Annotated in this window: 124 protein-coding genes, 1 other RNA gene, 3 pseudogenes and 2 riboswitches (2 of these 130 cut by a window edge); of the genes and pseudogenes, 21 read left to right on the top strand and 107 right to left on the bottom strand. The window is 45.1% G+C overall.

Annotated features, from left to right (window positions below):
- The 6 genes from ACWJJ4_RS09150 to ACWJJ4_RS09125 all read left to right on the top strand — a co-directional run.
- On the top strand, positions 1-1,913 hold the 3' portion of the coding sequence (locus ACWJJ4_RS09150; RefSeq protein WP_454021588.1) for a peptidase G2 autoproteolytic cleavage domain-containing protein. The gene continues 670 nt to the left of window position 1, outside the view; the window shows 1,913 of its 2,583 coding nt (coding positions 671-2,583); the start codon falls outside the window, past its left edge; it ends in the stop codon at positions 1,911-1,913.
- 175 nt (positions 1,914-2,088) lie between these two features.
- Positions 2,089-3,132, top strand: a complete 1,044-nt coding sequence (locus ACWJJ4_RS09145) for an N-acetylmuramoyl-L-alanine amidase (RefSeq protein ID WP_454021587.1) — start codon at positions 2,089-2,091, stop codon at positions 3,130-3,132.
- A gap of 106 nt (positions 3,133-3,238) precedes the next feature.
- Positions 3,239-3,610 carry a hypothetical protein gene (locus ACWJJ4_RS09140; protein ID WP_031303970.1) on the top strand — a complete coding sequence of 124 codons (372 nt, stop codon included), beginning with the start codon at positions 3,239-3,241 and terminating at the stop codon, positions 3,608-3,610.
- A 12-nt stretch (positions 3,611-3,622) separates the two neighbouring features.
- A complete protein-coding gene (locus tag ACWJJ4_RS09135; protein ID WP_014470077.1) occupies positions 3,623-3,874 on the top strand; it encodes a phage holin in 252 nt (83 codons plus the stop codon).
- Positions 3,875-4,212: 338 nt separating this feature from the next.
- Complete coding sequence (locus tag ACWJJ4_RS09130; RefSeq protein WP_454021586.1) at positions 4,213-4,491, top strand: hypothetical protein; 279 nt, start codon at positions 4,213-4,215, stop codon at positions 4,489-4,491.
- Positions 4,492-4,643: 152 nt separating this feature from the next.
- On the top strand, positions 4,644-5,804 hold the full coding sequence (locus ACWJJ4_RS09125; protein ID WP_076983515.1) for a response regulator aspartate phosphatase: 1,161 nt from the start codon (positions 4,644-4,646) through the stop codon (positions 5,802-5,804).
- 163 nt (positions 5,805-5,967) lie between these two features.
- Here the strand turns inward: ACWJJ4_RS09125 and ACWJJ4_RS09120 are convergent, their stop codons facing one another.
- From ACWJJ4_RS09120 to ACWJJ4_RS09100, 5 genes are all read right to left on the bottom strand, one after another.
- Positions 5,968-7,233, bottom strand: a complete 1,266-nt coding sequence (locus tag ACWJJ4_RS09120) for a Y-family DNA polymerase (protein ID WP_454021585.1) — start codon at positions 7,231-7,233, stop codon at positions 5,968-5,970.
- Positions 7,226-7,558: a YolD-like family protein gene (locus ACWJJ4_RS09115; protein WP_454021584.1), complete on the bottom strand. Its 333-nt coding sequence runs from the start codon at positions 7,556-7,558 to the stop codon at positions 7,226-7,228. Before ACWJJ4_RS09115 ends, ACWJJ4_RS09120 begins: the two co-directional genes overlap by 8 nt.
- Positions 7,559-7,771: 213 nt before the next feature.
- Positions 7,772-8,530, bottom strand: a complete 759-nt coding sequence (yunB, locus tag ACWJJ4_RS09110) for a sporulation protein YunB (protein ID WP_096034892.1) — start codon at positions 8,528-8,530, stop codon at positions 7,772-7,774.
- Positions 8,531-8,657: 127 nt separating this feature from the next.
- A complete protein-coding gene (locus ACWJJ4_RS09105) occupies positions 8,658-8,861 on the bottom strand; it encodes a hypothetical protein (RefSeq protein WP_038458783.1) in 204 nt (67 codons plus the stop codon).
- Positions 8,862-8,879: 18 nt separating this feature from the next.
- Positions 8,880-9,221 (bottom strand): hypothetical protein, encoded by a 342-nt coding sequence (locus ACWJJ4_RS09100; protein ID WP_038458785.1) that lies wholly within the window; start codon positions 9,219-9,221, stop codon positions 8,880-8,882.
- Positions 9,222-9,422: 201 nt separating this feature from the next.
- Between ACWJJ4_RS09100 and ACWJJ4_RS09095 the strand changes: the two genes are divergently transcribed.
- Positions 9,423-9,512: a putative holin-like toxin gene (locus ACWJJ4_RS09095; protein ID WP_076982784.1), complete on the top strand. Its 90-nt coding sequence runs from the start codon at positions 9,423-9,425 to the stop codon at positions 9,510-9,512.
- A 302-nt stretch (positions 9,513-9,814) separates the two neighbouring features.
- On the opposite strand, the gene ACWJJ4_RS09090 is transcribed toward ACWJJ4_RS09095, so the two are convergent.
- On the bottom strand, positions 9,815-10,384 hold the full coding sequence (locus ACWJJ4_RS09090; RefSeq protein ID WP_454021583.1) for an SMI1/KNR4 family protein: 570 nt from the start codon (positions 10,382-10,384) through the stop codon (positions 9,815-9,817).
- A gap of 1 nt (position 10,385) precedes the next feature.
- Positions 10,386-12,140 carry a T7SS effector LXG polymorphic toxin gene (locus ACWJJ4_RS09085; RefSeq protein WP_454021582.1) on the bottom strand — a complete coding sequence of 585 codons (1,755 nt, stop codon included), beginning with the start codon at positions 12,138-12,140 and terminating at the stop codon, positions 10,386-10,388.
- Positions 12,141-12,405: 265 nt separating this feature from the next.
- On the opposite strand from ACWJJ4_RS09085, the gene ACWJJ4_RS09080 reads away from it, so the two are divergent.
- Entirely contained in the window at positions 12,406-13,419 is a 1,014-nt protein-coding gene (locus ACWJJ4_RS09080; RefSeq protein ID WP_454021581.1) for a hypothetical protein, read from the top strand.
- Between the two features lie 43 nt (positions 13,420-13,462).
- Here ACWJJ4_RS09080 and ACWJJ4_RS09075 read toward each other — a convergent pair whose 3' ends face one another.
- Positions 13,463-13,897 carry an SMI1/KNR4 family protein gene (locus tag ACWJJ4_RS09075; RefSeq protein WP_076982859.1) on the bottom strand — a complete coding sequence of 145 codons (435 nt, stop codon included), beginning with the start codon at positions 13,895-13,897 and terminating at the stop codon, positions 13,463-13,465.
- 500 nt (positions 13,898-14,397) lie between these two features.
- On the opposite strand from ACWJJ4_RS09075, the pseudogene ACWJJ4_RS09070 reads away from it, so the two are divergent.
- The 3 genes and pseudogenes from ACWJJ4_RS09070 to ACWJJ4_RS09060 all read left to right on the top strand — a co-directional run.
- Positions 14,398-14,853: pseudogene (locus tag ACWJJ4_RS09070) on the top strand (thermonuclease family protein); the annotation flags it as partial.
- A gap of 24 nt (positions 14,854-14,877) precedes the next feature.
- Positions 14,878-15,141 (top strand): excalibur calcium-binding domain-containing protein, encoded by a 264-nt coding sequence (locus tag ACWJJ4_RS09065; RefSeq protein WP_454021612.1) that lies wholly within the window; start codon positions 14,878-14,880, stop codon positions 15,139-15,141.
- Positions 15,142-15,389: 248 nt separating this feature from the next.
- The gene (locus ACWJJ4_RS09060; protein ID WP_454021580.1) at positions 15,390-16,931 is read left to right on the top strand and encodes a recombinase family protein; all 1,542 of its coding nucleotides are present in this window, start codon (positions 15,390-15,392) and stop codon (positions 16,929-16,931) included.
- A 19-nt stretch (positions 16,932-16,950) separates the two neighbouring features.
- On the opposite strand, the pseudogene ACWJJ4_RS09055 reads toward ACWJJ4_RS09060, so the two are convergent.
- From ACWJJ4_RS09055 to ACWJJ4_RS09035, 5 genes and pseudogenes are all read right to left on the bottom strand, one after another.
- Positions 16,951-17,349: pseudogene (locus tag ACWJJ4_RS09055) on the bottom strand (solute carrier family 23 protein); the annotation flags it as partial.
- The gene (gene xpt, locus ACWJJ4_RS09050) at positions 17,346-17,930 is read right to left on the bottom strand and encodes a xanthine phosphoribosyltransferase (protein WP_454021579.1); all 585 of its coding nucleotides are present in this window, start codon (positions 17,928-17,930) and stop codon (positions 17,346-17,348) included. The pseudogene ACWJJ4_RS09055 and the gene xpt, both read right to left, overlap by 4 nt.
- 100 nt (positions 17,931-18,030) lie before the next feature.
- Positions 18,031-18,130: riboswitch (purine riboswitch) on the bottom strand.
- Positions 18,131-18,263: 133 nt separating this feature from the next.
- Entirely contained in the window at positions 18,264-19,766 is a 1,503-nt protein-coding gene (locus ACWJJ4_RS09045) for a carboxypeptidase M32 (protein ID WP_454021578.1), read from the bottom strand.
- Between the two features lie 111 nt (positions 19,767-19,877).
- Complete coding sequence (locus tag ACWJJ4_RS09040) at positions 19,878-21,797, bottom strand: ATP-dependent DNA helicase (protein ID WP_271265631.1); 1,920 nt, start codon at positions 21,795-21,797, stop codon at positions 19,878-19,880.
- Positions 21,798-21,901: 104 nt separating this feature from the next.
- Positions 21,902-22,093, bottom strand: a complete 192-nt coding sequence (locus ACWJJ4_RS09035; protein WP_003153550.1) for a hypothetical protein — start codon at positions 22,091-22,093, stop codon at positions 21,902-21,904.
- A 166-nt stretch (positions 22,094-22,259) separates the two neighbouring features.
- Here ACWJJ4_RS09035 and ACWJJ4_RS09030 point away from each other — a divergent pair, with 166 nt between their 5' ends.
- Positions 22,260-22,412, top strand: coding sequence for a YpzG family protein (locus ACWJJ4_RS09030; protein ID WP_003153548.1), 153 nt, complete (start codon positions 22,260-22,262; stop codon positions 22,410-22,412).
- 40 nt (positions 22,413-22,452) lie between these two features.
- Here ACWJJ4_RS09030 and ACWJJ4_RS09025 read toward each other — a convergent pair whose 3' ends face one another.
- The 9 genes and pseudogenes from ACWJJ4_RS09025 to ACWJJ4_RS08985 all read right to left on the bottom strand — a co-directional run bounded on the left by ACWJJ4_RS09025 (position 22,453) and on the right by ACWJJ4_RS08985 (position 29,827).
- Positions 22,453-23,619: a THUMP domain-containing class I SAM-dependent RNA methyltransferase gene (locus ACWJJ4_RS09025; protein WP_156734876.1), complete on the bottom strand. Its 1,167-nt coding sequence runs from the start codon at positions 23,617-23,619 to the stop codon at positions 22,453-22,455.
- 96 nt (positions 23,620-23,715) lie between these two features.
- An RNA gene (gene rnpB, locus ACWJJ4_RS09020) (RNase P RNA component class B) lies at positions 23,716-24,097 on the bottom strand.
- A 55-nt stretch (positions 24,098-24,152) separates the two neighbouring features.
- Entirely contained in the window at positions 24,153-24,452 is a 300-nt protein-coding gene (gene gpsB / locus ACWJJ4_RS09015) for a cell division regulator GpsB (protein ID WP_003153541.1), read from the bottom strand.
- Positions 24,453-24,531: 79 nt separating this feature from the next.
- Positions 24,532-25,080 carry a DUF1273 domain-containing protein gene (locus ACWJJ4_RS09010; RefSeq protein WP_060674160.1) on the bottom strand — a complete coding sequence of 183 codons (549 nt, stop codon included), beginning with the start codon at positions 25,078-25,080 and terminating at the stop codon, positions 24,532-24,534.
- 88 nt (positions 25,081-25,168) lie between these two features.
- The gene (gene cotD, locus ACWJJ4_RS09005) at positions 25,169-25,405 is read right to left on the bottom strand and encodes a spore coat protein CotD (RefSeq protein WP_003153539.1); all 237 of its coding nucleotides are present in this window, start codon (positions 25,403-25,405) and stop codon (positions 25,169-25,171) included.
- An 83-nt stretch (positions 25,406-25,488) separates the two neighbouring features.
- Positions 25,489-25,596: pseudogene (locus ACWJJ4_RS09000) on the bottom strand (hypothetical protein); the annotation flags it as partial.
- A 121-nt stretch (positions 25,597-25,717) separates the two neighbouring features.
- Positions 25,718-26,956: a ribonuclease H-like domain-containing protein gene (locus tag ACWJJ4_RS08995; RefSeq protein ID WP_101562215.1), complete on the bottom strand. Its 1,239-nt coding sequence runs from the start codon at positions 26,954-26,956 to the stop codon at positions 25,718-25,720.
- Between the two features lie 19 nt (positions 26,957-26,975).
- Positions 26,976-29,222, bottom strand: coding sequence for a DEAD/DEAH box helicase (locus ACWJJ4_RS08990; RefSeq protein WP_454021577.1), 2,247 nt, complete (start codon positions 29,220-29,222; stop codon positions 26,976-26,978).
- 98 nt (positions 29,223-29,320) lie between these two features.
- Positions 29,321-29,827 (bottom strand): PTS sugar transporter subunit IIA, encoded by a 507-nt coding sequence (locus tag ACWJJ4_RS08985; RefSeq protein ID WP_012117833.1) that lies wholly within the window; start codon positions 29,825-29,827, stop codon positions 29,321-29,323.
- A 138-nt stretch (positions 29,828-29,965) separates the two neighbouring features.
- Between ACWJJ4_RS08985 and ACWJJ4_RS08980 the strand changes: the two genes are divergently transcribed.
- A complete protein-coding gene (locus ACWJJ4_RS08980; RefSeq protein ID WP_070082015.1) occupies positions 29,966-30,379 on the top strand; it encodes an Hsp20/alpha crystallin family protein in 414 nt (137 codons plus the stop codon).
- Positions 30,380-30,408: 29 nt separating this feature from the next.
- Here ACWJJ4_RS08980 and ACWJJ4_RS08975 read toward each other — a convergent pair whose 3' ends face one another.
- Positions 30,409-30,843 (bottom strand): YppG family protein, encoded by a 435-nt coding sequence (locus ACWJJ4_RS08975; RefSeq protein WP_076851378.1) that lies wholly within the window; start codon positions 30,841-30,843, stop codon positions 30,409-30,411.
- 186 nt (positions 30,844-31,029) lie between these two features.
- Here ACWJJ4_RS08975 and ACWJJ4_RS08970 point away from each other — a divergent pair, with 186 nt between their 5' ends.
- A complete protein-coding gene (locus ACWJJ4_RS08970) occupies positions 31,030-31,212 on the top strand; it encodes a YppF family protein (protein ID WP_003153532.1) in 183 nt (60 codons plus the stop codon).
- 38 nt (positions 31,213-31,250) lie between these two features.
- On the opposite strand, the gene ACWJJ4_RS08965 is transcribed toward ACWJJ4_RS08970, so the two are convergent.
- Both ACWJJ4_RS08965 and ACWJJ4_RS08960 read right to left on the bottom strand, forming a co-directional pair.
- Positions 31,251-31,619 (bottom strand): YppE family protein, encoded by a 369-nt coding sequence (locus tag ACWJJ4_RS08965; RefSeq protein ID WP_003153529.1) that lies wholly within the window; start codon positions 31,617-31,619, stop codon positions 31,251-31,253.
- 45 nt (positions 31,620-31,664) lie between these two features.
- Positions 31,665-31,910, bottom strand: coding sequence for a DUF5446 family protein (locus ACWJJ4_RS08960; protein ID WP_039063257.1), 246 nt, complete (start codon positions 31,908-31,910; stop codon positions 31,665-31,667).
- A 205-nt stretch (positions 31,911-32,115) separates the two neighbouring features.
- Here ACWJJ4_RS08960 and sspM point away from each other — a divergent pair, with 205 nt between their 5' ends.
- Positions 32,116-32,220: an acid-soluble spore protein SspM gene (sspM, locus tag ACWJJ4_RS08955; RefSeq protein WP_003153525.1), complete on the top strand. Its 105-nt coding sequence runs from the start codon at positions 32,116-32,118 to the stop codon at positions 32,218-32,220.
- Positions 32,221-32,263: 43 nt separating this feature from the next.
- On the opposite strand, the gene ACWJJ4_RS08950 is transcribed toward sspM, so the two are convergent.
- Complete coding sequence (locus tag ACWJJ4_RS08950) at positions 32,264-33,226, bottom strand: DUF2515 domain-containing protein (protein WP_014418234.1); 963 nt, start codon at positions 33,224-33,226, stop codon at positions 32,264-32,266.
- Positions 33,227-33,267: 41 nt separating this feature from the next.
- Between ACWJJ4_RS08950 and recU the strand changes: the two genes are divergently transcribed.
- On the top strand, positions 33,268-33,876 hold the full coding sequence (recU, locus tag ACWJJ4_RS08945) for a Holliday junction resolvase RecU (protein WP_003153521.1): 609 nt from the start codon (positions 33,268-33,270) through the stop codon (positions 33,874-33,876).
- Between the two features lie 38 nt (positions 33,877-33,914).
- A complete protein-coding gene (locus tag ACWJJ4_RS08940) occupies positions 33,915-36,698 on the top strand; it encodes a PBP1A family penicillin-binding protein (protein WP_454021576.1) in 2,784 nt (927 codons plus the stop codon).
- Between the two features lie 78 nt (positions 36,699-36,776).
- On the opposite strand, the gene ACWJJ4_RS08935 is transcribed toward ACWJJ4_RS08940, so the two are convergent.
- From ACWJJ4_RS08935 to ACWJJ4_RS08850, 18 genes are all read right to left on the bottom strand, one after another.
- Positions 36,777-37,268 carry a YpoC family protein gene (locus ACWJJ4_RS08935; RefSeq protein ID WP_173613004.1) on the bottom strand — a complete coding sequence of 164 codons (492 nt, stop codon included), beginning with the start codon at positions 37,266-37,268 and terminating at the stop codon, positions 36,777-36,779.
- Positions 37,265-37,924: an endonuclease III gene (gene nth, locus ACWJJ4_RS08930; protein ID WP_003153517.1), complete on the bottom strand. Its 660-nt coding sequence runs from the start codon at positions 37,922-37,924 to the stop codon at positions 37,265-37,267. Before nth ends, ACWJJ4_RS08935 begins: the two co-directional genes overlap by 4 nt.
- Before the next feature lie 18 nt (positions 37,925-37,942).
- On the bottom strand, positions 37,943-38,641 hold the full coding sequence (dnaD, locus tag ACWJJ4_RS08925; RefSeq protein WP_070082021.1) for a DNA replication protein DnaD: 699 nt from the start codon (positions 38,639-38,641) through the stop codon (positions 37,943-37,945).
- A gap of 94 nt (positions 38,642-38,735) precedes the next feature.
- On the bottom strand, positions 38,736-40,028 hold the full coding sequence (gene asnS, locus ACWJJ4_RS08920) for an asparagine--tRNA ligase (RefSeq protein ID WP_003153515.1): 1,293 nt from the start codon (positions 40,026-40,028) through the stop codon (positions 38,736-38,738).
- 134 nt (positions 40,029-40,162) lie between these two features.
- On the bottom strand, positions 40,163-41,344 hold the full coding sequence (locus tag ACWJJ4_RS08915; RefSeq protein ID WP_165409633.1) for a pyridoxal phosphate-dependent aminotransferase: 1,182 nt from the start codon (positions 41,342-41,344) through the stop codon (positions 40,163-40,165).
- Positions 41,345-41,366: 22 nt separating this feature from the next.
- On the bottom strand, positions 41,367-41,852 hold the full coding sequence (gene tseB / locus ACWJJ4_RS08910) for a cell wall elongation/penicillin-binding protein regulator TseB (RefSeq protein WP_014305291.1): 486 nt from the start codon (positions 41,850-41,852) through the stop codon (positions 41,367-41,369).
- 9 nt (positions 41,853-41,861) lie between these two features.
- Positions 41,862-42,032, bottom strand: coding sequence for a YpmA family protein (locus ACWJJ4_RS08905; protein ID WP_003153512.1), 171 nt, complete (start codon positions 42,030-42,032; stop codon positions 41,862-41,864).
- Positions 42,033-42,179: 147 nt separating this feature from the next.
- Positions 42,180-44,966 (bottom strand): ATP-dependent DNA helicase DinG, encoded by a 2,787-nt coding sequence (gene dinG / locus ACWJJ4_RS08900; protein ID WP_167860238.1) that lies wholly within the window; start codon positions 44,964-44,966, stop codon positions 42,180-42,182.
- 121 nt (positions 44,967-45,087) lie between these two features.
- The gene (panD, locus tag ACWJJ4_RS08895; protein WP_003153510.1) at positions 45,088-45,471 is read right to left on the bottom strand and encodes an aspartate 1-decarboxylase; all 384 of its coding nucleotides are present in this window, start codon (positions 45,469-45,471) and stop codon (positions 45,088-45,090) included.
- A gap of 1 nt (position 45,472) precedes the next feature.
- Entirely contained in the window at positions 45,473-46,333 is an 861-nt protein-coding gene (gene panC / locus ACWJJ4_RS08890) for a pantoate--beta-alanine ligase (protein WP_077722511.1), read from the bottom strand.
- Between the two features lie 3 nt (positions 46,334-46,336).
- Complete coding sequence (panB, locus tag ACWJJ4_RS08885; RefSeq protein WP_070082024.1) at positions 46,337-47,170, bottom strand: 3-methyl-2-oxobutanoate hydroxymethyltransferase; 834 nt, start codon at positions 47,168-47,170, stop codon at positions 46,337-46,339.
- 244 nt (positions 47,171-47,414) lie between these two features.
- Entirely contained in the window at positions 47,415-48,392 is a 978-nt protein-coding gene (locus ACWJJ4_RS08880; RefSeq protein ID WP_070082025.1) for a biotin--[acetyl-CoA-carboxylase] ligase, read from the bottom strand.
- On the bottom strand, positions 48,377-49,567 hold the full coding sequence (locus ACWJJ4_RS08875; protein WP_094247831.1) for a CCA tRNA nucleotidyltransferase: 1,191 nt from the start codon (positions 49,565-49,567) through the stop codon (positions 48,377-48,379). The genes ACWJJ4_RS08880 and ACWJJ4_RS08875 overlap by 16 nt, the downstream gene beginning before the upstream one ends.
- Before the next feature lie 4 nt (positions 49,568-49,571).
- Positions 49,572-50,705, bottom strand: a complete 1,134-nt coding sequence (gene bshA, locus ACWJJ4_RS08870) for an N-acetyl-alpha-D-glucosaminyl L-malate synthase BshA (RefSeq protein ID WP_020955989.1) — start codon at positions 50,703-50,705, stop codon at positions 49,572-49,574.
- A complete protein-coding gene (bshB1, locus tag ACWJJ4_RS08865) occupies positions 50,702-51,415 on the bottom strand; it encodes a bacillithiol biosynthesis deacetylase BshB1 (RefSeq protein ID WP_146284427.1) in 714 nt (237 codons plus the stop codon). The genes bshA and bshB1 overlap by 4 nt, the downstream gene beginning before the upstream one ends.
- A complete protein-coding gene (gene mgsA, locus ACWJJ4_RS08860) occupies positions 51,408-51,821 on the bottom strand; it encodes a methylglyoxal synthase (protein WP_003153499.1) in 414 nt (137 codons plus the stop codon). Before mgsA ends, bshB1 begins: the two co-directional genes overlap by 8 nt.
- A gap of 22 nt (positions 51,822-51,843) precedes the next feature.
- The gene (dapB, locus tag ACWJJ4_RS08855) at positions 51,844-52,647 is read right to left on the bottom strand and encodes a 4-hydroxy-tetrahydrodipicolinate reductase (protein ID WP_102422764.1); all 804 of its coding nucleotides are present in this window, start codon (positions 52,645-52,647) and stop codon (positions 51,844-51,846) included.
- An 8-nt stretch (positions 52,648-52,655) separates the two neighbouring features.
- Entirely contained in the window at positions 52,656-52,991 is a 336-nt protein-coding gene (locus tag ACWJJ4_RS08850) for a nucleotide pyrophosphohydrolase (RefSeq protein WP_003153495.1), read from the bottom strand.
- 142 nt (positions 52,992-53,133) lie between these two features.
- Between ACWJJ4_RS08850 and ACWJJ4_RS08845 the strand changes: the two genes are divergently transcribed.
- Entirely contained in the window at positions 53,134-54,006 is an 873-nt protein-coding gene (locus ACWJJ4_RS08845) for a YitT family protein (RefSeq protein WP_003153493.1), read from the top strand.
- 23 nt (positions 54,007-54,029) lie between these two features.
- Here the strand turns inward: ACWJJ4_RS08845 and ACWJJ4_RS08840 are convergent, their stop codons facing one another.
- The 35 genes from ACWJJ4_RS08840 to ACWJJ4_RS08670 all read right to left on the bottom strand — a co-directional run bounded on the left by ACWJJ4_RS08840 (position 54,030) and on the right by ACWJJ4_RS08670 (position 85,910).
- Positions 54,030-55,205, bottom strand: coding sequence for an oxalate decarboxylase family bicupin (locus ACWJJ4_RS08840; RefSeq protein WP_077722516.1), 1,176 nt, complete (start codon positions 55,203-55,205; stop codon positions 54,030-54,032).
- 29 nt (positions 55,206-55,234) lie between these two features.
- Entirely contained in the window at positions 55,235-56,017 is a 783-nt protein-coding gene (ypjB, locus tag ACWJJ4_RS08835) for a sporulation protein YpjB (protein WP_017418030.1), read from the bottom strand.
- 67 nt (positions 56,018-56,084) lie between these two features.
- Positions 56,085-56,678, bottom strand: coding sequence for a DUF1405 domain-containing protein (locus ACWJJ4_RS08830; RefSeq protein ID WP_021734183.1), 594 nt, complete (start codon positions 56,676-56,678; stop codon positions 56,085-56,087).
- 107 nt (positions 56,679-56,785) lie between these two features.
- Positions 56,786-57,553, bottom strand: a complete 768-nt coding sequence (locus ACWJJ4_RS08825; protein WP_003153486.1) for a menaquinol-cytochrome c reductase cytochrome b/c subunit — start codon at positions 57,551-57,553, stop codon at positions 56,786-56,788.
- Positions 57,554-57,584: 31 nt separating this feature from the next.
- The gene (qcrB, locus tag ACWJJ4_RS08820) at positions 57,585-58,259 is read right to left on the bottom strand and encodes a menaquinol-cytochrome c reductase cytochrome b subunit (RefSeq protein ID WP_003153485.1); all 675 of its coding nucleotides are present in this window, start codon (positions 58,257-58,259) and stop codon (positions 57,585-57,587) included.
- A 1-nt stretch (position 58,260) separates the two neighbouring features.
- A complete protein-coding gene (locus ACWJJ4_RS08815; RefSeq protein WP_003153484.1) occupies positions 58,261-58,764 on the bottom strand; it encodes a ubiquinol-cytochrome c reductase iron-sulfur subunit in 504 nt (167 codons plus the stop codon).
- Between the two features lie 138 nt (positions 58,765-58,902).
- On the bottom strand, positions 58,903-59,349 hold the full coding sequence (locus ACWJJ4_RS08810) for a YpiF family protein (protein ID WP_003153483.1): 447 nt from the start codon (positions 59,347-59,349) through the stop codon (positions 58,903-58,905).
- Between the two features lie 54 nt (positions 59,350-59,403).
- Entirely contained in the window at positions 59,404-59,943 is a 540-nt protein-coding gene (locus tag ACWJJ4_RS08805; protein ID WP_003153482.1) for a ReoY family proteolytic degradation factor, read from the bottom strand.
- Positions 59,944-60,016: 73 nt separating this feature from the next.
- On the bottom strand, positions 60,017-61,288 hold the full coding sequence (locus ACWJJ4_RS08800) for a tetratricopeptide repeat protein (protein ID WP_070082030.1): 1,272 nt from the start codon (positions 61,286-61,288) through the stop codon (positions 60,017-60,019).
- Between the two features lie 318 nt (positions 61,289-61,606).
- On the bottom strand, positions 61,607-62,893 hold the full coding sequence (gene aroA, locus ACWJJ4_RS08795) for a 3-phosphoshikimate 1-carboxyvinyltransferase (protein ID WP_265210105.1): 1,287 nt from the start codon (positions 62,891-62,893) through the stop codon (positions 61,607-61,609).
- Between the two features lie 11 nt (positions 62,894-62,904).
- Positions 62,905-64,020 (bottom strand): prephenate dehydrogenase, encoded by a 1,116-nt coding sequence (locus ACWJJ4_RS08790; RefSeq protein ID WP_024085534.1) that lies wholly within the window; start codon positions 64,018-64,020, stop codon positions 62,905-62,907.
- A gap of 51 nt (positions 64,021-64,071) precedes the next feature.
- The gene (gene hisC, locus ACWJJ4_RS08785) at positions 64,072-65,154 is read right to left on the bottom strand and encodes a histidinol-phosphate transaminase (RefSeq protein ID WP_071391694.1); all 1,083 of its coding nucleotides are present in this window, start codon (positions 65,152-65,154) and stop codon (positions 64,072-64,074) included.
- An 11-nt stretch (positions 65,155-65,165) separates the two neighbouring features.
- Positions 65,166-65,963, bottom strand: a complete 798-nt coding sequence (gene trpA, locus ACWJJ4_RS08780; protein WP_176283400.1) for a tryptophan synthase subunit alpha — start codon at positions 65,961-65,963, stop codon at positions 65,166-65,168.
- The gene (gene trpB, locus ACWJJ4_RS08775) at positions 65,956-67,158 is read right to left on the bottom strand and encodes a tryptophan synthase subunit beta (RefSeq protein WP_454021575.1); all 1,203 of its coding nucleotides are present in this window, start codon (positions 67,156-67,158) and stop codon (positions 65,956-65,958) included. The genes trpA and trpB overlap by 8 nt, the downstream gene beginning before the upstream one ends.
- Entirely contained in the window at positions 67,139-67,792 is a 654-nt protein-coding gene (locus tag ACWJJ4_RS08770) for a phosphoribosylanthranilate isomerase (RefSeq protein ID WP_146277086.1), read from the bottom strand. Before ACWJJ4_RS08770 ends, trpB begins: the two co-directional genes overlap by 20 nt.
- 4 nt (positions 67,793-67,796) lie before the next feature.
- Positions 67,797-68,549, bottom strand: a complete 753-nt coding sequence (trpC, locus tag ACWJJ4_RS08765; protein WP_003153467.1) for an indole-3-glycerol phosphate synthase TrpC — start codon at positions 68,547-68,549, stop codon at positions 67,797-67,799.
- Entirely contained in the window at positions 68,542-69,558 is a 1,017-nt protein-coding gene (gene trpD, locus ACWJJ4_RS08760; protein ID WP_416405632.1) for an anthranilate phosphoribosyltransferase, read from the bottom strand. Before trpD ends, trpC begins: the two co-directional genes overlap by 8 nt.
- Entirely contained in the window at positions 69,530-71,077 is a 1,548-nt protein-coding gene (trpE, locus tag ACWJJ4_RS08755) for an anthranilate synthase component I (RefSeq protein ID WP_229154218.1), read from the bottom strand. Before trpE ends, trpD begins: the two co-directional genes overlap by 29 nt.
- Positions 71,078-71,300: 223 nt before the next feature.
- Positions 71,301-71,684, bottom strand: coding sequence for a chorismate mutase (gene aroH / locus ACWJJ4_RS08750; protein ID WP_003153463.1), 384 nt, complete (start codon positions 71,682-71,684; stop codon positions 71,301-71,303).
- Positions 71,681-72,769, bottom strand: coding sequence for a 3-dehydroquinate synthase (gene aroB, locus ACWJJ4_RS08745; RefSeq protein WP_229154222.1), 1,089 nt, complete (start codon positions 72,767-72,769; stop codon positions 71,681-71,683). The genes aroH and aroB overlap by 4 nt, the downstream gene beginning before the upstream one ends.
- The gene (aroC, locus tag ACWJJ4_RS08740) at positions 72,769-73,941 is read right to left on the bottom strand and encodes a chorismate synthase (RefSeq protein ID WP_003153459.1); all 1,173 of its coding nucleotides are present in this window, start codon (positions 73,939-73,941) and stop codon (positions 72,769-72,771) included. Before aroC ends, aroB begins: the two co-directional genes overlap by 1 nt.
- 71 nt (positions 73,942-74,012) lie before the next feature.
- Positions 74,013-74,783: a protein-glutamate O-methyltransferase gene (locus ACWJJ4_RS08735; protein WP_077722527.1), complete on the bottom strand. Its 771-nt coding sequence runs from the start codon at positions 74,781-74,783 to the stop codon at positions 74,013-74,015.
- A 189-nt stretch (positions 74,784-74,972) separates the two neighbouring features.
- The gene (gene ndk / locus ACWJJ4_RS08730; RefSeq protein ID WP_003153455.1) at positions 74,973-75,419 is read right to left on the bottom strand and encodes a nucleoside-diphosphate kinase; all 447 of its coding nucleotides are present in this window, start codon (positions 75,417-75,419) and stop codon (positions 74,973-74,975) included.
- Between the two features lie 120 nt (positions 75,420-75,539).
- The gene (gene hepT / locus ACWJJ4_RS08725) at positions 75,540-76,502 is read right to left on the bottom strand and encodes a heptaprenyl diphosphate synthase component II (RefSeq protein WP_003153454.1); all 963 of its coding nucleotides are present in this window, start codon (positions 76,500-76,502) and stop codon (positions 75,540-75,542) included.
- A gap of 28 nt (positions 76,503-76,530) precedes the next feature.
- Entirely contained in the window at positions 76,531-77,232 is a 702-nt protein-coding gene (menG, locus tag ACWJJ4_RS08720; RefSeq protein ID WP_003153453.1) for a demethylmenaquinone methyltransferase, read from the bottom strand.
- 5 nt (positions 77,233-77,237) lie between these two features.
- Complete coding sequence (hepS, locus tag ACWJJ4_RS08715; protein ID WP_007409455.1) at positions 77,238-77,993, bottom strand: heptaprenyl diphosphate synthase component 1; 756 nt, start codon at positions 77,991-77,993, stop codon at positions 77,238-77,240.
- A 156-nt stretch (positions 77,994-78,149) separates the two neighbouring features.
- The gene (gene mtrB / locus ACWJJ4_RS08710; protein ID WP_003153449.1) at positions 78,150-78,377 is read right to left on the bottom strand and encodes a trp RNA-binding attenuation protein MtrB; all 228 of its coding nucleotides are present in this window, start codon (positions 78,375-78,377) and stop codon (positions 78,150-78,152) included.
- 20 nt (positions 78,378-78,397) lie between these two features.
- Positions 78,398-78,970, bottom strand: a complete 573-nt coding sequence (gene folE, locus ACWJJ4_RS08705) for a GTP cyclohydrolase I FolE (RefSeq protein ID WP_003153448.1) — start codon at positions 78,968-78,970, stop codon at positions 78,398-78,400.
- A 186-nt stretch (positions 78,971-79,156) separates the two neighbouring features.
- Positions 79,157-79,435: a non-specific DNA-binding protein Hbs gene (hbs, locus tag ACWJJ4_RS08700; protein ID WP_003153447.1), complete on the bottom strand. Its 279-nt coding sequence runs from the start codon at positions 79,433-79,435 to the stop codon at positions 79,157-79,159.
- Between the two features lie 374 nt (positions 79,436-79,809).
- Positions 79,810-81,288, bottom strand: a complete 1,479-nt coding sequence (spoIVA, locus tag ACWJJ4_RS08695; protein ID WP_003153438.1) for a stage IV sporulation protein A — start codon at positions 81,286-81,288, stop codon at positions 79,810-79,812.
- Positions 81,289-81,473: 185 nt separating this feature from the next.
- Positions 81,474-82,208, bottom strand: coding sequence for a hypothetical protein (locus tag ACWJJ4_RS08690; protein WP_071391684.1), 735 nt, complete (start codon positions 82,206-82,208; stop codon positions 81,474-81,476).
- A 19-nt stretch (positions 82,209-82,227) separates the two neighbouring features.
- Positions 82,228-82,431, bottom strand: coding sequence for a DUF2768 domain-containing protein (locus ACWJJ4_RS08685; RefSeq protein ID WP_003153435.1), 204 nt, complete (start codon positions 82,429-82,431; stop codon positions 82,228-82,230).
- A gap of 318 nt (positions 82,432-82,749) precedes the next feature.
- Positions 82,750-83,787 (bottom strand): NAD(P)H-dependent glycerol-3-phosphate dehydrogenase, encoded by a 1,038-nt coding sequence (locus tag ACWJJ4_RS08680; protein ID WP_003153434.1) that lies wholly within the window; start codon positions 83,785-83,787, stop codon positions 82,750-82,752.
- A gap of 17 nt (positions 83,788-83,804) precedes the next feature.
- Positions 83,805-85,115 carry a ribosome biogenesis GTPase Der gene (gene der, locus ACWJJ4_RS08675; RefSeq protein ID WP_003153433.1) on the bottom strand — a complete coding sequence of 437 codons (1,311 nt, stop codon included), beginning with the start codon at positions 85,113-85,115 and terminating at the stop codon, positions 83,805-83,807.
- Between the two features lie 192 nt (positions 85,116-85,307).
- Entirely contained in the window at positions 85,308-85,910 is a 603-nt protein-coding gene (locus ACWJJ4_RS08670) for a YphA family membrane protein (RefSeq protein ID WP_017418044.1), read from the bottom strand.
- A 76-nt stretch (positions 85,911-85,986) separates the two neighbouring features.
- Here ACWJJ4_RS08670 and ACWJJ4_RS08665 point away from each other — a divergent pair, with 76 nt between their 5' ends.
- Complete coding sequence (locus ACWJJ4_RS08665; RefSeq protein ID WP_003153429.1) at positions 85,987-86,118, top strand: YpzI family protein; 132 nt, start codon at positions 85,987-85,989, stop codon at positions 86,116-86,118.
- Positions 86,119-86,152: 34 nt separating this feature from the next.
- Here the strand turns inward: ACWJJ4_RS08665 and fni are convergent, their stop codons facing one another.
- From fni to ACWJJ4_RS08580, 17 genes are all read right to left on the bottom strand, one after another.
- Positions 86,153-87,202, bottom strand: coding sequence for a type 2 isopentenyl-diphosphate Delta-isomerase (fni, locus tag ACWJJ4_RS08660; protein WP_229154224.1), 1,050 nt, complete (start codon positions 87,200-87,202; stop codon positions 86,153-86,155).
- A gap of 14 nt (positions 87,203-87,216) precedes the next feature.
- Positions 87,217-88,365: a 30S ribosomal protein S1 gene (gene rpsA, locus ACWJJ4_RS08655; RefSeq protein ID WP_003153426.1), complete on the bottom strand. Its 1,149-nt coding sequence runs from the start codon at positions 88,363-88,365 to the stop codon at positions 87,217-87,219.
- 227 nt (positions 88,366-88,592) lie between these two features.
- Positions 88,593-89,267, bottom strand: a complete 675-nt coding sequence (gene cmk / locus ACWJJ4_RS08650) for a (d)CMP kinase (RefSeq protein WP_326375383.1) — start codon at positions 89,265-89,267, stop codon at positions 88,593-88,595.
- Between the two features lie 78 nt (positions 89,268-89,345).
- Positions 89,346-89,522, bottom strand: coding sequence for a YpfB family protein (locus ACWJJ4_RS08645; RefSeq protein ID WP_367069071.1), 177 nt, complete (start codon positions 89,520-89,522; stop codon positions 89,346-89,348).
- A 46-nt stretch (positions 89,523-89,568) separates the two neighbouring features.
- Complete coding sequence (locus ACWJJ4_RS08640; protein WP_077722530.1) at positions 89,569-90,225, bottom strand: flagellar brake protein; 657 nt, start codon at positions 90,223-90,225, stop codon at positions 89,569-89,571.
- Positions 90,226-90,312: 87 nt separating this feature from the next.
- A complete protein-coding gene (gene ypeB, locus ACWJJ4_RS08635) occupies positions 90,313-91,662 on the bottom strand; it encodes a germination protein YpeB (protein WP_014305318.1) in 1,350 nt (449 codons plus the stop codon).
- Positions 91,663-91,686: 24 nt separating this feature from the next.
- Positions 91,687-92,556: a spore cortex-lytic enzyme gene (gene sleB / locus ACWJJ4_RS08630; RefSeq protein ID WP_015388061.1), complete on the bottom strand. Its 870-nt coding sequence runs from the start codon at positions 92,554-92,556 to the stop codon at positions 91,687-91,689.
- Positions 92,557-92,688: 132 nt separating this feature from the next.
- Positions 92,689-93,345, bottom strand: coding sequence for a glutamic-type intramembrane protease PrsW (gene prsW, locus ACWJJ4_RS08625; protein ID WP_070082044.1), 657 nt, complete (start codon positions 93,343-93,345; stop codon positions 92,689-92,691).
- Positions 93,346-93,441: 96 nt separating this feature from the next.
- Complete coding sequence (locus ACWJJ4_RS08620; RefSeq protein ID WP_165409623.1) at positions 93,442-94,425, bottom strand: YpdA family putative bacillithiol disulfide reductase; 984 nt, start codon at positions 94,423-94,425, stop codon at positions 93,442-93,444.
- A 105-nt stretch (positions 94,426-94,530) separates the two neighbouring features.
- Positions 94,531-95,805: an NAD-specific glutamate dehydrogenase gene (gudB, locus tag ACWJJ4_RS08615; RefSeq protein WP_003153413.1), complete on the bottom strand. Its 1,275-nt coding sequence runs from the start codon at positions 95,803-95,805 to the stop codon at positions 94,531-94,533.
- Between the two features lie 160 nt (positions 95,806-95,965).
- Positions 95,966-96,550 carry a genetic competence negative regulator gene (locus ACWJJ4_RS08610; RefSeq protein ID WP_003153412.1) on the bottom strand — a complete coding sequence of 195 codons (585 nt, stop codon included), beginning with the start codon at positions 96,548-96,550 and terminating at the stop codon, positions 95,966-95,968.
- A 151-nt stretch (positions 96,551-96,701) separates the two neighbouring features.
- Positions 96,702-97,490, bottom strand: a complete 789-nt coding sequence (locus ACWJJ4_RS08605) for a metallophosphoesterase (protein ID WP_017418049.1) — start codon at positions 97,488-97,490, stop codon at positions 96,702-96,704.
- An 86-nt stretch (positions 97,491-97,576) separates the two neighbouring features.
- A complete protein-coding gene (locus ACWJJ4_RS08600; RefSeq protein WP_007409443.1) occupies positions 97,577-98,035 on the bottom strand; it encodes a YpbF family protein in 459 nt (152 codons plus the stop codon).
- Positions 98,036-98,103: 68 nt separating this feature from the next.
- Complete coding sequence (locus ACWJJ4_RS08595; protein ID WP_071391679.1) at positions 98,104-98,874, bottom strand: LysM peptidoglycan-binding domain-containing protein; 771 nt, start codon at positions 98,872-98,874, stop codon at positions 98,104-98,106.
- Positions 98,852-99,439 (bottom strand): CPBP family intramembrane glutamic endopeptidase, encoded by a 588-nt coding sequence (locus tag ACWJJ4_RS08590; protein ID WP_071391678.1) that lies wholly within the window; start codon positions 99,437-99,439, stop codon positions 98,852-98,854. The genes ACWJJ4_RS08595 and ACWJJ4_RS08590 overlap by 23 nt, the downstream gene beginning before the upstream one ends.
- Positions 99,440-99,453: 14 nt before the next feature.
- Positions 99,454-100,944: a RecQ family ATP-dependent DNA helicase gene (locus ACWJJ4_RS08585; protein WP_454021574.1), complete on the bottom strand. Its 1,491-nt coding sequence runs from the start codon at positions 100,942-100,944 to the stop codon at positions 99,454-99,456.
- Positions 100,937-101,995: a helix-turn-helix domain-containing protein gene (locus ACWJJ4_RS08580; protein ID WP_454021573.1), complete on the bottom strand. Its 1,059-nt coding sequence runs from the start codon at positions 101,993-101,995 to the stop codon at positions 100,937-100,939. The genes ACWJJ4_RS08585 and ACWJJ4_RS08580 overlap by 8 nt, the downstream gene beginning before the upstream one ends.
- A 268-nt stretch (positions 101,996-102,263) precedes the next feature.
- On the opposite strand from ACWJJ4_RS08580, the gene ACWJJ4_RS08575 reads away from it, so the two are divergent.
- Positions 102,264-102,512, top strand: a complete 249-nt coding sequence (locus tag ACWJJ4_RS08575; protein ID WP_003153403.1) for a ferredoxin — start codon at positions 102,264-102,266, stop codon at positions 102,510-102,512.
- Positions 102,513-102,651: 139 nt separating this feature from the next.
- On the opposite strand, the gene ACWJJ4_RS08570 is transcribed toward ACWJJ4_RS08575, so the two are convergent.
- A complete protein-coding gene (locus ACWJJ4_RS08570; protein WP_003153402.1) occupies positions 102,652-103,224 on the bottom strand; it encodes an ECF transporter S component in 573 nt (190 codons plus the stop codon).
- A gap of 146 nt (positions 103,225-103,370) precedes the next feature.
- A riboswitch (FMN riboswitch) is annotated at positions 103,371-103,505 on the bottom strand.
- Positions 103,506-103,710: 205 nt separating this feature from the next.
- Here ACWJJ4_RS08570 and serA point away from each other — a divergent pair.
- Positions 103,711-105,288, top strand: coding sequence for a phosphoglycerate dehydrogenase (gene serA / locus ACWJJ4_RS08565; RefSeq protein ID WP_077722535.1), 1,578 nt, complete (start codon positions 103,711-103,713; stop codon positions 105,286-105,288).
- A 46-nt stretch (positions 105,289-105,334) separates the two neighbouring features.
- On the opposite strand, the gene ACWJJ4_RS08560 is transcribed toward serA, so the two are convergent.
- The 10 genes from ACWJJ4_RS08560 to ACWJJ4_RS08515 all read right to left on the bottom strand — a co-directional run.
- Positions 105,335-106,396 (bottom strand): sugar dehydratase, encoded by a 1,062-nt coding sequence (locus ACWJJ4_RS08560; protein WP_094247827.1) that lies wholly within the window; start codon positions 106,394-106,396, stop codon positions 105,335-105,337.
- Positions 106,371-106,955, bottom strand: coding sequence for an RNA polymerase sigma factor SigX (gene sigX, locus ACWJJ4_RS08555; protein ID WP_003153399.1), 585 nt, complete (start codon positions 106,953-106,955; stop codon positions 106,371-106,373). The genes ACWJJ4_RS08560 and sigX overlap by 26 nt, the downstream gene beginning before the upstream one ends.
- A gap of 190 nt (positions 106,956-107,145) precedes the next feature.
- Positions 107,146-108,927: an ATP-binding protein gene (locus ACWJJ4_RS08550; RefSeq protein WP_326998192.1), complete on the bottom strand. Its 1,782-nt coding sequence runs from the start codon at positions 108,925-108,927 to the stop codon at positions 107,146-107,148.
- Positions 108,924-109,646: a DNA-binding response regulator ResD gene (gene resD, locus ACWJJ4_RS08545; protein WP_003153397.1), complete on the bottom strand. Its 723-nt coding sequence runs from the start codon at positions 109,644-109,646 to the stop codon at positions 108,924-108,926. Before resD ends, ACWJJ4_RS08550 begins: the two co-directional genes overlap by 4 nt.
- A gap of 81 nt (positions 109,647-109,727) precedes the next feature.
- Positions 109,728-110,903, bottom strand: a complete 1,176-nt coding sequence (gene ccsB / locus ACWJJ4_RS08540) for a c-type cytochrome biogenesis protein CcsB (RefSeq protein ID WP_003153395.1) — start codon at positions 110,901-110,903, stop codon at positions 109,728-109,730.
- Between the two features lie 18 nt (positions 110,904-110,921).
- Positions 110,922-112,550 (bottom strand): cytochrome c biogenesis protein ResB, encoded by a 1,629-nt coding sequence (gene resB / locus ACWJJ4_RS08535; protein ID WP_326375223.1) that lies wholly within the window; start codon positions 112,548-112,550, stop codon positions 110,922-110,924.
- A complete protein-coding gene (gene resA, locus ACWJJ4_RS08530; protein WP_003153391.1) occupies positions 112,547-113,086 on the bottom strand; it encodes a thiol-disulfide oxidoreductase ResA in 540 nt (179 codons plus the stop codon). Before resA ends, resB begins: the two co-directional genes overlap by 4 nt.
- A gap of 84 nt (positions 113,087-113,170) precedes the next feature.
- A complete protein-coding gene (gene rluB / locus ACWJJ4_RS08525; RefSeq protein ID WP_015388055.1) occupies positions 113,171-113,905 on the bottom strand; it encodes a 23S rRNA pseudouridine(2605) synthase RluB in 735 nt (244 codons plus the stop codon).
- Between the two features lie 93 nt (positions 113,906-113,998).
- Entirely contained in the window at positions 113,999-114,535 is a 537-nt protein-coding gene (spmB, locus tag ACWJJ4_RS08520; protein WP_003153387.1) for a spore maturation protein SpmB, read from the bottom strand.
- Between the two features lie 4 nt (positions 114,536-114,539).
- A protein-coding gene (locus tag ACWJJ4_RS08515; RefSeq protein ID WP_102422745.1) for a nucleoside recognition domain-containing protein crosses the window boundary here: on the bottom strand, positions 114,540-114,793 show its 3' end. The gene runs 337 nt beyond the window's last position; the window shows 254 of its 591 coding nt (coding positions 338-591); its start codon lies off the right edge, out of view; its stop codon occupies positions 114,540-114,542.

Below are 114,793 nucleotides of genomic sequence, written 5' to 3'. Positions count from 1 at the left end.
ATCCAGGTGTACACGGGTTTGATGTAAGCTCCCCTGTTTGGAACTCTTCTTCTGATGGAGCAGATCATTATCAGCCAAATGGTAGCAAATATGTTTGGATTGAAAATTGTACTGCAACTAACTATGGTGATGATGGCTTCACAACTCACTATTCAGACTACATCTTCTTCACTAACTGTTATGCTTATGACGCTAATGGATCCGCCCACAGTAAAGGAGCTTCAAATTCAAATGGTTTTGAAATTGATGATGGCTCTAAAAATGTGTGGCTTGTGAACTGTTACAGCCGAAAAAACTGCAGAGGTTTTGAAGTCAAAGCTCACAACAGAGCACCGGCAGCAAGAAACGTAAACCTAATTAACTGCTATTCCGAAAATGATATCCGCGCTTTCGACTTTAGACATATTGGCTTCCACCTAGCCTCCGAAAAAATCTCCACAAGTGCTTTTGACATTAATGTCGTTAACTGCACTGCACAACACCCTATTTTCAGTGACCTTTACCAAGGTTTAAATCCTCGAGCACTTGTCATTTCCGCTTATAGAAATGTCAACGTATCAAACTTCAATGCAATTGGTGATCCGACGTATGATTATAAGAATACTACAGTAATCTCTACTCAATATAAGAGCAGAAATATCAACCTAAGCAACATCACTGTTTCGGGGTTTACAACAGCAAGTAACGATATCTATGTAATCGGTGGAGCTCAAAAATCAGACAATGTAAACATCTCGAATGTAACCATTAATCAATCTGCACTAGTGGGTATTGCTGTTGGAAGTAAAGTTGGCTCAGTCAATATCAGCAACGTTAACATGACGGGAACAAACAAATCAGGTTCAATTGGCGTTTATTGTACTAACTCCCAGGCCAATATTAATGCTACGATGTGTGAACAATACGCTACTCCCAGTAAAATTGCCGGGAAAACCTACGCATTTATCCCGAATAATTTCAAAGGTGGTACACGAATTGCGACGACTTCCGGCTACGCTAAAACAAATACTAGCGTCGTAATGGCATCTTCAGGTGGCGGACAAGCAACTGGTGACGCTTCTGCCGTTATTGCTACAACTGGCGGTTCTAAAGCAGAAGGGCCACGTAATGCAGTTATTGCTTCCTCTGGTGGATCTAAAACAACAGCTGAAGGAAGTCGCTCATTGGTTGTTGCATCAAATAATTCTTCCATTGAAGGATCAGGATCTTCTAGGGTTGTTATTGGATCACAATCTGTAATAAACAGAAAAGGGTATACCACTATATGGGGATACGGAACATCAGATACCCCTTCCATCTCGAACATTAAGATAGAACATGATGCGATGAGAGGAAATATTGCCTTAACCGGTCAGGTTAAAGGCGCTTCAACATTTGCTGATTATGCGGAGTATTTCGAATCTGCAGATGGAAGAGCAATTCCTACCGGATATATGGTCACACTTGATGGGGACAAAATTAAGAAAGCGAATCTCGGTGACAAGGTATTAGGGGTTATATCTGAAACAGCTGGTATTGTGCTCGGAGAGTCTTTATTTAATTGGCAAGGAAGATACCTCAAAAATGAATTCGGGGGTCTTATTTATGAAGATAGGGATGTGACATTTGTGGATTCGGAAGGTATGCAAAGAACAGAAATAAGAAGGCTACCAAAAGAAAATCCCAACTTCAATGCCAATGAAGAATATGTTCCACGATCTGAGCGTCCTGAATGGAATATAGTCGGTATGTTTGGACAAATTTTCGTTCGCATTGATGAAACAGTTCAAGACGGCGACAGAATTGTACCCAAAGCCGGCAAAGGATCAAAATCCTCTGATGCTTCAGGTTATCCGGTAATGAAAATAACAACACCTTATACAAAGGAAAGAGGATATGGTGTCGCTGTTTGCTTAATAACACCCACAGTTTAATTTAGTGCCCTCTTTAAAGGAGGTGGTTATGTTCTAGTTAAAATATAAATTTTATTCAATTTACAGCATTCAAAAACAGAGATAACAAGAGCATACGTGAGATAAAGAGAGATTGGAATTTACCCCCTTCTCTCTTTTTTGTGCTCAAATTTAATTTTTAGGAGAGATGTTCAATATGACAATTGCAGTGAAAAAGAGATTAGTTCCAAGCGAAAAATACGCCCTGAAATGTCCGAACCCAATGACACCGGAGTATATCACTATTCATAACACAGCAAACGACACAGCCGCCGCCAATGAAATCAGTTATATGACGGGAAACAGCGAATCGACAAGCTATCACTTTGCCGTCGATGATAAAGAAGTCATTCAGGGGATTCCGCTGGATCGGAACGCTTGGCACTCTGGCGATGGAAGGAATGGAACTGGTAACCGTAAGTCTATCGCAGTAGAAATCTGCTACAGTAAGTCAGGCGGCGCGCGGTACCGCGCAGCAGAAGCGATGGCTATCAAGTTTGTGGCGCAACTTCTTAAAGAGCGCGGATGGGGCGTTGACAAAATCAGAAAGCATCAGGACTGGAACGGAAAATACTGCCCACATCGTATTCTGTCTGAGGGACGTTGGGATCAAGTGAAAGCAGCCATTGCTTCAGAATTAAAAGCACTCGGCGGAAAAACTTCTTCCTCATCTTCAAAGCCAACAAAAGTAGTTAAAACAAATGGTTCTTATGTTAAGAACACAGTTATAGCTGACAGTCTTAATGTGAGAACCCAACGCAATGCAAACTCCTCTATTGTACTTGCTCTTCCTAAAGGCTCCACTGTCCAATACCAAAAAGGATCAACTCAAAATGGTTGGGGTTACATTAAATACACCAATTCTAAAGGTGCTACATACAGCGGATATGTAAATGTGAAATACATTAAAAGTGATGCTGAGCTTGGAAAATCAACCCCAAAGCCTAAACCCACTTCTAAGTCTGATAACAGTGGAATCAAATCTGCAGGCAAGATTAAAGTTGTCGGGGTAAAAAGCGCTGCTATCGTAATGGACAGACCTGATAAAAACAAAGCAAAGAATCTTGGCACTGTGGGGCTAGGTGATACCGTCAGCATTTCTGGCTCAGTGAAAGGGTCAAACAATGCTAAGGGTTACTGGGAAGTTATCTACAAAGGTAAACGCGGCTACATTTCAGGGCAATTCGGCTCAAAAATCTAAATATATTTAAATATTTTTGAGGATGAGTGTAGCTCAAAGTGTATCAATGATTATTTAGGAGGTGATGTGACATTACCTCCTATTTTTTATGGAGGATGATTGCATTGTGGCTGAAAAAGAAAACTATGAAGTTTTAAAGACCGAGGTCGCTCATATAAAAGAACGTCTTAAAGAACAAGCAGAAGATAGAAAAATCATGTTGGAAACACAAAAAACAACAAGTGAATCGCTCATTAGGCTTACCACTGTTGTTGAGAATCAGGAAAAAAACCTTGTTGAAACAAAAAATTTGTTCACCACTGAGATAGCTGGACTAAGAAATGAATTTCAGCAAGTTAATCAGTCGCAAACAAAATGGCTTCAGAGCTTGTTAGAAGGAACCTTTGGCAAGACATTAAAGATTTTAGTTTTAATTATCCTCATACTGCTTGGCGCAGAGATTGCTGGTGTAGATATCACCAAATTAGCTAATTTATAAGGAGACGATTTAATGACTAAAATTAACTGGAAAGTAAGACTTAAAAAGAAAACATTCCTGGTTGCAATCTTCTCTGCAACTCTTTTGTTTGCACAAGCAATTGCATCTGCTTTTGGATACGATATTTCTGTGTTTAGTGATGATCTCACTGAGAAATTTAATGCTTTGCTTACATTTCTAACTGCAATGGGGGTTGTAGTGGATCCAACCACTACAGGTATCTCAGACAGCGATCAAGCAATGGAATACACAGAACCAAAATAACTTGGGGAGTTCACCTCCCCTTTTTTTCATTTTTAATTAAGAAAGGAAAGATTGTTGGTCATGCAAATAGGATCTGGATATATCGGGAGTCCAATGCTTGAGAAGTCAGAATCTAACCATGAAGTGATCCCTTCCCCGCCAGTAGCTTGGACGATTAAATATTCTTTCTATAAATTCAGCTTTTCGAATGATCAGGAATGTCATGTATCAATCAACGGTGGAATTCCTATCTATTTAAGAGCTGGGCAAGGTTTTCAAATGGACGCTCATGATTCACCTATCACAAGCTTCAAGATTTCTGAGTCAGGAATAACATATAACTTTTTGGGGGCGCATAAATGAGTTTCTTCAATCCAATAGTTAATGTCTCAATTGTCACTGGGAAGTCTGCTTATGATATTGCAGTAGACAATGGTTTTTCAGGAACTGTAGAGGAATGGTTAGCTTCACTAAAAGGTGAAAAAGGCAGTACTGGAGCTACAGGTGCAACCGGGGTTAAAGGTGCTACTGGCGCTGCCGGTAAAGATGGAAAATCAGCATATGAATTAGCCGTTCAACAAGGTTTCACTGGAACATTAGATGAGTGGCTCGCTTCGTTAAAAGCAACAACAAACTGATCACATACCCTTCTCTAACGAGGAGGGTATTTTTTTTCGTTTCGTTCATAATCGAATTATTGATTTGTTTTTAATTTTCACTCAAATCCCCTTTACATTTCTTTCCTCCAGTGCAACTATATAATAAAATGGATTTGAAAGGGGTTTAGGACTTGAAGAACGAAAAGGTCATTCCTTATGATTTAGTAGCAACAAAGATGAATCATTGGTATGTGGCTATTAAAAAGAATTGGGTCGGTAGAGCAGAAGAAATGCGTAAAGAAGTTATGCAGGAAATAAAAATTATGGAAGAAAACCAAGATGTTTTACTATACTACTCCCTACTTGAGTTTAGACATAAGCTAATGTTGGCATATATGTATCCTAACGCTATAAAAGACATTGAGAAAAATTATGGTGAGTTAAAAGCATATGAAGGTCATGAAAACTTAACAGGAATGCTCGAATATTACTATTATTTTTTCATGGGCATGTTCTATTTTAGACAAAAGGAGTTGGCATTCTCCCTTAATCACTATAGACAAGCTGAGAGATATTTGGATTCAATTGAGAGCGAAGATATTGAAGTTGAAAAAGCTGAATTTTATTTTAAATTGTCAGAAGTGTATTACCACATGAAACAGACTTATTTTTCAATGAATTATGCCATGAGGGCTTACGATATATTTAAAAAGCAACCTGCTATTGACGGGAGCCCTACATACGGGGTACAAAAGGTACGCTGTCAATTCGTCATATTTGGTAATTTATTGGACAGTATGAAGTTTGATGAAGCTTTAAAGCAAGCATACAAAGCGTATCAGGAAGCAGTAGAGCTAAACAAAAGTGAAAAGAATCGTGGGCATTTGATGCGTTCAGCACTGTTTAATATTGGATTATGTTATAATCAAATGGAAGAACTTGATAAAGCATTTTTTCACTTTAATAAGTCACTTCAAATCATTGAGCCGGAAAATCATGATTACGCTGCTAAAACATTATTTGTTATCTCCTTCTTAAAGGGAAGGCAAAATGACATTGAAAACGCAAAAAAATTTTATGAACAGGCCAAACAGTTGGCTGAACGGCATAACAATGAAATGGTACTTGAAAAGTTAAAAATGGTTAAAGGACTTTTCTTGGACTATGATTTAGACTTAGTTAGGAAAACATTCGAGTTCTTCAAAGAAAGAAGTATATACCCTGACATGGAAAGCTATGGTGTCTCTGTAGCAGATTTTCTCACTGGTAAACAGGATGCTTGGGGTGCAGTTGAATTTTATCGTTTGGCAAATGAAGCAAGAAGACAAATCAAAAGGGGAGAAGCAATATGAAAACTAAACTATTTATCTGTGCAGTTCTATTATTCGGCGTTGCCGGAACAGTGGGTGCTTCCTATCTCCAACAACAAAATGATACGTTCAAGGTTGCTGAAAGAGCCGAAACGTAAAAAACTAATGACTTTGTAAGGAGAACAGAGGGAACTACTCTCTGTTCTCATGATTTATGTCCACCCGTCAAACCTGCTCTATGCAAAGCTGTGCCTCCAGGTGTATAAGAAACAGCTCGTAAGATCGCTTTCGACCCGTATTTATTTCTTATCCCATCCATGACGAATCCTAGCTTTCTTCTCTTCTCATTGTCCTTTTCAAACAGACTTAATTGTTGATTCACATCATCTTCAATATTGGAAAGAGTAACTGAAATGCTCCTCACTGTTTTGCCTGTATAGAACTTATCCAGCAGCATCAAGCAATATCGATAAATATCCATTGTGATATTTGTAGGTAAATCAATCGTTTTAGCTCTATGAAAGCCACCGCCGAACTCATGTTTACTGTAACCGATTCCTAAGCTGATGGTACGCCCTACTTTATTATGTGTCCGCGCTCTTCGCGCAACCTCTTCACAGATTTCCAATAGAACTGCCTTGATATCCTCTTTCTTCGTATAGTCTCTAAGCAATATCTGGCTCTTCCCATAGCTTATTTGTCCCTGCATTAAAGGGGCCCCAATTTCAGAAAGATCGATTCCATGGGCGTGATAATAAAGTTGATTGCCCATAATGCCGAAACGTTTTTCAAGCAGCTCTAATGGATAATTGGCTAATTGGCCAACAGTCGCAATTCCCATTCGGTTTAAATTCCTTTCCATCCTCCCTCCTATCCCCCACATTTCAGAAAGTGGTCTAATTGGCCATAGCTTTTCTTTCACATCTTCATATCTCCATCTTGCGATTCCTGTCTTTGATTTTTTTGCTTCCAGATCAAGACATAGCTTACTGAGCAACATATTGTCGCCAATTCCGATTGTACAAAACAATCCCATTTCCCTCATTAAGCTTTCTTGAATGTCTTTTGCTAATGCCTCGGCACTTCCCCATTTTCTAAGCACGCCGTTTATAATAAGAAACGATTCGTCGACTGAGTATGTATGAACATCTTGTTCTGGAACGTACCTGTAGAACAATTGTGTGATTTTTGCAGAGGTTTCAATAAACAGCTTCATTCGTGGGTTTACAATATGAATTCTAGGATCATCCGGAATATCAAATAACCGAGAGCCGGTTTTAATTCCATAGTCTCTTTTAAGTGCAGGAGATGCTGCTAAAACAACACTTCCTTGTCTGTCAGTATTGCCAACTACTGCTAAGTAACAGGTTAACGGGTCTAATCCCATCAACACTGAAGAAACGGAAGCATAAAAGGATTTCATATCTATACAGAGGATACTGTTTCGTGGAAACTGTGAGTAATCAATCATTGTAAGCAACTCCTATGATGTCATTCATGGTGATGTATACGGTTTGATCGTGATGGTTTTTTACATGTAATTTGTGTTGTTCGTAATTGAGATATTGAACTGTACCGATTAAATCTTCGGCAACCCCTTCTTTAAAGAGCTTAAACTTCAGTTCTTTATTCAGCGCCATTGCTTCAGAAACCAGGATGTCAATCTCCTCAATTTGCTGTTCATCTAAAGATGGTTTCTCCATTTTCGAAACATCTAACAAGTCCTGTTTTAGTTTCGTTAAATGTTCTGGAAGCATCATGGAGGTCCATTTGATCGTCCCTCGATCTCTAAGCATTTTGAATCACTCCTTTATTGATCTAATATTAACAGAACAAATGTTCTTTATTCAATATAAATAAGAACAATAGTTCGATGTAAATGTTGGAAATGACTATTCAGCAAGTATCCACTAAGCTTTATGGGCTGCTCTAGATACTTGAGTTCAGTTTCAAGAAATCCGCAGGAAAAAGTAAAAACAGCCGCCAGAAGAAAATGCGGCTGTGTGTTTTTATTTATCTTTCTTCTGTTTTTCATTCGGCAGCTGAATGGAAGGCGTCACACCTGATCCGCCGCTTCCGTTATAAAACTGCGGCACCTCTCCTTGAATCGCTTTAATGGAGACCGGAATATTATTTGTCACGACTGATGTTTTACTGGCAAACGGGATAATAACCTTTACTTTAATTTCCACAAAAATACTGATATCAATCAGTGCATTATTAATGCCGTACGGCTTTATTTTTGTTTTTACATCAGTTAACGCATCACCGATCAGGTTAAAGCGCACGGGGATTTTCGGCCCCAGATTTCCGAGAATGCTGTTTCCCGTGACCTGCCCTAAGGGAATATCGATCATAATTTCATCGGCCGTTTTAGCGCCTTTCTCTGTTTCATGCTGCTTATTGTTCGACTCCACTTCCTTCAGATGAGCCTGAAGCTGCTTTGTCACTTTCGCCTTCATGCTGTTGACCATTTGTGTATTAAAATCCATCGTTGTGACTTTCCCGTTTTCATCCGTTTTCATATCGACCATATCTTTTACATTGTCGCTGTGAGACATGTATTCTTCAATGGATTCCGTAATGACCTCTGTTGCCACCCGTTTGGTTTCCATTTCTCCTATGTTCATCAGCACCGGTTTGATTGAGGAGTTGATCATCCAAAGGCTAATGACCGTCGATATGGTGAAAAAAGCAAACGACAGAAGCAACACATACCGAAAAGGCAAAGGCCCTCTCTTGCGAAGAGCGCTCCGGTATCTAGGCAAGAAAAATCCCCCCTTACATATCACAATGTATGCTTGTAAGGGGGGACATAGTAATTTATTTTCACACTTAAAAACTCCGGCACAAAGTATTGCTTTTCTTTCGGATCACGCAAATGACGGGCTATTTTTATAGCCTGCTTATTTTCGTTTTTCTAATCCTTTTTCTTTTCATATCTTCATTAGATATTTTTGTTTGCATCTCCATAACACTTAATTGACTTTTTAATATCTTAATGTCCTGTTTATTGAGCACTGGTGGCACATTTATTTCTGCCCTTTTGCCATTTGTTAATGAAAACTTTAAAACCTGTTTAGCTAAAGTAAATTCCAACGCCAGATTCTCCCTTAGTCATGCTCTGCTTATTTTGGTCTTTCTGATCCTTTTTCTTTTTATGCTTTCTTTTGAAATTCCCTTATAAATTTGATGTGAATTTTCCATTTCATTGCTTAGCTCTTTTGTGTTTTCTTCCATCATAGGAATTCTTGTATTTACAATCTTAGATAGTTCCTGGTTAAATTGTTTCATCAGTTTAGCTTGGTCTTTAAGATTTACGGCAATGTCAGTATATAGTTCTATTTCATTAGGATTTACCCCATCAATGACAGCTTTAGCATAACTCCTAGCAGCTTCATGTGGGTCTGCATATGTAATGCTTGAGCCATTATGAATTAGCAAAATTTCTTTCTTCATGATAAATTTCCTCTCTTGTTGAAAATCTTAATATATCTTATAACACAAATTTCAAAAAGAAAAGTACTACATTATAACTTGTCTATTGGCAATAAGGCTCCGATAATCACAGACATATATTTGGCATTAGTGTATAATGATTCCTGTACATTAAGCATGCTCACTCAAGGGAGTCTTGCTCATCCCCTACGAAAGGGGGTGATGCTTATGTCAACATTTCAGGCATTAATGTTAATGCTTGCATTCGGGTCGTTTATAATCGCCCTGTTGACGTATATAAATAAAAAATAGACCTCCCTTGAGCCTGGAAACCTGAAGGGTTAGGTCTATCATGAACAACTGCTGAGCAAGCCCTTTGATGGGTAGCTTTTTGTACAGAGCCGGGGTGCTACCAACACCCTGGTCTTTTTATTTTATGCATTTCCTTAATAAGAAATGCATTTTTTATACTTTAAAAAGTATAATCCTTATCCTAATTATAACCATATGGAAATGTTATTTGCAATACAATTGCTTTATGGATAAAACCATTATTTTATTTTGATTGCGAATGCTTACTTTTGCATCATCTCATACAATTGCAATACTTTTGCTTAACTGTTTAATAAATCATCATCTAGCTCAATAGATAAAATACCATCGTCTTCATCGTCCTCATCTGTTGTCTCTTCAATAAACAGACTTTGAATGAAGTCAGAGAAAGAATTTGCGACCAAAAATGTGTCTTTTATTCCATTTGTCAGTTCATGATCCCAAAAATAAACTTTCCCTGTTGCCTCTCCTTTCACACCCAGACAAACCTGGTCTCCTCCATCGCCATCAGCAATCGGGATAATCCAGTCTGGTATTTGTTCTTCATAAGTAACTGTCATTGATATAACATCAAAGTCAGCATCGTCTACCCCAAAACCATAAAATAGCCCTAATCTTAAATGATTATTACTAGCCACTGGATTCTCTTCTAAGCTTGGAAATAAAACATTATCTGCTTGTATCGTGCTTCCACCATATCTTATAACGAATTCTTTGTACACCTCATCAAGATTTATGTTTAATTCGTTTTCAAATGCTTTGATTCTTCTTTTGCTTTCTTGTTCATTGCTTGATGCGTAATACTTCAAATCAAACTTGTTCATCTTTTCATTAATTTCTTGAAAGCTCAATCTAATATCCTCCTCTCAAATCGGAAGCTGAACCGATGTGCGGCACATTTTTATGTAATGCAGTTGGAATTAACTGTATCGTTGTATGATCTAAGTGATGTGGGGTAAGTTTGGCCGTGTATTTCAACCAATCTTCTGCCTCCCCTTGGGTTTTAAAACCTTTTAACTTTTTAATACGTTTATACACGAGAGCAAAATCAGAATCCTTGCCAGTTAATTCACCATCCTTAAATCTAATTGTACCTTTAGACCATGGGGTAAATATTGGGCGATTATTTACGAACTCTACTGGCTCTCCTTTAGTAACTGCATTTACTTCAGGTTTATCTGAATACCATTTACCATTACCTGGAGTACCTTCCCAACGTCCTTTAGTTCTAGGCAATCTTGTTCTAGGATTGGTGGACTTTATTAATTGAAGTAAGCGATCCTTTAAGTTTTCACTGTTAACTACATTATAAGGGACTCCTCCAGCCGGAACAATATCGTAAAGGGGATTATAAGGCAATAAATCAGCAATTGAGACATCTTTCACCTTTGAGCTTGCTTTGCTGACTTTAGAGGTGACTTTTCCAGCTACATCTGCTTTTGTAAGAGAACCGGCTCCCTTTGTGCCTATCACAGAGGTAACTACTGTACCTATCGCATATGTCACCCATCTTGATCGGGAATACGCATCTCCATTTACCATATCTTTTTGATACGATTCCTCAATAGCTGTTGAAATGGCATTATACGTGTTAATTGGATGAGCAACTGCCCCTATGATACCTTCAACAACTTCATCAGGCTTGCTGATCAGTTGCCATAAACCTGTTACCGTGTCTTTCCCGACATCATATAAACCAACGCCGGCTCCTTTTAATATATCCCAAGTCACTTCTCCGGCTTCTTCCATCTGTTTTGCTTGTTCGAGCTGAATCACATACTGCTGCTGGGAAGGTTCAAGGTTCTCGTAACCGATTTTCTTCGCAATCTCTAAGTATTCATCCGGATCAGTTACTCCGTCAGCAAGTTTTTTCTTCAGATCCTTGATTTCCCGCTCTTTCGCCTCTTCCTTCTTAATCGTCAAATAAGCATCCGAATGTCTTGCGATATCGCCTTTCTTCTTATGGATGTCGCTTTCTCGGTATGCCTTGGCGTTATAGTGAAGCGGCGTGGCGCTTTTTCCTTTGCCCGTGGCGTTTTGAAGCTGCTGGAAGTCAGCTTGGATGAACTGTTCGTTCGCTTCTGTTTCGGCGTATTCTTTTGTTAGATCGTGATCAAGCTTGCCGAGCTTATTTACGGTATCGTCCCGTTTTTTGTCTGCTGATTCCAGCTTTTGATCGACATCTTCTGTAGAGAAAACATCAAGATGAACAATATCGCTTATCTCGTTAAGAATATCCCTCATTTCATTGCGCTGCTCCTGCATGATAGCTTTTGATTTATTCTTCGCATGGATCAGCTCGTGTTCTAAAAAGGACTCTTCCACAAACGAATCGGCCAATCCGGCATCAGCTACTTTTCCTGAAATACTGTTAAGAAAAGCAATTTTCATGTCGATTAGATCAAGCCAGCTGTCTGTGACGCCGGCGTGATCTTGAAAGAATGCTTTGATGTTATCAGCACCTTTGCCTGAAAACTCACTGTCATCTAAATCAGCCATTCCTTGAAATGCTTTACTGAGATTGATAAATTGTTCTCTAATCTGATCGTATTCTTTTGCTCGCTTTTCCGCTGCTGAGATTAACGAGGATGCTTCAAATACCTTCATATCTGTCTCCTTCCCACTCAATCTTATCTAAATTTTACCACATAAAATTACATGTAAGGAGAGCTTCTTCCTTTTGTCGAAGGTCTCTTTCTTAGGAGATTTGAACTTTAACAAAATCTTAAAATAGGCTTAATTCAGTTGATAAAAAATGGAAAAGGTGATACTATCCTCACGGAAGGAGGTATTAATTGTAAAATATATTATTTATTTACATCTCAGATACTCATAGCAGGTTTAAACAGAAGAAAAAGGAGTGTAAACCATTATGAAGTATGTGTCAAAAAGCATTTGGTTAGTTGTAATAGCTCTCTCTTTATTATTCTCTTGCTATCCCCTCCATCATGTAAAGGCAACGGCAAACAAAGAAATCAATGACAATAATACAACTGGCATTGACCTAAACAAACGTATCTCAACAGTAAACGAAAAACCGCAAAACACCGATTCATCTAAAAGAGAATTAGCCGGATCAGAAAGTAAGCTTCAAAAAATCGCTAAGGAACAAGGAATGGATGTTGAAAGTTCATACCAAACTTATATAGCTTATGACAAAGATGGTAATCAGACATCATCTGGACAAGTCACCTCTGAAAACCAACGGAAAACTGTTGAGAAAAAAGCAAAAAGTATTATCTATTTCAGTCACACTTTTTTAGGTGGAAAAGTTAATAAAGTGATGCACGGAGTTGAAATTTCAAAAATAGTAGGGATTCCTCCTGCGTCAGCAGAAGTACATCAGGGTTTATGCAAGAGTGGCTATTATAACAAACAATTTACTTGCCCCCATACTATTAGAAAGACCTTTGTAGGGACTCAAGTGAAAAAGGGATCGGAAGTTCATCAATTTATTAATGTAAACAAAACAACATTTTGGAAGTATACTGGCGGCGCAATTGCTACTTGGGCAGGGAAAAAACCAACTGTTAGAACGATATCCTGGACTGAAGGATTATACCTAACGAATATGAAGGGAATGTTTTTCCCCTCCAATTACACAGATAAGCAATCAGGATTAAATATATTAGCTCCACCTAATGCATTTATTAAATGGGTGCCTAGCGATAAAAGAGTAAAATGGGGAACTACAGAACGCAAAGCATATAGGAACTGGTATGATAAAAAATACGGCAAAAAAACTTGGGTAAAATTTGAGATTCATCATCAACTACCTAGAGAGTACGGTGGAGGAAATCAGACAAGTAATTTAATTCCTATCGATGTGAATTTTCACAGGAAAGAAGTAAATCCATGGTGGGCTTCTTATACAAAAAAGAAGTAAAATTGTAGATGAATGTAGATGAAGACTCCTATGCGGAGTCTTTTTATTCTGAAACCAGTTTATAATACTCTCGGATATTCGGATTCACTTCCCAATATTTCGTTCCATTAGAAGACACTAACATATCAAACCATATTTCAAAATTCGAATCTAAGTTAATCGCATCTTCAATATCATCAATTGAGTCTAGATATAGCATATAACCTAATCCATTTTTTGATTTGTTTGTGTCTATGACATATCTTCCATCAAAATGATATCCAATTAAAACGTATCCCTCTGGGAAATCTTGAACCTCATTATATTCAATGATTCCCTCTAAGCTAAGTATTTCAATCCCATCAAACATTTCCATCCCATTGTGCTGTAACAAAAACTCTTTATAGTCATTAGGGAAGGTAACACCTAACTTCTGTTCTATATCGCTAATTTCTTGAGGACTAGCAGGATCTTTGAAATGAAAAGTAGCATCTTCCATGACATATCCTCCATGATGAAACATAGGGAATGTTCCGTATTTAGAAACAGCTTCCTTTATTCCATTAAGAGTCATTTGAATTAACTTCCCTTCTTCCATATAACTTTCCCTCCTCTAAGGTTTAGACCACTAAATTTTACCACACAACTTTATTTGAGTGTTTTAAAATGACAAAATCAATTTTACAATCTTTGGTTTTATATTTATAATTAGGAAGGTTTGTCCGATATAGAGACAGAACAAACAAATTTGGGGGAATTACATTGAAGAAATGGTTACTAGGTATTGGCGCATTATCTCTAAGCTTTTCTTTGGCTGCGTGTGGGTCTGATTCTGCTTCTACAGATAAAACAGATTCAGATAAGGCTAAAACAACGCAGCAAGAAGAAAAGGATACAAAAGAGACAAAGACAGACTCTCAATCAAACGACAAAAGCAATAATGACAAAAATGAAAAAGCCGAAAATGCTTCAAAGAAGGATTCGTCGGATAAAAAGACATCTGAAAATAAGAAAAAACTGGTCGATGTAACGCTTAATAGAACGGTTGACGGAGACACGATTAAAGTTAACTATAAAGGTGAAGTTAAAACTGTCCGTTATCTGCTTGTTGATACTCCTGAAACTAAGAAGCCAAACTCTTGTGTGCAACCATATGGTGAGGATGCTTCAGCAAGAAACAAACAGCTGGTTAACAAGGGAAAACTTCAACTGGAGTTTGATAAAGGAGATCGTACAGACAAGTATGGCAGAATGCTGGCTTACGTTTATGTAGATGGCAAATCAGTACAAGAAACACTGCTTAAAGAAGGATTAGCACGAGTAGCTTATGTGTATGAGCCTAACACGAAGTATTTAGGCACGTATAAGAAAGATGAGCAAGCTGCTAAAGATAAGGACTTGAAGATTTGGAGTAAGAATGGTTATGCAACTGATAAGGGATTTAATGGCTGCGTAACGAAACCGAAGAAATCAGTAAGTGTGTCTAAGCCGGCTCAAAAGTCAGTTACACCACATCAATCTGAGACACATAAATCGAACTCAAACAGTTCCCATTCAAGTAGTTCAGCATCAAGTAGCTCTTCTAACTCTACACAAGCCTCCCCTTCTACTGGAGGAACAGAACACTTTGCAAACTGCACAGAGCTGAGAAAGAAATATCCGCATGGAGTACCAAGCACTCACCCTGCTTATACATCTAAGATGGATCGGGATAATGACAACTTTGCATGTGAGAAGAATTAATCAATTTGAAGCCCTCTGAGGCTTCTTTTTTCATTTGGGTATATTCAATCTAAACAAAAAACCACAGAGCGTGTGAGGGACTCTGTGGTCTATAGTGGCTGATTAAACCCCTATGATACATCAATTAGGATACTTTAATTTAGATGAATAAGCAAGTTGATCTAAAATGTTTCGTTAAAATGAGGATTTTATAAAGAAATTCCAATGCACATGATATAATCTAACTACACTTACAATAAGAAGAAAGGATGAAATACTTGGCGTTACACGAAAATTCAAGAATAGCAGTTTATTCAAGAAAATCCAGAGAAGATAGAGATTCAGAAGATACGCTCGCCAAACATAGAAATGAGCTAGAATATCTCATAAAAAGAGAGAACTTTAAAAATGTTCAGTGGTTTGAGGAAGTTGTCTCAGGTGAGACTATTGATGAACGACCAATGTTTTCAATGTTGTTGCCCAGAATCGAAAATGGTGAGTTTGATGCAGTCTGTGCTGTAGCAATGGACAGACTCTCTAGAGGATCACAAATTGATTCCGGACGTATACTTGAAGCATTTAAGCAAAGTGGGACATTGTTTATTACACCAAAAAAAACCTATGATTTATCAATCGAAGGCGACGAAATGCTTTCTGAGTTTGAATCAATTATTGCTCGAAGTGAATATAGAGCAATAAAACGGAGAACGATTAACGGAAAGAAAAATGCCACAAGAGAAGGTAGACTTCATTCAGGGTCAGTTCCATACGGTTATAAGTGGGACAAGAATCTTAAAGCTGCAGTAGTTGTTGAGGAAAAGAAAAAAATCTATAGAATGATGATTAAATGGTTCTTAGAAGAGGAATATTCTTGCACAGTAATTGCTGAGATGTTAAACGAACTGAAAGTCCCTTCCCCATCCGGCCGTTCCATTTGGTACGGAGAAGTTGTTTCAGAAATTCTGTCCAACGATTTTCATAGGGGTTATGTATGGTTTGGTAAATACAAGAAAAGCAAAAGCAACAACAGTGTTGTTCAAAATAAAAATTTAGATGAAGTATTAATCGCAAAAGGTCATCATGAAACCATGAAAACTGATGAAGAGCATGCACTAATCCTAAATCGAATAGAAAAACTTAGAACATATAAAGTGGCTGGAAGACGTCTAAATATGAATACCCACAGGCTTTCTGGTATTGTTAGATGTCCTTATTGTCATAAAGCTCAAGCTATAGAACAACCCAAAGGCAGAAAAAAACACGTTAGAAAGTGTTTACGAAAATCTGCTGAAAGAACAAAAGAATGCGAACAAACAAAAGGAATTCATGAAGAGGTATTGTTCCAGTCAATTATGAGGGAAATAAAAAAATACAATGAAGCTCTCTTCTCCCCTACTGAGCAAGATGTTAACGATGACTCTTATACAACTCAACTTATTGGTTTGAGAGAAAAAGCTGTTAAAAAAGCAAAAGGAAGATTAGAACGCATAAAAGAAATGTACTTAGATGGAGACATCAGTAAAACAGAGTACAAAGAAAAGCTGAAAATTTCACAAGAGACACTTCAAAAAGCTGAAAATGAATTAGCAGAATTAATTGCATCTACTGAGTTTCAAAATGCTCTTAGCGCTGAGACAAAAAAAGAAAAATGGAGTCATCATAAAGTGCAGGAGATGATTGAGTCTACTGACGGGATGTCTAACTCTGAAATAAACTTAATACTAAAGATGCTCATTAGTCATGTAACGTATACGGTCGAGGATTTGGGAGATGGTACAAAGAATTTGAATATCAAGGTCTACTATAACTAGGTTTATGTCGTACTCAATCAATAATTCTTACGACAGATCCGGTTACGACAGGCGGAAAAAAGGATACGAGCTTGCCGAAGAAAAATGACAGCAGAATGACAAGCAGACCCGATGCCAAAATGCTTCCGTAAATGGCTGAAATCCCGTACTCCTTACCGATGGAAATAATCGGCGCTACCGCGGTGAACGTACAGCCGAGCACAACAGGCAAGCCGATGCCGAAACATTTATTCCTCCATACTTGAAGCAGCGTAGCCGCTCCGCACATAAAAATGTCAATTGATATGAGATATGTCAGCTGTTCTGCGTTCAGTCCCAATGCCGCTCCTACAATTAAAGGAACGACGACGGCGCCGGCATACATGGCAAGCACATGCTGGATACCGAGGGAAAGTGTTTTGGCATAGCCGTTTTTCATGAACGGACCTCCTGTACAAATGTCACTTTTCCGTCTTCAAGCGATTGAATTCTCGCCAGTGATTCGACCCGGCATCCTTTTTTCACCAGCTCGTCTCTTCCCGGCTGAAATGACTTTTCAATGACGATTCCGATCCCGCAAACCGCTGCGCCTGCTTGTTTTACGATGGACAAAAGCCCTTCTGCCGCCTGTCCGTTCGCTAAAAAGTCGTCAATGATTAACACGCGTTCTTCTTTCGAGAGATGATTTCCGGAGATTGCAATCTGACTTTCTGTTTTTTTCGTGAAAGAATAGACGGACGCCGTCAGCAGATCATCCGTTAACGTGAGAGACTTCCTTTTTCTCGCAAAGATGACGGGAACGCCGAGTTCAAGACCGGCCATTACCGCAGGGGCAATGCCCGAAGATTCAATTGTGACGATTTTGGTTATCTCGTCTTTTTCAAAACGGCTCGCAAATTCCCGGCCGATCTGCTGCATGAGAACCGGATCAATTTGATGGTTTAAAAAAGAATCCACTTTCAGCACTTGATCAGAAAGAACGATTCCGTCTTCTGCTATTTTTCGTTTTAATGCTTCCACAATGATTACCCCCGCTTATAAAAAATAAAAAAAGCATTGCCCGCTCTCCAAAAAAAGAGCAAGCAATGCCGAATGATCTACACGTAACGGCCGAATAAAAGCCGTCCCATTGCTCACTCATAGTCGGACATTTACGGTGACCGGTAGAAACTTGCGTGCCATATCCACGCGATTATATGAGTGTTCGTATGATATTAATCAAATTATAACAAGATACACTTCTTTTGCATAGTGAAATTTGAATATTTCCGAACTTTTACAAAGAATTAACTTTCTATTATTCGTCTTTTTAGAATTATTAGAAAAACGCCCGGTGTATGCCGGGCGTTTCGTTTATAAATATAAATTTGAATATTTGCCGACGAGATACTCAATGAGATATTGAACGTTCAATTCTTCTCCCGTTGCATCTTTTATGATATCAAGCGGCATTTTGCGTCTTCCGTGCTGATGAACCTTTTCTGTCAGCCATTGTTTGATCGGCTCAAAGTCGCCCCGTTCTATTAATTGATCAAATTCAGGCAGATCCTCAAGCATGGTATGCTTCAGCTGTGCCGCATACATATATCCGAGCGCATAGGAAGGGAAATAGCCGAAATCGCCGCCCGCCCAATGTACGTCCTGCAAAATGCCTTTTGCGTCAGATGGCGGCGTAATGCCTAAATAATCATGATATTTTTGATTCCACAATGCCGGCAGTTCTTCCACTGTCACTTCATTGCTGAAAATCGCTTTTTCAATTTCATAACGGATAATAATATGAAGCGGATATGTCAGCTCATCGGCTTCAATTCGGATAAAGGACGGTTTCGCCTCGTTTACGGCGCGTACAAAATCCTCTCTTTTTACATTTTGAAATTGATCAGGTGAAGCCTCAACCATTTTTTCATAATAGGCGGTCCAGAATTGTTGATTTCTGCCGATAAAGTTTTCATAAAATAACGATTGGGATTCATGAATTCCCATGGATGAACCGTCAGATAAGTTCGTTCCGCTCAGGGCTTCGTCAATATTCTGCTCGTAGATCGCATGCCCGCATTCATGAATCGTTCCGAAAATCGCCGTGCGGAAATCGTTTTCGTCATATCTGGTCGTCACCCGCACATCGCCGCGGTTGATCGTCGTCATAAACGGATGAACCGTTTCGTCCAGGCGGCCGCCGTCAAACTCATACCCAAGTTCTTTTAAGAAATACAAGGAGAGATCTCTTTGTTTTTCTTTCGGAAACGTTTTCGTTATAAAGGAAGTGTCCGGTTTATTTCCGGATGCCGTCACTTTTTTGACAAGCGGAATGATCGCTTCCTTCAATTCAGAAAACAGCTGATCCAGCACCTTTACCGTAACGCCCGGTTCGAAAATATCGAGCAATGCGTTGTATGGATGATCTTCATAGCCCCAATACGAAATAAACCGCTTATTAAAATCAATCAGCTTCTCAAGGTACGGAGCAAACATAGAGAAATCAGAGGCTGCCCTTGCCTCCTCCCAAGCCGTTTCCGCTTTCGATGTCAAAATGACATATTCTCTATACTCATCTTCAGGTATTTTTTTATTATGATCATAATCTTTTTTTGCAAGTTCCGCAGCTTTCACTGTATCTTCAGAGAGCTCTTCTGCATGCGCGAGAAGGATGTCAATCAGCTCTTTCATCCGGTCGGATGTCTGGATTTGAAAAACGTCAGCCGACAGCTGCCCGATGCTTTCCGCCCGGTCATCAGAACCTTTTTTCGGGGCTCCCGTTCTTGAGTCCCAATGCATGAGCGCAATGGCTTCTTCATAGTGGGATACTCTTTTTAACAGATCAAAAAACTCTTTTTCATATGTATGTAAATCCATATCCGTTCCCCTCCCTTTTCACTATCAATTACAGGCTAATGGAACGCCGTCATAAAGTCAACTTCCCGGATTTAAAAAAGCCGCAGGATAAGATTCCTGCAGCTTTTGTTTTTATATGATTTTCGGTGTAACAGGCAAGATCTTTTTGACTTCGGCCAGGACCCGTTCACTTTCTCCGCCCGCATAAATGGATATGGTTCCGCTGTCCTGATTAGAACGGATGAGGCGGCCGATTCCCTGCCGGACTCTCAAAAGCATGTACGGCAGATCAACTTCCTCAAACGGATCTTTTTTCGCTCCGTTTCGCTTTGCGGTAAACACAGGATCATGAGGCGGATACGGCAATGCCCAAATGGTCACATTCCGGAGCGAGTCACCGGGAATGTCAAGACCTTCCCATAAGTGGACGGAACAAAGCACGGATTCTTCATCCCGCTGGAATTTTTCAACCAGACTGCTGATCTCCTCGTCACCTTCGTAGTAAATCGGATACGGCAGCTCCCACGCGGCAGCCTGTTCTTTAAATTCCTTCATGTCTTCAAAGGAAGGGAAAAGAACGAGAGTGCGTCCTTCATTCTCCTTAATGGTTTCAATCGTTTCGGCTGTTTTCTGCTCAGACGTCATGTCACCGTGAAGCGCAACAGACATTTGCTCCTCGTAATCGTACGGAGATTCAACGGTAAATGATAAAGGATCACGGATTCCGAGACTGTCAGCGATATAATCAAATGAACCGCCCTCAGAAAGAGTGGCCGATGAGAAGATATAAGGAATCTTTTTAGAAAAGACCTTTTCTCCCAAAACTTCGGCTACAGTTCTCGGCATAACGACAAACGTTGAGTCTGTATCCCGCGTTTCAAGCCAGCTGATGGCATCCTTTTGATACAGCGACAGCGAATATGCCATTTGTTCGACGTATTCTTCTACGACTGACAGCTCGTACTTATCGATCGTATACATTTCCGATTCAAATACGAGCGCCTCGCCGATTTTATCGAGCAGACGGCACAGTTCGTCAGCCGCACGCTTAACACGCTGGTCGTTTTGGATGTCCAATCGGTGAGAGCCGGCGATTTCCTTCGATTCCTCTGACAGCACATAGAAAAACTCATCGTTTGCGGCAAGGGCATCTTCAATCAGTTCGGCGAATTCCTCTCTGATGTCATTTTGAAGCAGACGCTCTAAAAACAGCTCAAGCGTCGACTGCTTCACACGATACGTTAACGCTTTTTGCGCGGCGAATTCCAGCAGATGTCCTTCATCAAACACGACGGCGCTGTGATCCGGCAAAAGCGGCAGCTGCCCTTCCCTTTTGCGTGATTCTTCCGTCCATACATGCTCCATGTAGAAATCATGGGAGCAAACAATCAGATCCGTTGATTTTCGGTAATGATCTCTTGAAAGTGTTAAACCGCATCTATGTCTCATATCACATGTTAAACAATCTTGGAAGGAATCATAGCTGACGCCTGCCCACTCTTCATTTGTCAAATCAGCGTACTGTTTGCGGTCGCCGTACGGATAAAAGCGCTGCATCGCTTGTGATTCGTGTACGAATGAAGGCAGCGACTCATAAAGATCCAGCCACTTTTCATCATCAGAACGCTGCATCGTTTTCTCAAGCTTTTTCAGACACAGATACTGCTCATGGGATTTGGACAGCCGTGTATCAATCTGCAGATCCAAATGTTCTGTCAGCTTGGAAATGTCGCCTTCTTTTTTGACAAGCTGTTCAATTAACGTTTCATCGGCGCATGCGATAATGGCCGGTTTACCCGTATATCTGGCATAGCTGATGGCAAACAGCAGATACACCAGCGTTTTCCCCGTACCGACTCCTGCCTCAGCGAACATGACCTTTTTCTCTTTAAATGCCCGTTCAAGCTGAAACGCCATAAATACCTGCTCATCCCGAAGGTCAAAGCCTTTCTCGGGAAGGATATCGTAAAACACGTCACCAATCCAATTGTTCAATTCTTCGTAAAAATTCTTTTCTTTTGTTAAAGCAAAAGGCAAACGTGATGTTGTCACCCAACTCCAACCCCTAACTATTCGGCATTCAGACCATCTATAATATCATTTAACCCTTTTCAATACAACAAAAAAACTTGGCCACGCCAAGTTTTTGTCATTACTCATTTCCGGTTAATGATATGTGTACATAGGAACGGATGGTCTGTTGAATGTGTATGTTTTACCGCATTTTCAAGTTCTTCCTGTGCGTGTGTCATGGCGGAAGGACCGAACTCCGCTCCGGCTTCCTCCAGCCGGAAAGCAGTTGCGTCTAACGCCTTTTGTATTTTACTGAAGTGCTCGCTGTTCAGCATAAAATAAGATCACCTCTCAAATAGAAATAATCATCATTCTATGCCGATGCTTCACTTTCTATACATGCCATCCTGAATGATCCGCACCTGACCTGCACAAACTACAACAGATATTCGATCGAATATCCATCTTCACAAAATTATTCTATCCGGGAGTGATGGTTACATGAGTTATAAAGATCGATTAGATCAGCATTCTGAATTGTTTCATCACAATTGGACGCGGCCGAAACGCTCTAAATCGCAGGTGAACGGCCACACCGAAATGTCCCAGACCAACATTATTTTACGGAGCAACGCAAAAGCGCACCGCTGGTAATGGCAGAATAAAACGTAAAGATGCCGGAGAAGACGCTGTTTCAGGCGTCTTCTCTTTGTTGCGGCTTTTTCCGCTGCGGCCGCACTTTAGCCCAGTACTGATAATAATCCGTTTTGATAAAACCGTTAAAGAGCTTCCGTTTTTTTGTTGCTTTTCTTCCGTAGACCTCTTCAAATTGTTCATTTGACGTTAACATGTAGACAGACCATGTATCAAGAGATTCAAATGCCCGGCCCATTTCTTTATACATCTGCTCGACTTCCTTTTTTTCGCCGAGCCGTTCGCCGTACGGAGGGTTTCCGACGATAACGCCGAATTCGAGTTTCGTCGTAAAATCCTGCACTCGCATCTGCTTGCATTCGATCAGGTCCCCAAGTCCCGCTTCTTCTGCGTTTTCTTTGGCGATGTTTACCATCCGGTGATCCACGTCACTGGCAAAGATCTGCAGCGGCTGATCATAGTTCGCCTTTTCTTCCACTTCAAGGCGTGCCTTGTCCCATAGTTCTTTTCCGATCCATTCCCAGTCTTCTGAAGCAAAATCACGGTTAAAACCCGGAGCAATGTTTTGCCCGATTAAAGCGGCTTCGATGGCGATCGTGCCGGAACCGCAGAACGGATCGACAAACGGACGGTCAGGCGTCCAGTTGGTTAACAGAATTAACGCGGCAGCGAGCGTTTCTTTAATCGGAGCTCCGCCCTGATCAACCCTGTATCCCCGTTTGTGAAGGCCTGTTCCTGATGAATCCAGCGTAAGCACCGCTTTATCTTTTAAAAGGGAAATCTCCACCTTATACTCGGGTCCCGTTTCTTCAATCCATTCATTTTGTTTTCCTGATTGCAGTTTCAGCTTTTCCGCTATCGCCTTTTTGACGATCCGCTGGCAGTCGGGCACACTGGCAAGCACTGATTTCACGGACTTTCCGATAACGGGGAACTTTGCGTTTTCCGGAATGTACGCGCGCCAGTCAATCGCTTTTGTTTTTTCAAACAGCTCATCAAACGTTTTTGCCTGAAACTCGGCGACCTGTACTTTGATGCGGTCAGCCGTCCGCAGCCATAAGTTAGCGCGGCAGATCGCAAGCGCATCTCCTTCAAAAATGACTTTACCGTTGTCTACTTTGCATTCATAACCTAAATCACGCACTTCTTTGGCGACGATCGCTTCAATTCCCATCGGCGCCGTCGCTATTAGTGTGTACTTCTTCATCGTATCACCCTGTCTCTTTTAAGCTTTCGTTTCATTCAAGATAAAAGCTCCCCTTTAAAGGAGAGCTCTAATTTGTCATATCAATAATGTTTAACGTTCTGTAAGCCATGTTTTGTTCCGTCGTACTGCAATCGGCTCATCACCTCGTACTCAGGCGGCAATCATCTATCTACAGAAAGTATTCTGTCCTTCTATCTGTTCAGTTCCTTCAAGAAGGTTCCCCTACCAAAATTTGGGTTTCTCGCTCGAGGGGTTTACCGCGTTCCACTCTCACCATTTCTGATGAGACTTCGTCACTGTGGCACTTTCAAGGATACTCAGCCATATCCGGAGACGTAGGCTTTTTTCCTGCCGTCAGCCTATCAAGGCTGCCCTAGCTTATTTCTTCGCTAGGCACGAACACTACGGGCATCTCAGCACCGTGCGAGCATGGACTTTCCTCTACAGATTCAAAGATCTGCAGCGATTACCCGAACGTTAAGAACACTTGTTCATTATAAAGCAACTTGTCTCATTTGACAAGTGCATCTGCCTTATTCGTCATAAAGTTTGCTGCCGAATACATGTTTCTCAAGGTTGGACAGCCTTTTCAGAATATCAAAGTTGGTCGTATTGGACTGCACCGGCTGTTTTTTGCTTGCTTCTTCAAGCTGTTTTTTCAGCTGCAGATTTTCCTGCTGCAGTTCTTCAATTTCTTGATGAAAGGTTTCATAATCCTTAATAATCATATCTAAAAATTTGTCAACGTCTTCTTGTCTGTAACCTCTAACGCCTGTTTTAAATTCTTTTTCCAAAATGTCTTTCGCAGAAAGCTTTACTTTATCAGCAAGCATCTTTTTCACCTCATATCGTGAATCATCATGTTATATTTTATTCAGAAACACGTCCCGTTGTCAAATATTCTCTGACGTGTTATGTAAAGAAATCTTCTTCTTCAACGGCGGCACGGAGATCATCCATCGTAATCAAATAAATCGGATATCCGTCTGTTTCACGGCGTTTTTCTGCCTGCTGCAGCATATATTTCGGCGACCCTTCCACCTCCGGATCATATAAAAGCAAAAGCGCATCTGACTTTTCAATAAAGAACGCGTTTTTCTGCCGGAATTGGAGCGGACTTTCGTACGGCCGATGCGTCAGGCTCTCCTCATAATCTGCCTGAGCAAGCACCGCTTCATACATTTCTTTATTCGGCTCCTTCCACTTTTCCTCCTGGCCGTAGAAAGGCGTGATAACGGCAACCTTTAATTCCGGATACTCTTCTCTGAGATCATACGCCGTTTCTGCCGCCCAAAGCTCAGTCCCCAGCTGTCCGGATATGAGAATCCATTCCAAGCCTTCGTCAATAAAGCTTCTGAGTCTGGTTTCTATCGCCTTTTTTATATAAACAAGCGCCCGGTCATCCTGTTTAAAAATCCCGAGTTCAAACGGCTTGTACCCCGTTACGGCTAATACTTTCAATTGATCACCTGCTTAAAAAATGGGGCTCCCCATCGGGCCCCATTTTGATTTGCTGATATCCTAACCGATCTTGCTTAAGCGTTCAATACTAATGATCGCAGCAAGGGCTTCCGCACTGAAAATGCTGGTGAGTTGTCGGGTCAACATTTGAAAAAGTGTGCGGATAGTAATGAACGTGCTCAAAGTTGTGGTGATTTACGTTAGTTGTATGTTGCGGATGAATATGCGGCACAACCGTGTTAGAAAAGCAATGGTGTTCACAGCAATGAGTCGGATGGACAATCGGCGGCATCACGTTTGGTCTGCAACAATGATGATGAAACATGCTAAATCCCCTCTCCATTAACTTTTATTACACTGTTAGGTTATGAAAAAAAGAGGGTGCATGTTCTAATTCAATCACCCAATTTAAAAGTGCGTCAGCAAGCTGTCTTTAAAATTCGAAAATACAAACGCAATCAAAAAAACCACGACAAAGAACAAGTAAAAAACACCTTTATACATACCAACTCTCCCCTATAAATAACTAACGCTATTTTACAAGATGCGGCACCATTCTACAACAAAATCGATGCGGATTCAGAAAAAAATATTTTTGGCGAAACAGCTCGGCTTTTGCGCTTTCCCGGGCAATATTTTAAGAGGAATATTTCCTCTTGAGCCGGGCAATTCTTACATGGAGCTTCTCGGCTTCTTTTTCCGATATTTCCCCGTCTTCTGCCGCCTGCTGCGCGGCCTGCAGAGCTTTTTTGTAATCTTTTGCATGATGCTCAAAATAGATCGCCAGCTCAACCGCTGATTGGTGTCTGCATGTGTGAAGATCAGAGCCCGTCAGTTTCTCCCAAAGGGGCACGGCGTCTTGCCTGCGGTTTTGTTTTTTATAAAGCATCGCTAAGTCAAAAAGGGCCCGATCCGAATCTTCAAAGTCTTTGCCTTGCAGCGCTTCCAGCTGCGAAACGGCGCGATCGGTTTCTTTATGAGCGATAAACCATTTCGCCATAGCGTATGCTTCCTGACGTTCTGACGTCTGATCAGAAGATGCAAAAATCTTTTTTGACATATGGATGTAAAGAGCGATGAGGGAAAGCACATCTTGTTCATTATGCGAGAGCACTCCCTTTAAAAGAGCCGGGTCCTCCGCCTTTAAAAATTGAAAATACAGCATCGGCGCCAAATAACCAGGGGTGTCTTCGTCCCTTTTAAAAGCAAGCTCTTCATTTTCAACCGCCGAAAGCGATACACGCTCTAATTTATGTTTCCAAAGCCGTCTCGCCCCGTGCAGAAGATCAAAGTGCCCGAAGTCAGGAAGTTTCGGAAGCCTGTCCCGCAGCAATGTATGCCTGGTTTTTACCTGCGGCCAGTCAAAGGCTTTTCCGTTATACGTAACAAGGGACGTAATGTCAACCTCACTTAAAAAGCTTTTGTAAAGAGCCGTCTCGTTTCCCGGTTTAGGGAGCAGATGCTGTTTAACCGCGACACGGTCTTCATACACTCTTGCATGGCCGAGCAAAAAGATCATATTGCCTGCCCCGCCGCCGAGGCCGGTCGTTTCAGTATCAAAGAAGAACAGCTGGCTTTTTTCGTATCCTTCTGCTGATAAAGTATGTGTCAAACCGCCTTTATTCCATAATGCCATGACGTCATCAAGTTCACTGAAGCTGTACCGTCCGTGGCGGTGCGAAAGCGGATAGACGGTTTCGCGGATAAGACAGTATTCATCCTCAAAAAAGAAAGGCTTCACTCCGAATGCCTCCCATTCTTCTCTAAACGGGACTTGAATATCCGGGACCGAAAGTTGTGAAGCTGCCGGCTTTTTTTCAGCTTCCGGCACATTCAGGTGGTTTTTCATCCGCTTTAATTTATTTTTCAAGGACATCTTTCGTCCCCCTTTTCTTTTACACGTAATTCAAGAGCTTGAGTATCGCTTTCTTTGCATCTATTCCTTCTATTTCGGAGCCGATGCAGGAAGGACATCCGTCTTGACATGGACATTGTCGGATCAGGCGCTCAGCCCCTTCATTGATTTCATCAAATCGCTTATATACTTCATCGGCAAGTCCGATTCCGCCCGGATAATGATCATACAGAAAGATTGTCGGAAGTCCCGTATGTGCGGCTTTGATTTGCGGCACGACATGCACGTCATTTCGGTCGCACATGACGTATACAGGCACGATATGCTGCAGGACGTGGGCAATGCCTAAAAGCAGCTGTTCAAGCGTTTTTTCGCCGATCTCCGAATCCGTTTCTTTTAATTCAAGCCAGGCTGCACTGGTATGCAGTTCTTCTTCAGGAAGATGAATCGGTCCTGATCCTATATTTTCAAATGTCGTCATTTTAATTTTTTTAAATATTGTCGGAAGTGCGTTCACGGTGACGTCGCCGAAATGTAAGGCCGTTTTCTTTCTGCTGTCCGTTCTGTCAATGTCCAGCACTTTCAGCTGCACCGCTAAATTGGCATCTGTATAATATTCGACATCGACCTTTCGCACGTACGCTTTTTTATGATCCCAATCAAGCTTTTCAACCTGATACTGCACCCCTTCATGAAGATAAATCGCTTCATCATGAAGAAGCGTCATCGCGCTGAAGCGGTCCATTTCTCCGATGATTTTTACATCAGCCGTCTCTGACCGGTCAACGATGACCACGTTTTCCTGTGACGCCGAACGGAGACTGATGTTGGAGGCGGGAAAAGATTCGCTCGCCCAGTGATAGCGTTCGCGGTTTTCGTGAAGCACCCCTTCTTCCTCTAAATACTCGAGAATGTCTCTCGCATCATTTTCTCCGAATGTTTCATCGGCTCTGAAAGGCAGCTCATACGCGGCGCATTTCAGGTGATCGACTAATATAATGAGATTATTAGGATTAATCCTTGCAGATTCAGGCGAGCGTTTAAAGAAATAATCAGGATGGCGCACAATATATTGGTCAATCGGATCAGAGTTCGCCACCATCACGATAAGCGCCTCTCCCTGCCGCCGTCCGGCCCGGCCCGCCTGCTGCCATGCGCTCGCGACACTGCCCGGGTACCCCGTCATCACGCAGACCTGAAGCTGGCCGATATCAACGCCGAGCTCCAGCGCGTTTGTGCTGACAACGCCTAGAATGCTGCCGTCTCTTAACCCCCGCTCTATTTCTCTTCTTTCTTTCGGAAGATATCCGCCTCGATAGCCTCTGACAGACTTCGCGCCGATTTCTTTTTTTACGATCTCCTGAATGTGGCTTAAAATAATTTCAACCCGGACACGGCTTCTGGCAAAAACAATCGTCTGGATCTTATTTTTTAAAAAAGTTTTGGCAAGTTCGTTCACTTCCGCGGTGGCGCTTTTTCGAATATGCAGCGGTTTATTTACAATCGGAGGATTGTAAAAAGCAAAGTGCTTTCTTCCGGCCGGGGCACCGTTGTCGTCAATCAGGCGCACAGATTTCCCCGTCAGCTGCTCCGCCAACTCCCTCGGATTGGCGATTGTGGCGGATGTACAGATAAATGACGGCGTGCTTCCGTAAAAAGCGCAGATTCTCATTAAACGGCGGATGACGTTCGCCACATGGCTGCCGAATACGCCGCGGTACGTATGTAATTCATCAATGACGATATATTTCAGGTTTTCAAACAGACTCACCCATTTTGTATGGTGGGGAAGAATGGCTGAATGAAGCATATCGGGATTTGTGATCACAATATGCCCTGCCTTTCTGACTTTCTGCCTGATGGCCGGAGACGTATCTCCGTCATAGGTGAAGCTTTTAATGTCCATGCCCGTCTCGTCTATGATTTCATTCAGCTCGCTTTTTTGATCCTGCGCGAGCGCCTTTGTCGGAAATAAATAAAGCGCGCGGCTTAAGGCATCTTCCGCGATAGACTGAAGAACCGGAAGATTATAGCACAGTGTTTTTCCGGAGGCCGTCGGTGTGACGGCGACAATGCTTTCTCCATTTTGAACCGTCTGAAAAGCGGAGTATTGATGTGTAAAAAGCCGCTCGATCCCCCTCTTTTCGAGAGCAGCCCGAATTTTCGGATCTACTTGCTCCGGCATCGGCATGGTTTTCGCCTCCCGCGGTTCCTCTTCATGCCAATGCACAATATTTTCATGATTTTTTAATTCCTGAATCAGTTCGCTCAGTGATTTTTTCTTCATCGTTCACACCTCTTTATGAGGTACAGTTTACCGAATATTTGTTTGCCTGGCTAGATGAAAATCCTGCACAAGAAAAAAAGCAGGGAATCAGCCCCTGCCTACTTCATTTTTATCGTAAAAAGCTCTGTTTGTCCTTTTTTCGCTTCATTTGCGCCTGCAAATTGCAAAGGTTCTGCTGCATCGCCATTCATAATCACCATAGGGATGACGGTGCTGCTTGCTTTTTCTTTTATTAAATCCAGCCGGCACGTTAAAAGCAGATCGCCTGTTTTCACTTTGTCTCCTTCTTTTACATGCGCTTCAAAGCCTTCGCCGTTCATATTGACGGTATCCAAACCGACATGTATCAAAAGTTCCGCTCCGGAAAGGGTGCGGATGCCGACAGCATGTTTTGTATGGAACAGCTGAATCACTTCTCCCTCAACCGGTGAAACAATGTCTCCGTTTGCAGGCTCGACGGCGATCCCGTCCCCCATCATTTTTTGTGAAAATACGGGATCCGGCACTGAAGCCAAATCCATCACCGCTCCGTCAGCCGGAGAAAAAATCACTTCCTCGGCCGGCTTTTTCCGGCTGTCTCCCAATCCGAATAATTTTTTCAGCAATGTGTTGTGCTCCCCTTCCTAAATGTGAATCCGTTACCAGTTTATTCTCCACTATTTAACCATACTTTCTTTTTTCCTTCAATTCTTAACCATACGGCATAACATCGCATAGTCTGTTTGTAAAAAGGCGGTGGTCATATGGATCAATCACAAAACGATAAACTTGATCCGCAAAGAAATGAGGACATCATCAGCCATGCGATGGACCAATTTTTTCACTCAGGTCCCTTCGCAGAATTGATGCAGGGTTTTCAGCACCTTGTCAATTCGGCTTTTACTGAAGCGCAAGTGACGATTGACGTCAGAGAAGAGCCGACGGGCCTCGCGGTTGATATCGGCGTTCCCGAGACGTTCCGTGACGGGGATATGCTGGTGGAAACGAAAGGGTGCTACCTTCACGTTACAATCCGCTACGATCATAAACAGGCTCATTCATCCCATGTATCTTCAAGCATGACAAGAACCGTTGTCCTCCCGTATAAGGTAAATGAAGAAGATATGGAAACATCCTGGAATGAACAGACGCTTACCCTCTTTTTCCCAAAAAAATAAGCATGAATGATGAATATCATTCATGCTTTTTATTTGAAGATACTGGTGAAGCCTTTCACCAGCGATCCGACCTGATTTACGGCGCTTACCATCTGCCCCGTTGTATCCATCATTTTATTAAAGTCAAACTGTCCGTTCGTTTTTTTAAACTGGGAGAGTATGCCTGAGAATTGGGAAGACTGCTGCTGATTCGGTCTGGGAACGGGGTAAGGATTCACAAACTCCGGCTGGCCCCCGGGCATGCCTGCCTGAGGAGGAGCGGGAGCATACGGCGGCTGCATATGACCGTATTCCTGATTCGGATAAAATTGCTGCGGGTACTGCCCTTGCTGATGATATGGCGGCTGCTGCAATGGCTGTATCTGCTGCGGATACGGCGGCTGTAATGGCTGTATCTGCTGCGGGTAGAAATATCCCGCCGGCTGCTGGTACATATTTTGATATGGCTGCGCTCTCCATTGCATATGACATTCCCCCTTGTCTCTCACTAAGTTTCTACTATATATGTATGAATTCCGCCTTGGTTATGTGCTTTCGGTGATTCTGATCTTTGTCAAATGCTGTCGAAAGTCTTAATTTTTTAAAAACAGAAAAAAGTCGAATCGTTATGTTAACATAATCTCAACATACATGAGAGGGGATGCACCATTATGAACGTATCATACTTAAGAAAGCGTTTTGCTGAAGTGAAAAAATATGAAACAGATTGTGCAGATAAACTGATGGACTTTGCAAAATTTCTCTATATTCAAGGCCATCTCACCGCAACCGAATTTCGAAACAGTATGAAGGTTCTCGAAGCAAGTGGAGCAGAAAACCCGGCGTATGAATAACATACCCGACCCCTTTATATAAAAGAAGGCAGCCGTTTTCAGCTGCCTTCTTTTTCAATTTCATCCCTTAATATACGAAGCGTATATAAAACAGATTCAGTTAAATCCCTGTATCTTTTTTTATGAATATGATGAACATATGATTGGAGCATCAGCTCCCCGAAATTTTCTGTAACGGCCTGAATTTGTGCGTGATGAACGTATTTCGGACGGTTTTCCTGAATAAACGCAAGCGCTGCTTCTGTCCAAAGCGCGCAAAGCCGGTCTCTTTTTTCAACATCGGGTTTAATCGTCTCAAAAAAATCATATGAACGGCCTGACTCTTTTCCATCCTGATACCTTTTTTCGGCTTCCAGAACCGCCTCTATCATTTGTTCTGTCAGCTCCAATAACGACTGTGTCTGCAAACGGACTCACCTCAGTACATATGGTACCAAAGTTTTTGCACAAAATCAGCTTATCCGGCAGGCTCTCGGCAAATCCTTTTTACGCCGGTCAGTCAAAAACAGGTCATCAATACAAACATGAAGCTCCCGCGCCTCTTCCTCAAGACGGGAAAGTTTCTCCTGCCTGATTTCTTCTGCTTCCGCCTGACAGGATCTGACTGCTTGAGTAAGCGTCTTTTCAGCAGCAGAAATCCGGATTTCAATATCAGAAAGCAGACGGAGAATATCAGCCTTGCTCGTGTAAACAGACATTCATGTTCCTCCCTTTTATCACTTGCGTCTCTTTCAAATATAATTCTCGTTTTCATACCGCTCTCCTCTGCACATGACAAAACTAGAAGCAGTTCGGCAAACAAACAGAGATTATCCTAAAAGGCGTGCCTTTCGACAAAAAAGTGCCGCAAACTTTGTATGAACCGGCACGTTAATGCAAACGATACAGTTGAGGAGGTGCCGTATGAAAACGAGACCGAAAAATGCAGGTAAACAGCAAAAAACCGAAGCAAAAACGACTGATACGCTTGATAAAAAATTAGGCGGCCCAAACCGCCCTTCCACGTAACACATCAGCAGCCCGAAACCCCAGCGAACGGTTTCGGGCTTTTTCATTTCTTCAGCCACTCTTTAACCGCGAAGAGCGCATGGAGCTCCCGTCTTTTCTGGAAGTACCAGTCCGTCAGTTCAAGCTGTTTCGGCATTTTCTCCTGTAAGAAAGCCCCTTTTCTTAACCTTTTTTGAAACCAATCCGCCCTTTCGCCGTCTAATGGGTGGGCAACAATGGGATAGGTTGTCCTCAGCATGGGTGATGTTCTTTTTTTGATGCCGATCATTTTCTCCATATCAAAGCGTGAACCGGTATGAGGAACGGTATCAAGAAAACGGTAAAAAGAAGCGTGAAGATCAGGGCTGAACAGAAGGCGGGCCAGCTGTTTTCCGAGCGTAATTCTCTCTTCGGTTTTTGAAAACCGTTTGACGGAAATTCCGTATAAATGTCCGTCAAATGAAGGGAATATCACCGTATTAAAGTGAAACCAATCACTTAAATAAAAAGGAATCGTGCCAAAAACATTCTTTTTAAACGAAGGATTTTGTATAATAGGTGCTTGGATAGTGTTTTGTTCATTTATAATAAGAGCATACATGAGTCGTTCCGTATCTCCGTCACGCCAAAAGCGGAACCATTCTTCCTGCATAAAAGCCGAGACGCGGAAATGAGGAAGATGACGGAAAAGAGGTTCGCCGATTTGTTTTGACCACTGGTAGACCAGAAGCTGAGGATAGGCATCAGAAAAAATCAGCCAATTCGCCCTTTCATACGAAAGGAAAAACCAGTTTTTCTGACTGCTGTCAAGGCCCTCCTGATAAAGGACACCTCTTAAATCAGTCATCGACCAGCCCGCATTGCGGGACACAAAGGATGCCAAAAGCGGCCACTTGATCTCAGGATGGCGGTCATAATATGCTTTATAGGCATTCGTCCGGGAAATATTATCGGCATTTTTTATTTTCGTCTCTTTTTCGATCAGGCGAAGAATGGCGGTTACGGTCTGTCGTTTATGCACGTTCATTCACTTCCGTCACTATTAGTTTGATAAGGAGGATGGAAAAAGTGATTCGGTACCCGAATGGAAAAACTTTTCAGCCGAACAAAACGGTTTCATCCCAAAACAGCCAGAAACGGTCTCATTCATACAGTAATCGCGGCATGACCCTCGAAGACGACCTGAATGAAACGAATAAGTATTATCTGGCTAACCAAATTGCTGTCATTCACAAAAAGCCGACACCCGTCCAGATTGTAAACGTCCACTATCCGAAAAGAAGCGCCGCAGTCATTAAGGAAGCTTATTTTAAACAGTCTTCAACAACTGACTACAACGGCATTTATAAAGGACGCTACATTGATTTCGAGGCAAAAGAAACAAAAAACAAAACGGCATTTCCCCTGCAGAATTTTCATGATCATCAGATTGAGCATATGAAGCAGGTGGTCAGGCAAGACGGCATTTGTTTTGTTATTATATCCGCTTTCGGAAAGGTTTATTTCCTCGAAGCCGACAAGCTGTTTGTCTTTTGGGAGAGAAAGGAGAAGAACGGCAGAAAATCAATTCGCAAAGACGAATTAGAAGATGCTTCCTTTCCGATTTCCCTTGGATACTCACCGAGAATTGATTATATTAGTATTATTGAACAGCTTTATTTTTCGCAGGAACAGTAGACTGAGCGAAAGGTTGATAAACGAAAGGTTGAGATGTTATGTCAGATCAATTTACGAGCCGTGAAGAACGCCGTAAGGCAAGGCAGACGAAAAGCACTAAGTCCTCTTCACCGAAAAAAGGCAAGAAACAGCGTAAAGGCGGTTTATTCAAAAAGATTGTGCTGTCCTTGGTTATTCTGTTTGTCCTTGGCATAGTCGGCGGAGCCGCGGCATTTGCCGTTTTGGTTTCCGGCGCGCCGTCTTTGGATGAAGCCAAGCTGAAAACGCCTTACTCTTCAACGATTTACGATAAAAACGGAAAAGAAATCGCGGAAGTGGGCGGTGAAAAACGAACCTACGTCCCGATTAAGGATATACCCGATGTTGTGAAAGAAGCATTTATCGCAACTGAAGACGCCCGTTTTTATAAGCACCACGGTATAGACCCGATTCGGATCGGAGGCGCTTTGGTCGCCAACTTTACGGATGGGTTCGGTTCAGAGGGAGGAAGCACAATCACCCAGCAGGTTGTGAAAAACTCGCTTTTAACCCATCAGAAAACGATTAAACGGAAAGCACAGGAAGTGTGGCTTTCCCTGCAGCTGGAGCGCCATTATTCTAAAGATGAAATCTTAGAAATGTATTTAAACAGAATTTATTTCTCACCGCGCGCCTACGGCGTCGGAAAAGCGGCTGAAGAATTCTTCGGCGTAAAAGACTTAAGCAAACTTACGGTTGAACAGGCGGCGACGCTTGCCGGAATGCCGCAAAGCCCGACCGGATATAACCCGGTTAAAAACCCGAAGGCTTCCGAAAAACGCCGAAACATCGTTCTCAGCTTAATGGAAAAACAAGGATTCATTTCAAATGCTGAATACCAAAAAGCGAAGAAAGTGTCCATGAAAGATGAAGGCGTCGTCAGCCAAAAGGAATACGATAAAAAGGACACAAATAAATACAGCGCTTTTGTCGAAGAAGTTATGAAAGAAATTGAGACAAAAGAAAAGAAAGACGTCAATATTTCAACTGACGGACTGAAAATTTACACGACTCTTGATACGAAAGCACAAGATTATCTTGATCAATTGATGAACGGAGACACGGCCGGCTTTACCGAAGGCATGCAGGGCGGCGTTACCCTCCTTGATACGACAAACGGAGAAATCCGCGCCATCGGACCGGGACGGAATAGAACTGCAGGCGGATTCAATTATGCAACACAAGGTAAAACCCAGCCCGGTTCAACGATAAAACCGATTCTTGATTACGGCCCGGTCATTGAAAATAAAAAATGGTCGACTTACGAGCAGATTGACGATTCAGCTTATACGTACTCTGACGGCACACCGATTCATGATTGGGACAATAAATACAGAGGACAGATATCTATGCGAGAGGCCCTCGCAGACTCACGTAATATCCCTGCTTTAAAAGCATTCCAAGCAGTTGGAAAGGATAATGCCGTGGACTTTGCAAACGACCTGGGATTAGGTTTAAACAAAGATCAAGTATATGAACCCTACTCTATCGGGGGATTTGGTGAGGGTAACCGCGGTGTATCTACTATGACCATGGCAGGCGCCTACAGTGCGTTCGGAAATAACGGAACGTACAACGAACCGCACGCGGTCACATCGATTGAATTTAATGACGGCACTAAGCTTGATTTAACACCGAAACCGAAAAGTGCTATGAGCGACTACACAGCGTTTATGATTACCGATATGCTCAAATCAGCTGTCGAATCAGGAACAGGTAAACTGGCTCAGGTGCCGAACGTGGAAGTCGCCGGTAAAACGGGTACGACCAACTTTACTAAAGAGGACATTCAAAAATATAACATTGCCCCAGGCGGAGTTCCAGACTCCTGGTTTGTCGGATACACCCCACAATATACTGCGGCGGTTTGGACTGGTGTAGAATCTGGCAACAAAGCAGGCAAGAAATCACTGTCTTCTGCAGACCAGCAAGTCGCAAAACGTATTTTCCAAAAGCTGATCTCATACGTTGATGACGGTAAAGGAAGCTTCAAGCAGCCTGACAGCGTCGTAAAAGAAACAGTTGAGAAAGGCTCGAATCCTGCCGCTTTAGCCGGACCGAACACGCCGGATGATAAAAAAGTGACGGAGTACTTCGTGAAAGGGACGCAGCCAACTGCCGTTTCTAAAACGTACACGAAAGAAAAAGCCGATAAACCGACAGGATTGCAAGTGAAATACGACAAAGATAAAAAATCATTAACCTTAAGCTGGAATTATGACGGTGATGCAACATTCAATGTCAAACAATCCGTTGACGGCGGAAGCTACAGTGACATTCAAAACAGTTCGGCAAAAGAAGCCGTCGTCTCAAATGTCACGCCAGGCTCCACATACAGCTTCCAGGTGACAGCGGAAAACGATGACGGAAAAAGCGATACGGCATCAGCATCTTTCAAAGTCCCGAAAGATGAAGAAGACGATGCGGATAAAGATAAAGCGACTGACGATGAACAGAAGACTGATGAAGATAAAGATAAGGACAAGACGCAAACCGATGATCCTAACAAAGATGACAATCAGACAGATACGTCTGACGGATCGGATCAAACACCAACTGATGACCCGGATAAAAATCAGGATCAATCCGATAAGGATCAAACAGATAACAACAATCAGAATCAGCCCGGCAACGGGACCGATAACAACGGACAGCAAGATAACGGCTCTGATAATGATTCCGATTCCGGTTCAGACGGCTCAAATAAACCTGACAGCGGTCAAACGGATAAAAACCAAGACTCATCTTCAAATATCAACGGGCAGTCCAATTCGTCAACCATCCATCCAAATCCCGCTCATTAGCGGACGAAATCCTTCACCCCAAACAGGTGAAGGATTTTTTTCATACAAAAAAAACCTCCTTATAAGAAAAGGAGGTTTTTAACATTTGTTCATGGCTTCATATTTATGATATTGTTTCTTCATCTCCGTCATCAATTCATCCAGCTGAATAAACGAGTGAAATTGAGTCGGTTTTGTTAAAATAAACGCCATTCGCTCCGCCCAATTGATCGGTTCCGCGGGAAAATGCTTTGTTTCAAGCACAGTCCAGTCGAGTGATGTGACCCGCTCCCCTGCCGTCCAATGAAAAGCGGCAATCAGACAGGCTATTCCCTTCAGCATGTCATTTTGATCACATCTCGATTTTCTTGTTTGAAAAACGGGAAGCAGCGTTTCTTTCGTTTCATTCCAAATCTGAAACAGAAACGGGACATATTCGCCCCTTTCCCTCCATGGCTGCACTGTTGGCTGACCGCTGAAATCCATATACAGCGGATGGCGGCGCAGCGCCGCTTTGATCTCGAAGCTTTCCAAGTCCGTAAGGCTGCGCAGGTATGTTTCATAGTCTGCCAGAATGTCAATCGCCGTCACCGTTTCACCAGCCCTTTTTTGTCACGCTTCTGCCCTTCTCTGCATAGCGGAAGCAAAGGACATTCCGCACAACGGGGAGATTGCGCTTTACAATGATACCGGCCGAAAAATATTAACCTGTGATGCGTAACAGACCAATCCTCTTTCGGCACTTTTTTCATTAATGTTTTCTCTACTTCCAAAACAGAGTCCTTCCAGCGGCAGATGCCGAGCCGTTTAGAGACCCGCTCCACATGAGTGTCTACTGCGATCGCAGGTACGCCGAAAGCAACAGACACGACCACATTTGCCGTTTTCCGTCCGACACCCGGCAGCTTCACAAGCTCATCCCGGTCTTTCGGCACTTCTCCGCCGTACTCTTCGATGATCATTTTGCTCAGCTTTTGAATATTTTTGGCTTTATTACGGTAAAGACCGATTGATTTAATATCCTGCTGGAGTTCTTCCAGCGATACGGCAAGATAATCTTCGGGCCGTTTATATTTTTGAAATAGCGTTTTTGTCACTCTGTTGACGAGAGCGTCCGTACATTGCGCGGATAATGCGACTGCCACAACCAATTCGAAAGGATTTGAATGGACAAGTTCACATTCTGCGTGCGGAAACATATCGCCGATTTTTTCAAGACAATATTCAATCTGCTTTAAATTTAACACGTTTCTCCCCTTCTCATGTTATTGTTCCAGCCAATTGTAAAAAGGCACCTGCCTCGTATACTCTTTTTGCGGATCATTTTGTTTCGTTTGAACACGCCGGAATTTTTGGCTGTGCGCCTTCGCCTGCTCAACCGTTTTGAAGCCGTTCTTTTTCCATTCAAATAAAATCCGGTCAATATAGCGAAAACTGAGTTTCCCTGATAAAACGGCTTCTTTTAAGGCGTGTTTAATCATAATCGCATCATGCTGATCCTGATCCTGCCATATGGCCAGCGTCTCGCATTCAAGCGGCGACAGCGGTCTTCCGAACTCTTCTTCAAAGATGGTATACAGGCTTTTTTGTTCTCTTTCTGACGTTCTTTCCTGCGTTTCATTTTGAGAATGCTGCATGTAATCATACAGCTTCGCCCATAACGGCTGCAGAGAATATTTTTCAAACTTTATGCCGTTATGGTCTTCACATTCTTCAATAAACAGAAAACCTTTTTGAATAAACATTCTCAGGCAGCTTGTACATTCTTCAGCAGAGATGGACATGCCTGATTGAAGTTCAAACGGCGTCGGAAAATAAGAGCCCTTTTCCAAATGCATTTTAATCTTCAAAAGCAGGATCAATTCGGTTTCATTCAGCCCGAGCTGCCGGTAATGTGTCAGCAGCAGGTTGGGAATGCTTGAAATGCCGAGTTCCTGCATATCTATAAATTGCTGTTTTTTCATCCTTACACCTCTTACTGTAAAAGGTTATCTCCGGGAGCTTTCCCCTTTACTTAGAAAAAGTCTCCCTTGCAGGAGACTTCGTTTTTCATAACTATTACGGATACAGACGGTTCAGAAGTCTCGGGAACGGAATCGTTTCACGCACGTGAGGCGCTCCGCTGATCCAAGCCACTGTCCGCTCAAGTCCGAGGCCGAAGCCGGAGTGCGGAACAGAACCGTATTGTCTGAGTTCAGCATACCATTTGTAAGCATCTGAATCCAGACCGTGTTCTTTTAATCTTTCTTCCAATAAATCCATATCATGAACGCGTTCTGAACCGCCGATGATTTCCCCGTAACCTTCCGGAGCGATTAAGTCGGCACATAACACGACATCGTCACGATCTTTGGCAGGCTGCATATAAAACGGTTTTAATGACGTCGGGTAATGAGTGATAAACACCGGTTTGTCATAGCTTTCTGCGATCGCTGTTTCATGCGGCGCACCGAAGTCATCTCCCCACTCAATATCGTCAAAGCCTTTTTCTTTCAGGAATTCGATCGCTTTATCGTACGTAATGCGCGGGAATGGCGCTTTGATTTGTTCAAGCTTCGATGTGTCTCTTCCCAATGTGTTCAGCTCGATCTTACAATGTTCCAGCACACTTTGTACGATGTATGCAACATAATTCTCCTGAACTTCAAGGTTTTCTTCAAATTCAACAAATGCCATTTCAGGCTCAATCATCCAGAATTCGATGAGATGGCGTTTCGTTTTCGATTTTTCCGCTCTGAACGTCGGTCCGAAAGAGAATACTTTTCCGAGCGCCATTGCAGCTGCTTCCATATACAGCTGGCCGCTTTGAGACAAGAAGGCGTCTTCATCAAAATATTTCGTCGCGAACAGCTCAGTCGTGCCTTCGGGAGCGCTTCCCGTCAAAATCGGCGGATCAACTTTCACGAAGCCTTCTTTGTTGAAAAATTCATAAGTCGCACGGATGATTTCGTTGCGGATTTTCATAATTGCATGCTGGCGTTTCGAACGGAGCCATAAATGTCTGTGATCCATTAAGAATTCCGTACCGTGCTCTTTAGGCGTAATCGGATAATCAGTCGCTTCGTGAATGACTTCAATGGATGTAACAGCAAGCTCATAGCCAAGCGGTGAACGCTCGTCCTCTTTCACAATTCCTTTTACATAAAGTGACGTTTCCTGCGTCACTGATTTCGCAATTTGGAAGATGTCTTCTTCTACTTCAGCTTTGACGACAACTCCCTGAATGAAGCCGGTACCGTCTCTCAGCTGTAAAAATGCGATTTTACCGCTTGAGCGTTTATTAGCGACCCAAGCTCCAATCGTTACTTCCTCGCCTGTGTGTTTATACACTTGGTTGATTGTTGTTTTCAAACTCTTTCCCTCCAGAACAAGAAAGACATTCAGGAATCTGCCTGAATCTCTTTTTTCATCACTTTATTATACCCGTTCTACTCTAACGGGGTCAATGCAAGTGAAAAGCGGCTTTAAAAGCCGCTTTTTCAGAATCAGCTGTGTTTTTCCGTAAAGCGGCGGATTCTCTTGACCGCTTCTTCTAAAAGATCGAGTGACGTTGCGTAAGATAAGCGGACGTTGTCCGGTGAACCGAAACCCGAGCCCGGCACGATGGCGACTTTTTCTTCTTCCAGAAGCGCCTTGACGTATTCATCGACATCTTTGAATCCGCAGTTTTCTGCGGCCGCTTTGGCGTTAGGGAACAAGTAAAACGCTCCTTCAGGTTTGACACAGGTGAATCCGGGAATCTCACTGATCTGAGCGTAAATGGTATTCAGTCTGTGCTCAAATGCCTGTCTCATCTCTTCCAGCGGCTCAGCCGGCCCGTTATAGGCCGCAATGGCGCCGTATTGAGCGATGGACGTCGGATTTGATGTGCTGTGGCTTGCAAGGCTCGTCATCGCTTTAATAATCGTCTCCGAACCCGCTGCATAGCCGATCCTCCAGCCCGTCATGCTGTGAGATTTCGAAACGCCGTTAATGATGATCGTCTGCTCTTTCAATTCACTTGAAAGCTGTGCGATTGAGACGTGTTTTTTTCCTCCGTATGTAAGCTTCTCATAAATCTCGTCAGAAACGATCAGAATGCCATGCTCCAGACACACTTTTCCGAGTTCCGCAAGCTCTTCTTTCGTATACATAACACCTGTCGGGTTGCTCGGTGAATTGATAATGAGCGCTTTTGTTTTCTCGGTGATAGCCTGCTTCAGCTGCTCCGGTGAAATTTTAAACTGATTGGATTCCAGCCCTTCTGCATAGACGGGACGCCCCCCTGCCAGTTTCACCTGCTCAGGATAGCTGACCCAGTAAGGAGTCGGTATAATCACTTCATCCCCTTCATCGAGAATGACCTGAAATAATGTATACAGAGCGTGTTTCGCTCCGGTGCAGACAATGATTTCTGACGGCTTATATTCAATCCCCTGATCGTTTTTGAATTTTTTTGCGATACTGTCTTTCAAGGCCGGCAGACCGCCTGAAGGCGTATATTTTGTGTGGCCTTCATTCATGGAACGCACCGCGGCATCTATAATGTGCTGAGGCGTATTAAAATCCGGTTCTCCTGCTCCGAGGCCGATGACATCATGGCCTTCTGCTTTCAGCTCTTTCGCTTTTGCAGTAATTGCAAGTGTTGCAGACGGTGTTAATGCGGATACTCTTTTTGCCAATTTCAACTTGAACTCCCCCTAATACGTCTCACGGTGTGATGTTTTTGAGAATCTTGCCGCTTGTAAAGTCCACATAGCTAAAGCTATACTGCCCGCTTTTGTTGATATAGGTCACTTCCCATAACGGAACATTGTTTTCTCTCGCCGGGTGAACACCATTCAGCTTGGAAACAAGCCCTTCGTCCCGAACAATCTTGGCAGCCTTGCCGCTTGAAATGCCGTCACTGGCTTTTTTTGAGAGAATTTTTGCTTTTTTGTCGGCCGGAACCCATACATACATATCTTTTCCATGTTTATCCGTTCCGGTAACAACATAATATTTCTGTTTGCCGACAAAGGTCTCCACTTTCTCAGCATCTGTCAGATTCGTTTTTTCTTTAGCGGCTGCGGCAGCTGTTTCGTGGCCTTCTTCTTTTTGAGCCATTGCAGATTTAAAAATGCTGGCCGAAAATAAAAGAACTGCTAAAAAAATAATACCAAATACGGCTGTAAATATTAATGCTTTTTTTCTCATCTTTTTCACCTATGTGCGATAAATGGTGAAGACCGCTTCATTTTGATTTTCTTCGTCGAGCGCAAGGCCGAACATCAGGTTGTCCCGTTTCAAAGTCCGGTTTAATGTATCGACGATTTTATATAAATCATCTGAATGCTCCACATTAATCGTTGACAGAATTTCAATTTTGCTTTCCATTTTTATACCCTCCATCGGTCGAACAAATTTTGTTAGTCATAACGGGATGCGCCCGCGGCATAATAAAATCACAAGGCGGCATGAACCCGCTTTTACTATAAAAACAATTCCTCATCCCACACCACGAAAGCCGCGTTTATGCGGCTTTTATTCCGTTTGGCTGACATAAGCCCCGAGCTCGGCATCCGTCAGCTCCAAAAGGGATGAAGTCGGGAGCGCTTCAAGAAACAGCCGTCCGTATCCCGCCGTCTTTACACGCTGATCTAAAAGAACGATCGTTCCCTTGTCTCCCGCCGTACGGAGCAGGCGCCCGATCCCCTGTCTGAACGTTAACACGGCCTCAGGCAGGGAAATCGTCTGAAACGGATTTTTCCCCTGCTTCTTGGCAAATTCGCATTTTGCGGCGTGAAGCGGATTATCAGGCGCCCTGAAAGGAAGTCTTGCGATCATGACGGTTGACAATTCATCCCCCGGAAAATCAACGCCTTCCCAGAAATGATTCGTCCCGAGCAAAATCGCCCGGCTTGCCGTTTTAAAGGTTTTCATTAATTTACCGGGACTCCCGCCTGAAATACCTTGGGCGAGAAGCTGAATGCCTGAGATCTCCATACTGAGTTTCAGTTCCTGATACACTTTTTTCAGCATATCATGAGACGTAAACAGGACAAGGATCTTCGGCTGTTTTCCCTTTGACATGATTTCTGCATACTTGGCAATATGCTCAATGACTTCCCGCTCCCCGTCATATTTAACGGATTTCATCTCTTTCGGAATGATGACGTTCATCTGATCATCGTAAGAAAAAGGAGACGGGATGCTTTTGGTGCGCGGATAAAAATCCGCAAGTCCGAGCCTTTCAATCATAAATTGAAAAGACTGCTCCACCATTAAGGTCGCTGATGTGAGCACAACGCTTTTTTTGCGGGCGAAAAACTGGTCTGCCAGCATTTCACCGGGCTCCAAAGGCTGCGCATAGATGCTGACGGCATTTTTTGCGCCCTTCGCATCAATTTCAACCCAAACGGCTTCTTTCTCATCATTTTCAAACAGCAGCCTGCTGAACGTATCGCGATATTCTTTCAGCCCCCTGATACACTTTACATATTCGCCCGCTAAAAAAGCCGCTCCGCTTTTCATCTGATCAAGCTTTTGATGTAACAGTTTCTCCTGTACGGAAAACATGTCAAGCAGCTGATCCAGCATCGCACAAAGCCGCTCCGCTCCGTCCGTTATCATGTGAAACCCCTTATCCTGGCTTTTATGATTGAGACTATAGACGAGACGGTTCAGATCGTCTTTAGGTTTTCTTCGTTTGACAAAAGAATGCACTGAACTGAAAAATGCGTCGCTTTCCGATTGAATATGCTTCATCCACTCATCGGCGTCAAAAAAACTTTCCGCCGGCAGTTCATACGTATAAAACAGTTTTCTCATCCGCTTTAACAGTCCGTGTTCCTTTAAGGTTCCGATTCGGCTGAGCTTTGTGTGCAGTCCGATGTATGAAGCTCTCTTCCCCAGGTGCTCGCTGGCGGCGCGTTCGAAATGATGCGCTTCATCAATGATGACCGTTCCGCTTGCAGGCAGTTTTTTCGTTTCACTGCTTTGATCTGAAAACAGCAAAGCATGATTTGTGATAATCAGATCTGCGGCCTGCGCTTTTTCTTTAGCCCGTTCATAAAACCCGGCAGCCGAGTCCTTCCCTTTTTTCATAAAAGAATTCTCATCGTAAGCCATGCGCTCCCACAGCAATCTGCCGCCTGATGGAAGATTCAGCTCAGCGGCGTCGCCCGTTTCAGTCTCCGTCAGCCAGACGAGAAGCTGCGCTTTCGTCAAAACGGCATCATAGTTGTCATCTTCCTCATGCAGAATATGTTCAAACTTCGGCAGGCACAGATAATGTGATCTCCCTTTTAAAATAGCGGCTTTGACCGGCCAAGGAAACATACGCTCCAAAAGCGGAAGATCTTTAGACATGATCTGCTGCTGCAAAAGAGTGGAGTACGTGCTGATAATGACGGGAGTTTGTTCCGCTTTGGCAAATAAAACAGCCGGAACGAGATAACCGATCGTTTTTCCGATGCCGGGCGCCGCTTCAATCAGCGCATGCTCCCGATTGCGGAAGGCGCCAAGCACTTCATCCATCATCGTAAGCTGTCCTTTCCGCTTTTCATAGCGGGGGATGATGCCGGACAAGATCTGTTCTTTTTCTTCGTTCCACTTTTCAAGGTCAATGGCCGCATTCACCGGACGGGAAACCGGAATGTGATCGGGCTCTTTAATTGAAAAAGAGGCGTATGGAATGCAGCTCTTTTCTTCCGCCGGCCTGCTTTCATGTATAAAAGAATCCAAAAGCATCGTCAAATCGCTGATAAAATGCTGTGAAAGTCTTCTAAGCTGCTTTAACGTCGGTAAAGGCAAATGTTTCAGTTTATGTAAAATGTCTAAAAAGACCAGGCCCGTAACCTCCGCATCGCTGTCTGCGCGGTGAGGGCGGTCATGAACAATATTCAGCTCTGCGCACAACTCACCGAGCTTATATCCTTCAAACCCCGGGAAAACAATACGCGAAAGCTCAACCGTATCAAGCACTTCACAATCCGGCAGCTCATAGCCCGCTTCGCTCAGTTCATGCCGGACAAATCCGAGGTCGAAATGAATATTGTGGGCAACAAAATACGCGCCGTCAAGCAGATGAAAAATCTCCTCTGCGACCGCTTCAAACGGCAGTTCATTTTCAACCATTCCGGACGAAATTCCGGTCAGCTGTTCAATAAACGGCGGGATGGCCTGATTCGGATTGATATATTTTGAAAACCGCTCAGTTATTTGTCCATTTTCAATGACAACCGCTGCGATTTGAATGATTTTATCGCCCTTTTTCGGCGAATTTCCTGTTGTTTCGACATCTATGACAACGAACCGTTGTTTGTTCATTAAAATGGACACCTCAATTCTTGCATACGAGAAAAGTGTAACACGTTTTGTTGAGAAATGGAGCGGAAAAACAGCTTTTGCCCCTAAATCTTAAAAGAAAACCCCCATGAAGGGGGCTCTTTTACAAAATCGTGTGTGCCGGCTCCTGGCCCAGCATCTGCTCGATTTTATTCTGATCATCCAGAACGGCCACCTTCGGCTGATGGCTTTTTGCTTCCTGATCGGACATCATTTGATAAGAAATAATAATGACTTTATCTCCTTCTTGAACGAGACGGGCGGCAGCTCCGTTTAAACAGATGACGCCGCTCCCCCGTTTACCGGGAATAATATACGTTTCAAGTCTCGCCCCGTTATTATTATTCACAATCTGAACTTTTTCATTAGCGAGCATTCCGACGGCATCTAAAAGATCTTCATCAATCGTTATGCTGCCGACATAGTTTAAATTGGCTTCCGTCACGGTAGCGCGGTGCAGTTTTCCGGCCATCATAGTGCGGTACATATTATGATCTCTCCCATTCATCAATATCAATAATGATATTATCAATCAGTCTGGCTTTAGAAAATTGGACGGCGCAGGCCAGAATGACCTTGCCGTTTAATGTTTTAAGCGGAGTCAGCTCCGGATAAGCGTACAGTTCGGCATAATCAATGACGCCGCCTGTGTTTTCGATGATACCGGTGACGGTTTTTATAACGGTTTCCGGATTTCTTTCACCGTCTCTGACAAGTTCGGCACCTTGCTGCAATGCTTTATAGATCATCGGCGCTTCTTTGCGTTCCTGCTCAGTCAGATAGACGTTGCGAGAGCTTTTGGCAAGTCCGTCTTCTTCTCTGACCGTGTCCACTGCAACCAATTCGATATCCATAAAGAAATCCTCAATCAATCCGTCCACAACCGCTGCCTGCTGGGCATCTTTCAGGCCGAAGTAGGCGCGGGTCGGTTTAACGAGATTGAAAAACTTCGTCAGCACAGTGGCCACTCCGTCAAAATGGCCGACGCGGGAGGCGCCGCACAACACGTCAGTTCTCCTTTTCACTTGCACGGCAACATTTTGCTCGCCTTTATACATGTCACTTGGAGACGGCGTAAACAAAACATCTGCTCCCGCCTGTTCTGCAAGCCGGGCATCGCGCTTTAAATCTCGCGGATATGCTTCGTAATCCTCGCCCGGTCCGAATTGAGTCGGATTGACAAAGATGCTCATCACGACAATATCGTTTTCTTTGTTTGCTTTTTCAACCAGCGTCAGGTGTCCTTCATGAAGAAAACCCATTGTCGGGACGAATCCGATCGTCCGGCCTTCTGAGCGGTATTGTGCAATTAATTCTTTCAGCTGTTGAGTTTCTGTCAGTTGTTTCATCGCTTACTTTCCTCCGTACAAGCCTTGCAGCACAGTTTGGTTTATCTGAAAGGAATGCTTTTCTTCCGGGAAAACCCGTTCTTTCACATCACGGACATAATCGCTGAGGGCCGACTCAATCGTGCCGTCGATTTTGGCGTATTGCTTCACGAACTTCGGTGTTCTGTCCACGCCGTGGCCGACGACGTCATGATAGACAAGGACTTGGCCGTCCGCTTTTGAACCGGCTCCGATTCCGATAACGGGAATGGATACTTCTTCTATTATTTTAGCAGTCAGTTCAGCAGGCACACATTCAAGCACGAGCATCATCGCTCCCGCCTGCTCGCATTTGATGCTGTCTTCAATGAGCTTTTTCGCGCTTTGCTCATCTTTTCCCTGCACTTTATATCCGCCTAATACGCCGACAGACTGCGGTGTGAGGCCTAAATGGCTGACGACGGGAATTCCGCCGAGAGTCAGCGCGCGGATGGATTCGAAAACGCCGTCTCCGCCTTCCAGCTTTAACGCGTCCGCGCCGCTTTCCTGAATAATGGCCGCGGCGTTTTTCAATGTATCCTCTTTTGAAAGGTGGTAAGACATAAACGGCATGTCAGTTACGATAAACGTATTTTTCGCACCGCGTTTTACCGCTTTTGTATGGTGAATCATGTCACTGACCGTTACGCCGACGGTTGAATCGAGTCCGAGCACGACCATTCCGAGCGAATCCCCGACTAAAATCATGTCGACTCCCGCCTGTTCCGCAAGCTTTGCCTGCGGATAATCGTAAGCGGTCAGCATCACGATCGGCTCTCCGTTTTCCTTCATTTTCATGAAATCCAGTTTTGTTTTCATTCTGTTTCTCCTCCTCTAAACGGTGAGGAGATGAGCCGCCAATTCTTCGCAAGCAAAAAAGCCTTCTGTAAAATAAGAAGGATTCCCACTTGTTTAACGTTCGGCGAATGTCATCCCTCTGTCCCAGTCCTTTTTTGGATCAAGGCAGACTTTTCGTAATCTCTGTTCTGCTGATCAGGTGCAGTTCATTATGATACTGCCCATAGGAAGTATACCAAATTCACGAGGCTTGTACCAACTAAGATTAATTGAGCTCAATATCGGCAGAATAGATCTTCTTTATACCGTCTCTCGTTTCCAAAAGAAGAACTCCCTCATCATCAATGCCGAGCGATTTCCCGTAAAACGTTCCTTGCAGCGTTCTCGCTCTGAGCTCGTTCCCCAGTCCGACCGCATAGCTTTCCCATAGCAGCTTGATCGGTGTAAAGCCGTGGTTCAAGTAATCCTGATAGCGTTTTTCAAAAGTCAGCAGAATCTCTTGTATCAGACCCGCTCTGTCAATTTTTTCGCCGGCTTCCATGCTCAGGCTCGTCGCAATGTCCTGAAGCTCGACGGGAAAATCGGTTTCCTGCTGGTTCACGTTGATGCCGATCCCGAGAATAACCGAACGGACACGGTCTTCTTCCGCCTGCAGCTCAGTTAAAATCCCGACAGCTTTTTTGCCGTGAATCATTAAATCATTCGGCCATTTAATGGCGGCCTGTACACCTGTAAAAGCCTCGATGGCCTGTACGACCGCAACGGCGGATAACAGGGTGAGCTGCGGCGTTTTTTGCAAAGGAACGTCGGGTCTCAGAATGAGGCTCATCCAAATCCCATTTCCCTCCTGTGAATGCCATACTCTGGCCATTCTTCCTCTGCCTGCCGTTTGTTTATCGGCCACTACGAGCGTCCCTTCCGGCGCGCCGTCATTGGCAAGTTCATGAGCGGTTTTTTGGGTGGACGGCAGGACGTCCCGGTAATGAAGCTGTTTGCCCAAAACCTCTGTTTTCAGCCCAAAACGGATTTCGGATTCACTGAGTTTCCCCGGTTTTTTAATGAGCCTGTACCCTTTTCGTCTGACCGCCTCAACCTCATAGCCCTCTTTGCGGAGCTCCTCTATATGTTTCCAAACGGCGGTTCTCGAGCAGCCGAGCGCGTCACTTATTTTCTGCCCGGAGATAAAGCCGTCACCCGCCTCAGAAAATAAATCAATTAATCGGGTTCTTAATGTAGATCCCATGATGCGAGCCACTCCTTTATGTCATGTTTTCGGTTAGGAAGCTTCCCTGCCAATACCGCTTCTTCAATCCGGCGAAGTTCTTCGGCCACCCATTTACCCGCGCGGCGGTTTCTGAGCTCCATCAGATCAGCGCCTGAAATGTCAAGGTCTCGAAGGCTTTTGATCGGCAGCTGCTCATACAGGCTCTGAACCTCTTTCAGCTTTTGTTCATCAATCGTCTTATGCTGTTTCAGCATCCCGATTTTAACGGCTGAAAACAGCGCCTCTCCTGCCCGGTACATCGCTTCTGCTTCCAGCTGCGCCGGATAAACGCTTATGATCTGCACCGCTTTTTTTATGACTTTTCCCGGCAGTTTCCATTGTTTTAAAAACGCCTCGGCGCTTTTCGGACAAAGACCGAGAAACAATAACAGCGCTGCCCAGCGTTCTTCGCGTGCATCTAAAGAAGAAAACGGAAAGCCGCTTGCTTCAAGCATTTGCTGCTCATAACCGGAAAGGCCGGGCAGCTCTTGTATCAGACCTGTCTGCACCATCGTTTGAATCGCTTCTTGTGAGAAAGCGCCCTGCATCAGCTTTTCAAACTCGACGGTCTTTCGTTCTACTGATACATGTGCCATAAGCTCCCTGTCTTTTATGACGGCCTCTCTTGTATCTTTTTCTAACAGAAAGCCGAGCTGACTCATAAAGCGGACGGCTCTCATCATCCGCAGAGCGTCTTCCCGAAAACGGTCTTCAGGGTTACCCACCGTACGGATTAGCTTTTGTCCGATATCATGTGCGCCTCCGAAATAATCAAGCAGCTCTCCTTCGGCAGACATCGCCATCGCATTAATCGTTAAGTCTCTCCGCTTTAAGTCTTCTGATAAAGAAGTAATGAACCGCACAGCTTCAGGGCGCCGGTAGTCCTTATATTCTGATTCGGCACGAAAAGTGGTGACTTCATAGGTTTCATCTTCCCACAGGACGATGACGGTGCCGTGCTCTTTTCCTACATCGACAGTCCGCTTAAAGAGACGCTCCACCTCATTCGGCAAAGCGCTGGTTGCGATGTCCACATCACCTATTTTTCGTTTCATATAGCTGTCTCTGACGGCTCCCCCGACAAAGTACGCCTGATGGCCCGCCTTCATCAGATGATGAAGGATGGGGAGGGCTTTGACAAATTCCTGTTCCATAAGATCACTCCGGTCCTGCCAATTCGTCATAAATCCGTTCATACTGACTGACGATTCTTTGCGAAGAAAAGGCGGTCTCCACCATTTTCAGCGCATGATCAGTCAATCGTTTGCTGAGCTGTTTATCTTCTAAAACGGCAAGCGCTTTTTCAGATGCCGCCTGAATATCGCCGACTTCCACCAGAAAACCGCTTACTTGATCTTTAATCACTTCCGGGATGCCGCCGATATTTGTTCCGATGCACGGCACGCCGCAGGCCATCGCCTCAAGGAGGACGAGTCCGAAACTTTCTTTTTCAGACAGAAGAAGCTTAAGATCGCTGATGGAATACAGCTCTTCCACCCTGTCCTGATTTCCGAGGAGCAACACTTGATCCTGCAGTCCGTATTTTTCGACAAGCTGCCAAGCGACGCACTTTTCCGGCCCGTCACCGACAAGCAGGAGCTTCGCCTTTGTGTTGGCTGCGATATTACGGAAAACGCGGATGACATCTTTAACACGTTTTACTTTTCTGAAGTTCGAAACATGGATGACGACCTTTTCATCCGGCAAAATACCATGTTTCTCTTTTATACTCTCTGTATTTTTCTTAAGATAAACACGTTCATCAATAAAGTTGTAGATGGTCTCAATTTTTTTATCCGGCTTGATTAAGTCATACGTTTCTCCGGCAAGCGCGGTTGATACCGCCGTCACTCTGTCGGACGCTTCGATGGCAAAACGGATTAAATCTTTTAATGACGGATCATATCCTAAAACGGTGATGTCCGTACCGTGAAGCGTCGTCACGATGCCGATGTCACGCTTGAGCATCTGCTTGGCGAGATAAGCGCATACCGCATGCGGCAGCGCATAATGCGCGTGAATGATATCAAGATTTTCCCTCGCGGCCACCTCGGCGATTTTGCTCGCCAGCGTAAGGTCATAAGGCGGATATTTAAATACCGCGTATTGGTTGACTTCCACCTCATGAAAATGAATATTCGGATGATATGTATTTAATCTGAACGGGATGCTTGATGTGATGAAATGAACCTGGTGCCCTTTTTCCGCAAGCAGCTTGCCGAGTTCCGTCGCAATAATACCCGAGCCTCCGACACTCGGGTAGCATGTAATCCCTATTTTTAATGGTCTCATTGTCCGCCCCCAAAAACATCATCATTCAAAACGGGAAGCTGTTTTGAAAAGAAGCCTTCAGCATACCCCGTCCCGGCTTCTTTGCCATACAGTCTTTCCCGCGCTTCCACCATTTCGATATAACCGTTAGTCAGCGGTGTGTTCACTGACTGCGCCGTAGGAATAAACTGGCTTTGATAGGCGTGCAGGCTTTCTTTTTTCAGATCGATGGTTTCCGTTATGTCGATTACAAAGTCCGGACGGTGAAACCCGTTGATCATATAATAGTATACGCGCTGAGCCTTATGAGCCGGCAGTTCCTGATGATCTCTGTATTTATGAATTCCCGCCGAGAACACCGCCTCTTCGACCAAAGCCGCCGCATTGCCGTGGTCAGGATGGCGGTCTTTCGGATAAGGCATGAAAACGGTTTTCGGCCGGCAGGCTCTGATGACACTGACAATCCGGCGGATGCCGTCCTCACTTTTCAAAAGCCCGCGGTCGGGAAGCGTAAGCTGGATTCTCTCTTTTACGCCGAGAATTCGTGCCGCCTCTGCCGCTTCTTCTTTTCTTATCCCTACCGTTCCGTTAGATGATAGTTCGGCCTCGGTCAAATCGCATATCACCGCGGTTTTTCCTTGAACCGTAAATTTTGCGATCGTGCCGCCCATACCGATCTCGACATCATCACTATGGGCGCCGAACGCCAGAATATCAACGTGTTCAGACATTCGGCTCTCCTCCGCGCACAAGATTGCGGAAATCAAATGCCCCGCCGTCCAGCGTCCGGACGAGGATTTCCGCTGTTCCCATATTTGTGGCGAGCGGGATCGCGTATACGTCACACAGCCGGATCAGCGCCGAGACATCCGGTTCGTGAGGCTGCGCAGTTAACGGATCGCGCAGAAAAATGACGAGATCCAGGGCGTTTGCCGCAATCAATGCGCCGATTTGCTGATCTCCGCCGAGCGGGCCGGATTGAAAACGTTCAACGGACAATCCGGTCGCTTCCTGGATTTTTAAGCCTGTCGTACCCGTCGCGTATAACTCATGATGGCTCAATATATCTTTATATGCGGTCGTAAACTGAACCATATCCTGCTTTTTTTTATCGTGAGCAATCAAAGCAATTTTCATTGATGTTCTCCCCCTTGCCGATTCAGTCGATAATATTTTCGAGTCCGTATACAAGCTGGTCGATTTTCATCACTTGCTCCACTGACAGCTTCACTCCTGACATAAAGGAAGCCCGGTTATAGGAGTCATGGCGCAGTTTCAGCGTCTGGCCGTCCATGCCGAACATGACTTCCTGGTGGGCGATAAGGCCCGGCAGACGCACGCTGTGAAGGCGGATGCCGTTTAATTCAGCACCGCGGGCGCCCGGCAGAATTTCTTTTTCATCAGGATGGCCCTGCTGCTTTTCTGTACGGACGTTTGAAATCATTTCCGCTGTTTTCAGCGCCGTTCCGCTCGGGGCATCCAGCTTTTGATCATGATGAAGCTCAATGATTTCTACATCTTCAAAATAGTTGGCGGCCATTTGTGAGAACTTCATCATCAGCACCGCGCCCAATGCAAAATTCGGAGCGATGATAGCGCCGATTCCTTTTTCTTCAGTCAAAGCTTGAAGCTCCTCTAAATCCGCTTCAGAAAATCCGGTCGTTCCCACAACGGGGCGGACGCCGTGTTCAAGAGCGGCTTTCGTATGTTTTTTGCCGATTTCAGGCGTTGTCAAATCGATCAGTACATCCGGTTTTGTTTCTTGGAAACATGCGCGGATATCCGTATAAATAAGAGCGTCTGAATCAGCTGACATCACTTCCCGCAATGTTTGCTGATCGTATGTATGGTCAATGGCGCCGACAAGCTCAAAATGAGGCGTGCGGACGGCAAGTTTTACGGCCTCCTGGCCCATTCTGCCTCTCGGTCCGGCAATGACGACTTTAATGGTTTCATTTGACATGGTTTCTCCTACTTTCCTTCTTCTTTTCTAGTCCAGCGGTCTTTATCACGTGTATTAAATTTATGCATGACGCGGTTATGAGCTTCCTCCAATGAAATATCAAGGGAGTTGGCGAGGCAGATCAGAACGAACAGCACATCGCCCATTTCCTCTTCCATGCTTTTCTCATTTTCCGTCGTTTTCTTCGGCTTTTCCCCATAATAATGGTTGACTTCTCTTGCAAGTTCGCCCAGTTCTTCCGTGAGACGGGCCATCATGGCAAGCGGGCTGAAATAGCCTTCTTTGAATTGGCCGATATATTCATCGACCTCAGCTTGTAAGTCTTTCATCGTTTTGTCACTCACTGTGCGAATACCTCCTGTCATCTCTTCCATGTTAGCTAATTCAAGTACATTTGACAAATGTTAAAAACGGCGGTTTGCTGTTTTCTTTTGTATCCACTATAATATTTACGCAATCTTATGGAAGGAAAAGGGGTTTGATGCAATGCTTGGAGAAATCAGAATCAAAAACATTTGCTTTATTTTAATCGGCGCCGCTGTTTTTTCATTCGGACTGGTTCACTTTAATATGCAGAACAATTTGGCGGAAGGCGGATTTACCGGCATTACGCTGCTTTTATATGCGTTATTCCACATCAGCCCTTCTATTTCCAACCTGGTATTAAACATTCCTATCTTTTTCATCGGCTGGCGTATGCTCGGCCGGACGATGTTTGTCTATACCCTGATCGGCACCGTCTCTCTTTCCGTTTTTCTGAGTGTTTTTCAGCGCTACGAAATTCATATGCCGCTGTCGCATGATTTAGCGCTGGCCGCCTTGTTCGCCGGTGTTTTTATCGGCGCGGGTCTCGGCATTATTTTTAAATACGGCGGCACGACGGGCGGGGTCGATATCATCGCCAGGCTGATCAACAAATTTTTCGGAATCCCGATGGGCCGGACGATGTTTGCCTTTGACGCCTGTGTCATTCTGCTTTCTTTGTTTACGTATCTTTCTTACAAGGAAGCGATGTACACGCTTGTAGCCGTTTTTGTCGCTGCGAGATTGATTGATTTTATACAGGAAGGCGGCTATGCCGCAAAAGGGGCAACGATTATTTCTTCGAAAAACGATTTGATCCAGCAAAAAATCATTGAAGAGATGGAGCGCGGCGTCACCGTTTTAAAAGGACAGGGATCATATACAAAAGAAGACAGGGACGTTCTTTACTGCGTCGTTCCGAAAAACGAAATTGTGCTTTTGAAAAGCGTCATCACTTCCGTTGACCCGCACGCCTTTGTTGCAGTAAGCGACGTCCATGATGTGCTCGGCGAAGGATTTACGCTTGATGAAAATAAAAATCCGATCAGACGATAATAAAAAGGCGGCTTTTGCCGCCTTTACTGTTCGTGTTTCCATTTGACAACCGGTGATTTTTTCTTTTTCAATCGGCGGGCGAATGCCGGACTGACATTGAGCGTCTGCTCGACAAAGCGCTGCGGCGTCAGTGCCAGCCATTGGTTTAAGGAGACATCTTCGAAACGGTCGCTTTTGAAGATTTCCAGAAAGCGAAGCACGGTGTCACCGGTATTCTGAACATAATGTCCCATTGCAAAAGGAACATATCCTACGTCACCCGCTTGATAGTTAAATGTCCGCGCTCTTCCCTCCGCCGCAAACACCGTCATTTTCGCTTCTCCTGAAAGATAATACTGCCACTCGTCCGTATTGGGATGCCAATGCAATTCTCTCATGCCTCCGGGTTCGACCTCCACAAGAGCTGCGGCAATCGTTTTTGACACCTTAAACGTTTTTGAATCGACAATCTTTACTCTTCCCCCGCCGGTAACAAGAGGCTCCTGCCGGGAAAGCTTGTAGCTGAATGGCTCCAAAACGGGGCCTTCCGGGGAAGAAACTGCTGCCCGCTCAATAGGGGGAGGCGGTTCCAGCTGGAACATGTAACGCTCTTTCTTGTGAATGTAAGCCAGCTCATAACCCGGAACACCGAAGTTCGCCTCCAGCACGCTGCGCGGGGTATGGGCAAACCAGTCCGTTACTGAAAAGGTGCTGTTTTCTGAAAAAGAGCCGTCATCAAAGACGAGCAAAAACTCACTTCCCTGCTCTAATCCTTGAATGGAATGAGGAATGCCGGAAGGAAAATACCACAGGTTCCCTTCACTTACGTTATCAATAAAATTCCGCCCATTTTGATCGACCGCAGTTAAACGTACTCCTCCGTTAATCACATATCCCCATTCGGCTTCTTTATGCCAATGAAGCTCCCGCACAGCTCCCGGTTTCAGTCTCATGTTCACCGCCGCGATGTTTTTGGATACCGGCAGTTCCCTGACCGTCACCTCTCTGGACCATCCGCCGTCTTCAAGCCTCATATGCGTATCAGAAAATGAGAATTTCAAGTTTTGAACCGTTCCTGCATCCGTTGAAGGCGGAACGAGCATGTCAGGATTCTGGAAGTCACGCGCGAGGTTTCGCGGTCCTTCGTCAGTCGCCCCTTTTCTGCCTCTGATCGGCTGCGGGAGGTGTTTTGAAGCCAATTGCTGGATGAGTTTTTTCACTGGCTTAGCTCCTTTACAGCAATTTGTGTTTATTTAGACTTAGGATACTCACGCTTTTTCTCTTTCTTTTTTTCCGCTCTGTATTTTCGGTAGCCGACATATGTCAGCGCAGTAATAATGATACCGCCTGTTGTCAGAATGACCCAGAGCAGCGAAGGGTCAGCGTCATCCCGCTCCACCTTGTCAAAAACCCGCTTTAAATCCTGCTGCAGGAGCGTCAGACGCTCAAGCTTTGTTCCTTTTGTCATCTGCTGAAACCCTTCCTGCTCAATCACCTCGATATGTTTCGCCACCGTATCAAGCTGGCCGGCCGACACATCCATTGTCAGGCTGGGATAAATTAAATCATATAATGATATAAATTCATTCCACTTTTCATTGAAATTTTCACTTCCGTTTCCGCTGACATCTTCTTTTAAGGCGCTGAATGTCGCCATAATCGGTCTTTCAAGCGAACCCCACAGCGGATCGGAGTGGTCTTCCATCGCATCCATTACCAACCTGAACTGGGCGGCTGCCCGGATTTTTTCGGTATCTGAGGCGTCTGCCTGTTTCAGGACGCGCACTAAATCATTAAAGCCCAGAGTCACCTGCCTGACTTCGGCGCCGCTCAGTGAGTTTACGTGTGTCATTTTTTTCTTAAAGTAGCCAAGCACTTGCAGAGCCTCATCATACTGCGAATGCCGCGTCATTTGGAAAACGGTATCCGAAAGGTCGTTCAGTTCCTTGAGACCGCCCTCATCTTCAGCTTTGGCAGTTGTGATGAAACACATAAGAGCAAGTAAAAGACAGATCGTCAGCTTTCGTTTCATAGAGGTCCCTCCCACTCCTTCTCTTTACAGAATATGAGGAGCGGGACAAGGTTAGACCAAGATTCTATCAGTGTAAGTCAAGCTTTATCCGTCTTTTGGAAATCACCAAATAGTATGCAAGGCCGAGTGAAAATATGCTCAGCCAGAATGTAGCATAGCCGATCTCTTGCATATAGTCATTGAGCATTGAGTAGCGGGGCATCATGCCGAAAAGATAATCAATGACATCATTATGAAGCGTCCAAACAGCGGCAACGGCAAGATGCCATAACCGGAACCGAAAATACGGGCTGTATAAAACGCCTTGAACGGCCATGGCAAAATGTGAAGCAATCAGCATGTACCCTTCCCAAGGCATCTGCCCCATTTTGACCAGCACAAAGACATTCATTCCGACCGCCCACAGCCCGTATTTTACAAGGGTTACAAGAGCCAGCGCTTCAAACAGCGGCGCGTTTCTTCCCATGAGAAATGCCAGAAGCACAAACAGGAAGAAAAACGTCGCCGTCGGGCTGTCAGGCACAAATATCAGAAATCGGAACGGCGTGTCCGCAAGCTGCGGCACATACCAATAATAGCCGTACACCGTACCGATAAAATTAACGGCAAGAACAAGCAGAAGCATGCCGCGCAACCCTAAAAGATAAGAAATCCACCTCATACCATCAACTCTCAGTCCGTAAAAAGTATGTATCATGCAAAAAAAGCTGACATCCGGTCAGCTCTTTTCATAAAAGTATATCCTGCTGTTGTCTACTTCACAATACGTTATTTCGCTGTCGTTTCAGAAATGAACTTCGCCAGCTGATCAAGCTGTTTGTCATTCCCTTTAAAAATACCGGCTGGCATCTGCCCTTTCCCTTTGACGGCGATTTTTTTAATTTCTTCCGGGCTCAGCCCGTTATCGACCAGGGACGGACCGGCGCCTCCCCCTTGAAGATTATCCCCGTGACAGGAAATACAGCCTTGTTCTTTAAATACCTTATAACCGTCTGATTCAGTATCAATGGCGGCTTCTTTTTTAATTTTCCCTTGCTCCTCCGCCTTCGCCCAGTCATGTGTCGCGACTGACTGCCACGTTAAAAAGACCGTAGCGCAAAGCGCCAAAAGCATCATCCCGACGGCAACCGGACGCTTCCACGGCCTTCTTTCAGACCCCCTGTCGAGAAACGGAGCCAAAAGCAGCGACCCGAAGGCAAGCCCCGGTATAATCATCGCCCCGATAACGGTGTAGCTCCCTGCGGCATATTCATATTTTAAAAGCTGGTATAAAAATAGAAAATACCAATCCGGCAGCGGAATATACCCTGTATCCGTCGGGTCCGCCACCCGTTCCAAAGGCGGCTCGTGCACAATCGTTAAAACGAGAAATCCGACGAGGAAAACGGCTCCGACCATCCATTCTTTCAGCAGGAAGTTCGGCCAAAACGCCTCTGTCTTTCCAGGATACTCTGAATAGTCTTTCGGTATATTCGGTTTTTTTTCAGCCGGTATCCTTGAATCTCCTACAAACTTCATTCCTTTCCCCCGGTGCATGTCATCCCCTCCCTTTTATATCAGATTTGTATTAAAGCGGTCCTGAAATTCCCTGCTTGCGGATCATGACAAAGTGGGCGCCCATGAGCGCAAACAAAGCGGCAGGGAGAAAAAATACGTGAATCGCAAAAAATCTCGTCAGCGTTTGAGCGCCGACAATATCGTGGTGGCCGGCAAGAAGAGTTTTCACCTGCGCTCCGATCAATGGCGTCGCCTCCGCAATCTGAAGACCTACCTTTGTCGCAAACAGCGCCTTCATATCCCACGGAAGCAGATACCCTGTAAAACCGAGACCGAGCATCACAAAAAAGATCAGAACACCGACGATCCAGTTCAATTCCCGAGGCTTTTTATAAGCTCCCTGAAAGAAAACCCGCAGCGTATGTAAAAACATCATCACGATGACTAAACTTGCGCCCCAATGGTGCATACCCCTTACAATCTGCCCGAAAGCGACTTCATTCTGCAAATAATACACAGATTCCCACGCGTTTTTTATATCCGGCACATAATACATCGTTAAAAACATCCCTGAGAGCACTTGGATAACGGTTACAAAAAACGTCAAACCGCCGAAACAATAGACAAAAGCCGAGAAATGGTGAGCGGGATTTACATGTTCCGGCACTTCATGGTCGGCGATATCCCGCCACATCGGCGTAATATCGAGACGTTCATCCACCCAGTCATAAATTTTATTCAGCATGTCACCCTTCCCCCCTAGGCTTTGCTTTTCCAAGATACAAAAAGCCGTCCTTTACTTTTTGCTCATAACGGTCAAGAGGCGCGAGCGGCGGCGTGCCCGGAACGTTCGTGCCGTCTTTTTCATACAGACCGTAATGGCAGGGACAAAAGAATTTGTTCGGATTTTTAGGATCATTGTTCCAGTTTACGGTGCAGCCTAAATGCTTGCAGATCGGAGAAAGCGCTATAATTTCATCCCCATGCTTGTAAACCCAGGCTGATCTGGATTCTTCCGATTCGTACCAGGCGTCGACTTGATGAATTTTAAAGTCAAACCGCTTCGGCTCCTTCGTCAGCTCATCCACACTGACAACCTGCACCATTTTTTGATCTCCCGTCGGTTTTAATACCGGATCCAGCGCAAAACGGACCATAGGCATAAGCGCACTGGCGGCCATAAATCCCCCCACGCCGGTGAGCGCATAGTTTAAAAATTGTCTTCTTGATATATCTTGTTTTCCGCCCATCTCTTCCCCCCCCTAAAGATTGACCAAAAATTAACTAAAATAGAAAATAATTCTGAGATTTGACACCCTCATAATATATGAATCTTTCAGCAAGGTCAACAGAGGCAAAACGGGTGTTTTGCAGGATGCCTGGAGTTTTTAAGAATTGTTCCACTTCTGTAACAAAACGTTCAAAATTTCTCCGCACTTGTCATCCGCTATTTTTCTCTTTAAAGAGTCTTTCATATGTTCAAACGGAACGGCAGGTATGTATATGACATCAGACCCTATTTCAGAATCCTTCCATTTTTCGTCTGCCGTCAGGAACAAGGCGTGCCGGAAGTTGGTCATCACCTCTTCTTTGAGTTTTTGAAGCAGGGCGATTTGTGATTGGTCTATATCAACATATGTATAAGAGGGGAATAAATATACCCGTCCCTTCAATTGGCGCTCAAGCTCTTCAGAAAGCAATTGAGTGCTTTCCCCCTGTTCAACGGCCTCTTTTAAGCCTCCTGAAGACGTTATGGAAATTAACGGAATGACAGCGGTATCAATGTAATCCGCAGATTGTAAATAGGCATCGGCATCAGCGGCCCTCCATCTCATGTCTCGTTCCTCCTCTTTACGCAACAAGCCTTGCATATTCTGCAAGGCTGTCATTTATGTGAGCTGATTCAATTGGCGGGAAAGCTTTTCAAATGTTTCTTTGTCGTGGCGGTCCAGCGCCTCGTCGATATCTTTAAGCAGCTTTTCCCGCTGGAAAGTGGAAATGGCATGTTCTAATATTTTTTCAGCCATCCCCTGATCCTGTTTATTTTCAAACAGGTCTTTCGGCAGATGCGGATTTGATTCAAGAACAGCGGCATATTCCGGTGAGCTGTAGGCCGAACGGAAATTCAGCTGGATAAATAAATCCTGCTGTTTATTTAACCGGATGTCGTGAAACGATTTTTCCGCGTCCGTAGTCATGACATTTTCTTTGTAAAACCTAAACGGCACCTCATCAACGCAATGAGTAGACATGATAATGCCTCTCGGGCAAAATTCGGCTTGTTCTACAAAATGGACTTTTTCCATTAATGAATCATGACTCATTAAATAATTTAAAATCCAGACGCACTCCCGGCGTTTAAGCTGATAATGATTTAAAAACCAACGGATAAAATCCTTTTTTTCATTGACAGAAACAGGGGTCTGCATGTAATTCCCTCCTCTATCGATCGTATAATCTGACATCACTTATACATTCAGCAAGCATGGTCCAAAATCCTGCTTATCTTAAAAATTCATCCTCTATCCGTAAGATTGTTTCTTCAAGCTCTTCGTTTATTCCATCCATTGAAAGCACTTGTTTTAAAAGCGGCAGCGCTTCTTTCTGGAGACCCTCTTCCAATAAGAAGTGAGCGTATTCATATAAGAAATCCCGATCATCCTGATAATGGAGATACGCAGCTTCGAAGCTTTTTTTCGCTTCAGCGTATTGCTCAAGGCCTGTATAGGCCCCCGCCAAATACCAATTGTATTTCGGATCTTCTTCCCCGTAGCCGCGGACTTCCTGAATCAGATCAATAATCTCTTCAAAGCTTTCTTCTTTATGATAGACGGCTAAAAGCGTATGGAGCGCTTCCACGTAACCCGGATCGAGCGCCAGCGCTTCCTGAAGAAGCTTTTTGCCTTCCTCTTCGCTGCCGAGCTTTAACGCCATTTTCGCCGCATAGAGAAAAAGCTCTTTATTGTATTCATCGTAAGTAATACCTTCTTTAGCGGTTTTTAATGCATCTTCATACATGCCTTCTGCCTCGTAGCTTTTTGCAAGCGGCATATAAAGCGATGAATAGGAAGGATCAAGCCCTTTTAAATCAGACAGCTGCTTGATGGCTGTTTTGACCATTCCCGCCTGATAGGCTGTGAACCCGTACCCGAAAATCGTATTCGGTTCTGTATGTTCTGCCGCCGCTTTTTCATACCATGAAATCGCTTCCTCAAATTCACCCGCCGCGCTCAATGACTCAGCCAGCCTCTGATGAACATTTACGCCGCCGATTTCGTGCCGTTCTTTTGCCGTCTCTTCATAGTAAGGAACGGCTTTTGCGTATGATCCCTGAGTGAAGTATAATTCCCCCAGAGCGAAATCAATAACTGGTTCATCTTGTAACATCGCTTTCGCCTGTAACAGCTTTTGCTCACTTACTTCAAATAAGCCCTGCATCTGATACAGATCAGCCATTAAAAGAAGGCTTTCCGCGTAAGACGGATCTTCCGGAGAAATCGTCTCCAGCACCTCAAGAGCTTTTTCTTCTTCATCAATATCTATTAACAATTCGGCGTAAAAATTCGTCAGCTCAGACTCATCCGGATAAAGGTCATGCAGATCACTGATCAGCGCTAACGCTTTTTCGGCGTTTCCCCATTCATAGTAGAGCTGGGCTGCAATGGCTTTGTCTTCGTCATGAAGCTCTGTTTCAGCTTTTGAAAGCGCTTTGAGTCCCTTTTCGGTTTCACCTGCTTCAACTAATTTTATGGCTTCTTGAATCAATGTATTCAAATCAGACCGGTCCTTTCTTTTCCTATACCTCATCAACCAAATGAAAAGGGTTTTTATTCGGGTTATTCTTATCATAATTCAGACAGGGCCTGCCCGCAAATAAGATGCTTCACCCGGCATTATAGTTTATCAGAAAATGGTTAAGAGGAAAACGGCAAAAAAGGGGGCGGCATCTTTATACGCAAACAGCGCAATTTGTTCCGGCTGTTTCTGTAACGAAAACGCATTCCCCCTTTCTGTTATTTTTCTGTTTAAGACAAGCTATGTCAAAGCCCAAGATTTTATGACACATGAAGAAAAAAGCCCGAAGAACAGTCTTCAGGCTTTTTTGGCTAATTGATCTAAATGCTCAAAAAATGTCGGATATGAGACATGGATCGCCTCTGTATCACGGATGTCAATCGGCTCTTCTGTCAGGCATGAAGCGATACCGAGCATCATGCCGATGCGGTGGTCGCCGTGGCTTGACACATCGGCTCCGCCCGCAAGCGTTTTTTTGCCGTGTATTTTCATGCCGTCTTCAGTCGGTTCAATGTCTGCGCCGATTTTCCGGAGCTCTGATACGACGGTGTCGATCCGGTTCGTTTCCTTCACCTTCAGCTCCGCAGCGTCTTTAATGACAGTTGTGCCTTCAGCCTGCGTTGCCAAAAGGGCGATAATCGGGATCTCGTCAATTAAACGGGGAATGATTTCTCCGCCGATTTCTGCCGCTTTCAGAGCTGAGGTTTCAATAACCAGGTCTCCGTAAGGCTCCGCGCTGTCCGCTTCTGAAGGAATCACTTCAAGTGAAGCCCCCATTTGCTTTAAGACATCAATCATCCCCGTGCGTGTCGGGTTCAGGCCGACGTTTTTCAGCACAATCCGGCTTCCGGGAACGACAGCGCCTGCCGCGAGGAAAAAGGCCGCTGAAGAAATATCGCCGGGCACGAAAATATCGGCTCCCCGAAGCTTCTGACCGCCCGTTACGGAAGCGCTCGTCTCCGTTTCCGCAAGCTCGGCGCCAAAAGCGTTCAGCATCCGTTCCGTATGGTCTCTTGATTTATGGGGCTCAGTGACGGTCGTCTTCCCTTCAGCCTGCAATCCGGCAAGCAGCACGGCAGATTTGATCTGCGCGCTTGCAACAGGGGAGACGTAATCAATGCCTTTCAATTGTCCGCCTCTTACGGATAAAGGTGTAAACCCTCCGTCCGCTCTTCCGTCAATCGCGGCTCCCATCTGTTTTAAAGGCTCCGTCACCCTCTTCATCGGGCGCTTTGCAATACTTTCGTCACCCGCTACCGTACTGTGAAATGGGCGTCCGGCTAAAATGCCGAGCATCAGGCGGATGGTCGTGCCGGAATTTCCGACATCAAGAAGGCTGTCAGGCTCACAAAGTGCGTCAATGCCCTTTCCGTATATCGTTACATCACTTCCGTTTTGTTCAATGGAGACACCCATTTTTCTGAAGCAGGCAATGGTGCTCAGACAATCGGCTCCGGGCAAAAAGTTTTTTACCGTTGTCGTTCCTTCCGCAAGCGCTCCGAACATAACAGAACGGTGGGAGATGGATTTATCCCCCGGAATATGAATTTCACCGTTTAAAGACGTCACTTTTTCTCTTTTCAATGTTTTCCACCTCAGTCAGCGTAAAATGTGTCATATTTGGCGCGGGATTGAATGCAGGTTTCCGCGCGCTTCCGGTCATCATCAGTCTGGAAACTGATTCTGAGAATTCCGTTAATATCTTCTCTTGTTTCGATAATGCGGATGTTGGTGATACTGATTTTTTCTTCTGCCAGTATCGCCGTAATTTCCGAAATGACCCCCGGATGATCGGGAACATCGACATAAAGGTCATAAAAGGACGGGATCGCTCCTTTTTGACGGAGCGGCAGGCCGTCGCGATAATCTTTCGCTTTTTTAAAATATCCGAACAGGCTGTCCGCATCTTCATTTTCTACATAAGATTCGATCGTGTCAATCTCCCGTTTCCATTCTTTGAAGCGGTCAAGCAGTTTATCTTTGTTATGAAGAAGTATGTCTCTCCACATCGCCGGACTGCTTGAGGCGATTCTGGTGATGTCCCGAAAACCGCCGGCTGCGAAACGCTTCAAAAACGGATAATTTTCTTCAGAATGATGAGCCTGATGGACGAGGCTTGCAGCAACGATATGAGGGAAATGGCTGATGACGCTCGTTACGCCGTCATGCTCCTCGGGAGTCATCTCCACAAAGTGGGCGTTTGCCGCTTTCAAAAGCTCCTTCAGATGCGTTACTGACTCTTTAGAAGTTGATTTTCCGGGTGTTAAAATGTAAAACGCATTTTCGAATAAAAATTCTTTGGCGGCAGCGGCCCCGGATTTATGAGACCCCGCCATCGGATGGCCGCCGACAAATTGATAGTGAGCCGGAAGCACTTTGTCGGCGTAGCTGACGACTTTCTGTTTCGTGCTGCCCACATCCGTAATCAGGAGTTCATGGGTGATGTCTGATGCGGCCAGCATATCGAGCATTTTCAGCGTTTGGGCGACAGGCGTGGCGATAATGACAACAGACGCTTGCTGCGCCCCTTCCGTCAATGAGCCGGCCCGCTCGTCAATAATTCCGAGCTTCAGCGCGGCAGTGAGCTGTTCTTCCGAAATATCCACACCGATAATCCGTTTATGCGGATGCTCCTTTTTGATGGCCAGTGCGATCGATCCGCCGATCAGTCCGATCCCCGCAAGCAATATGGTATCCTTCATTTCACTCATTTCCTTTTTCATCTATTTTAATAGAGCAAAGAGGTGATGCTTGATCACCTCTTATAATATTTCAGCTAAAATTGTGAGAATTTCCTCATTCTGCTCTTTCGTACCGACCGTAATCCTTAACGCTGTCGGAAATCCGAGCGCCTGTCCTGAGCGGACGATATATCCTTTTTCCAACAGGGCTTGGAACAGTTCATCCGCCGGACGGTTAAAATCAATGAGCACAAAGTTGGTTTGTGAAGGATAACAAGTTAATCCGTGAGTTTCCGCAAAATCATAATACTGCTTAAGGCCGGCTTTATTTTTCTCGACGCATTCCTGGATAAATGTCTGGTCGTCAAGCGCTGCCAGTGCCGAAGCCTGACCGATTCTGCTCGTATTGAACGGCTCTCTCGCCGGTTCAATCTGGCGGATCAGCGCTTCGTCCGCAATGCCGTATCCGACGCGCAGCGCGGCAAGTCCGTACGCTTTAGAGAAGGTGCGGAGGATCATGACATTCGGATATTGCTTTAAAAGCGGAATGCTTTCTGGGTAATCTTCCGCCGTAACATACTCGTAGTACGCTTCATCAAGGACAACGAGTATATGCTCGGGAACTCTGTTTAAAAAGGCAATTAGCTCTTGCTCAGAAGTATATGTCCCCGTCGGATTATTGGGGTTGCATACCCATATGACTTTCGTCTCGCCGTCAATTGCTTCCAGCATCCGGTCCAAATCATGAGCGCCGTCACTGCGGAGCGGCACCTCGCGCACCTCAGCGCCTTCAATCACCGCATTGTGTCTGTATTGCGGGAAAGTCGGGGCGGCGGTAATCGTGTTTGCCTGATCATTTAATAAAGAACGGCAGATAATCTGCACTAGCTCATCAGAGCCGTTGCCGAAAATGATCGAAGATTCACTGACCTGCAGATGCTCACTGAGCCGCGTTCTCAAAGCGGCACTGTAACCGTCGGGATACAGCGCAAGCTGCTCAATCTCCCGATGCAGCGCATCTTTTGCGGCCTGTGAACAGCCGAACGGATTTTCGTTAGAAGCGAGTTTTACTACTTTTTCAAGCCCGTATTCCATTTTCACTTCTTCTATTGGTTTGCCCGGCTGATACGGTTTCAGCTGCCGCAGCTGTTCTTTAATCTGCAAATCCAGTCACCTCATTTTACACTGTACAGTCGTCCGAACGTCTTTGCGTATTCTTCAAATTCAAGAAGCGCATCAGCTCTTGTGCCGGGATTCACAAGCTTTGTTTTAAGCTCTTCAACTTTTTTGACAAGCGCGCTGCCGACAACGACACCGTCAGATATTTCATTCATCCCGTCAACCTGTTTGCGGTTTGAAATGCCAAAACCGACCGCCACCGGAACAGAGCTGAATTCTTTCACCTTACGGATGAAAGAGTATACAGAAGGATCGAATTCGCTGCGTACGCCCGTCACTCCTAAAGAGGATACACAATACACAAAGCCGCAGGCCTGTTCAGTAATTATTTTCAAACGGTCTTCACTTGTCGGCGCAACCAGTGAGATATAAGCGATGTTCTCCTTTTTGCATGTCATTTGCAAAAGGGCGCTTTCCTCTAATGGAAGGTCGGGTACAAGCAGGCCGTCTATGTCGTTTTCCCGCAGTAAAGCGAAAAAGTATTCTTTTTCTAATTGTAACACAGGATTATAATACGTAAAGAGGATAATTGGAATATGAACGCCGTTTTTTTTCATTTTGCCGCCAAGTTCAATGGCTTTTACGATATTCATTCCGTTTTCCAGAGCCCGTTTTGAAGCCCGTTGTATGACGGGTCCGTCCGCAAGCGGATCTGTGTAAGGAACGCCGATTTCAAGGGCAGAAGCGCCTGCATTCTGCAATGATATTGCCAGTTCAACAGAAATGTCAGGAAGCGGATCGCCCGCTGTGATAAAAGGGATAAACAATTTTTCAGAACCTCGCAGATTAAACATGTGTCTCCACCCCGTTTTCCAAAACATTCATCAGCGTATGAACGTCTTTATCTCCTCTTCCCGACAAACTGACGAGAATGATTTTGTCTTTATCCATGTCCTTTGCCATTTCGAACGCTTTTGCCAGGGCGTGGGCAGATTCAATAGCCGGAAGAATACCTTCTGTTTCAGAAAGCAGACGTAACGCGGCAATCGCTTCATCGTCTGTCACGCTTTCGTACGTTACACGGCCGCTTTTGTGCAGATAGGCGTGCTCAGGGCCGATCCCCGGGTAATCAAGGCCTGCTGAAATGGAATACGGTTCGATAATCTGCCCGTATTCATCTTGTATTAAATAGGTCATTGATCCGTGAATCACCCCGAGCGTCCCTTTTGCGATCGTTGCCGCATGCAGCGGCGTATCAATTCCTTTTCCGGCCGCCTCGGCGCCGATCAGCTCAATGTCTTCTTCTAAAAAGGCCTGAAATATGCCCATCGCATTGCTTCCGCCGCCGACACATGCAACAACCTTATCCGGGAGCGTTCCTTCAACTCGGCGGAGCTGTTCTTTCGCTTCCTCGCCGATGATTTTCTGAAATTCGCGAACGATATACGGATACGGGTGCGGACCCACTACAGAACCGATAAGATAGAAATGATCTTCACAATGCTGGACCCAATACCTGATTGCCTCATTCGTCGCATCTTTCAGCGTGCCGTTGCCGCTTGTGACCGGCACCACTTCCGCGCCGAGCAGTTTCATCCGGAATACGTTCAGCGACTGGCGCGCAACGTCTTCTTCACCCATAAAAACCGTACATTTAAAACCGAATTTTGCGGCGGCTGTCGCGGCAGCCACACCGTGCTGTCCCGCACCGGTTTCGGCGATGATTTTCGTTTTGCCCATCTTTTTAGCAAGCAGAATCTGGCCTAACGCGTTGTTAATTTTATGAGAGCCGGTATGGTTTAAATCTTCTCTTTTCAGATAGATTTTCGCCCCTCCCAAATACTCTGACACCCTGTCTGCGAACGTTAATGCAGTCGGTCTTCCGGAGTAATCAAACAATAGTTTTTTATATTCGGCATGAAAAACAGGATCATTTTTTAATTCTGTGAAAGCCGTTTCGATTTCCTCAAGGGGCCGCATCAATGTTTCAGGGACAAATTTGCCGCCGAATTCGCCGTATCTTCCGTTTTCATTTGGATATGGATACATAGTGGTTCATCCTTTCTTCTAAAAGCCGGATCAGTGTTTGATCCTTGTGTCCGTTTTTTTCAATTCCGCTGGCAAGATCTATACCGCACGGACGCGATCTCAGTAAGCCGGTAATCGTCTCAGGATTAACACCGCCCGCAATAAAACAGCGCTTGCTTGCATTTTGAGCCTGCTTTCGGTACAAGGGGACACGGGCCCATGAAAACGCGATTCCCGTCCCGCCTCTCATTCCTGTCACTGAAGAATCAATGACATAGCCGTCGACAGCAGGTGCAAATTGAGCCATCTGACGGAGCGTCCCTTCCCCGTGATGGAGCGCTTTCCATATTTCCGAGCTCACAAGCGGACGGAGACGGAGGGCATCCTCAGGCGATTCATCACCGTGAAGCTGGATGACGTCAAGTGCCAGATCAGAGGCGATTTGCCCGATGTTTTCTATCGTTTCATTTACAAATACTCCGACATGTTTCTTGTCTGTCCGGACCTGCTCTTTCCATTTCCGGACCTCATCCGGCGTTACTCTCCGTTTGCTTGGGGCAAAAATAAATCCCAGATAATCCGCTTCTGAAGCTGCCGCAAGTTCATAATCACGCTTCGATCGTATTCCGCAGTACTTTAACTCAGGCTTTTTCATATCGTCACTCTCCGAACAGTCCGCGGATCGCCTTTTGCTGCGAATCCTCTCTCATTAAGGATTCTCCGACCAATACAGCCTGCGCCCCGTGCTTGTTGACGAATTGCAGGTCAGCCAAAGAACCGATGCCGCTTTCGCTGACCAGCAGGCAGCCGTCCGGCACAAGCTGCGCTATTTTTTCCGTTTGCGAAACAGAAGTACGGAACGTTTTTAAGTCCCGGTTGTTTATGCCGAGAATGTCCGGCTGAAACACTTGTAAAATCCGTTCAAGCACAGTTTCATCATGGACTTCAACGAGAACGTCCATGCCCTTCCCGCGGGCTTCCAGATAAAGCTCATGAAGCTTTGAAGGTTCCAGCGCTTCCCCGATCAGCAAAATGGCATCGGCGCCGATCCTGAACGATTCCTCCACCTGAAGGGAATCAATAATAAAATCTTTTCTCAGCACGGGAAGAGACACGGTTTGTTTAACATCTGTCAGAAATTGATTTCTCCCCTGAAAAAAACGGGTATCCGTGAGAACCGAAAGGGCGTCGGCTTTAGCCGCTTCATAATCCGCCGCAATCGTTTCCGGAACAAAATGCTCTTTAATCAATCCTTTAGACGGCGAAGCTTTTTTCACTTCGGCAATCAGCCCGATAAAACGGTTCGGGTTCAGGAGCGCTTCTTTAAAGGATCTCCGTTCAATTTGACAGGTTTCCGGCAGCACGATGGATTTGATTTCTTCTTTTTTCTGCAGAATGATTTGATCAAGCATACATTTCTTCCTCTTTCTGTTTCAGACGTTCGAGCTGCCTTTTGGCATCTCCGTTTTGAATCGCTTCTAAGGCTGTTTTCGTTCCTTCTTTCAGATCGTTTGCAAGACCTGCCGTATAAATGGCCGCGCCCGCATTTAAGGCGGTAATATGCAGAGCGGATGACGGAGCTCTATTTGCAAAAATATTCTGAATGAGAAGCGCGCTTTCTTCCGATGAACTCACTTGAATATCCTTCAATGAACCTTCTGCAAAACCGAATTGTTCAGGTGAAACGGAATATTCCAGACGTTCACCGTTTTTCAGCTCAATGATATCGGTCGGTGCTGTGATGGACAGTTCATCTAATCCGTCACGCGCCGACACAAGCATGACGTGTCTGACATCAAATTGTTCCAAAGCGCTTGCCATCAGGCGCGCTTTATCAAATGAATAGACGCCGATCACCTGCCGCTTCACCTGCAGCGGGTTGCTGAGCGGGCCCAGCAGATTAAATACGGTTCGGAAGCCAAGCTCTTTTCTTGCGGCGGCGACGTGCTTCATTGACGAATGAAACAGCGGCGCAAACAAAAACCCCATTTGTTTCATTTCAATGCTGCGTTTGACGCTTTCTGGAGTGGCTTGAATGGAAACCCCCAGCTTTTCCAGCACATCCGCGCTGCCGCTTTTAGACGAAACGGAGCGATTTCCGTGCTTGGCAACTTTAGCTCCGGCGGCAGAAGCTGTAATCGCCGCTGCCGTGGATATGTTAAACGTAGAAATCCCGTCTCCGCCTGTTCCGCACGTATCAACGACATCCGCCAAGCCACCCGCCGTCTGTGCCCGCGCCCGCATCACTTTTACAAATCCGGCAAGCTCCTCCGCCGTTTCACCCCGGTGGGCTAATACTGATAAAATCCCGCCGATCTCAGACTGCGACATGTCCCCGTTCATCATCATCTCCATCAGCTTTTCGGCTTCTCCGGTTTTCAGCGTGCGGCCATTAACGCACGATTGCAGAAATTTGTTCATCCGTCTTCTCCTCCCCGCCAGAAAAGATGTCTTCTGCGATTTGAATCGTTTTTAAAAGCGCCCCCGCTTTGTTGCAGCTCTCTTCATATTCGGCTTCCGGGACGGAATCGGCGACTATTCCAGCGCCTGCCTGCACCGACGCCGTACCGTTTTTGACACTCATGGTGCGGATGGTGATACACGAATCAATTGACCCGTCAAATCCGATATAAGCGATACATCCGCCGTAGGTTTCTCTGGAAGTCGGTTCTAATTCATTTAAAAGCTGCATCGCGCGGATTTTCGGAGCGCCCGAGAGTGTTCCTGCCGGGAATGCCGACATCAGCGCATCAACCGGATGGACGCCCTGTTTTAAACGGCCGGTTACAACAGAGATGATGTGCATCACATGTGAAAAAGAAACGACCTTTGTGAATTCCGGAACGGCTACGGAACCGTACTCCGCAACTCTGCCGATGTCATTGCGCGCAAGATCGACGAGCATATAATGTTCAGCTTTCTCTTTTTCGTCATTCATCAGCTCTTTTTTCAGGCGTTCGTCCTCTTCTTTTCCGGCGCCCCTTCTTCTCGTTCCGGCAATCGGATGAATTTCTAAGTGCCTGTCATGCACGCGGATCAGACGTTCAGGCGAACTCCCGACAATGTCTCTGTCAGGCAGTTTGATATAGTACATATAAGGTGAAGGATTGATGATGCGGAGCACCCTGTACAGCTCAAATGAATGTCTGGATACCGGAATGTCAAACTTTTGCGAAAGCACCCCTTGAAAAATGTCTCCGGCTTTTATATATTCTTTCAGTTTATCGACGCCGGCCATAAACTCTTCTTTCGTATAATTGGATGTCACATCGGCAAAACTTGGCGTTTCAAATGTTTCTTTAGAAAAAAACGGCTCTTTCATATCTTTCGGTTCTGTCAAAATACCGATAAGCTTACGAAGCTCCGCGCAATTTTCTTTAAAAACGGCCCGCTTTTCTTCCTCCGTCTCCCGGCCGTTAAGCGCCGCATATTGAATGAAATGCACTTGTTTCGTTTCGTGATCGTACGCGATGATTTTCCGGCAGACAAACAGCATGCATTTTTCGAAATCTGTTTCTTTCGCGTGGCTCGGCACGGAAGGCTCAATCAAAGGAATCATGTCATAGCTCAGATAACCGACGGCCCCTCCCGAAAACGGGATATCAAGCTCGGGTGTTTTAATGCGGAAGCTTTCATTCATCCAATCAAGCACGGCTTTTAGTTCTCCGGCTTCAAACAGCGTATGCCCGTTTGGATCAGCGGCAGTGAATGTGTGATGACTCTCCTTAATCGTGATAAAAGGATCAAGGCCGATAAAAGAGTATCTCGACCAGCTTGACGACTCATCCTTGCTTTCTAAAAGATACGTAATGTTTCTGTCCAGTTTTTCAACCATCTGAATGGGTGTGATCGTGTCGACCGTAAAAGTCTCTGCGATTGGAATGGTGCGGTGTGTCAGACTGTCCTTTAAAAATAAAGAAACATCCGATTGTAAATTCATGATTCTCCTCCTTACGGTAAGGAGAATGAGATGAAGAGTGAGAGGAGTCTTGCGTATAAGAAATAAACCCAAAAGAAAGGCTTCTTTTGGGCAGAATAAAAACGTGTTTATCTCAGCTCAGCTAAACTCATTCTCTGCTACCCTATTCTAAACTCAACTGTTCAATATCTTACTTACCAGCTCTATACACACTCTTGTGTATTTCTAAGCTTTGTTTATCGTATTACATGTCAGTATTTTTTGTCAATGATAAATCCGGCCTTAACACAACGGCTTTTTCTAGATAGACATGCTTGATTTCATCCTGAGGCGTATCCGTCTGAACCGTCATCAGGACACGGATACACTTTTGCAGAGCGCCGGTAACATCCATTTCCTGCATGCACGTCACCGGGACGTACTGCCACCCGGAAAGGCGGCGGACCGCTTTTGCCGGAAATACGGAATGGATATCAGGCGTGGCGGATAACAGGATCTGTACAACGTCTTCCGGCTTGCATCCATTTTGTTCAATGATTTTTTCAAGCAGCTGCTGTGTTTTTTCTAAAATTTCTTGTTCGGTGTCTTGTTCCACCGTTGTTGCTCCGCGAATGCCGCGTATCATCATGCTGTTTCCTCCATTCGCCATTTGTTCAGCAAATTTTCGAGCTCATCTTTTGAAAGCATGCAGTCCCGCGCTTCGCCTAATTCTTTTAACACGATGAACTGTGTCATGCCTCCGCGCGTTTTTTTATCATTCATCATCCGGGCGGAAAGAACCGGCGTTTCAATATCTTGTCTGATGCTTCCCGGGTAGCCGAGCCCAATCAGCCATTGTGTGAGTTCTTTCCTGTTCATCTTGCAACCCGCAACCTGTTCACTCACGTAAAGGGCAAACTGCATGCCGAGGGCGACCGCATCTCCATGAGTAATCCGGCCGTAGCCGTATTCCGCCTCAACGGCATGGCCGAGCGTATGACCGAAATTCAGAAAAGCTCTTATCCCCTCTTCCTTTTCGTCCTCACGCACGACGGCCGATTTGATTGAAATTCCTTTATAAATCATTTCATTCAGATCAGCGCTTGTCAGTCCTTGCAACGTGTCAAACGTGAGAAGTTTTTCTAAAAAAGCATGATCGGCGATAAACGCGTGTTTGATCACTTCAGCCATGCCCGATCTCAGCTCTTGTTCCGGCAGGGTTTTCAGAAGCTCCGTATCGTAAATCACCGCTTTCGGCTGATAAAACGCGCCGATTAAGTTCTTTCCGAGTTTATGGTTGACGGCCACCTTGCCGCCGACCGCACTGTCATGGGCAAGCAGTGTCGTCGGCATTTGAATGAAATCAATTCCTCGCATAAATGTTGCTGCGCAAAAGCCGGCCAAATCACCCGTCACGCCGCCTCCGAAGGCGATCATACATGAGGAGCGGTCCATATGGAAAGCGATCGCTTCCGTTTGAATCCGTTCATACTCTTTTAGAGACTTCGCTTCTTCTCCACTTGGAACGATTACTTTTTTCACGGGCCATATTTCGCTTAATAGCCGGAACATCTCATCGCCGTAAAGCCGGTCAACTTCAGCATCGATGACGAGAAGGATCTTTGTCAGCGGCCTGTTCAGTGAAGACAAAAGAGCAGCGGCCTGTTTCCTTATGCCTTCACCGATATACACGGGATATGCGGAGGAAGCTGTCCGAACCTCAAGCTCTTTCATCAGAATTCCCTCGATAGTTTTTTCATGTTTTCAACATTTTCTTTAATACGGTCGATCTGGTCAAGCCCGAATTGTTCTACGACGGCATTTGCGATTTCCCAGGCCACTGCTGCTTCAGCCACTACGCTTGCTGCCGGAACCGCGCAGCTGTCTGAACGTTCAATGCTCGCTGTAAACGGTTCTTTCGTTTCAATGTCGACGCTTTTCAGCGGCTTATACAAAGTAGGGATCGGTTTCATAACGCCGCGGACGACAATCGGCATTCCCGTCGTCATACCGCCTTCTAATCCTCCGAGCCTGTTTGTGGCGCGTGTATAGCCTTTCTCTTCATCCCATACGATTTCATCATGAACTTCACTGCCGTTTTTGCCGGCCGCTTCAAAACCGATGCCGAACTCTACGCCTTTAAACGCGTTAATCGACAGAACGGCAGCAGCGAGCTTGCTGTCCAGCTTACGGTCATAGTGGACATAGCTTCCGACACCGACCGGCATACCTTCGACGATCACTTCAACGATTCCGCCGATCGAGTCGCCGTTTGCCTTCGCTTCATCAATGGCTGCCATCATTTGACGGCCTGCTTCTTCATCGTAGCATCTGACCGGTGATTCTTCCGTTACCCGTTTGAGATCCTCAATAGATGTGTAATCGGTTTTCTCTGCTTTTACGCTGCCGATTTGCAGGACATGTCCGGCGACTTTAATGCCAAGCTCCGCTAAAATCTTTTTAGCGACGGCTCCGGCGGCCACGCGAACCGTTGTCTCACGCGCGGAAGATCGTTCTAACACATTTCTCATATCGCGGTGATTATATTTAATAGCACCGTTCAAATCTGCGTGTCCCGGTCTCGGTCTTGAAATCTGGCGTTTCATTTCACTTTCTTCTTCTTCTGTAATCGGTGCGGCGCCCATGATTTTTGTCCAGTGAGTCCAATCTTTATTTTCTACAACGAGCGCGATGGGTGAACCGAGTGTCCGAGCATGCCGCACGCCGCTTGTGATCTTCGCTCTGTCCGTTTCAATCTGCATGCGGCGTCCGCGGCCGTGCCCTTTTTGACGTCTGGCAAGCTCAAAATTAATATCTTCTTCAGTTATATAAAGCCCCGCAGGCACACCTTCTATAATTGTCGTCAGCTGCGGACCGTGTGATTCTCCGGCTGTTAAGTATCTCATTTCTTTCTTCTCCCTTCATCGCATTAACGCTTTTAAGTAAAACTATACCACAAGTTTTCATTAAATGTCTTCTATCTTTTTTGATAAAAAAATGTATCAGTGCTCTCAAGGCCGAATTTTTCCGGGCTGAAAATCTGCTCTGTGCTTCCGACAAACAGAATTCCGTTCTTTTTCAGGCTGCCCGCCATTTTCACATACAGCTCTTCTTTTGCTTTTTCAGTAAAATAAATAAAGACGTTGCGGCAGACGATCAGATCAAAATCCTGTTCATAGCTGTCGGCGAGCAGGTTGTGCCGCTTAAACCGGATGTTTTTTTGAATCTCTTGTTTTACTTGATAACTGTTGTCAGCCTGCTTGGTGAAATAACGGCTTTTCACGGAAGCCGGCACCTCTTGCAGCGAGCGTTCCTGATAGATGCCCCGCTTGGCTTTGCTTAGCGCCTTTTCATCAATATCTGTAGCCAATATATCAAATCCGGCCAGCCCCGTCTGCTGATTGAGAATCATGGCCAAAGTATAGGGTTCCTCCCCTGTTGAACAGGCAGCACTCCATATTTTTAACGGTTTGTTATGCTTTATTAACGGAAGAATTGAGGTTTCAAGAATTTCCCACCGTTTATAATTTCGGTAAAATTCAGAAACATTGATTGTCATCCTGTCCAATGTTTCATTTAATAAAAGCTTGTCTTTCTCCAAAGCGGCGGCAAATTCCTGAAAATCTTTGAATCCCTTTTTTTCATAAAGGGACGTCAGCCGCCTTTTCATTTGTGCTTCTTTGTATAAAGATAAATCAACGCCGGTTATTTGTTTCCACTTGGTGATAAAAATGTCGTAAGGCTCCATTGCTTCTCTCCCAATCTCGCTGTCTTTTGTCCTAGTATAGCCTGTTTTCTTTCTAATTTGTACGATTTCAATAAAAAAATCAGCCCGCAGGCTGATTTGTGAGAAATGAAAAGACAGGGCAGCGCAGCCTCTGTCTTTCTTAAAATATGTAAACCTTTTCATAACAAGAGAAAAAGAAAGGCTGACGGCTTAGTACACCCAGTCGGCCATTAATTTTTGATACGGTACAAGCTCTTCCTGTTTGAAGAAAATGTCAATTTCCCGCTCAGCGCTTTCTAAGGAGTCTGAACCGTGAATGATATTTTTGCCGACAAACATGCCGTAGTCACCGCGGATCGTGCCCGGCAGTGCATCTTTCGGGTTCGTTTTTCCGATCAGCTGTCTTGTGATCTCTACTACATTTTCCCCTTCCCATACCATTGCAAATACGGGTCCTGATGTAATGAATTCCACAAGCTCGCCGAAAAACGGCTTCCCTTTATGTTCAGCATAATGGTTTTCAGCCATCTGTTCTGAAACTTGCATTAGCTTGGCTCCTGCCAATTGTAAGCCCTTACGCTCAAATCTGGATAAAATCTCTCCGATTAGCTGGCGCTGTACGCCGTCCGGTTTTACCATGATAAAAGTTTTTTCCATAAGATTCTCCACCCCATCATTATGTATAGGCTTTCAAGTTGCACACCGAAATCGTAACATCTTTCTGACAATTAATCAATCCAGGGCGGAGAATGTTCACATCTTGTTCGTAAAAGGAATTTAAAATTTCCGTTTGCCGATATATTTGGCGATGGCGGCCAATGATGAGCGCGCCCGTCCTCTCGGCAGTGTATTCAGTTTCTCAAACGCTTTTTTTAAGTACCTGTCACTGACGGCCATTGATTTTTCAATCGCGTCTGTGCGTTTAATATTTTCAATAATGGGGGCGAGCTGCTCCTGTGTTGTTTCACTGTTAATTAATTTCAGCTGATTTTTCAATTCAGGCTGACGGAGCGCGTACAAAACGGGCAGAGTGACATTTCCTTGCAGCAGATCCCCTCCGACCGGTTTTCCCAGTTCCTCTTCCGTTGAAGTGAAATCAAGAATGTCGTCAATAATCTGATAGGACATGCCCACGTAATAGCCGAACCAATATAATGCTTTGTGAATCTTCTCATCAGCTCCCGAAGCGATGGCGCCGAGCTGGCAGCTGACGGCAATGAGAAGAGCCGTTTTCCGTTTGATGCGGCGCAAATAGGTTCTGAGGTTTTGTTCCATATTGTATTTATCTCTGATCTGTTCAATTTCTCCGAGGCATACTTCTACGATGGTTTTGGACAGGATCCGGTGGGCTTTCGGCTCATCCAATCTCGTCATCATCTCAAGTGAGCCCGCAAGCATATAATCACCGGTATACATGGCGATACGGTTGTCCCACTTGGCTTTGATGGTCGGTTTTCCCCTCCGCAGCTCGGCGTCATCAATGACGTCGTCATGCACGAGGGACGCCATATGAATCATTTCCAGCGTCACCGCAACATATTTTATTTTATTAATGTCATAGTCGCCGAACATGCCGGAAAGCAATACGAAAACAGGGCGGATCCGCTTGCCTCCCGCCTGGAGCAGATGGAGCCCGGCTTCACTCAGCAAGGGATAGTCTGACCGCACCGTTTGCTCAAGCTCCCTTTCGATCACATCAATATCGTCATTTAAAAAAGAATAGGCCATTTTAAATTTCATATCATTCACCCAAACATCTGTATATTCATCATTTCCAACCGATATGCGTAGCGGCCACTCCGCCGGTAAACGAATGGTATTTGACATTCGTCAGGCCCGCTTCTTCAAACAGACGCGCAAGTTCTTTCATACCGGGAAATTCTCTTGCCGATTCTTGAAGCCAAGAATATTCTTTATAGCTCTTCGCAAACATTTTTCCGAAGAAAGGCATGATGTATTTAAAATATAGAAAATATGCCTGTCTGAATCCGAACATTTCCGGCTGGGATGTTTCCAGACATACGACCTGCCCGCCCGGTTTGACGACCCGCCGCATTTCTTTCAGCACGGTCAGATAGTCGGGAACGTTCCGCAGCCCGAAGCCGATGGTGACAAAATCAAAAGAATCATCAGCGAAAGGAAGCTCCATCGCATTTCCGTGCAAAAGCTCAATTTGGCTGTAACCGCCCTCTTTCACTTTTTTCTCGCCGATGCTCAGCATATTTTTGCTGAAATCCAGTCCTTTGATTTCGCCGCTTTTTCCGGCTGCTTCGGCGAGGGCAATCGTCCAGTCAGCCGTTCCGCAGCAGACATCAAGCGCTTTTGCGCCTTCTTTTACATTCATGATCTGCATCGTTTTATCGCGCCATTTTTTATGCTGCTGAAAACTGATAACAGAGTTCATTTGGTCATAATTTTTATAGATTTTTTCAAACACGCCGTGTACGCGCTGTTCTTTTGACTCCTGCATGTTGATTACCCTTCTTCCACTTTCTGATGATATGTTTTGTCCTGGCTGATCGCCTTAAGCCGGTTCAGCATTAGGTTTTGGATTGGTGAATTGAGCGGCAGCAGCGTTTCAATGCTTTGCTTTGCCTTTCGGAAGCTATCTTCCATTATGTCAGCCTTTGATTTCCCTGACTTTACAATATTGCCGATGACATCGAGAAATATAGCATTGCCGTTCATCAGCCGCTTATATACAAAAAAATCACTCGCCAGCTCTTTCCAGCGCGGAAGATTAAAGTGGTCTGACACTCTGTGAAACAGGGCCGCTTCCACAATCGCCATGCTTTCGATCAATTGATTCAAGTCATTGACAGACCGATCGTACAGACGGATTTTATGCTCATTGATTTCTTTAATTGCCGTAGCGAGCGTCCGAATCATATAGATATCCTTCATTTCAGATAAAAGCGAATAATACAGTCCGCTGAAATAGTCGCCGGCAAGCACGGTGAGCTGCCGGTTTTTATTTTCGTCTCGCTTTAACGCTCTGGCTGTTGTCACTTCATCGTGGGTATCAAGGGCGCTTTGGACAAGCATCGCAGTTACTATGTAATTTTCTCTGTCGTTGTTCTTAATGTCCGCCTCTTCAAACAAAGCGTGAAAAAGAAGAAGCTTATCCTCATCGATTTTAGGCGCGGAAATATGTTTCGCTAAATAAGGATGAGACAGCTTTTGTTTTAATTTCGTATTTAGATTCGCTAAAGTTCCGTAGATGTCTTGCAAAAATATCACCCTTGTCCCCAAATTCACATTTATTCTAATATGTATGAGATTTACTCGTCATTATTATACGCAGGTATCATTATAGCATAAAAAAAAGAAATTGGCTGTATTCTCCCGCCGTTTGCGGGCATTTGGCAAAAGCGGGAAACAGCCGGCTTATTTTTTTTCGCTGTTCATTTCTCCGTAAGCGGTCTGGATGAGGGCGTTGCCTCTCACTTTGATGGCAGAGGTATGCTCAGTAAACTGAGCGATAATCACTTCGCCTTTGTCCAGTTTTTCGGAATGGTGAAATTTCGTATCCGTTCCTCTCGTTAAACCGATGACGTTCACGCCGTCCTCGACCGCTTTAATGACGACAAAATCACTTGAATGCTTTGAATTCATATCTGCACCCTCTATCATTATTAATCCGCACGTTTAATATGTTCTAACACTTCGGAACGCGCCGCTGCGTCATCTTTAAAAATACCTCTTACAGCGGAAGTCACTGTTTTTGCGCCCGGCTTTCTTACGCCCCTCATCGTCATGCACATATGCTCAGCTTCGACGACAACCATGACGCCGTGGGGATCTAAGGTCTCTACGATGCTTTCTGCAATCGTTGAAGTAATGCGCTCCTGCAGCTGCGGGCGTTTTGAGACGGCTTCCACCGCCCGCGCCAATTTACTCAGGCCCGTCACTTTGCCGCCGCGCGGAATGTAGGCAATATGCGCTTTTCCGTAAAAAGGAACAAGGTGATGTTCACACATGGAATGAAACGCGATATCTTTTACAAGAACAAGCTCCTCATGGTCTTCTCCGAAAACGGTTTTAAAGTGTTCTTTCGGGTCTTCATTTAATCCCGAGAATACTTCCGCGTACATTTTTGCCACGCGTTTCGGCGTATCTAAAAGCCCTTCCCGGTCCGGATCTTCTCCAATCGCCTCTAAAATCTGGCGAACCGCCTGTTCAATCTGTTCTTTATTAACTTCTTTCATTGTCTGTGTCCTCCACCATTGAATACATTTAATTTCGATTCTAGCACATTTGCCGCGCCAAAAGCAAAACGAAAGTCCTGCCCGGTGACCGGGGCTGCTTAAATATGAAAAGCCCCTTTATCAAGGGGCTTTTCTGTGAAGAAACAAAGTGTATGTATCAGATGCATACACGATCTATATTCACAATTATTTTCCTGCAACAGCATCTTTAAGAGCTTTACCTGGTTTGAAAGCAGGTACTTTGCTTGCAGGGATTTCGATTTCTTCACCTGTTTGCGGGTTACGTCCTTTACGTGCAGAACGCTCGCGCACCTCAAAGTTACCGAAACCGATCAGTTGGATTTTATCACCGTTTTTAAGTGCATCTAAAATCGTATCAAAAACAGAATCAACTGCTTTTGTAGCGTCTTTTTTAGACAATTCGCTTGCTTCAGCAACCGCATTGATTAGTTCTGTCTTGTTCATGCCTTTCACCTCCTCCCAAAAGGGTATCAAATCAGCAGTTTATTATCATTTCTTCACAGTTCAGCCTGATTCTAAACCTGTCTGATAAAAAATCAAAGCAGGGAAGAACAGACAAGTAAACGGCTTTTCATAAGAAAACAGACACTTTGAGGAATGTTTGTCCAACAAAGTGAAGATTTTCTGTATGTAGAGTAACACATATAAAAAGCCATATCAAGCATTTTAAAGCCTCAATCCCTTGCTCGTCAAGGTTTTCACGTGTTTTACCGAACAAATATTCCTTTTTTTGCTTTTTTCCTCCTAATCCTTGATTGATTTCCAGTATCTAAAAAGAATAAAAAAAGACCCCCCGTTTCAGGAAGAGGTCCTTCAGCTTACAAAATAATGGCGATCAGGCCGCCTGAGCCTTCGTTAATAATTCTCTCCAGCGTTTCTTTCAGTTTGTATCTCGCATTTTCCGGCATGAGTGACAGTTTTGCGGAGATTCCTTCTCTTACGATAGAGCTCAATGATCTGCCGAAAATATCGGAATTCCAGATAGAAAGCGGATCATCTTCAAAGTCCTGCATTAAGTAGCGGACAAGCTCTTCACTTTGTTTTTCTGTCCCGATGATCGGTGCGAATTCACTTTCCACATCCACTTTGATCATATGAATGGACGGAGCGACCGCTTTCAGCCTTACTCCGAACCTTGATCCCTGCCTGATGATTTCCGGTTCATCAAGGCTCATATCGGTTAAGGCCGGGGCGGCAATGCCGTAGCCGGTCTGTTTCACCATTTTCAGCGCATCTGATACCTGATCATATTCTTTTTTCGCGTGGGCGAAGTCCTGCATTAATTCAAGCAGGTGGTCTTTCCCGCGGATTTCAACGCCGACCACTTCTTTTAAAATCTGGTCGTATAAATGATCCGGCGCATACAAATCAATTTCTGCGACACCCTGGCCAAGTTCGATTCCGGCCAATCCGGCGCTTTCAATAAATTCAAATTCACTGAAGTGGCCGACAACCCGGTCGACATCGCGCAGGCGTTTAATATCTTTTACGGTTTCTTTCACTGATTCCTGATAGCTCTCTCTGAGCCAATGATTTTCTTTCAGCACCATGACCCAGCTCGGAAGGTTGACATTGACTTCCAGCACAGGGAACTCGTAAAGCGCTTCTCTGAGGACGCTTAACACATCTGTTTCCCGCATGCTTTCAACACTCATGGCGAGGACAGGAATATCATATTTCGCGCTTAATTCAGCTCTGAGCGCTTCTGTTTCCGGGTGGTATGGTTTTACCGAGTTGATGACCATAATAAACGGTTTGCCGACTTCCTTCAGCTCGTCGATGACTCTTTCTTCCGCTTCCACGTAATCGCCCCGCGCAATATCGCCGATTGAGCCGTCTGTCGTAATGACGACCCCGATTGTGGAGTGTTCCTGGATGACTTTTCTCGTACCGATTTCCGCAGCCTCATGAAAGGGAATCGGTTCTTCGTACCAAGGTGTATTGATCATTCTCGGACCGTTTTCATCCTCATATCCCTTCGCCCCGGGAACCGTATATCCCACACAATCCACAAGACGGATGTTGACATCAAGCCCTTCCGCGACATGAACGGACATGGCTTGATTCGGGACAAATTTTGGTTCTGTGGTCATTATCGTTTTTCCTGCTGCGCTTTGCGGAAGCTCATCCTGCGCCCGCGCTCGGTCAGCCTCATTGCTGATATTCGGGAGCACCACAAGCTCCATAAATTTTTTAATGAATGTAGATTTCCCTGTACGGACAGCGCCAACGACTCCTAAGTATATATCGCCTCCTGTTCGTTCAGCGATATCCTTGAAAATATCGACCTTTTCCAAGTGATCCCCTCCCGGACTTCCTATCCTTATCATTTTTCATTCACCATTCTCCAATCAAATACAGGACACTATATGTGTATGACGTTGTCCTATTTCAATATGACATCTTTAGAAAATTTTCAGGCAGTCTTTTCTATCAAAATCAAAAAAACCTTTCTCCCTATTTGTATGCGCGGGAAAAAGGTTCATTCCTGTTTCGTTTGACTTTCTAAAAAAACGGGTTCCTGTTTTTCATTTACGGTGTATGTGACTGAAAAGGCCGGGACGAAAGGAGTCTCTTTCCATAAAATATCCTGAATTTCCGCGCCCGGTTTGATTTTCTTTTTGTTTTCCTTCAGGCAGCGGGCGAGATCGACGCGATAGTCGGCATAGATTTCTCCGTCAGCGCCGATTAAAAGCGGCAGAGACGTGCCTGAAACCGGACTTTTGACTGAAGGAGAGTCTTTCATGCCGAGCTTTTTTTCATTTAAAGTGAACAGCCCTTTTGAAACGGCGTCCTCATAGGGAGGATATGTATGCTTTTCCTGATACATTTTGACACGCAGCTTCATGTCGCGGATTGCTTCCGCCATTTGGAGATCGACCAGCTTGACGGTCGGCTTATTTTCCACATCGACAAGCACGTATTGGTACATTCCTCCGCTTTCATAAGCTGAGGCCGGCGGCTCCTCTATGTATCTGGGCGCGAGCCGCTTAAAATCTATCGGATATTTTTGATAGAGCGGTGTTTTCATATCTTTTGTCTGAATCGGCAGAAGTCCGCCGTTCGCCTTTTTAAATTCATCCACTGCCGCTTGCACCTGCTGAAGCTGATGTTTGTAAGATACTTTATTTTCAGTTTTTTTCGCTTCAGGGTACAGACAGCCGGACAGCAGAAGCACCGCCATTGCCGTTATGACGGCCATTTTTAACTTATGCATTCCGCGCCCCCTTTTTGCTTTATTCATTGACAGGCCCGCTGAAAACGACCATTAACACGATCAATCCCGAGATGACCATGCAGGCATAAGCGAGTGAAGAAACCGCTGCTTTTATCAGTTTGTTTTTCACTTTGTACCTGCTGACATAAATAGAGGCGACCGCAACAAACATTAATCCCATAGCACCAAGCGCAAACCACATTTTCATCAATGCCACACTCACGTTCGTGCCCCCCGTCCCATCATTGTAAGCGTTATATTTCATTTTAATATACAAATGTTGAAAAGATCAACAGGTTTTCCATCTATTGAAAAAACAAAAAAACTGAAGCAAAGAGGGGGACTTTGCTTCAGTCAAGTTGACTATATTCACCTGTACGTCTGAGATACACTCTCTTGGACTTCGATGCTATAGTATGCTTAGATGCGTACGTCTGCATCCTCTTCTGCCTAAATCAGCAAATGTTTTAAGCGATTTCAGCCGGAGAGTTCTGCGTTTTGGACTTTCGTCACTTCAGAATATGCTGACGGCATGTTATTGTCACTTCACCCGGTTTTCGAATGTGTTGACCAAGTCTTCCATCTCATGGGTTTTCACTCTGGCCATTAAGGATTCTACGGCCGTTTCTACCTTCTGCCCGTTAAATAATACTTGGTGAAGCGCTTCTGTGATCGGCATTTTCACCTGATATTTTTGAGACAGCTGATACGCAGCTTTCGTCGTCCGCACGCCTTCAACAACCATCCCCATCTTATCCAGGACAGCTTCCAGCTTGTATCCTTTGCCGAGCAGGTTGCCGGCGCGCCAGTTTCGGGAATGAACGCTTGTACACGTCACGATTAAATCGCCTACGCCGGTCAGGCCGGAAAAGGTGAGCGGATTTCCGCCCATCTTTGTGCCGAGTCTGGCGATTTCAGCAAGACCTCGGGTGATTAAGGCCGCTTTTGCATTATCTCCGTATCCCAATCCATCTGTAATCCCCGCTGCAAGAGCGATGATATTCTTTAACGCTCCCCCTATTTCAACACCGATCATATCCGGATTGGTATAGACGCGGAAATGCTGGTTCATGAATAAATCCTGAACCGCTTCTGCAGCCTTGATATTTTTTGAAGATGATGTAACAGTCGTCGGGTGTCTTAATCCGACTTCCTCAGCGTGGCTCGGCCCTGAAAGCACGACGATGTCTTTTCTGTACTCCTCAGGCAGCTCCTCTTCCATTAATTCTGAAATGCGGAGAAGCGAATCCGGCTCAATTCCCTTGCTGACATGAACAAAAATCGATTGTTTCGGGATGTACGGCAGAGCCTTTTTCAGCACTTCCCGAATGGCTTTTGTCGGAACTGCCACAATGATGAAGTCAGCTCCTTTTAAAGCCTCGCTTAAATCGGCTGTCCCGATGATAGAACTTGATAGCTCCACACCCGGCAGGTAATCTTTGTTTTCATGCAGTTCGTTGATTTGATCGATCAATTCGGCACGGTGTCCCCACATCATAACTTGATGTCCGTTATCAGCCAGCACTAAAGAAAGTGCAGTGCCCCAGCTTCCCGCTCCAAGCATTGCCACTTTTTTCATCTCTGTATCACACCTTTTTATTTTCTTGCTCTTGCAAATATTTTAATTGGCGTACCTTCAAATCCGAAAGCGTCCCGGATTCGGTTTTCTAAAAAGCGTTCATAAGAAAAATGCATCAGTTCCGGATCGTTGACAAAAACAACGAAGCTCGGCGGCTTAACAGCGACTTGAGTCGCATAATAAATTTTCAGACGGGAGCCGTTGTGCGTCGGAGTCGGATTCATGGCGACCGCATCCATGATGACATCATTTAAGACATTTGTCTGCACGCGGAGAGAGTGGTTTTCACTCGCTTTAATAATCGCAGGCATGAGTGTATGAATCCGCTTTGTCGTCAGTGCCGACATAAACAGCACCGGCGCATAATCGAGAAATTGGAAATGCTCCCGAATATTCTGTTCAAATTCTTTCATCGTGCGCTCGTCCTTATCAACGGCATCCCATTTGTTTACGATAATGACGACGGCTTTCCCGGCTTCATGGGCGTATCCGGCGATCCGCTTGTCCTGCTCAAGGATGCCTTCTTCTGCATTCAGCACAACGCCGACGACGTCTGAGCGGTCAATGGCTTTTAACGCCCGCAGCACACTGTATTTTTCTGTTGTTTCATATACTTTACCCTTTTTTCTCATTCCCGCCGTGTCAACGATTACAAATTCCTGCTGATTGTAAGTGAACGCCGTATCTACAGCGTCTCTAGTCGTTCCGGCTACGTTGCTCACGATAACCCGCTCTTCGCCGAGCATCGCATTGACAAGGGATGATTTTCCGACATTCGGGCGGCCGATCAGGCAGAATTGAACGACATCATCACTGTACTTCGTCTCCGGAATGTTTTTAAAATGCTCGGCACAAGCATCGAGCAAATCTCCCAATCCTAAACCGTGTGTGCCCGAAATCGGATACGGTTCTCCAAAGCCGAGCGCATAAAAGTCATAGATGTTCGCTCTCATTTCGGTATTATCTAATTTATTAACGGCTAATACGACCGGTTTTTTCGTCCGGTACAGTATTTTTGCCACTTCTTCATCCGCAGACGTCACACCTTCGCGGCCGTTCACCATAAAGATGATCACATCAGCCTCGTCCATGGCGATTTCAGCCTGCTGGCGGATCTGTGTCAGAAACGGTTCGTCTCCGATATCAATTCCGCCCGTATCAATCAGGTTAAAATCATAATTCAGCCATTCCGCCGAACTGTATATCCGGTCCCGCGTCACTCCGGGGGTATCTTCTACTATTGAAATTCTTTCACCCGCAATCCGGTTAAAGATTGTGGATTTTCCCACATTCGGTCTTCCGACAATGGCTACGACAGGTTTACCCATAGTACCCTTCCTTTCAATCCAGCCGCTTACATTTTCACAAAAAATTGTTCAACCGGTTATTAAAAATCATCTTCGCTATGAAAAGAACCCTTCAAACAGAAGGGCTTAACTCATTTATTATATCAGTTTTCACTGAGATCACAATGTATTCTTCAAAATGTTTCGCATTCATGTAACAGTCTCCGTCTGTTTTCAAGACATTTTTGTCGCTCCTTTGCCCTGCTTTTTGCTTTTTTGGCTGATGCGCGCCGCAAGCTGTTCATATGTAGTCAGCCCGACGAGAAGAATCACTCCCGCCGAACAGCCTGAAAGCCATTTATAATCACCGACGGCTGCTGCACCCGCAATGTTGCGGATGACCGCAGCATACAATAACTCCCCCTGGCACATGCCGAGAACAAAAAGACAAAGCCTCTCAGGGAATCGCCCCTCAACAGAAAGCGTAATAACGGTAAGCAGTATAACCGCCGCCCATTCAGGTTTTATGATAAACCAAACAGGGTCATATAATGCAAAAAGAAAAATAAAGCCGTATGCCGCAGACGCCGTCAGATGAATCACAATATGACGGAGCCGTTTATGCATGCCGAGGCTTCCCGCATAAACAAATGCCGCAGCAAAAAACATGACATATGCCGCGTTCAGCGTAAAATAAGCCGTTATCTGATGTATGCTTGCCATCATATTAGTCAAAATAAAGACTGATACGTAAAACCGGCTTTTTGTTTTGGCAAAAATAAAAGTCGCAAGTATCCATAAAAACCACATTGACCAGTAATAATAAAACGGTTCCATAATCGCTCCTCCTCTGACCAGTATGGAGCGGGAACGCATTTTTTAAACCAATTATGCCTGAAAGGAGCGGATAAGGATGGGAAAAGACAGACAGGAGAAAAAACTGAAAGCCTCCCGCCGGGTGGAATCTGATCGCGATGATTCGATTCACCATAAAGGAGCGACAAGCCTTGAGCAAAACGGGGAATTCCGAAAAAGAAAATCGTAAAAAACAGAAAAAGGCATGCGGGTTCGCATGCCTTTTAACGTCTGCTGAAACGGGACGTGTCAACTCCCCGTTCAGAAAGCCAGTGATGTGTGCCACCTTTTATGACCAAAGGCGCCTTTTGCAATTGGGCAACCGATTGGCATCCGAGGGCGGTCATAATCATTTTCAGCTCTTGTAAAAGCGCCGTCATCTCGTCAAACAGCCCCTCCTCTCCTTTGGAGGTGAGAGCTTTCAGGAAAGTGCCTGCCATTCCCGCGCCAGAAGCGCCGAGGGCAATCGATTTGGCGACATCCAGGGCACTTTGCAGCCCGCCGGATGCGATAATTGATTGATCAGCGGAGAGCGAGTGGATTTCCGCTAAGCTTGCGGCAGTGGAAATTCCCCACGTATTAAAAAATTGAAGCGCCTTCTCTCTGCGCATATTTTCAATCTTAGAGAAATTTGTACCGCCGTATCCGCCGGCATCAACTGCTGCCGCGCCGGCATCAAATAACTGCCGTGCCGATTCCCTGCTCATTCCGAAGCCGACTTCTTTGACAAAAACGGGAACTCCCGCTTCCGCCGCAATCCGCTCAATACGGCCGAGAGCGCCGGTAAAGCTTCTGTCTCCCTCTGGCATGACGATCTCCTGAATCACATTTAAATGAATCTGGAGGGCATCCGCTTGAATCATATCAATTGCCCTTTTCGCCTGCTCGGCATCCGCCTCGCTGCCTAAATTGGCAAATATCAGCCCGTCCGGATTCTCTTTTCTGACGATCTCGTAAGAATACCGTTCGGAGGGATCTTTTAAAGCCGACATTTGCGAACCGACAGCCAGCGGCATGCCGGCTTTGCGCGCGGCTCTTGCCAGCGATCTGTTAATTTCGTATGTAAGCTGTCCGCCGCCGCCTGTCATCGCATTGATAAAAATCGGCGAACTGCTTGTGAGTCCGCCGATTTTCGTTGATATATCCACTTTTTCCAATGCTAGGTTCGGTAGGCTGACATGAACAAACGTAATATCATCAAGCCCCGTTTCCCGGTTTTGACCGGTAGACAGCGCATGATTTATATGTTCTCTTTTTCGTTCTGCTCGTGTCACGTTTTATCACCAATTTATTTTAATTTATTAAGCTTGTCTCCGATTAAATCGCCAAGCTGGAAGCCGGTGCTCGGCTCTTCTTTCGCCTGGTATTGACGGAAGTCCTCCTGATCGGCTTTCGGCGCTTCTTCAAGCTCACGCATGCTTAAGGAAATGCGCTCTTCGCTTTCGTTCACGTCAAGCACTTTCACTTTAACAGTCTGTCCTTCTTCAAGCACTTCATGCGGCGTTCCGATATGTTTATTGGAAATTTGCGAAATGTGCACAAGTCCTTCCACGCCCGGAAGAATTTCAACGAAGGCGCCGAAGCTTACAAGGCGCTGCACTTTTCCTTCAAGCACATCTCCCTGTTTTACCTTTTCGCCGATCTGGCTCCAAGGTCCCGGCAGCGTTTCTTTAATAGATAAAGAAATACGCTCGTTATCGCGGTCTACGGACAGTACTTTCACTTTTACGTCCTGACCTTCTTCCACCACGTCAGACGGTTTTTCGACGTGTGAATGAGACAGCTGCGAAATATGAACAAGCCCGTCAATTCCGCCGATGTCGACAAATGCGCCGAAATCAGTCAGACGCTGCACTTTTCCTTCAAGCACGCTTCCAACTTCAAGCGTTTGGAGAAAATCATGCTTTTTGGCTGTCTGTTCTTTTTCCACTACAGCCCGGTGCGACAGAATCACCCGGTTTTTATCACGATCGAGTTCAACGACGATAAGAGAGAGGGTTTTCCCTTTATAGTCAGTGAAATCCTCGACGAAATGAGCTTCGACAAGTGATGCGGGAATGAAGCCGCGAACGCCGATATCAACGACGAGACCGCCTTTCACCACATCTTTCACTTCAGCTTCAAACACTTCTTTTGTGTCGAATTTTTTTTCAAGGTCTTCCCAAGCGCGGTCAGCATCAACGGCACGTTTAGATAAAATCAAAGCATCGTCTTCCACTTTTGTTACTTTCAGGTCAAGCTCGTCGTCAACTTTTACGACATCCGATGCTTTCTCTACATGAAGACTTGATAATTCACTGATTGGAATGATTCCGGACTGTTTGACATTGACAATTTCGACATCTACATGCTTGTCCTCTACCTTTGTCACAATCCCTTTTACTACATCTCCAACCTCTGGCACTTGAACATCAATTTGATTCATTTCCTCTGTCATTTGAATAACCTCCTTGGTCCAAACCTACACAGCTTAATTAATACGGTTTGAAAGCTGAACATGTGAATGTCCGCTTTTCAGCCGAATATGTATTAAAGAATCATCCAAAAAAGATTTTGAATGATCAATAAAAAGTTTTATTAGTATTAACTTCTAATAAAAGGACTGGTTTGTCAAGCAATAACATCTTGTCTTTTGAAAAAAATTAAAAAGCGCTCCGCCCGAAGTTAACGTGATTTCTGTTCGACGATCTCCAGAATTTTCCCTGCGACTTCGGCAATGCTGAATGACGTCGTATCGATTTCAATCGCGTCTTCCGCTTTGCGCAGCGGGGAAACTTCCCTCTCTGAATCGAGTTTGTCGCGTCTGGCAATTTCTTCAATGAGCGTCTCGTAATTCACGTCATAGCCTTTTTTCTTATTCTCTTCATATCGGCGCTTCGCTCTTTCCTCTACGGACGCGAGCAGAAAAATTTTCACTTCGGCATCAGGCAGCACGTGAGTACCGATATCACGGCCGTCCATGACGACACCGCCTTTTTGTCCGAGCTGCTGCTGTCTTTTAACCATTTCTTCTCTGACGCCTTTATGCTTGGCGGCGATGGATACTTGGTTGCTGACTTCGTCTTTTCGGATTTCTTCTGTCACATCTTCTCCGTTTACGAGAACGATTTGTCCTTCCGGAGCGGATACAAGCTCAATTTCCGTGCGCTTCAAAAGCTCTGTAAGCGCGGCTTCATCGGTTAAATCGGCATTCTGCTTGAGCGCCGTATATGTAATGGCACGATACATCGCCCCTGTATCAATGTACACATATGATTTTTTCTCAGCCACTATTTTAGCAACGGTGCTTTTTCCGGCAGCGGCCGGCCCGTCGATCGCAATTGATAATTTCTTGTCCATAATCTCTCTCCTTGCTCTTTACTCCTCTATGGATTGTATCATGAACTGCCGGAAAAGGGGCGAAAAAATTCAGCAGATTTACCGCTTTACCGTTTCAATCCATTCTTTTTTCTCCATTTTATCAACTCCCTCATATTTCACGGTTTTCGAAATATAAGGTTCAATAGGCTGATAATGAAGCAAAAACTGCACCGCGCCCAAAATGATAAGCTGAATGCAGACCAATTTGACCAGCAGACGTTCAAACGTTTTCATACACGCGCACCTCCATTAGGATTAGTATGGAAAAGTGCGCTGCTGTTTATTCCGACAGACTGTTTCTTCTCTGCTGCAGCTGCGCGCGCATACAATATTGGAGTAAAAGCTGCTGCGCTGCGGGGCCGATTTCTGTAAATTCAAGCGTCATTTTTTGTTTATCCGCCTTTTCATCATAAAAAATCCGCTGGGTAAGAGCCTCAGCCGTTATATCCGCCTCCTTTTCCTTGCCGGGAAGAGAAAATGAGACATACAGCTTTTCACCTGGTTCCGCGGAAATATGCTCAGGCATCACAACAGCGATTCCGCCGGCGCTGATATTAGAGGAAACCGTTTGGAAAGCGGTTTTTTTCGCTTCCATTTTGACAGATACATCCAATACTGCTTCTGCACGGACGTATCGGCGTCTTTGAATCCGCTTCATTTCCTTCTGAGGGGGGATGTCCAATCCGATCATCGGGATGGGTTCTTTTTTCTTTCCTTTGATTATGCTTTTAAATTGATACGGTACTTGGCCATTCCCCATAAATTCCGCTGTTATTTCCAATCCTTTATGCAAAAAGACCGTCCGTCCCGAATCCAGATCGACGGGATATGAGATATGGAGTTCGCCGTTTTCAACGCTTACTGCTTTGCTCCTCGCTTTTTTGGGCTCATTGTTCTCTATGTATTCAATCCAAATATAATCTCCGACAGCTATCATGGGCCTTCACTCTTTCATTATTTATGCTTTTATTAAAGCATGTAATGAAAAAAAGGAAAAGACTTTTAGTCCTTTCCTCCTTTATTTTTATAGGTCTTTATATATAGGCTCTGCACTTTTTAATTTTTCTATTTTTTCCTCTTTTCCGTCGTCCGCATTAATGAACATTTGATACGTGTCTTTCCCGATCGTCCCGAGCATTTCGTAGCAAAGCACTTCCTGACCGAGTTCATTCGTGATCAGCGCCTGCCGGGTCTCCCTCACTTCAACATTTTTATTCAGCTTCGCTTTCGCTTCATCAGCTGACAAAGCGGGAGCCGGAATCGTTCTCGTGCGGTGCGCCGCCAGGTAATCACGCGCGGAAAAACCGACGACTTCACCATCATCCAGCGCCACTTTCATTCGGATGGCTTCCGGATAAATGCGGACGTTTTTCTCCACGGGAATAAAAGAAAAGACGCCGATGTTATTATATTGCGCGCTTTCATCAATTTCGAGGCCTTTTGTTTCATATCCGTTTTTCTTTAAAAACGCGACGGCCCGGTTAGATGCTTCATTGAGGCTGATCTTTTGTTTCTTCACGCCCCGTTTTTGAATCAAATAGACAGGATGTCCCCCTTTTTGGGTAATATCCATATAGATAAAAGATTTGTGATCCGCGTCATTCATGCGGATACTGTATACATCCCGATTCGTCTTCCGGCCGCTTTTGACCACTTTAATGGAATAATTATGATCAGGCGCAAACCGTTCCGCGATTTTTACCGCTTCTTTTTCCGTAATTTGTTTTCCTTTCAGATGCGTAAAACCTTTTCGTTCTGTATTTGCGCTTGTAAACGTAGGGCTGGTACTGTCTTCAGAAAAAGCGCCTACATTTTTTTCGACTGTTTTAAAGCTGTCGACGATCGTATTATCGCTTTGTTTTTTGTCAGAGGCGAGCGCCATTTCAACATCCATCCACCGTAAATTTTTGCTCATGACGAGATGCTGAACGCTGCGGAGCTGGTTTTGAATGTTCTCCGCCTGTTTGTACAGGCTGTTCAGTGTTGTATATTCTTTCTTATCAAGCGGTTTTTGGTCTAAATCCCGGACGGATGTTTTATAGCTGAAATCTCCTATATTGGATAAAAACTCCTCCGTCTTATTAAAAGGCATGAGAGTCAGGGGCAGCTGGCTCACATTGTTATGTGCTTCAGATGTAATTCTCCATACATCAATGAGCGCCGGAGACAGAGATTTTTTACTGTTCATTGCAAGCGTCGTCCCGATTTTGTCGTGAAGCTGATCAACATGGTACGTCAGTTCATGAAAAGCCCTCTGATAATTATTTTCCGCGTGCAGAAGGACCGCATCTTTTTCCTGATGCTCTTTATATCCCCAGTATCCGGTTGCGGCGATCGCGACACCGAGAACAGCGATAATGATTCCTCTAATCATGTTAACACCTCATTTTGCGTACTTTTACTCACAGAAAATGTGCTTTCCGATTCTTTTAATCTGCGGACGTCCCCAAATCCATTTGCTTGTCGCCGTATCAGGATTGAAATAATAAAGCGCGTTTTCAGAAGGGTCCCATCCGTTGATCGCATCAAGAACCGCTTCTTTTGCTCTTTCATTCGGCTGCATGTATATTTGGCCGTCGGCAACGGCGGTAAACGCGAGCGGTTCGAAAATGACGCCGGCCACCGTATTCGGAAATAACGGGCTTTTAATACGGTTTAAAATAACCGCGGCGATGGCAACCTGTCCTTCAAACGGCTCACCGCGCGCTTCCCCGTACACAGCCTGCGCCAGAAGATTGATGTCGTTGTTTGAGAAACCGCCAGGCATATTGGCCGCTGTCGTATTTTGCTTTTGATTTGACTGACCGCCTGTATTGTTTTGCGGCTTTTGAGCAGGCTTATTCGTTCCCGCCGGCTTCTGCGCTCCGGCTCTCGGTTTTGTTTGGTTTTCCAATGGGACGTTGCCATAATGAGTGAACGTATTCCCTTTTTGGATCTGCTCCATTACATATTCACGGTAATATTTTGATTTTGAAATCAGCACCTGTTTGGTTTTCGCCCCGACGAGGCCGTCAACCGGCTTCATGCCGAATTTCTCCTGAAAATTTCTCACGGCCCAGTATGTGGTCCAGCCGTAAACACCATCGATTTTCCCGTTATAAAATCCGTTATATTGAAGACGGGCCTGCAATTCTATAACATCATCACCCGTCGCGCCTCTTTGAATCACTTGATTTGAAAACGCATGAACCGTTTCATGATGATCGAAGAAAGCGGCGGCGAAAGAAAATAGAATGAGACATGCCATAAAGGCTCCTTTGCACTTCATCTCTTCAAGCCTCCTACTGCAAAATTTAAAGTGTACCCGTATTGTCTGTCACGCGGATATTTTTATACACCGTTTCCTTCTTATCCCTCATCAAGGCATAAAAAAAGAAACCGCACGCGATGCGCGGTTTCTTCACACTTGGATCATATTGACGGAGCGTGCTTTTTTTGCCTTTCGCAGCCCGAACCACCATAAAAACAGCATAAACGGCAGCATATAATATACCCAATGATTGAGGGCGGTAAGAATAAAATCGTACGAACCGTGCAGACATGAAGGGACGGCCAGCGAAATCACAAGCCATTTGACACGGGCTTTTTTCTGCGAAAAGCGGGCTTTTCCGAGATAAAACCCCATAATCACTCCGATCAGCGCATGGCAGGAGACCGGCAGAAGCGCCCTTATGAAAGCATGCTCAACGCCGTGGCCGAATAAATACAGAATATTTTCAAGCGTGGCAAAGCCTAAAGACACACTGGCCCCGTAAACGATTCCGTCATAATGCTCATCAAAATGAGCATGCGGGTACACACTGATCATCAGAACGAACCATTTCACCGATTCTTCCAAAAATCCCGAAGACAAAAACGAAACGAAAAAGCTTCCTCCCCCCACATGCTCTTTTTCAAAAACATATTGGATAAACATGGTCGGAAACACAAGGACAACCCCGAGAAAAAAAGACCTCAGCACCATATGTACGGGTTCATTGTCATACTGATCTTTTAAATAAAAATAGCTTAACAGCGCAATGCCGGGAGCAATTCCTGCAGAGATGATTGCAAACATCAGGCAACCTCTTTCCTTTATATTCCTATATCTATGGTACCATGTTGTTCATATTTTTACATCTTTCAATTTTTTTAAAAAAGAGCATATGAATGATCATATGCTCTCTGCACCCAGCCGTTTTGATATTTCATTTGCGATCAAGCCGCCGTGAAAACGGCCGTTCTCGATAAAAATTTCATTGGCGTTATTTCCAGCCGCAATGACTCCGGCGATAAAAACACCGTCAACATTTGTTTCCATCGTTTCTTCCCGGAAAAACGGCCGGCCTGATTCCGCATCAATCCGCACACCGATTTTTTCGAGGAAACCGTGATCGGGATGGTATCCCGTCATGGCAAATACGAAATCGTTTTTCAGCCGGACCGTCTCATTTCGGCCGGAGCGGAAAATGATTTCATCTTCCGTCACTTCTTCAAGACAAGCGCCGAATTCCATCCGGATTGTGCCGTTTCTGACAAGGGCCTCAAACTCAGGCAGAATCCACGGCTTGATGCTCGGGGAGTACTCATGTCCTCTGTAGAGCACCGTGACGCGCGCACCGGACTTCACGAGTTCCAAAGCCGCGTCCACACTTGAGTTTTTCCCGCCGATCACAGCAACATCTTTATCAAAATAAGGATGGCCTTCTTTAAAGTAATGAAATACCTTAGGAAGCCCTTCACCCGGTATGTTCATATAATTTGGATGATCATAATATCCTGTCGCAATGATACAAAACGGAGTGAGGTAGCGGTCTTTTGACGTTTCTACAAGAAAACGGCCGTCTTCCTGTTTCGTTACGCGCTCCACCGTTTCAAAGGCGTTTACGCGCAGCTCTTTTCTTCTGACAACCTCTCTGTAATAAGAGAGAGCCTGTATTCGGACCGGTTTTCTGTTTTCCGTAATAAAGGCGATATCGCCGATCTCCAATTTTTCACTTGAACTGAAAAAAGTTTGGTGGGTCGGATAGTTATAAATGCTGTTTACGACATTCCCTTTTTCGATCACAAGCGCGTTCACGCCAATTTGCTTCAGATGTATAGCCGCCGATAATCCGCAAGGACCTCCGCCTATTATAATTGCTTTTTCTTCTGTCATGTCCTTCAACTCCTGCGATTGGCATTTCCATCATAAGTTTCCACTCATATAAAAAATCTCCTATATTATCATAGGAGATTTTTTTTGTTTATGCAAACGATTGGTTTATATCCAGCCTCTGAAACGCGAAGCCTCAGCCATTTTCCGCACGCCGACCATGTAAGCCGCAAGCCTCATGTCAATCCGGCGGTTTTGGGACATTTCATAAATATTATTAAACGATTTTATCATCATATTTTCCAGTTTTTCCTCGACTTCTTCTTCACTCCAGTAGAAGCCCTGGTTGTTTTGAACCCATTCGAAATAAGAAACCGTTACACCGCCGGCGCTCGCCAGAACATCGGGAACCAGCAGCGTTCCTTTGTCTGTCAGGATTTTCGTTCCTTCCAGTGTCGTCGGTCCGTTTGCCGCTTCTACCACAATTTTCGCTTTGATGCGGTCAGCGTTTTCTTCTGTAATTTGGTTTTCGATCGCCGCCGGGACAAGTATATCACAGTCCAGCTCAAGCAGCTCCTGATTCGTAATGGTGTCATTGAAAAGCTTCGTCACCGTTCCGAAGCTGTCTCTGCGGTCAAGCAGATAATCAATATCAAGACCGTCCGGATCGTAAAGGCCTCCGTACGCGTCAGAAATTCCGACAACTTTCGCGCCGGCGTCATGCATAAACTTGGCCAGATAGCTGCCCGCATTTCCGAAACCTTGTACGACGACGCGCGCGTTCTGAATATCGAGACCTTTTTTCTTGGCCGCTTCTTTTATGCAGATGGTGACGCCTTTTGCCGTCGCTGATTCCCTGCCGTGGGATCCGCCGAGTACAAGCGGTTTTCCCGTAATAAAGCCGGGTGAGTTAAATTCATCAATTCTTGAATATTCATCCATCATCCAAGCCATAATCTGTGAGTTTGTAAATACGTCAGGTGCCGGGACGTCTTTAGTCGGTCCGACAATCTGACTGATTGCTCTTACATATCCCCTGCTCAGCCTTTCAAGCTCTCTGAATGACATATTTCTCGGATCACAAACAATTCCGCCTTTACCACCGCCATAAGGAAGATCAATAATTCCGCATTTTAAACTCATCCAGATGGAAAGTGCTTTCACCTCTTTTTCAGTTACATTCGGGTGAAAACGAATGCCGCCTTTTGTCGGACCTACGGAATCATTGTGCTGCGCACGATAGCCTGTAAATATTTTCACAGACCCGTCATCCATCCGAACAGGAATTTTAACCGTTAATAATCTGAGCGGCTCTTTCAGCAGTTCATACACTTCTTCTGGATACCCCAATTTTTCCAGAGCTTTATGTATTACGGTTTGGGTTGATTTTAATACATCATGTTTGTCTTCTTCATTATGACCGGTGAATCGATCGGCTGCCATTTGAGTTAACCTCCTAAAATCTTCTGTTTCTCTCATGCTCCCTTTCAGTGACTAGTATACACCTTCAATATCTCCGTGCATAGAAGAAAGACAATGATTTTTCCATTATTTCGCTTAAAAAAAGACGGCCGCTGAAAACAGCTGCCGTTTCAAATCTTTTTTATGAAAAATGTTTCTGGATGGTCTCCACAGCATTGCCGTCCATGATGAGTTTTCCGTACTCATGGAGCCTGTAAATCGTAATCGTCGCCGGGTGTCCGTATTCAGCCAGCACCGCGATGACACCTTCGGCGGAACGGGAGCCGAGGTCTTCAAGGCTTACATAGTATTGGTTCTCATAGTGGTAGACGGTGCCGCCGGTAATCCCGATTCGGTGAAGGCTTCCGGCTAGCTGAATGATATCTTCAAACGAATGGAACTGATAAATAATATCCGGGCTTTCGTCAAGTTTGACCTGCATCTCGATATAATCATCGTCATATTCGTCATCTTCTGCGTCCGCGTCATGATTTTTCGTTACAATCACAACCATACCTTGTGCCTGAAGAGAATATACTTCCACCGCGATCGGACCATTCGCTTCAAAGCCGAGCTCTGTATTTGCTTCATTCATCATATCTTTAAATAACTGGTGGACTTTAAACGAGTCCTTCCAGAGGTCTTCTTTTGTCAGTCCCCGATCAGTCAGATCGTCGAGGGTTAAAAAGATTTTAATCTTATTATAGTTCAGACGCTCAAGCCGCATAATGTTCCCTCCTGCCTCTTCTTGCACACAAATCATATAACACAGTATATGAATAAATGAGTCATAGGTTCTTAATTTGTTATCAGTTTACACCGTGTACAGCGGGAAGACAAGCAGAATGCCGTTTTTTATCACCGCGGCCGGGTTTGTTTCAGGAAAACGGCTCATCCGGTCCGCACAGCGTAATCATATGCGTCTCCGGCTTCGCCCCGAGCCTCAGCGGAACTTTTGTCGTCCCGTAGCCGTTGCTGATCAGGTAATGCGCTTTTTTTACCGTTCCCGTCCCGCCCAATTCATACGGCCCGAACCGGCCGAAACGGATTTGGCCGCCATGCGTATGGCCGCTGAACACAGCGTCAATCCCGTCTGACTCCCTCATCTGCTCATGGATGTCAGGATTATGGCAAAGCAGGAGGTTTACTTTGTCAGCATCCGTATATCTGATTGCAGATTCGTAATCATCCATCATCATTCTGATATCATCCACCCCGCAGATCGTAACGGTTTCCCCTTTATAAGCAAACTGAACCGATTCATTTCTCAGCGGAATCACTTTGTATGCCCGTAAAAGTGAGAGCAATTTTTGCTGGCTGACCTCGTAATCATTATTTCCCCACACATAAATGACAGGCGCGAGAGCCGTCAGACGTTTGATGTTTTCTTCAATTCTGGCGTAAGGAACTCCGCCCTCCGCCAAATCACCGCCGAGCAAAACGGCATCCGGCTTATAAACTGCCGCTTCGCGGAGAAGCTTTTCATCAATTAAACGGCGGTGCACGTCAGATATAAAGAAGATGGTGAGCGGCTTCATCCCTTTCATTTTATCAAGCGTAAATGTATGTGTTTTCAAATGGCTGCCGTTTGCCGTTTTGTACATGACGGCCGCCATAACCGCAGCCGCTCCCGCCAATGTGCCGAGAATTCCCGCTGTAAGCTTCATAAACGCACTCTCCATTCTGTCATTGTCTTACATTAGACGGACAAACAAAAAAAGACGTTTCTATCCTTTCCGGAAAACGCCTCATTTTATTTGCTTTCAAAATAAAGATTGATATCATACCGATGTTTCATCAAGTGAAAAACAGATTCTCTCGCCCTCCATTTTTCAGGCTGGGGCCATAAATCCGTGCTTTTTTGGATAATTTCACATCTCAGTTTATGAAATTCACCCTCAGCTTTTTCTTCCTTTTTTTTAAAATAATAAGAAGTGCAGTACGCAAAAGCGGAAGCCATAATCCAGCACAAATAAACCGTATGGCCTAATATTTCCTGCAGAATCAGCTGCGGAGAGGCTTGGGGGGCATTAAAGCTTTTAAACATCAGCAGTATACACATCAGGGAAAAACAAACGAGGGACGCCCACTGCCATCTTCGGCATTGTGCGGCATAATTTTCGTATTTTAATTTCCGTTTCACCAGCGCCTGAAGCATTTGTTTCGTCGGTCCGTCAGCAAATCGGTCTAATTGCTTCCATAAAGAATCCATGCGCTTCACACCTTGTCCGTTTTCATTGGTACACTATATGAAAAACACGGTGAAAACATGCATTTATTTTAATCAGACAGCGGAATGTTCAGAACCTGGCCGGTGTACACGTCGTTTCCGTTTAATCCGTTGTAGCTGCGGATTTTCTCTTCGCCCGCCCGGCTTTTATAATATTTCATTGAAATACGGTAAAGCGTTTCTTTCGGCTGTACAGTATGCTGTACGGTCCGCACTTTTTTCGGGACAGTCCCGGCTTGATCACTCGCGGCAGCCGGAGCCGCTTTTTCACGGACAGCCGGCGGAGACTGCTGTTTTGTCTCCGCGTATTCGGTGTCTGTCGGCTTTACTTGTTTTTCTGAGGGTGTTTCCGTTTTTTCAGGTGTTTTTTCACTTGGTTTTTCTTTTGTTTTTTCAGATGCAGCCGCTTCTTTCTTATCTTTGTCGTCAGACTTTTTTTTCGGTTGTTCTAAAAGAGCGGTTTCTGACGTTTCTTTCTGAGCGCCTTTCGGAATAACGGCAGGCGCGCTTTCACTGTGGTCAATGAAGACATCTTCATAGTCCTTCGGGTCAAATCTGCTGCTGTTCGTCATATAAAGAAGACCGAAAAAGACACCGATTGTTACGATAATGAACAGGACGGTCAGAAAAGTGAACAGCGGCGTTTTTGTTTTGGTTTTTTCCTTCACCTGCTCTTCCTTTTTTTTACGCTCCTCTTTTACAGATTGTCTTGTCGGGAGGCTGTCTTCAAGATATTCAATTTGTTCATCCGCGGCCGCGGCAACCTGCTGCTCGGCACGCAGCTGAGCTTTTCTTCTTTCAACTCTTGACATTTCCGTCATAGAAACCCCTCCTAACATATTGAAAACGGATCTGACAGGCAAATACCGCATCAATAATAAAATGCGCTGTAACCGGAACGAATAAATTGCCGGTCCATTCATAGATAAGCCCCAGCAAAAGACTGATGCCCGCAACCATCATAAACAGAAGCCACTTCGCCAAGTATCTGAAATGAAGCACGGTAAAAATGAAGCTGGCGGCCCATAAGCCGATATGTGTCTGCAGAACGCCTCTGAACAAAATCTCTTCGCTGAACGAAATGAGAAGCGTCAAAAACAAAATGTGCAGAACCGGCCTGTTCTTAAAAAGCAATACATTAATGCCGCCGTCATCATATAAATGCGAAGGACACCATTTCATCACCGCCAGATCGGCAAAAATGACAAGGACGGCAAGAGTTACACCGTACCATATGATATTATCGTCACGTATATGCCACAGCTTTAAAAAATCGTGAATGTCGGTGAAAAAGAAAAAGCCGATAACAGCTGAAACCGCCAATATGAGCAATTGGGTGGCATACAGCTGTATCACAATCTCCCGGTCTGAGAGCTGCTGGATCAATTCGCTTTGCCGTCTCAGCTGAACTCACCCGCAGACTCTGAACCGAAAATCCGGCCTAATTCCAGCTTCCAATCTTCAAACCGTTCCATGTTTTTCCGTTCTCCTTTTTGCTCGTATGGAGCCAGATCAAGGCCGCAGCTGCTGCAGCATTGTCCGGTTTGACCTTCAGGCTCATACGATTCATCAAAATAAGACAGCAGCGCTTCTCTTATACATTCTTTCCGCTCTAATAACGCCGAAAAACGGTTCATTTTACGCAGCTTCTTTTCCATGCGGTATGTCAGTTCTTCCTGCAGCTGCTCTTTTGTGGTTTTTCCTTGCAGATACAGGTGGACGGCCGTTCGCGCCTGTGTTTCCTGAACACCCTTATTGATCAGAACGTCCCGAAGCTTTCGCTCATCACCCGTACCGGCATCCCGTATGACGGCCAGAATGCCTTCCAGATCATAATCAGACAGGCTTTCTGTCTGAATAATCTGCTGCTGAAGCTCGGTATCGCCGGGCGCCCTCAGCAAAATACTGACACTCGGGCTGCCGTCGCGTCCCGCTCTGCCGATTTCCTGCATAAAGGCCTCGGCCGTTTGGGGAGGATAAAAGTGAATGACAAAGCGGATATCTGACTTATCCACACCCATGCCGAACGCATTGGTACAGCAGATGCAATCAAGCTGGTTATGGATAAATTGCTGCTGGATCAAGATTCTGTCCCCTGTATCCATTCCGCCGTGATAATAATCCGTCCGCTTTCCCGTTTTTTCATTCAGCTCAGCCGCAAGCTCTTCCGCCCATTTTCTGGTCGGACAATATATGATACCCGGCCCTTCAAGCTTTTCGGCAAGCTCCGTGAGCCTGCTTATTTTTTCGGCATTATCAGCCAAATGTTCTGCCGCCAGGAGAATATTCGGCCGGTTGACTGAATAAAGATGACGCACAGCATGCTCAAGTCCGAGCACATCCGTCACGTCTCTGAGCGTTTCTTTTGTCGCTGTTGCGGTCAGCGCCAATACAGGCGGCTTTCCGAGTGCCTGTCTGAAAGGCCCGAGCTTCGAATAATCAGGCCTGAAATCATGTCCCCATTCTGATATGCAATGAGCCTCATCAATAACAAATAAACTGACCGGAACGTTTTTCAAACGGTTCAGTACATAAGGTGAAGAAAGGGCTTCAGGAGACATATAGAGAAATTTATACCGGCTGATGTTGCTGAGAATAAAATGCCGCTCTGCGGAATTCAGCATGCTGTTTAATGCCGCAACCCGCTTTTCTCCTTTTGCTTTCAGCTGCTGCACCTGATCTTCCATTAATGAAAGAAGCGGTGAAATAATCAGCACCAGCCCGTCCATCATGTAACCCGGGAGCTGATAGCATAATGATTTCCCCCCGCCGGTCGGAAGCATGGCGATCGTATCCTTTTTTTGGAGCACGCTAGTCATAATCTCTTCCTGCCCTTTTTTAAAGGAATGCAAACCAAAATACCTGGATAAAGCTTTATGCAGCTCAGTCATGCTGATTCACCGTCTTTGCCAGCGCCAGCCTGATCTGGAAATAGCTGAAGCGCATCTGCATTCCTTCGCGAATCCGTTTAATTTTATTCGTTTGATGCTGTTTTGCAAATGCCGTTATCATACGCTGTTCCTCTTCAGAAAGATACTGTTCTATAAAAAATGCAGGCTGATGCAATGATATTTCTACGATATGGTCTTCGATTGTGGCGGTTTTTAAATTTCTGACCGCGGCGATCCGTTCAATCGGAAACCCTTTTTCCAACAGCTCAAAGGTTTTTCTGGCAGACTGTGTCAGCGCGCTTTCCGCCTGCAGATCGGACAACAGCTCGCGCAGAGCGGGATATGCACATTGCGGAAGCGATTGAATAACATAATGTACCGCTCCCCAAAACTGGACGGACACATACCATTCATCTTCGTTCAGCTGGAGAGCGAGCTGCTTATTCGTTTTGCCGATTCTGTTGAATGAAGTTAAAGAATAGACAAAAATAAGCGCCTGCCGTTCACTTACGCCTTGCAGAAGCTGAAACAGCGCGTCATGCATTTGGATGGAAAGCTCTTTAGCATCTCTGTTTTTCCGCATGAACCGTTTGACCCATCTCAGCGTCTGCACATCGTTGGTAACCGGGATATATTGACTGCATTGATGCTCTTTGTTTGACAGGACTTGAATGAGCAGGGAAAGCCGCCTCCACAGAGTGACGGCAGGCGTTTGATAATTCGCGCCGTGGCAGTGCTTCGGCCAAGGCCGCTCGGCAAACGCCAGTTCAAGCCTTTGAACGCCGCGCGCAGTCACTTTCCACGTTCCCTCTTCTTTTCCGGCTGTAATGTATGAGTTCTCGGTGAGTTTATGCAAAGAAGCAGCAATATCGCCGCGTTCACACTGTGAAGCCATGCCGAAATATTTAGCGATCTGAAATAAGCCGGCATCCTGAATGGTTTGAGACGACTTTTTTCCTTTTAATAAATGAAACACAGCACTCGGAGTCCGTTCGCCGTCTATTTTGTCCAGACAGTCGAGAACCACGGTATCAAAGTAGTTTATCGCCAATCTAAACACACCTACATTTCTTTTGTGACAAGTTTCGTTTTTTGGTTCTTTTTATTTTAACAGATTTTCATATAAATTTGACGTTTAAAGTCATCTTTTAGGGGGAAGTGCTAAAGAGAATCCCTTATGTGATAAGCATTCTCAATCATTTTTCTGTTGAAATTTGACACTAACATCATTACAATAAGTAAGAGGAATAGGTGTTATATTTAAAAATATATAAGGTAAACCATTTGTTCCAACACGAACAATCTGGGAGGTTTTATTCATGGCAAAGTACACAATTGTAGATAAAGATACGTGTATTGCATGCGGCGCCTGCGGAGCTGCGGCACCAGACATTTATGATTATGATGATGAAGGCATTGCGTTCGTTACGCTTGACGAAAATAAAGGTGTCGTCGAAGTTCCGGAAGTTCTGGAAGAAGATATGATTGACGCATTTGAAGGATGCCCTACTGATTCAATCAAAGTTGCGGATGAACCGTTCGAAGGCGACCCGCTGAAATACGAATAAAAAAGCCCTCCCCGTGAGAGGAGCTTTTTCGTCCTGAATAAGACTCCGGCTGTTATCGGCCGGAGTCTTATTTTTTTGCAGATCACCACAAACAAAAAAAGCGTCCGGCTGTTCTTCACAGAGCGGACGCTTTAAGCCTTTATTGTGTTTGGATGCTGCGTTTTTGTTCAATCCAAGGTTTCAGCTTCGTAAAGATGAACGTAAAGACGATGGTGATGATAATGCCTTTTACAATGTTAAACGGCAGAATTCCTGCGACAACCGCCGTTTTCAACTGGCTGTTTGACAATGCCGGTGAATGTAAAAACCAAGTATACGCGGGCAGGATAAGAATATAGTTCAAAATACTCATCAGCACGGTCATCGCCGCGGTTCCGGCCAGCAGGCTCACTGCAAGCCCTTTTGCAGAATTGAGCTTTTTAAACATAAACGCCGTCGGCAGAATAAACAGCGTTCCCGCGATAAAATTGGCTGCCTGCCCGACAGGCACGCCGGCCATGCTTCCTTGAATGATATACTGCAGTATATTTTTAATCGCTTCAACCGCAATCCCCGCCGCAGGCCCGTAAACCAAAATGGCGATAATTGCAGGAACGTCACTGAAATCAATTTTCAAGTAATCCGGCAGCCCCGGAAACGGGAAATTTAACAGCATAAGCACAAACGCAATACTGCTAAGCATACTGATGACAACTAATTTTTTTACTTTCACAATGCTCTCTCCTTTTCGATCAAATCTCTCGAAAAGTGGAAAGGTTCTTTGCGCCCCAATAAAAAAACCGCTTTTGTTAAAAAGCGGGAGCTTACTAAGGATTGGCAAAGAAACGTTTGATATAAGCATCAAAACGTCTGCTGAACCTCCATCTTCTCCCATCCAGACTATACTGTCGGCTCCGGAATCTCACCGGATCCTGCCGCCGAAGCAGCTCGCGGGCTTAGAGCGTGATGCTCATCACCGCCGGTAGGGAATTTCACCCTGCCCCGAAGATTGATCTTATGAATTTATTCACATTATATATGATCAAATTGTAATTGTATAGAGAACTGCTCAATTTTATATAAAATATTGATGAAGCCCATTTTAACTGAATTATCGGCTTCCTTTTCTCCTTTACTGCGTCAATACACATTGACACTCTATTAAGAATATGATAAATTATCAGATATTTAGTCAGCTAAACTAGGAGGAAATCTAACAATGTTTCGAGTTTTGGTCTCAGATAAGATGAGCAATGACGGCTTAAAGCCGCTGATGGAATCAGACTTTATAGAAATTGTTCAAAAAAACGTCGCGGATGCAGAAGATGAATTACATACCTTTGATGCCCTGTTAGTCCGCAGTGCCACAAAAGTAACCGAAGAATTGTTTAAAAAGATGACTTCTTTAAAAATCGTCGGCAGAGCCGGTGTCGGCGTAGACAACATCGACATTGATGAGGCCACAAAACATGGAGTTATCGTGATAAACGCGCCGAATGGAAACACCATTTCAACGGCAGAGCATACATTCGCGATGATTTCTTCATTAATGAGACACATCCCGCAAGCCAATATCTCAGTAAAATCAAGAGAATGGAACCGGACGGCTTTTGTCGGAGCGGAGCTCTACGGAAAGACTTTAGGCATTGTCGGTCTGGGCCGGATCGGAAGCGAGATTGCCCAGCGCGCCAGAGCGTTCGGTATGACGGTTCATGTATTCGATCCTTTCTTAACCGAAGAGAGAGCCGGCAAAATCGGCGTAAACAGCCGGACATTCGAAGAAGTGCTTGAAAGCGCGGATATCATTACCGTCCACACGCCTTTAACAAAGGAAACAAAGGGACTGCTTAACAAAGAAACCATTGCCAAAACGAAAAAAGGCGTCCGTCTTATCAACTGCGCAAGAGGCGGCATTATTGATGAAGCGGCGCTTTTGGAAGCGCTGGAAAGCGGCCATGTCGCAGGCGCTGCCCTTGACGTGTTTGAAGTGGAACCGCCAGTTGAATCAAAGCTTCCCGACCATCCGCTGGTGATCGCCACACCTCACTTAGGCGCTTCAACGAAAGAAGCACAGCTGAATGTCGCGGCACAGGTTTCTGAAGAAGTGCTGCAGTTTGCAAAAGGTCTGCCTGTCATGTCAGCGATCAACCTGCCTGCGATGACGAAAGATGAATTCAAAAAAATCCAGCCTTATCACCAAATTGCCGATAAAATCGGAAGTCTCGTGTCACAATGTATGAAGGAACCCGTCAAAGATGTTGCGATTCAATATGAAGGCACCATCGCCAAACTTGAAACATCATTTATTACAAAAAGCCTGCTGTCCGGTTTCTTAAAACCGCGTGTAGACTCAACGGTCAATGAAGTGAACGCCGGCGGTGTAGCAAAAGAACGCGGTATCAGCTTCAGCGAGAAGATTTCCTCCAATGAATCAGGATATGATAACTGCATCAGCGTAAAAGTAACCGGAGACCGGAGCACATTTACGTTAACGGCTACGTATATCCCTCACTTCGGTGAACGAATCGTTGAACTGAACGGCTTTAATATTGACTTAAATCCTGCCGGCCACCTCGTTTATATCCAGCACCAGGATACGACTGGTGTAATCGGACGCGTCGGACGCATCCTCGGCGATAACGATATCAATATCGCTACCATGCAGGTAGGCCGTAAAGAAAAAGGCGGAGAAGCCATTATGATGCTTTCTTTTGATAAACATTTAGATGATAAAGTCGTCAATGAGCTGACTTCAGTTCAGGATATTGTTTCCGTTAAACTGATTGACCTTCCGTAACCAACAGAAAACCCAAAACATATGAATGTTTTGGGTTTTTTTACGTTTAATGGGTCGGAAGCGGATTAGGCGCGGCAGGCACAGCAATCGATTTTGTCACATCATAATTACCGATTTTCTTTGCGTGTGCATGTGTGAACAGCACCTCAGAATAACCAAATTCCTTCGCGGTTAACAAAAGCCCTTCGATCATTAAAATGCCTTCCAGCGAATCTTCAACTTTATGTTTTTCGGACAATTGGATTCGCAGCTGCTCGCCGTCTTCCCTTTCCGATACCGATGCAATCGCATCTGCTTCTATAATGCTCGCGGTCTTTGAGCCTCCGTCTGTTGTCTTCATCCCGTCAATAGCCTGATATACTGAATAATAGGTTTGTTCAGACGGGATGAGATACTCTTGTCCCAGACTGTCGCTGTAAGAAAAATACGCCCGGTTTGTCTGTTTATGTACGGACATCTCAGCGGAAATGCCGTAAGATTTATAAAAATCCTGTCCGGCTCCGTTTTGAACCTTTTTCAATTTAATCCGCTCGTAAGGACTCCATGTCAAAGTCTCTTTCAGCATCTTTTTCAATAAGTCAGCATCGGCAGCTGATTCGATAGAAAGACGTCCGTTTACCTGCACAAGCAAATCCTTCTTATCCGCAGTTACCTGCACACCGTCCAAAAGGTTCGGCACAGAAAGGAAAGATTCGGGCACTTCTAAGTTTTCTGCATCAGATAATGCCTCTGAAACCGATTCGTCAGGCTTCTTTTTTTCAAAACTGACCGGAATGACGGCGGATGTATCTGAATCGGCAAACGCCAAAGTAATGTAATTGTTTTTGTTTTCGTTAGAAACGACAAACGTCTTCTGATCCGGCTTGACAGCAGCTGACTGACTGGCTTTTTCAGCTTGACCGCTGTCAGCTGTAAGATCACCGGCAGATTTGTTTGTCATCAGGTGAGGAGAAATAATCAGAGCGATGCACAATGCGCAGATGCCGGCTGCGGCGGGGCCGATCCAGCTTCGGGCCGGTTTTTTCCTGTACGGTTTACCCGTTTCAATATTCCGGTAAATGGCCTCGGGTGAACGATGATCTCTAACCGCCGGAAGTTGTCTTAACAACTCCTCTACTCTTTCTTCGTTCCAATATGACTTCATCATCCATTAGCTCCTCCCTCAAAAGCTCCATCTGTTTCCGAAGTATTTTGAGCCCTCTGTGTTGGGTCGTTTTGACTTTGCTTTCCGAGAAGCGGAGAGCGGCGGCTGTTTCCTGAATGGAATATCCCTGAATAAATCTCAAGATAATAACAGCTCTTTGATCAATGGTGCAATGATCAAGCGCGGTATAAATTTCCCGGACATTTTCATGCTGTACGGCGAGTTCGTCCGGAAGCAAATGCTGATCTCTGACATCTTGTGTATCCCAATCAAACGTACCCATAATACGCTGTCTGATCGTCTGCTGCTTGCGGAACCAGTCAATCGCCACATGGCGTGCGATGGACAACAGCCATGTTTTTTCACTGCTTCTTCCTTCAAATGTATGATAGGAATTCAAGACGCGGATATACACTTCCTGCGTCAAATCTTCAGCCTGCGACTTATCTTTTACCATATAAAATAAAAATTGATATAAATCTTGATGGTATGCATCGTATAATATCTGAAAGGTTTCTTCCATGGGAAACCCCTCCGTTCACTTTTTTGTCGTAAAAATGCGTTGAAAAGTTACATTACAACTATATTACGAGAAACTGGAATTTGGAAGGGAATTTATATTAACATATTCTTAAATTTTTAAAGGAGAAATAAACAAAAAACACCCGCAGAACATGCGGGTGTTTCGTATGGAACAAGATTGTTCGTCAATTTCAGACGCCATCCTGCACTTTTGTCGGAATATAAAATGTAAACGTCGTTCCTTTGTCGATACTGCTGTGAACCGCAATTGAGCCGCCGTGGGCTTCCACGATATTTTTTACGATGGCGAGTCCGAGTCCGGTCCCCGCCCTGCCTCTTGTTCTTGCTTTGTCCGCTTTATAAAAACGTTCAAAAATAAAAGGCAGATCCTCTTCCGGTATTCCCGAGCCGGAATCTTTGATATCGATTTTCAGTCCGTCTTTTACGGTCTGAGCCGCGATATGAACGCTTCCGCCTGACTCCGTATGGCGCAGCGCATTATCTATAAGGTTGGTAAACACCTGTTCCATTTTGTCTTCGTCAAAGACACACTCCGGCTGAGACACCGAGATGTCCTCTGTGAGCGAAACGCCTTTTTCCTTCGCTACCCCGGAAAATTTGCGGGAGATCTTCTCCAGAAATTCATGCAGGTTTACCGTTTCATAGCGCAGACCTGTATGTCCGGATTCCATTCTGGCCAAATCCAGCAAATCATTGACGAGCCGGCCCATGCGAAGAGATTCATCATAAATGATCTGCGCGATTTCTTTTTTCTCCTCTTCGGTGCTTGCAATGTCGTCCACTATTGCTTCACTGTATCCCTGCAGCATAGAAATCGGGGTTCTGAGCTCATGACTGACATTGGCAATGAAGTCTTCACGCAATTTATCCAGCCTGCGCTCTTCGGTCATATCACGGAGCACGGCCACGGCGCCGCGGACGTGTGATTCCGCATAAAGAGGCGACATCAATAAAACCCATGACCTTCCTTGAAGCGTCATTTCAATCATTTGCTCTTTTTCCGTGTTCACTGCATTTTGAAACAGCTCTTTTGCTTCAGGGGGAAGGTTGTCTCCTTCTTTAATGTTCATGTTCTGCTCATAATACCATGCCTGCAGAAAACGTTCGGCCGGCGGGTTGGTCACCAAAATGGTGCCGTCGATATTAATGGTGATGACCCCGTCTGCCATACTGCTTAAAATATTGGACAGCTGTTCTTTTTCCTGGTTCAGCGCGTTAATATGGAAATTGAGCTGCCGTCCCATCTGATTAAAGGCAATGGCCAGTTCCCCGATTTCATCTTGGGTCAGAATCGGAATTTTTGTATCAAACTTTCCTTTCGCCAAGTCTTGGGCGCCTTCCCGCATTTTCCGAAGGGGATATGTCACCCTGCTGGATAAAAAGAACGCGAAAAACGTTGTCAAGACGATGGCAATGCCCGCCGCAAGAAAAATATAGCGTGTCGTATGTTTCGTCGTATCTTTGACGGCAAGCAGCGATTGTGATAAAAAGACCATGCCTTTTTTGCCGTCTTTTTCATAGGGCACTCCGACGATCAGCCGTTCGTTATCCGAACCGGCATTTTTGGGGACCGCGCGTTTGCTTACTTTATTGCGGTCTGTCAGCGCCTTGTGCAGATCCCGGTCATGTTTAATCTGCTCTAATGTAATAGAGGATAAATGATTATCGTCATTGGGCGAATACCAGACATGCTTATCATCCTGAATGATCGCGATGCTCGTTAAATTGTCCGCCAGTTCCCACGTGATGGATCTGGCAAGCGGCTGGTCTTCATGATTTTCTATTATGACCGCGATTTTATCGGCAAGCTGCGTTAAATCTTTTTCCGCTTCTTCAACGTGGTAATTTTCTATAAATTCCAGAAGCAGCACCGTTAAAATAAATAAAACAATTAACACGAGTGAAAGAATGGTAAACCAAAGCTTTCCTACTACGCTTTTCCAAAACTTCATTCAGCGCCTACCTCAAATTTGTATCCGACTCCCCAGACGGTGACGATTTTTTTTGCCGCTCCCGGGGACACTTTGTTTAATTTTTCACGGAGCCGTTTGACATGAGTGTCCACTGTTCTGAGGTCTCCGAAAAATTCATACTGCCACACTTCTTTTAAAAGCTTTTCCCTGTCGTACACTTTGTCCGGTGTTTTCGCCAGGAAGTACAGCAGTTCATATTCCTTCGGCGTCAGGCTCACCTCCGTGCCGTCCGCAGTCACCCTGTGAGCATCGTGATCAATGGATAGATGCGAGAAGACGAGCACATTTTTTGTCGGGGTATTGGCTGTCAGATAAGATGTTTGGGAAGCCCTTCTTAAAAGCGCCTTTACCCGAAGCACCACTTCTCTCGGGCTGAAAGGCTTGACGATATAATCGTCCGTACCCGCTTCAAATCCCTGGACGCGGTTGGCTTCTTCCCCTTTTGCCGTCAGCATGATAATCGGGGTCGCTTTTTTTTCTCTGAGCTGCCGGCATACTTCTATTCCGTCCGTTCCCGGCATCATTAAATCCAAGAGCACCAGATCATAATCTGATGCCAGCCCCATTTTAATGGCCTCGTCTCCGTTTTCCGCTTCTTCAATCACATAGTTTTCCCGTTCAAGGTACATTCTTAAAAGGCGTCGAATTCTGGCTTCATCATCTACTACTAATATTTTAGTTTCATTTGTTTGATCCATCGTTTTCCCCCTGCTTTCCTTCTGTTACTTTCATTTTAACAAACTGTGCGGCAGCTTGAGAACTGTATCGGCTTTTTGCATCTATGCGTACGAATGAAGTCCGGCAAGCACAAGATTCACAAAAATTAAGTTAAACATAATAATGGCGAAGCCGATGACGGCAAGCCACGCGGACTTTTCGCCATGCCAGCCTCTTGACAGCCGCAAGTGCAAATACGCTGCGTAAAATAAAAAGGTGATCAGCGCCCATACTTCCTTCGGGTCCCAGCCCCAAAAACGCGTCCATGCAAGCTGCGCCCAAATCATCGCAAACACAAGTGCGCCGAGTGTGAATACCGGAAAACCGATGGAAACAGCGCGGTAGCCGACTTCATCGACCAAGTCCAGATTCACATTTTTGACGAGCGGGCTTATAAGAGCGCTGATTCTCTTTCTGAATATCAGCCTGAGCGCCCCGTATAAAACGAGACCTGCGCCAAACGACCAGATCACCGTATTGACCTTTCTGCCCGAAAAAATGGCCGGAAGCTCAATAAGCGGCTTCATTGCGCCTTCCGTAAGCAGTTCTCCGTCATGCGGACCGACAAGCGCAGGCATATCATATATCATCACGCTTTTAGCCTCTTTTTTATCCACCCAATTAAATTCTGCTTTGTAATCCGCCAGCCGGAATGCCGACGTGACGGCGATAAATGCCACGGTCGTCACGAGTATAAACATGATGACTTCAAGCCAAAACGTTTTTTTGCCCGGTCTGGATTGGTCGACATGCTTTAACAGGAAAATGACGCCGGCTACAAAACTGATCGCAAGAATCGCCTGCCCGAGCGCAGCCGTCGTGACGTGAATGTACAGCCAATTGCTCTGCAGTGACGGAATAAGCGGCGTGATGTCTGTCGGAAACATGCTTGCATATGCGATAAGCAAAAGCGCGATAGACAATGTGAACATGCCTAATGAAGGCAGTCTGTAAATAAAGTAAATAATAATAAAAGCGAGAACAAGCATCATGCCGAATGACGTCGTAAATTCAAACATATTGCTGACAGGCGCATGTCCGCTTGCCGACCATCTCGCAATAAAGTAGCCGAGATGACAAAGAAATCCGAAAATGGTTAACGTGATTCCGATAGCCGACCAGCGGCCCTTACCGTCCTTCGCACCTTTTGTTCCCCGGATGGCGCCGCCGAAAACCGGGACGGCAATTAAATAAATCAAAAAGGCAGCATAAAGAAAATTTGCGCTCAGCTCCGCCATGACACCACTCCTTTTTCACTAGGCCTGATTTTTGGCCAATTCTTTTTGATCGGCCGGCTCTTGAATCCCGGTCCCGCTAAGAACAAATTCGATATCCTTTTTCAGACCGAACCAGTTTTTGTTCGTATGTCCCGCCACAAGCACTTCATGATCACCTGTTTTGATCCAGATCCTTCTGTGCTGCCAGTACATCCCTTGAATGACGCCGATCATAAAGATCGCGCCGCCGACGGCAAGCACCCATAAGGTTAAGTCTTTTCTGACAGTGAGTCCTGTAATGTTTTTCGTTTCCACATGGTCGAATTTTAATTTGTACTTGTTACTTTCGGAACCTTCAACAGTCTGCTGAATCGCAACAAAACTTTTCTCCCCTTTTGGCTTGTCGGGAGCCGTGATTTTAAAGACAAAAGCCGGATTGTTAGGAACCTTCGTTTTCGTGCTCGGTTCTCCGTCCTTGTTAAAATAAAAATCAGGAAGATAACTGGCGATCTGCACTTTGTAACCGTTACCAAGATCGTAGTCCGTGTCGGGATCAAGAAGATTGATCTTCAGTTTGCCGAATGACTGTTTTGTTTTTTGGTCGATCAGCTGAAATACCATCTGATCGAGCTGGTTTTCTTTATAGTCCACCTGATACACAGAATAGGAGTCAAAGCGCAGCGGTTCATTGACGCGGATATTGTTTTCTTTGACTCTTTTAAGCTTCGGCTTTTCACCGAATACAATGTCGCCTTCCCTCTTGTACAAAACCGCGTCCGTTGTGAAAGATTTGGCGACTTTGCCGTTTCCGGCTCTGTCAATGGCGTCGGCGAATACTTTTTTCTCAGTGTCTTTGTTATATGTCTGCATCGTGAACCGGTTGTTTTTTAAGTAATATTTGCCGTCAGTACCGGGGATCTGGGCGGTTTCGCCTTCACGGACCCAGAGCGTTTCATCGACATACATACCGGGTACAAATCTCAGCATGGCTCCGATCAGAAAAATGATCAGGCCGATATGATTAACGTAGGGCCCCCACCTTGAAAAACGGCCTTTTTCCGCCAGGATGCTTCCCTCTTGTTCTCGCACTCTATAATGCTTTTTTTTCAATCGTGTTCTGAGGCTATCAGCCGCATCCCCGCTCAGCTCGGTTTCTGTCCGGCTGTATAGACGCTGCCTCTTCAAAAAGACCGGATTCCGCCGTACTCCTTGATTTTTCAGCGCCCTGTACAAAGGAATCACCCGATCCAGGCTGCAGATGACCAGTGATATGCCAATGGATGCGATCAGGAGCATATACCACCATGAGCCGTACAGGTGATGAAACCCCAGCAAATAATACAGTTGGCCGATTATGCCGTACTGCTGTTCATAATATGTATCCGGCTGGGCGCCCGGCGGCAGATAAGCTTCCTGCGGAAAAACCGTGCCGAAAGCAGACGCCGCCAGAGTAATGACGATCAGCCATATTCCGACTTTTACGGAAGAAAAGAAGTTCCATACCTTATCTACGATTGTTTTGTTATATGTTTGCGAACGCCTTGCGCTGCCGTCGTACCGCATATCGGCAAGCGGTGATTTTTGTTCATCAAGCGGCTTCCCGCATGACTCGCACAAAACCGTCCCGGCTGGATTCACGTGCCCGCATTCACATTTGACCTTTTTCATGAAGACGCCTCCGGCTTAATTAAATTCATATAGTCATGAACCATGCGTTCTGTCATCGTGCCGGTCACCACTTTCACGACTTTTCCGTCGGGATTGATCAAAAATGTCGTCGGAATAGGTGATACGCCGTACGCGTCCAGCACTTGCCGGTCAGTATCAAGCGCAACCGGGAAATTGACGCCGTATGTTTTCATAAAATTATGTACTGCAATTTTTGATTCGCCGACATTTACCGCAACCACCTCGACACCGAGGTCTTTAAAATGCTTGTATTGATTCTCCATGTAGGGAAATTCCTGCTTGCACGGCTCACACCACGTTCCCCAGAAATTCAGAAAAACACCTTTCCCTTTTAACTGACTCAGTTCTATGAGTCTGCCCTCTGTATCTTTCAGCGCGAAATTCGGGGCTTTGGACCCCTCAGATATACGCTCTCCGTTTGTGTAAACGGCATTATAGATGGTATATCCGAGCGCGCAGAGTAAGATGAGAAGGATGCCGGTCCGAATGAATAAACGCCGCCGTTTTTTGTTCATTGTACACTGCTCCCCTCCCCTGTCTGCAAATCCATTCAATTATATCATCTACACGTTTTGTAATTTTTGAAGGTTATGTGAAAATTAGAAAGCGTTTTTACCGTGTTCAGCTAAAGCCCGCAGCCTTTTCACCTCATGCGGTGTCAATTCTCTTGCGTCTCCTGTGCGCAGACCTCTTAAATCTAAAAATGCGTATTCTTCACGTTTGAGTTTCAGCACGTCATGACCGATCGCCTCAAACATGCGGCGGACCTGTCTGTTTCGGCCTTCATGAATCGTCAGCTGAATAATGCTCGTCTGCTTTCTTTTGTCCAGGGAAAGCATTTTCGCTCTGGCCGGCGCTGTCTTGCCTTCTTCAAGCTGAATGCCGCGCTCAAGCTTTCTCAGAAGTTCCTTGGAAGGAATTCCCTTCACTTTGGCGACGTACGTCTTATCAATTTCGTATTTCGGATGCATGAGTTTGTTGGCAAACTCGCCGTCATTTGTCAGCAATAAAAGTCCGCTCGTATCATAATCAAGCCTGCCGATCGGATAAATGCGCTGCGGCACTTCTTTGAAAAAGTCGGTCACCACTTTCCGCCCTTTGTCGTCATCAGCTGCTGAGATCACTCCTCTCGGTTTATAAAGCAGAAAGTACACGGGTTCTTCCCGCTCCACCTTTAATCCGTTTACTTCAATCTGATCAGAACCGGTCACTTTTACGCCGAGCTCTGTTATTACTTTTCCATTCACCTTTACTTTTCCTTCTTTTATCAGCTCTTCTGCCTTTCTGCGTGATGCCACGCCGGCATGAGCAATAACTTTTTGCAGTCTTTCCATGTCGTTCACCTCAAGTATAATCTTACTTTTTTCCCCTTGAACAAACAAGCTTTTTCAAGGGGAGTTATTCTGATATATAAAAAGCGCCTGATTTCAGGCGCTTCCAAATAATAACGTAACTATGATGATTGATGCAACCACCCCGATCAGATCAGCAAGAAGACCAACCTTTAAAGCATCCCCCATTTTTTTGATGCCGACCGCCCCGAAATACACCGTCAGGACATACAGCGTCGTGTCAGTCGATCCCTGCATGACCGAGGCCAGTCTGCCGATAAATGAATCAGGCCCGTACACGGCGATCAGATCTGTCGTCATGCCGAGCGCCGCCGTCCCCGAAATCGGGCGGATCAGAGCAAGCGGCACGACTTCTGCGGGAATGCCGAGCGCTGTAAAGAAAGGCTTGCACAGCCCCATGACAAAATCCAGCGCGCCTGAGGCCCGGAATACGGTAATCGCCACCAGCATCCCGACCAAATACGGAATGATGGAAAACGCAATCTCAATTCCTTCTTTTCCGCCTTCAACGAATGATTCATACGTCGGCACTTTTTTGATCGTGCCGTATATCAATATACCGGCGATAATAATCGGAATCATGGCTAAAGACAGCCAATTCACCATTTCCATTCGCTTACCTCCCTTTTCTTTTGCGGCGGTACCAGAAGTAGCGGTCAATGAAAATCGCGCCGATTCCCGAAATTAAAGTCGCTAAGATGGTCGGCCCGACGATATCGGTCGGTGATTTCGCCGAATAAGCCATGCGCACGGCAATGACGGTTGTCGGTATCAATGTAATACTCGAAGTATTTACCGCCAAAAAGGTAATCATGGAACGGCTGGCCTCAGACTTACCTCCATTCAGCTTTTTCATCTGCTCCATGGCTT

It is taken from the genome of Bacillus sp. JK62 (genome assembly GCF_053663455.1).
Note: the sequence above shows the minus strand (reverse complement) of the source record. Positions and strands in the feature narration are given on the sequence as shown.

Bases quoted from the DNA above. Each gene is read 5' to 3' on its own strand.
- ACWJJ4_RS08610 (WP_003153412.1), bottom strand. From the start codon at position 96,550: ATGCGGCTTGAGCGTCTGAACTATAATAAGATTAAAATCTTTTTAACC.
- ACWJJ4_RS09080 (WP_454021581.1), top strand. From the start codon at position 12,406: ATGAAGTATGTGTCAAAAAGCATTTGGTTAGTTGTAATAGCTCTCTCT.
- resA (WP_003153391.1), bottom strand. From the start codon at position 113,086: ATGAACAAAAAACGGCGGCGTTTATTCATTCGGACCGGCATCCTTCTC.
- ndk (WP_003153455.1), bottom strand. From the start codon at position 75,419: ATGGAAAAAACTTTTATCATGGTAAAACCGGACGGCGTACAGCGCCAG.
- spmB (WP_003153387.1), bottom strand. From the start codon at position 114,535: ATGGAAATGGTGAATTGGCTGTCTTTAGCCATGATTCCGATTATTATC.
- ACWJJ4_RS08735 (WP_077722527.1), bottom strand. From the start codon at position 74,783: ATGGAGCCTTACGACATTTTTATCACCAAGTGGAAACAAATAACCGGC.
- hbs (WP_003153447.1), bottom strand. From the start codon at position 79,435: ATGAACAAGACAGAACTAATCAATGCGGTTGCTGAAGCAAGCGAATTG.
- ACWJJ4_RS09130 (WP_454021586.1), top strand. From the start codon at position 4,213: ATGAGTTTCTTCAATCCAATAGTTAATGTCTCAATTGTCACTGGGAAG.
- ACWJJ4_RS09145 (WP_454021587.1), top strand. From the start codon at position 2,089: ATGACAATTGCAGTGAAAAAGAGATTAGTTCCAAGCGAAAAATACGCC.
- dapB (WP_102422764.1), bottom strand. From the start codon at position 52,647: ATGTCAAATGAAACCATTAAAGTCGTCATTGCCGGACCGAGAGGCAGA.
- rpsA (WP_003153426.1), bottom strand. From the start codon at position 88,365: ATGACAGAGGAAATGAATCAAATTGATGTTCAAGTGCCAGAGGTTGGA.
- ACWJJ4_RS08970 (WP_003153532.1), top strand. From the start codon at position 31,030: ATGAACGTATCATACTTAAGAAAGCGTTTTGCTGAAGTGAAAAAATAT.
- tseB (WP_014305291.1), bottom strand. From the start codon at position 41,852: ATGAGAAAAAAAGCATTAATATTTACAGCCGTATTTGGTATTATTTTT.
- ACWJJ4_RS08620 (WP_165409623.1), bottom strand. From the start codon at position 94,425: ATGACAGAAGAAAAAGCAATTATAATAGGCGGAGGTCCTTGCGGATTA.
- ACWJJ4_RS08670 (WP_017418044.1), bottom strand. From the start codon at position 85,910: ATGGAACCGTTTTATTATTACTGGTCAATGTGGTTTTTATGGATACTT.
- ACWJJ4_RS08575 (WP_003153403.1), top strand. From the start codon at position 102,264: ATGGCAAAGTACACAATTGTAGATAAAGATACGTGTATTGCATGCGGC.
- sspM (WP_003153525.1), top strand. From the start codon at position 32,116: ATGAAAACGAGACCGAAAAATGCAGGTAAACAGCAAAAAACCGAAGCA.
- aroC (WP_003153459.1), bottom strand. From the start codon at position 73,941: ATGAGATACTTAACAGCCGGAGAATCACACGGTCCGCAGCTGACGACA.
- ACWJJ4_RS08790 (WP_024085534.1), bottom strand. From the start codon at position 64,020: ATGAGTGAAATGAAGGATACCATATTGCTTGCGGGGATCGGACTGATC.
- ACWJJ4_RS08975 (WP_076851378.1), bottom strand. From the start codon at position 30,843: ATGCAATGGAGAGCGCAGCCATATCAAAATATGTACCAGCAGCCGGCG.
- hepT (WP_003153454.1), bottom strand. From the start codon at position 76,502: ATGAAATTTAAAATGGCCTATTCTTTTTTAAATGACGATATTGATGTG.
- trpC (WP_003153467.1), bottom strand. From the start codon at position 68,549: ATGCTTGATCAAATCATTCTGCAGAAAAAAGAAGAAATCAAATCCATC.
- trpD (WP_416405632.1), bottom strand. From the start codon at position 69,558: ATGAACAAATTTCTGCAATCGTGCGTTAATGGCCGCACGCTGAAAACC.
- ACWJJ4_RS08680 (WP_003153434.1), bottom strand. From the start codon at position 83,787: ATGAAAAAAGTGGCAATGCTTGGAGCGGGAAGCTGGGGCACTGCACTT.
- ACWJJ4_RS09120 (WP_454021585.1), bottom strand. From the start codon at position 7,233: ATGATTGATTACTCACAGTTTCCACGAAACAGTATCCTCTGTATAGAT.
- ACWJJ4_RS09045 (WP_454021578.1), bottom strand. From the start codon at position 19,766: ATGGATTTACATACATATGAAAAAGAGTTTTTTGATCTGTTAAAAAGA.
- ACWJJ4_RS08905 (WP_003153512.1), bottom strand. From the start codon at position 42,032: ATGGAAAGCAAAATTGAAATTCTGTCAACGATTAATGTGGAGCATTCA.
- ACWJJ4_RS08605 (WP_017418049.1), bottom strand. From the start codon at position 97,490: ATGAAGCTTACAGCGGGAATTCTCGGCACATTGGCGGGAGCGGCTGCG.
- mgsA (WP_003153499.1), bottom strand. From the start codon at position 51,821: ATGAAAATTGCTTTGATTGCTCACGATAAAAAAAAGCAGGATATGGTT.
- trpE (WP_229154218.1), bottom strand. From the start codon at position 71,077: ATGAATTTACAATCGGATGTTTCTTTATTTTTAAAGGACAGTCTGACA.
- gudB (WP_003153413.1), bottom strand. From the start codon at position 95,805: ATGGCAGCCGATCGATTCACCGGTCATAATGAAGAAGACAAACATGAT.
- ACWJJ4_RS08950 (WP_014418234.1), bottom strand. From the start codon at position 33,226: ATGAACGTGCATAAACGACAGACCGTAACCGCCATTCTTCGCCTGATC.
- ACWJJ4_RS08585 (WP_454021574.1), bottom strand. From the start codon at position 100,944: ATGACTGAGCTGCATAAAGCTTTATCCAGGTATTTTGGTTTGCATTCC.
- ccsB (WP_003153395.1), bottom strand. From the start codon at position 110,903: ATGGCGGAGCTGAGCGCAAATTTTCTTTATGCTGCCTTTTTGATTTAT.
- resB (WP_326375223.1), bottom strand. From the start codon at position 112,550: ATGAAAAAGGTCAAATGTGAATGCGGGCACGTGAATCCAGCCGGGACG.
- ACWJJ4_RS09095 (WP_076982784.1), top strand. From the start codon at position 9,423: ATGCTTATGTCAACATTTCAGGCATTAATGTTAATGCTTGCATTCGGG.
- trpB (WP_454021575.1), bottom strand. From the start codon at position 67,158: ATGTATCCATATCCAAATGAAAACGGAAGATACGGCGAATTCGGCGGC.
- ACWJJ4_RS08815 (WP_003153484.1), bottom strand. From the start codon at position 58,764: ATGGGCGGAAAACAAGATATATCAAGAAGACAATTTTTAAACTATGCG.
- serA (WP_077722535.1), top strand. From the start codon at position 103,711: ATGTTTCGAGTTTTGGTCTCAGATAAGATGAGCAATGACGGCTTAAAG.
- ACWJJ4_RS08550 (WP_326998192.1), bottom strand. From the start codon at position 108,927: ATGAAGTTTTGGAAAAGCGTAGTAGGAAAGCTTTGGTTTACCATTCTT.
- ACWJJ4_RS09060 (WP_454021580.1), top strand. From the start codon at position 15,390: ATGAAATACTTGGCGTTACACGAAAATTCAAGAATAGCAGTTTATTCA.
- ACWJJ4_RS09115 (WP_454021584.1), bottom strand. From the start codon at position 7,558: ATGCTTAGAGATCGAGGGACGATCAAATGGACCTCCATGATGCTTCCA.
- folE (WP_003153448.1), bottom strand. From the start codon at position 78,970: ATGAAAGAAGTTAATAAAGAACAGATTGAACAGGCGGTTCGCCAGATT.
- ACWJJ4_RS08810 (WP_003153483.1), bottom strand. From the start codon at position 59,349: ATGAGATGGAGGGCCGCTGATGCCGATGCCTATTTACAATCTGCGGAT.
- ACWJJ4_RS09085 (WP_454021582.1), bottom strand. From the start codon at position 12,140: ATGAAGGTATTTGAAGCATCCTCGTTAATCTCAGCAGCGGAAAAGCGA.
- ACWJJ4_RS08600 (WP_007409443.1), bottom strand. From the start codon at position 98,035: ATGGATTCTTTATGGAAGCAATTAGACCGATTTGCTGACGGACCGACG.
- ypjB (WP_017418030.1), bottom strand. From the start codon at position 56,017: ATGAAACGAAAGCTGACGATCTGTCTTTTACTTGCTCTTATGTGTTTC.
- resD (WP_003153397.1), bottom strand. From the start codon at position 109,646: ATGGATCAAACAAATGAAACTAAAATATTAGTAGTAGATGATGAAGCC.
- ACWJJ4_RS08805 (WP_003153482.1), bottom strand. From the start codon at position 59,943: ATGCAGACCCCTGTTTCTGTCAATGAAAAAAAGGATTTTATCCGTTGG.
- ACWJJ4_RS08845 (WP_003153493.1), top strand. From the start codon at position 53,134: ATGCTTGGAGAAATCAGAATCAAAAACATTTGCTTTATTTTAATCGGC.
- ACWJJ4_RS08830 (WP_021734183.1), bottom strand. From the start codon at position 56,678: ATGAGGTGGATTTCTTATCTTTTAGGGTTGCGCGGCATGCTTCTGCTT.
- prsW (WP_070082044.1), bottom strand. From the start codon at position 93,345: ATGTTTGCAATCATCTCTGCAGGAATTGCTCCCGGCATTGCGCTGTTA.
- aroB (WP_229154222.1), bottom strand. From the start codon at position 72,769: ATGAAAGAGCTTGAGGTTCGGACAGCTTCCTCCGCATATCCCGTGTAT.
- dinG (WP_167860238.1), bottom strand. From the start codon at position 44,966: ATGAACAAACAACGGTTCGTTGTCATAGATGTCGAAACAACAGGAAAT.
- qcrB (WP_003153485.1), bottom strand. From the start codon at position 58,259: ATGCTGAATAAAATTTATGACTGGGTGGATGAACGTCTCGATATTACG.
- panD (WP_003153510.1), bottom strand. From the start codon at position 45,471: ATGTACCGCACTATGATGGCCGGAAAACTGCACCGCGCTACCGTGACG.
- ACWJJ4_RS09135 (WP_014470077.1), top strand. From the start codon at position 3,623: ATGACTAAAATTAACTGGAAAGTAAGACTTAAAAAGAAAACATTCCTG.
- ACWJJ4_RS09030 (WP_003153548.1), top strand. From the start codon at position 22,260: ATGAGTTATAAAGATCGATTAGATCAGCATTCTGAATTGTTTCATCAC.
- ACWJJ4_RS09100 (WP_038458785.1), bottom strand. From the start codon at position 9,221: ATGAAGAAAGAAATTTTGCTAATTCATAATGGCTCAAGCATTACATAT.
- ACWJJ4_RS08825 (WP_003153486.1), bottom strand. From the start codon at position 57,553: ATGCACCGGGGGAAAGGAATGAAGTTTGTAGGAGATTCAAGGATACCG.
- cmk (WP_326375383.1), bottom strand. From the start codon at position 89,267: ATGGACAAGAAATTATCAATTGCGATCGACGGGCCGGCCGCTGCCGGA.
- bshA (WP_020955989.1), bottom strand. From the start codon at position 50,705: ATGAGACCATTAAAAATAGGGATTACATGCTACCCGAGTGTCGGAGGC.
- ACWJJ4_RS08875 (WP_094247831.1), bottom strand. From the start codon at position 49,567: ATGGAACAGGAATTTGTCAAAGCCCTCCCCATCCTTCATCATCTGATG.
- cotD (WP_003153539.1), bottom strand. From the start codon at position 25,405: ATGTTTCATCATCATTGTTGCAGACCAAACGTGATGCCGCCGATTGTC.
- dnaD (WP_070082021.1), bottom strand. From the start codon at position 38,641: ATGAAAAAACAGCAATTTATAGATATGCAGGAACTCGGCATTTCAAGC.
- ACWJJ4_RS08770 (WP_146277086.1), bottom strand. From the start codon at position 67,792: ATGAAAAAGCCTGAGTTAAAGTACTGCGGAATACGATCGAAGCGTGAT.
- sleB (WP_015388061.1), bottom strand. From the start codon at position 92,556: ATGAAGTGCAAAGGAGCCTTTATGGCATGTCTCATTCTATTTTCTTTC.
- der (WP_003153433.1), bottom strand. From the start codon at position 85,115: ATGGGTAAACCTGTCGTAGCCATTGTCGGAAGACCGAATGTGGGAAAA.
- trpA (WP_176283400.1), bottom strand. From the start codon at position 65,963: ATGTTTAATCTGCGAGGTTCTGAAAAATTGTTTATCCCTTTTATCACA.
- ACWJJ4_RS08595 (WP_071391679.1), bottom strand. From the start codon at position 98,874: ATGACGGAAATGTCAAGAGTTGAAAGAAGAAAAGCTCAGCTGCGTGCC.
- ACWJJ4_RS08940 (WP_454021576.1), top strand. From the start codon at position 33,915: ATGTCAGATCAATTTACGAGCCGTGAAGAACGCCGTAAGGCAAGGCAG.
- sigX (WP_003153399.1), bottom strand. From the start codon at position 106,955: ATGGAAGAAACCTTTCAGATATTATACGATGCATACCATCAAGATTTA.
- ACWJJ4_RS08690 (WP_071391684.1), bottom strand. From the start codon at position 82,208: ATGCATAAGTTAAAAATGGCCGTCATAACGGCAATGGCGGTGCTTCTG.
- ACWJJ4_RS08990 (WP_454021577.1), bottom strand. From the start codon at position 29,222: ATGAAGAAAAAATCACTGAGCGAACTGATTCAGGAATTAAAAAATCAT.
- mtrB (WP_003153449.1), bottom strand. From the start codon at position 78,377: ATGAATTCAAAGCATTCAAGTGATTTTGTCGTCATTAAAGCGGTCGAG.
- bshB1 (WP_146284427.1), bottom strand. From the start codon at position 51,415: ATGTCTGAACACGTTGATATTCTGGCGTTCGGCGCCCATAGTGATGAT.
- ACWJJ4_RS08980 (WP_070082015.1), top strand. From the start codon at position 29,966: ATGGATCAATCACAAAACGATAAACTTGATCCGCAAAGAAATGAGGAC.
- ACWJJ4_RS09035 (WP_003153550.1), bottom strand. From the start codon at position 22,093: ATGCTGAACAGCGAGCACTTCAGTAAAATACAAAAGGCGTTAGACGCA.
- panC (WP_077722511.1), bottom strand. From the start codon at position 46,333: ATGAAACAACTGACAGAAACTCAACAGCTGAAAGAATTAATTGCACAA.
- ACWJJ4_RS08645 (WP_367069071.1), bottom strand. From the start codon at position 89,522: ATGAAAACGTTTGAACGTCTGCTGGTCAAATTGGTCTGCATTCAGCTT.
- ACWJJ4_RS08995 (WP_101562215.1), bottom strand. From the start codon at position 26,956: ATGTCCTTGAAAAATAAATTAAAGCGGATGAAAAACCACCTGAATGTG.
- ACWJJ4_RS08640 (WP_077722530.1), bottom strand. From the start codon at position 90,225: ATGATAGCTGTCGGAGATTATATTTGGATTGAATACATAGAGAACAAT.
- ypeB (WP_014305318.1), bottom strand. From the start codon at position 91,662: ATGATTAGAGGAATCATTATCGCTGTTCTCGGTGTCGCGATCGCCGCA.
- gpsB (WP_003153541.1), bottom strand. From the start codon at position 24,452: ATGCTTGCTGATAAAGTAAAGCTTTCTGCGAAAGACATTTTGGAAAAA.
- panB (WP_070082024.1), bottom strand. From the start codon at position 47,170: ATGAAAACAAAACTGGATTTCATGAAAATGAAGGAAAACGGAGAGCCG.
- menG (WP_003153453.1), bottom strand. From the start codon at position 77,232: ATGCAGGAGTCAAAAGAACAGCGCGTACACGGCGTGTTTGAAAAAATC.
- aroH (WP_003153463.1), bottom strand. From the start codon at position 71,684: ATGATGATACGCGGCATTCGCGGAGCAACAACGGTGGAACAAGACACC.
- ACWJJ4_RS08880 (WP_070082025.1), bottom strand. From the start codon at position 48,392: ATGGGATCTACATTAAGAACCCGATTAATTGATTTATTTTCTGAGGCG.
- ACWJJ4_RS09075 (WP_076982859.1), bottom strand. From the start codon at position 13,897: ATGGAAGATGCTACTTTTCATTTCAAAGATCCTGCTAGTCCTCAAGAA.
- ACWJJ4_RS08665 (WP_003153429.1), top strand. From the start codon at position 85,987: ATGGGAAAAGACAGACAGGAGAAAAAACTGAAAGCCTCCCGCCGGGTG.
- ACWJJ4_RS09025 (WP_156734876.1), bottom strand. From the start codon at position 23,619: ATGAAGAAGTACACACTAATAGCGACGGCGCCGATGGGAATTGAAGCG.
- ACWJJ4_RS08960 (WP_039063257.1), bottom strand. From the start codon at position 31,910: ATGTCTGTTTACACGAGCAAGGCTGATATTCTCCGTCTGCTTTCTGAT.
- rluB (WP_015388055.1), bottom strand. From the start codon at position 113,905: ATGGAAAGACTGCAAAAAGTTATTGCTCATGCCGGCGTGGCATCACGC.